Here is a 112,601-nt window from a genome sequence, read left to right on the forward strand (position 1 = left end):
TGAGTGGGAAACAGGGTTAGAACACTGTTTCCCACTCACGACCGCGTCAGCCGGGAGAGCCGACCGCGCAGACCGCGATGGGCGTGGCGTGCGCCGGGTCGAGGGCGTTGCGGACCAGGTGCCACACATTGAGGTCGTAGGCCTCGCCGATGTGGCCGACCGGGTCGAACGGGCACGAGTCCTGGACGTAGCGGTTGTGCACGCCGGGCTCGCGGATGAACGACGTCTCGGTCGGGGTCACCAGCTCGTCGTAGCGTGAGGTGATGATCGTGTAGTCGATGCCGGGCTGGGCGACCGGGCCGGTGTTGAGCGCGACGATCGCCGCGCCGCCGTCCAGCTCGTCGGCGAAGATCGGCAGGCCGATCGTCTTGACGATGGTGTCCCAGGTGCTCTTGCCGAGCAGCGTGTAGGCCAGCGTCAGGAGCCCGGACGCGTTGGCGCCGTGCGTCGGCGGGGCGATCGCGACCACCTTGCCGATCTCGCTCTGGATGCCCTGCATCTTGGCCAGGTAGATCGACTGCAGGCCGCCTTCGGAGTGGCCGACGACGTCCACCTTGGCCGCGCCGGTGGCCCCGCGGACCTTTTCGACGAAGTTCTTGATCTCCAGCGACGACTCCGCGACCGGCTTCAGCCCGCCGACGAACGGGAACTGCGGGTAGGCGCCGTAGGTCAGGGAGAACGTGCAGTAGCCGCGGGCGGCCAGGTCGGCCTGGAGGAAGTTGAGGTCCTCGTAGTAGGTGGCGAAGGTGCCGTGGAGCAGCACGACCGGGTTCGGGTGGGCCGCGCTCGGGCGGCAGCCGAAGTCGTTGTTGCCGCCGCTCGACGCCGCGGCCGGGGCCGGCGCCGCCACGCCCAAGGCGAGCAGGCTCGCGATCCCGAGCCCGGCCAGCCATCGTTTCGTTCCCCGCGTCATTGCGAAGTCCTCTCGTCTGGGTGCTATGCACAGCATGCGCGCCTTGATCAACGCTGTCTGCTGGCAGAACGCGCAGAAACTTGCCGACGGCGTTTGTGCATGATGACAATGTGACATGGATCCGGTGGCCGAGCTGTTCCCTCGATCGGGTGAGATCGCCGCGGCGATGATCGCCCGGTGCGCCGCCGAGATCCCGGCGTACCGGCTGCTGCCGGCGACCGTGCTGGAGGGTGACCTGGTCGCCAACGCGGCCGCGGTGTTCGAGCTCTTCCTGACCACGGTCGCCGAGGACCGGCGCCCGACGTCGGAGGAACTGGCCGTGCCGATCGCCTGGGGTGCCGAGCGGGCCCGCGACGGCCTGCCGCTGGACGCCGTGCTGAAGATCTACCCGCTGGCCGCGAGCGTCGCCTGGGAGATGGTGGACGGCGACCGCCTGGCGCTGGGCGCCCGGATGCTCGACTTCCTCGGCGAGGTGATGCCGCGCGTCGCGGAGGCGTACCTGCGCGAGCGCGACGACCTCGACTGGGAGCACCGGGAGGACCGGCAGAACCTCGCCGCCAGCCTGCTCGCCGGCCGGCCGGTGCGCCGCCGCGAGCTGGCGGACGGCTACGACGTCGTGGTGTTCCACCTGCCGGCGCTGCCCGCGTCCGGGGGATCCCGTGCGGCGACGGACCTCTTCCGCGCGGTCCGGTCCGATTTGGACGGTCAGCCGGGCGTGCTGGTGACGTTCAAGGGCGACGGCGGCGTGCTGCTGGTGCCATCGACGGCGTCGACAGCGTCGGCCGTCGAGGTGGCGGCCCGGGTGGACCGCGTCTGCGGGCGTCGCTGCACCGCGGCGGCGTCCCGCGCCGAGACGCACGCCGGCATCCCCGCCGCGCACTCCGAAGCCGTGGAAATCCTTGCACTGGCGGAGAACCTGCGCCGCCCACCCCGCCTCTATCGGCTCGCCGACCTGGCCATCGAGTACCAGCTCGCGCGGCCGGGCCCGGCGCGGGAAGCGCTCGCACTCGTGCTGGCCCCGCTCGAGGACCACCCGCACCTGATCGACGCCCTGCGCGCGTTCGTGACGTCGGGCTACAACCGCGGCGAAGCGGCGACGGCGTTGAACATCCACCGCAACACGCTGACCTACCGGCTGGGCCGCATCCAGCTGATCACCGGGTACGACGCGACGCGGCCCGCGGACGCCCGCCACCTGGCCGCCGCGATGACGGCTTACGACATCGTCCGGCAGCACGGCTGAATTCAACGGGATAACGCTTGCGTCGCTTTCTCCCGAATCCGTTGCAGATCCGGCCGGGCGGCCGATTCCAGGGAGCGGACAACGGAAGAAGTTGATTCCCATGAAAGCCGCCCGAATTCTCGTCGCCGCCGTGTTCTCGGTGAGCGTCGCCGCTTGTGGAACGCCGGTCGTCGGCGTGCCGGTGCCGGTCGCCGTGCAGTCGGCGCCGTCCACCAGCACGACCGTGGTCGCCGTACCCGCGGCACCGCAGACGGTGTACGTGCAGCAACCGCCCGCGTACGTCGCACCGGGGGAGACCGCGGAAGCACGCACGGTCATCGCGTACTACGACGCGATCAACCGCCGCGACTTCTCGACGGCGTGGTCCCTCGGCGGCAGCCGCATCGCCGGTGGCGGCGGGTACGCCAAGTACGCCGACGGTTTCGCGACGACGTCGTGGGCCACGGTGACCGTCACGGACGTCCGGGGGAACACGGTCTCGGTCGTGTTGTCGGCCGTTCAGACCGACGGCAGCACGCGCACTTTTTCCGGCACCTACACCGTTTCCGGCGGCGTCATCGCCGGTAGCCACATGACCCGGACGAAATGAGCCAGCCATGCGCCTCTTCCGCGCCACCGCCGCGGTTTCCGCCGTGTTCGCCCTCGCCGCGTGCGGGGTGCCGGTCGCCGGCAACGCCGTCCCCGCGGGGATCCAGACGGTGGTCACCACGGCACCGAGCACTCCGACCGTCACGGTGGCACCCCCGCCGACGCAGACGATGATCGTCCCGACGACCGTGGTCCCGCCGCGGGCGTACGTTCCGGCGGGCAGCCAGTGGTACGCCCAGTCGAGCTGGATCTACGCCCAGCCGTGGATCACCATCACCCCCGCGGCCGGGCAGACGTCGTGCCAGTGGCTCTTCGCCCGCGGCTACAGCTACGCGCAGGCCTACGCGGCCTGGGCGCAGAACGGCTACCCGGCGAGCTGGTCGGCCACCGGCGACGGCTACCCGTGCCAGAAGTCCTACGGCATGCAGCACTAGCCGGCCCAGGCGCGGACCACGTCGCCCAGCACCTTCAGCGGCAGCGGGCCGCCGCCGAGCACCACGTCGTGGAAGTCCTTGATGGCGAAGGCTTCCCCGAGCTTCTCCTCGGCGAACCGGCGCAGGCGCAGGATTTCCAGCCGGCCGGTCATGTACGCCAGCGCCTGGCCGGGGGACTCGATGTACCGGTCCGTCTCGGACTGGACCTCGACCTCGCTCAGCACGGTGTGCGCGCGGAGGAACTCGACGCACTGCTCGCGCGTCCAGCGCAGGGCGTGCAGGCCGGTGTCGACGACCAGCCGCGCGGCGCGGACCGAGTCCTCGGCGACCATGCCGAGCCGCATGACATCGCTGGAGAACAGGCCCATCTCGTCGGCGAGCCGCTCGGTGTAGAGGGCCCAGCCCTCGCTGTAGGCGGTGATCAACGCGATCCGCCGCAACCGCGGCAACCCGGTCAGTTCCTGCGCCAGCGCTTCCGCGAAGTGGTGGCCCGGCACGGCTTCGTGGAACGCCACGGTCTCGGCGATGAACCGGTCGCGCGTGTGCACCTCGTGGGTGTTGGTGTAGTAAACGCCCGGGCGCGAACCGTCGAGTGCGGGCGGCATGTAGTACGCCGCGGCGGCGACCGGCGCGTCCGCCTCCGGGACAGCCCGCACGACGCACTCGGCGTCCGGCACCCGGGGGAACCAGTCCGGTGCGGCGGCGGTCGCGCGGGCGATGGCCGCGCGAGCGGTTTCGAGCATCTCCTCGGCGTCGCGCCAGCGGAGGCTTTCGTCGGTCCGCAGCCGGCGGCGGACCTGCGCCGGGTCGGTCAGCCCGAACTCCCGGCCGCCGATCTCGGCGTACTCGGCTTCGAGCCCGGCGAGGACGTCGAGGCCCAGCTGGTGCAGCTCCTCCGGCGTGTGGTCGGTGGTCGTGTGCATGCGCGCCAGCGCCGCGTAGTGCGCTTCGCCGTCTTCGAGCCAGCAGAGCCCCGGCCGGTCGTCGGACCGGCCGTGCCCGGCGACCTCGGTCGCGAGGAACTCGCGGTAGCGGGTCAGCGCGGGCCGCACCACCTCGGCCACCAGCCGGTCGCGGCGCTCGCCGCGGTCGCCGGTCAGCGGCTGGGGAAACGGCGTTTCCTGCGCCAGGAACCGGTCCAGGAAGCCGATCGCGTTGTGCGCCATGCGGTCCACCGGTGTCCGGCCCGCGCGCAGGCCGTCTCGCTGGCGCCGCGCCACCGCGTCGTAGAACGCCGGGAAGGCGGCCAGCCGGGCCAGGAAGTCCTCCTCGGCCCGCTCGCCGGCGGGGGTGAGCTGCGGCAGGAAGGCCAGGTGGCTCATCGCGGTCGCGAACATCGGGTCGGCGAGCGTGAACTCCACGACCCTCGCGTCGAGCTGAGTGAGCACCACTTCCGCCTGCTGGACGACGACGCCGAGCGTGACGTGGTCGTCGTCCGCCGAGGCCCGCGCCCGCGCCCGGATGCCGGCGGCGCGCGCCCGCAGCCGCTGGTGGCCGGCTTCGCTCGGGTCGGGCAGCTCGGCGTCGTGGCCGGGGACGCCCACGAAGGTCGCTTCGAGCGGCATCCAGGTGCCCAGTACGTCCAGGAGTTCGTCGGCGAGCGCGATCGCTTCGGAGGTCATCACCCCATTCTGTCGGCGCCGCTCAACCCCGATCCAGGGGATTTCGCACCGGGGCGAGCGCGAGCTCCCGCGACAGCGCGAGCGCCGCGGTCCGCACCGCCGGGGCCAGCCGGTCGAGGTCCAGCTTCGCCGCGTTGCCCGTGATGGACAGGGCCGCGAGCACCCGGCGCCGGGCGTCGAACACCGGCGCGGCGACCGCCGACACGCCCACCTCGTACTCCTCGTGGTTGACGCCGTAGCCGCTCGCCGCCGCGCGGGCCAGCTCGGCCCGCAGCCGCCCGGGCGCGACGATCGTGCGCGGCGTCCAGCGCGCCAGCCCGGCGACGGCGACCCGGCGGAAGTAGTCGGGGGAGCCGAGCGCGAGGAAGATCTTCCCCGTCGCGGTGCAGTACAGCGGCAGCTTCCCGCCGACCTCGGACTCGATCTGCATCGACCGGCGGCCGCTCACCTTCTCCAGGAACAGCGTGTGCGGCCCGTCCTGCACCGCGAGGTGGATGTTCTCGTGCGTCGCCTCGTACAGGTCCTCCAAGTACGGCAGCGCGGCTTCGCGCAGGTCACGCCGCCGCGGCACGCGCTGGCCGAGCTCGAACAGCTTCATGCCGAGCCGGTACCGGCCGTCGGTGCGTTCCAGCCCGCCCCAGCCGACCAGCTCCGCGGCCAGCCGGTGCACCGTCGGCTTCGGCAGGCCCGTGCGCGCCGTCAGCTCGGCGAGCGAGAGCGTTGTGTCGGCCGAGGCGAACGCGTCCAGCAGCGTCAGGCCGCGGGCGAGCACGGACTTCGGCGGGCCGCTCATCCCGTGATGATGATCCGGTGGCGGCGGCGAGGCAACGTCGCTGAGCCGAGCGGTCACCGGATCGCCTCGGCGACCTTCGCGGCCAGCGCCCGCACGGTCAGGTCCGGGGCCACCGAGAGCACGGCCGGCAGCAGCGACGCGTCGGCGACGTAGAGGCCGTCGACGTCGTGGGACTGCCCGTCCGGGCCCACGACCGAGCGGGCCGGGTCGTCGCCCATCGGCGCGCCGCCCTGCGGGTGCGCCGCGACCAGGCCGCTCCACACGACGTCCCGGGCCCCGGCCGCGCGCAGGTGCTCCACCGCGAACTCCAGCGCCCCGGCCAGCCGTCGCCGCTCGGCCGTCGAGAACCGCTTGCCCACGACGACCTCGTCCCCGACCCCGAGGTCGGCGACGGCGGTGTTGTCGTCGGTGACCAGCACGCGCAGGCCGGTCCAGCCGGGATGGCCGCGCACGACCTCGGCCAGCCGCCCGCCCCACAGCGGCCGGTGCCCGGGGTCGACGAGGCTCGCGGCGAAGTCCACCGGCCCGGGCAGCGCGGCCGGTTCGACGGCGAACCCCGCGCCCGTGTGGGGGCCCGGTGACCCGGCGAGCAGGCCGTACACCAGCCGGGCCGGGCGCAGGCCCAGGGTCCGCCCGGTCAACCGCGCCGAGGGTGCGTCGATCCCGGCGGTTTCGTGGGTGTGCAACAGGATCCGCGGGGTCGCGAGCGGGCCGGCGGCGAGCACGACGACCGGGGCGTGCAGGACGCCGTCGTCCCCGTCGCACGTGTAGCCGACGCCGGTGACCTTCGGGCGCGGCCCCGACGTGTCGACCAGGACGCGCCGGACGTCGTGCCGCCGGCGCACCCGGGCCCCCGACGCCGGCACCGGGCGGTCGTACCACGGTTCGAGGTCGGCCGCGCCGAACGGGCCCGCTGCGCCGAGCAACCCGGTGTGTTCGTGGAACTTCGCGACGTCGGACGCGGGCGCGCGCTCGGCCTTCGCCGGCTCGGGCGCGGCAGGCGGTGCGATCGGCTCGTCGTCCACTGTGGACACGAAACAGGTCCGGCCGGGTCCGCTGCCGAGCAGCAGCACGTCGGCCCCGCGCGCGGCCAGCACCGCGGCGATCGCCCCGCCGCCGGCCCCGACGACCAGGACGTCCGCCCGGTCGGGCCCCCGCCGGCCCGGCGGGGTGTGGTCGCCGTAGAACGCTTCGATCGCCAGCAGGCGGAACCGGTCGAAGGCGGCGCTGCCGGCCAGCCGGGCCAGCGCCGGCGGGTTCGTCACCCCGGCCATGACCCCGATCGCGGCGTGCACGGCGTCCTCCTCGGCCGGCGTGAGGGCGGGCAGGGTCGCCGCGAGGTAGCGGTCCGGCCGGGCGGCGGCCGAGCCGGGGACGAGCAGCTCGCAGACCCGCGTCACCACGGCCGCCTCGCCGGCGCCCAGCAGCTGGTTCACGGCAACCCGTCACTTTCGCTGATTCAGTGGAACGCCGAGCCGCCGTCGACGTTCAGCGTCTGGCCGGTCAGGAAGCCGCTGCCCTCGTCGCAGACGTACCGCAGGGTCGACACCACGTCCGCCGGGCCCTCCGTGCGCGGCACCGCCTGGCTCGCCCGGACGCGCTCGAACCCGCCCCCGGCGCCGGTCGTGCGCGCGGCGGTCGCGGTCGACACCAGCCCGGGCGAGATCGCGTTCACCGTGATGCCTTCCGCGCCGACCGCGTTGGCCAGCGCGCGGGTGAACCCGACCAGGCCCGCCTTCGACGTCGTGTACGCGACGAGGTCCGGCGGCCCGAGGAACACGACCGCCGACACGATGTTCACGATCCGGCCCCAGCCCGCCGCCCGCAGGTGCGGCAGCGCGGCCTGGGTCACCAGGAAAGGCCCCTCCAGGTTCAGCCGCATCACCCGGCGCCAATCGTCCACAGTGGTCTCTTCGAACGCGATCGGCGGGTAGATCCCGGCGTTGTTGACCACGATGTGCAGCGCGCCGAAGGCGTCCACCACCTGGTCCACCGCGGCCTCGACGGCGACCGGGTCCGTCACGTCGACCGTCACCGGCAGGAACTCCCCGCCCGCGGCGGCCACCCGCGCGGACGTCTCGGCCTGGTCCGTCACATCCCAGCCGGCCACGCGGTGACCCAGCCCGGCCAGCGCCACGGCGAACTCCTGGCCGAGCCCGCGCGCGGCCCCGGTGACGACGGCGACCCGGCTGGTGGACGACATGCCGGGCAGCGTGGCGGCCGGCGCCGGGTCGCGACAAGGTCACCGTTTCACCCACCGAAACGCGCGTCTTGCCGAACCCGCACCCGCCTGGTGACCTTCGCGGCTATGTCCGCCGACACCGCCCCGCGTCCGTGGTACCGCCACGTCCTGCGGGACGAACTCGGCGTTGTGCTGGTCCTCGCCGTCCTGGTGGGTGTCGTCGGGCTGGCACACCCCGACTTCCTGCGCCCCATCAACCTCCTCTCGACCGCGCAGAGCTCGGTCTACGTCGGCCTGATGGCCTGCGGGATGGTGTTCCCGCTCGCGATGCGCGAGGTCGACCTGTCACTCGGCGGGCAGTACGCGCTCGGCATCGTGCTGGGTGCCGTGCTGATCCGCGCCGGCTGGTCGCCGTGGCTCGCGCTGCCGGCGATCCTGCTGGTCGCGACCGTGCTCGGTTGCCTCAACGGCGCGATCACGACGTACCTGCGGCTGCCGTCGTTCATCGTCACCCTCGCCGCCGCGCTGCTCTTCCGCGGCGCCGCGCTCGCCCTGGCCGACGGCAAGCAGATCAGCGGCATGCCCCTGGACCACGCGTTCTTCAGCGTGCTCGGCGGCGAGCTGGCCGGCGTGCCGACGTCGGTCTGGGTGCTGCTGGCCTCGACCGTGCTGCTCACGGTCGTGTTCACCCGGACCCGGTTCGGGGCGCGGGTACGGGCCGTCGGGTCGAACCCGGACGCCGCCGAGTTCAGCGGCCTGCCGATCGCCCGGACGCGGATCGCCGCGCTCGGGCTGTCCGGGTTCATGGGCGGCGTCGCGGCAGTGCTCGGGCTGGCGTTCTTCACCGCGGGCGACCCGACCGTCGGCAACGGCTACGAGCTGACCGCGATCGCCGCGTGCATCATCGGCGGCACCCCGCTCGCCGGCGGCCGCGGCTCGGTGCCGGGCGCGATGCTCGGCAACCTCATCCTCACCGCCGTCGCCGCCAGCCTGGTGTTCCTGCAGGTGCCGATCAACTGGACGACGTTCGCCACCGGCGCGGTGATCCTGGTCGCCGTCGCCTTCGACAGCGTGCTGCGCCGCACACGCGGTCACGGCCTGTTCCCTCGCTCGAGGAGGAACCATGAAACGCACCCCGATCCTGGTCCTGATCACGTGCCTGACGCTGAGCGCCTGCGGTAGCTCGGGCAACTCCGGTGGCGGCGGGTCTCTGAAGATGGGCATCGCCGTCGCGAACATCAGCCTCAACTTCGCCCACGAGATGGTCGAAGGCGCGGAAACGGCGGCGCAGCACGAGGGCGGCGTCGACTTCAAGGCCGTCGGGCCGCCCAACACCGACGGGCCCGCCGAGCAGCAGCTGTTCACCAACCTGACGCAGACCAACCCGGACGGCGTGGTGCTGGAGAACCTCGACCCGCCGATCTTCACCCGGCCGGCCGCGACGGCGATCGACCGGGGCGTCCCGGTGGTCGCGCTCGACACCGCGCCCACCGACGGCAGCAAGATCACGTTCTACGTCGGCAACGACAACTACGACCTCGGCGTCCAGCTCGCGCAGGAGCTGCTGAAGCGGTTGCCGGCCAATCCTTCGGGGTCGGTCGTCGTCGGTGTCCCGAACCCGGGGACGCCGGTGCTGGACAGCCGCGCTCGCGGGATCAAGGAGACGTTGAACGCCAAAGCACCGGGGATCAAGGTGCTCGGCCCGTTCCAGACCTACAGCGACCCGAACCAGAACTACGGCGCGTGGTCCGCGCTGGTGCACGCGAACCCGACGGCGCTCGCGTTCCTCGGCGTCGGCGACGCGGACAGCTACGACCTCGCGAAGATCAAGCAGACGGAGAAAGGCAAGTACCTCGTCGCGGGCGCGGACGTCGACGCGAAGACGTTGCAGGGCGTCAAGGACGGCCTCGACTTCGTCACCATCGACCCCGAGCACTTCCTCAAGGGCTACGTCGTGACCGCGCTGCTGATCCGGTCGGTGAAGGAGAAGAAGCCGCTGCCGCAGGGGTGGCTGCGGATGCCGGGCCTGGTGGTCGACTCGTCGAACATCGACGCGGTCATCAAGCGCCAGACGTCCACGCAAGCGGCGTACGACTTCTACAAGCCGGAGATCGACCGGATCCTGGCGAACCCTTCCGCTTCGGTCCGTCCCCTGGCCGAGGCTCGCTGACGTGCTCCGCGCGACCGGCCTGACCCGGCGCTACGGCGGCGTCACCGCACTGTCCGAAGTGGACATCACCTTGGCGCGCGGTGAAGTGCACGCGGTGGTGGGGGAGAACGGCGCGGGCAAGTCGACGCTCGTGAAGATCCTCTCGGGCGTCCTGCGGCCGGACGCGGGTGCGTTGTCCTTGGACGGTGCGCCGGTGGCGTTTTCCGGGGTCGGCGACGCGGTCGGCCGTGGGGTCGCGCTGGTGGCGCAGGAGCTGGCGGTGTTCCCCGACCTGACGGTGGCGGAGAACCTGTTCCCGCTTTCGCCGCCCCGGCGGGGGTTGCTGCTGAGCTCCCGGCGGATGGCGTCGCTGGCGGCGCCGGTGCTGGCCGAGCTGGGCCTCGACGTCCCGCTGGGTGCCCGGGCAGGTGAGCTGCCGCTGGCCGACCAGCAGTTGCTGGAGATCGGGCGGGCGCTGCTGCGGGACCCGGCGGTGCTGATCCTGGACGAGCCGACGTCGGCGCTGCCCCGGGAGGCGGTGGAGCGGTTGATGAGCGTGCTGCGCCAGCTGCTTTCGCGTGGGGTGGCGGTGCTGTACGTGTCGCACTTCATCGAGGAGGTGCTGCGGATCGCGTCGCGGATCACGGTGCTGCGCGACGGCCGGGCGGTGCTGGCCGGGGTGGAGGCGAAGTCGGTCGACCTCGACGGCGTGGTGACGGCGATGCTGGGCGACCGGGAGGTCGCGCGGGCGATCGAGCGGACGCCGCCGCGGCACCGGCCACCCGCGATCGTGGTCGAGGATCCGGCCTTCGCCGTGGCGGAGGGGGAGATCGTCGGCTTGGCCGGCCTGCAGGGCGCGGGGCACCTCGAAGTCCTGGCCGCGCTGTCCGGGCGGGTGCCGTCCCCCAGCCGGATCCACATCGGCGGCCGGCCCGCACCGCGTTCGGTGCGCGCGGCCGTCCGGGCCGGGATCGCGTTCGTCCCCAGCGACCGCAAGCGCTACGGCCTGATGCTCGACAAGCCGCTGTGGCAGAACACGAGCGCGGTCAGCTGGCTCGCCCTCGGCCGCGGCGGCCGGTGGCTGCACCGTGGCAGGCACGTCTCGGCGGCGCGTGCGCTCTCGGCGCGCCTGCGGATCCGCGGCGCCCCGGACGACCCGGTGTCGAGCCTGTCCGGCGGCAACCAGCAGAAGGTGGTCGTCGCGAAGTGGCTGTCGTCGGAGCCCTCGGTGCTGCTGCTCGACGACCCGACCCGCGGCGTCGACGTGGGAGCCCGGGCGGAGATGCACGCGGTGATCGTCGAGCTGGCGGCGTCGGGGAAGCCGGTCCTGCTGGCGTCGACGGACCTGGCGGAGCTGTGCGAACTGTGCGACCGGGTGCTGGTGTTCCAGCGGGGGCGGGTGGTCGCGCGGTTGACCCGGTCGGAGCTTTCGGAGCAGGCGCTGAGCGTGGCGATGAACGCGGGCTTCACGCAATGAAACGACAGTGCTCAAAAAACCGGGCCGGGAGCTGGTCGCTCCCGGCCCGGCCGGTACCTAGGTCAAACTCGAACAAGGTCTCGCATCAGGATCTTTCGCCCCGTTGGGCACCCAGCGCACGTTCGCGAACGACGCCTGGAACGCGGCGTCGGTGTAGACCAGGAACGGTGTGTTGATGTGCTCGAAGTCCAGCCCGTTGTTGAAGCAGGACAACGGGATCTTGACCGTCGTCTTCGGGCCGCCCGCCAGGTCGGTGAACAGCTTCGTCGCGTTCACCTCCGAGAAGCACGGGTAGACGCAGTGCATGCTGATCACCGTCCGGTTGACCGGTGCCTGCTGCACGGTCGTGTCGAACTCCAGCGCCCCGTCCGCGTTCAGGTAGCTGCGCAGGTCGTTCGTGCCCGCCGTGTTCTGCATGTAGAGCTGAGCCGCTCCGGTACCCGTCCAGGTCGCCTTCAGGCCGTCGCCCTGCACGTTGACGTCCGTCGGGACGGTGTTGATCTCGGGGTGCTCGGCCGTGCCGTCCGGGCCGATCACGGTGCCGCCCCAGTTCGAAGCCGAGCCGATCTGGCTGGTGTACGGCGCGACGTCCGTCCGGTCGAAGATCGACAGGTCCTCGGTCGCCGTCCCGCCGCCACCGGTGGACCCGCAGGTCGCCGGGCCGGGGGTCTCGTCCAGCTGGCCGATCGTGACGCGCTGACCCGACTTCAGGCCGTAGCCCAGCTTGAACAGCGGGTCGTAGTCCGGGGACCACGGGTTGAGCGGCGACTGGCACGCGCTCTTCGGCCACGAGTACGACAGCGTGCCCTGGTAGCCGGTGCCGTCCTTGCCCTTGACCAGCATGTCGGCGACGCCGCCGCCCTCGGTGCCGGGCAGCCAGGCCGCCACGAACGCGTCGGAGCGGTTGATCTCCTTGTTCATGTACAGCGGGCGGCCGCCGACGTAGACGGTGACGACCGGGGTGCCCTTGCCGCTGACCTTGTCCAGCACGGCCAGGTCCTCGGGGTAGAGCTTCGACGCCTCGAGGGTCTTGCGGGTCAGGTCGCCGACACCCTCGGCGTACGGCGTCTCACCGATCACGGCGATGACGGCGTCGTAGCCCTTCGGGTCCACGCTGCCGGTGGCGTCGAAGGTGACGTTCGCGTCGCCGAGGTCCTGCTTGATGCCGGACAGGATCGAGGTGGCGTTCGGGAAGTCGGCGTTGGTGTTGCCGGTGCCCTGCCAGCTCAGCGTCCAGCCGCCGGTCTGGTTCGAGATGTTGTCGGCGCTCTTGCCGACCACCAGGACCTTCGCCTTCGGCTTGAGCGGCAGCACGTTGCCGTTGTTCTTCAGCAGCGTCTGCGACTCGCGGGCCGCGTCGCGGGCCAGCCAGTTGTCCTTCAGCGCCTCGTCGGAGTTGGCGTAGGAGCGGTCGGACGGCTTCTGCGACTCGAAGAGGCCGTCACGGATCTTGACGCGCAGGATGCGGGTGACCGCGTCGTCGATCCGCGACATCGGGATCTGGCCGCTCTGGACCTGGGCGATCGTGTTGGTGATGAACGCCTTCCAGTCCGCGGGCACCATCACGACGTCGATACCGGCGTTGATCGCCTGCGGGCACGAGGAGTTCGTGCAGCCGGGGACCTGGCCGATGGCGTTCCAGTCGGACACGACCAGGCCGTCGAAGCCGATCTTGCCCTTGAGGATCTCGTTCATGGCCTTGCTGCTGCCGGTCAGCTTGCCCTCGTTGATGCCGAGGTCCGGATTGGTCCAGCTGTTGAACGACACCATCACGGTCTGGGAGCCGGCGGCGAGCGCGCCGTAGTAGCCCTGGCCGTGGATGTTGATCATGTCGGCTTCGGACGACGGGTTGACGCCCTGGTCCTGGCCCTTGGTCGTGCCGCCGTCCCCGATGAAGTGCTTGGCGGTGGCGATGACGCCGTTGTAGCCGATGCGGCTGGTGGCGCCGTCCTGGAGGCCGTTGATGTCCTCGTAGCCGTAGGAGCGCGTGATCCGCGGGTCCTCGGAGAAGCCCTCGTAGGTGCGGCCCCAGCGGTCGTCCTGGACGACGGCGAGGGTGGGCGAGAACGCCCAGTCCTGGCCGGTCGAGCGGACCTGGCGGGCGGTGGCGCCGGCGACGTCACGGACGAGGCACGGGTCGTGCGCCGCGCCGAGGCCGATGTTGTGCGGGAAGACGGTGGCGCCGTAGACGTTGTTGTTGCCGTGCACGGCGTCGATGCCCCAGATGACGGGGATCTTCGTGCGGCTGGTCTTGGAGGCGTTCCAGTAGGCGTCGGCGAGGTTCAGCCAGTCCTGCTGGGTGGCGTGCTTGTTGCCGCCCGGCCACGCGCCGCCGCCGTTGAGGACGGTGCCGATGGCGTATTGGCGGACCTCGTCGGGGGTGATCGAGGTGATCTCGGGCTGCGTCATCTGCCCGACCTTCTCCTCGAGGGTCATCCCGGCGAGGATCTGGGCGATGCGCGCCTCGTCGCCGGCCTTGCCCTTGACCTGGCTGTCGACCTTGGGCCAGTCGGCCAGGGTGGGCAGGCTCTTCTCGATCTTGGCGCAGCCGTCCTTGTCCTTGGCGGGCTGGCCGATCACGGGCTGTGGCGGCTCGGCGGCTTGGGCGGGTGTGGCTTGCGCGACCCCGCCCAGCAGGCTCAGGCTCATCAAGGTGACGAGCGAACTTCGGCGCGCACGGGACCACGCGCGTGATCTTCTGGCCATGGTCTGGTCCATTCTGCGGTGAACGGCGGCGGACCGGCCGATCCTCACCGGGCGGAGGGGACCCCGTCAATAGGTTTCGAGGTAGTTATTTCTCGACGTAAAATAAGAGTCGCCCGGCGACGGGATCACCTATAGCGAGTGGCCCGGTGAAGGTCAAGGGTGCGGGCGGGCAAGGCTTCTGCCCGGCCGGTCACCACGGGTGCAGCAGCATCTCCGCGATGGCCTGCACCCTGACCAGCGTGATCCCGGCCCGCTGTTCGACGGCGAGCGGGTGGTCCGTCGGCTCCAGCTCGATGGCCGGCCGTTCGCCCACCGGGCCGGTGTGCAGGTGGGTCTTGAGGTTCAAGGTGCCTTCGTAGCCGGGCAGCTCGGTGGCGAACCAGCCGAAGTACGGGGGCTCGGCTTCGCGATCCGGACTGTCCCAGAGTTCCTCCGCGCGAAAGAAGTTGTCCTTGCTGACGGAAACCCAGACGCCCCACTCGAGGTCTTCGTCCGCGTCGAGGACCGGAAGCACCAGACGGCCGCGAAGGAAGTAGTGCTCGCCGCCGATCACGCACCGTTCCGGCTCGAGGACGCTGTCGTCGAGCCCGTCCTGCCAGAAGGCCGGCGCGGGGACGCTGTACGCGAACGGGAGTTCGCCGTGGTGCTCGCCGCAACTGGTGCACGTGTAGCCCATGTGCGCAGCGTAGGAGAGATCCACGGGGTGGGGCCGGCTGCCCGGCTGCGCCCGCCGACCCCGAAGTCGCGTGACTCGGCCCGGAACTCGCGTGCTTGGAGCCGTGACTCGCGTGATCGAAGGCGGAACTCGCGTGATCAGGCGGGCATCTCACGTGACTGGAGGGGCATCTCGCGTGATTGAGGGGGCATCACGTGTGATTGGAGGGGCGACACGGGTCAGAGCACCGAGCCCGGGAGTTCCTCGAAGATCAGCCACGTGCGCGTCGACCGGACTCCCTCCAGGGCCTGCAGCCGTTCCAGGACCACGTCTCGGAGGGTCGTGTTGTCCGGGGTCCGGACCAGCAGCAGGATGTCGAAGTCGCCACCCACCAACGCGACGTGGTCGACGTACGGGATTTCGTGCAGGTCCGTCGCCATCGTGCGCCACGACGTCTGCTCGACCGTCACCATGATGTACGCCGACGTCCCCAGGCCGGCCCGCCGCGGGTCGATGCGCGCGCCGAAGCCCGTGATCACCCCCTCCGCCATCAAGCGCTCCAACCGTGCGTACGCGTTCGTGCGCGAAATGTGCAGCTTCTCCGCCAGTGCCCGGACCGCCAGGCGCCCGTCCGCGGACAGCTCCGCCAGCATCGCCCGGTCGACCTCGTCGAGGGCTGGGACCGTTCGTCCCGGAAGGGCGCCGACAGCCGACGTCGAGAAAGACGTTTGGTCAGCCGAAGCGTCGATGAAAGACCGTTTGTCGCTCATTTCCGCGAACCCTTGAACAGAAGACCGCCGAGAATCACCATTTCAGCATCATATGTCTGCGAGAGGTGGTGTGCGCCATGGCCGTGGAGACCCTGCTGCCGTCCGCGTCGCCGGTGCGGTTCGTCGCCGAGGACGGGACGCGCGCCGACCAGCACGGCGACTACGCCGAGCCCGCGAAAGACCGCCTGAAAGCCGCCTACCGGCTGATGGTCCTGGGCCGCCGGTTCGACGTCCAGGCGACCGCCCTCACCAAGCAGGGCCGCCTCGCCGTCTACCCCTCCAGCGCCGGCCAGGAGGCCTGCCAGGTCGCCGCCGCGCTCGCCCTCCAGGACAACGACTGGCTCTTCCCCACCTACCGCGACTCGGTGGCCCTCGTCGCGCGCGGCCTGAAGCCCGGCGAAGTCCTGACGCTGCTTCGCGGCGACGCGCACTGCGGCTACAACCCCACCGAGACGCGCGTAGCGCCCCAGTGCACTCCGCTCGCGACGCAGACCCTGCACGCCGCCGGTCTCGCGCACGCGATGCAGCGACGCGGCGAAGACGCCGTCGCGCTCGCGCTCATCGGGGACGGCGCCACCAGCGAAGGCGACTTCCACGAAGCGCTCAACTTCGCCGCCGTCTTCAAGGCGCCCGTGGTGTTCTTCGTGCAGAACAACGGCTACGCCATCTCCGTCCCCTTCGAGAAGCAGAGCGCCGCGCCCGCGCTGGCGTACAAGGGCATCGGCTACGGCATGCGCTCGGAGCAGGTCGACGGCAACGACGCCGTCGCGGTCCTCGCCGTCCTCGACGACGCCGTGAAGCACGCCCGCGAAGGCAAGGGCCCGGTCCTCGTCGAGGCCCACACCTACCGCATCGACGCCCACACCAACGCCGACGACGCCACCCGCTACCGCGACGCGGACGAAGTCGCGAAGTGGCGCGAAGCGGACCCGCTCAAGCGCCTCGAGACCTACCTCGGCGACGCGCTGACCCAGCACGAAATCGAGCTCTGCCACGCCGAAGCCGAAGAGTTCGCCCAGTCCGTCCGCGACACCCTGAACGCCGACACCGAGCTCGACCCGATGTCCCTGTTCGACCACGTCTACGCCGAGCCGACCCGCCAGCTGCAGCGCCAGCGGGCGATGGTCGCGGCCGAGCTGGAGGCCTGATGACGACCACGATGGCGCAGGCGCTCAACGCGGCGCTGCGGGACGCGCTCAAGGACGACGACCGCGTGCTGGTCTTCGGCGAGGACGTCGGCACGCTCGGCGGCGTCTTCCGGGTCACCGACGGCATCACCGCCGACTTCGGCGAGGACCGCTGCTTCGACACGCCGCTGGCCGAGTCCGGCATCGTCGGGTTCGCCGTCGGAATGGCGATGGGCGGGTTCCGGCCGGTCGTCGAGATGCAGTTCGACGCCTTCGCCTACCCGGCGTTCGAGCAGATCACCTCGCACGTCGCGAAGCTGCGCAACCGCACGCGCGGCGCGCTCTCGCTGCCGATGGTGATCCGCATCCCCTACGCCGGCGGCATCGGCGGCGTTGAGCACCACTGCGACTCCAGCGAGGTCTACTACACGCACACGCCGGGCCTGCGCGTCGTCACGCCGGGCACCGCACAGGACGCCTACGACCTGCTCCGCGACGCCATCGAGTCGCCGGACCCGGTCGTGTTCCTCGAGCCCAAGGCCCGCTACTGGTCGGGCGAAGAGGTCACCTTCACGCGCACCGGCCCGGCCATGGACAAAGCCGTGGTCCGCAAGACCGGCAAGGACGTCACGCTCATCGCGTACGGCCCGATGGTCGCCACCGCCATGGAGACCGCCGAAGCCGCGACGGCCGAAGGCTGGGACGTCGAGGTCGTCGACCTGCGGTCCCTGAGCCCGTTCGACGACGAGACCGTGACGGCGTCCGTGCGCCGCACCGGGCGGGCCGTCGTGGTCCACGAGGCGGCCGGCTTCGGCGGCTACGGCGCCGAGGTCGTCGCTCGCGTCACGGAGCAGTGCTTCCACCAGCTGCACGCGCCGGTGCTGCGCGTGACCGGGCTCGACATCCCTTACCCCGCGCCGAAGCTCGAGCGGCACATGCTGCCCGACGTCGACCGGATCCTCGACACGATCGCGCGCCTGCAGTGGGCCGACACCCCGGTGGTGGCCGGTGCCTGACTTCCTGCTGCCGGACCTCGGCGAGGGCCTGACCGAGGCGGCGATCCTCACCTGGCACGTCGCGATCGGCGACACGGTCAAGGTCGACCAGATCGTCGTCGAGGTCGAGACGGCGAAGGCCGCGGTCGAGGTCCCCGTGCCGTTCGCCGGCGTGGTGTCCGCGCTGCACGGCGAGCCGGGACAGCTGCTGCCGGTCGGCGCGCCGCTGCTGTCCGTCGGCGGGTTCGCCGAGCCGGGTGTCACAGTGTCCTCCACATCCGCCGGGAGCGGCAACGTCCTCATCGGCTACGGGACCGCGCCGACGACCCGCCGCAAGCGCGTCCGCCGCGTCGAAGCTCCCGCCGCCCCGAAGGCCAAGGCTCCCGGCGTCATCTCGCCGTTCGTCCGGAAGCTGGCTTCGGACAACGGGATCGACCTCGCGACGGTCGCCGCCACCGGCCCGGACGGGATCATCCGCCGCGCCGATGTCGAGGCGGTGCTGAAACCTTCGACGCCGAAGAAGCCCGCCGCGAAGGGCAAGCGCATCCCGTTGACCGGGATCAGAAAGACCGTCGCCGACAAGCTCACGACGTCCCGGCGGGAGATCCCCGAGGCCACGGTCTGGGTGGACGTCGACGCGTCCGGGCTGGTCGCCGCGCGGGCGGCCCTGAACGCCAAGACGGACCGGCCGGTCAGCCTGCTCGGGCTGATCGCGCGGTTCGCCGTCGCGGGGCTGAAGAAGTACCCCGAGCTGAACTCGCGCGTCGAGGGCGACGAAATCGTGCTGCTCGACGAGATCCACCTCGGCTTCGCCGCGCAGACCGACCGCGGGCTCGTCGTGCCGGTCGTGCGGGACGCGGGAGAGCTGTCCACCCGGGACCTCTCGGCGGCGATCGGCGACCGCGCCCGCACCGCGCGCGACGGCAAGCTCGCGCCCGCGGACCTCACCGGCGGCACGTTCACCGTCAACAACTACGGCGTCTTCGGTGTCGACGGTTCGGCCGCGATCATCAACCACCCCGAGGCCGCGATCCTCGGCATCGGCCGGATCATCGACCGGCCGTGGGTGGTCGACGGCGCGCTGGGCGTGCGGAAGGTCTGCGAGCTGACGCTGGCCTTCGACCACCGCGTCTGCGACGGCGGCACGGCGGGCGGGTTCCTGCGGTTCGTCGCGGACTGCGTCGAATCGCCGGTCACGGCCCTGGGCGAGCTGTAGCGACTCACCGGCCGCGTTGGCCGCTGGTGACGGCCGTGGCACTTAAAGTGTTCGCGTGACGACTCCAGCCCAGCACGACCGGGACCAGGCGGAAGCGCGCGTGGGCCGGCTCAAGCAGGACCTGCGGGACGGGCTGGCGACCCCGCCCGCCGACGTCGAGGCGATGGACGAGCTCGTCGCGACGGCCCACCGGCTGCTCGACTCCGAAGTGGCGTTCGACGATGCGAAGCACCGGCTCGCGAACGCCGAGCTGGAGTCGCGGCACGCGGCGACGCAGCGCGCGGTCGTCTACTTCGCGGCCGCGCCGGTACTGCTGCCGCTGGCCGCCGCGGCGCTGGTGCTGTTCGACGTGCTGTCGCCGGTGTGGCTGCTGGCGCTCGTCCCGCTGTTCGCGGCGGGCCTGTGGATCGGCTTCGGGCCGGTCCGCCGCGTCGGTGACGTCATCCGCGAGCGGACGCGGGCGGCGTGGGCGGGCAGTGTCACGGCCGCGTTGCTGGTGGGCGCGCTGGTCCCGTGGTCCGGGGCCGTCGTCTGCACGATCCTGCTGGCGCTGGGCGTCGCGGTCACGTGCGGGCTGCTGTGGCGGGAAAGCCGGATCCCGTGAGCCACGGCTACGCGACCTACGGCGACGATCCCGAGTTCACGCAGGAGTACGCCGAGCCCGCCGACTCGACGCGCCGCGACCTCGACGAGCTGTTCGCGGCGGTCGACGGGCTGCGCACGGCCGTCGAGGAGTCCGACGACCGCGACCGCGGGCTGCGGCAGGACCTCACGGACCTGACCGACCGGCTCGAGCGCGGCAGCGCGCACCGGCAGGAGGACCGGATCGACCTGCTGGGCCGGCAGCTGGAACGGCTGCAGCAGCAGGTCCGGGCTCTCGAGCGCGCGGTGCGCGTGGCCGACGGCGTCCCGCAGATCAACCTCGACGACGTCGGCGCGGAGACCCGGGCGCTCGCGAGGGAGGCGGCGCGCTGGGACGACCTGCACAAGGAGCTCGTCACGAAGGAGCAGCGAGCCCGGCAAGAGCAGGAGATCTCGCGGCTGGCTTCGGTGCACGAGGCGCAGACCCGCTGCGACGCCGACCTGCTCGAAGTTATGCGCGTCCTGGCGTCGACGGACCGTGCTTCTCGCGCCCGAGGCGATGCGGAGTCCCGGTTGCGGGCGTTGTCGACGCGGCGCCGGACGTTGCTGGACGAGGAGATCCCGGCGGCATCGGAGGCGGCCGAGCAGGCTCGCCTGGCGTTGCGCGAGGCGGACGCGGTCGAGGCGCGGATCGTGCCGCAGCTGGAGCGCGCCGAGCGCGCGTGGCACGACTTGCAGGTGCGGTTGCGGACCCGGATCACGGACGCGCTGGGGTCGAACGCGCTGCTGCCGACGTGGTTCGGGCACGCGCTGGGGGTGTCCCCGCCCGCCGGGGCAGCGGGTGACGCGTGGATCCGCACGGCGGCTTCGGTGCTGGCTTACCGGGTGACGTTCGGGATCGTCGACCCGGCGTTGCCGCTGGGCCCGCCGGCCGGCGAGGGCACGGACACGGCCGAGCGGCGGTGGACCTGGCGGGCGAGGCTGGAATCGGACCTCGACGAGCTGGCGCTGTAGCGTCCCGCGTCGCGAATTCCACACCGGCCGGCGGCGGCGATGAACTACGTTTCGATCATGTCCTACCGCGACGCAACCGCCCACTACACGTCGCCCAAGCGGCGCGATCCGGTCAAGACGATGCTGGAAGAAATCGTCACCCACCGAGTGCTGCGTGACGCCATCACCCGGATCCGGCCCGAGCCCGGCCGGCCGCTGCGGGTGCTCGACGTCGGGTGCGGCGCCGGCGACGGCCTGGCCCTGCTGACCGAGCGGCACGGCGCCCTCGGCCCGCTGACCGGCGAGCACACCCTCGACTACCTCGGTGTCGACATCGACCCCGACATGATCGAAACGGCACGCTCGCTCCACGCCGGACGGCCGGCCAGGTTCGCCGTCGCGGACATGCGGTCCGGGCCGCCCGCGGGTGATTTCGACCTCTACCTGTCCTGCGGCGTGCCCTACTCCCACTTGCCCCACGAGGGTGTCGTCGAAGTCCTGACCGGCCTCATGCGGCGGATCGTCGAAACCCGCGACAGCGCGGTGATCATCGTCGACGTCCTCGGCCGCTACTCGGTCGAGTGGACGCCGATGTGGCCGCAGACCCGCTGGTCGTACAACATGAGCTTCTTCGAGGACGCGACCGAAACCCTCCACGACCAGATGAGCTTCTTCGACCGCGGATCGCTCGACGAGGCGCTCGTCGAAGCCGCGGCCCGGGCCGGTGCCCGGCTGAGCGGGACGACGTTCACCGACCGGTCCGTCCTCGCCGGCCGGCACACCGCCACCCGGTCCTTCAACCCGGAGATCCCGCCCTACCGCACCCTCCTCAACGAACTCGCCCGCGGCAACACCGACGTCGCCCCCGCGCAACTGCGGTTCGAGCCTCCCGCCGGACACGCGCCACGACAGGTCGAGAGGTTCTTCGCGACCTTCGCCGAACGCTGGAACCGGATCATCACCACGGCCGCCCGCGACGGAGAGGGCTTGCCTTCGGCTGAGCACGCGAAGCAGCTGGCGGCGGCACTGTTCGCGTGGGAGCAGCAAGCCCAGCAAGGCCTCGGCGTCGGGCACTCGCTGATGGCCACCGTCGTCGTCGAACGTCCCAGCCTCACCTGATCCGCTCAGGCGCGGAGGGCCGACTCGAGCCGGCGGTGCAGTTCGCCCAGGCGGGTCCGGCCGGGTTTGCCCTCCGGGAAGCGGCGCAGGATTTCGCTGACCGCCGGGGGTGCGTGGTCGAGGGCCCAGCGGATCTCGGCTTCCGCGTCGCCGCCGGCCAGCTCGCTCGCCCGAGCTGCCTGCTGCGCGGGCCCGACGATGTGCTTCACCTGGTGCGGCGATGCCAACGGGTGCAAGTACGCCGCACCCGCCGCACCGACGGCCGCCCGTGCGGCGGCCGAGGCGGCGGGGTCGGGAGCCGAGCCCGCCGCGGACAGCGCGGCCCACGCCACCGTGCGAAGCAGCTTCGTGCGCGGAGCACCCGAAGCGAACTCCTGCGCCGCCGAGATCGCTTCCCGGGGACGTGGATCGCCGGGGACCCGCGATTCGTACAAGGGCAGCGCCCGCGAAGCGCAGTCGGCGGCCCAGCCCGTCAACGCCCGCAGCTCGTCGAGAGTCAGCTCCATGTGGGTGAAGCGTATCTTTGAAACCCCGGTTGAGACTTTCAGACGGCCGCCGGGAGGCGAAGCGGACGCCGCAGGCGGTTGAACAGCTTGGCGTTGTTCAACGCGAACACCCCGACCGTCGAGCCGTCGCGCTGCCACACCGCCACGAACGACGTGGACGACGGATCGCCGTCCACGAACGAAAGCGTGTCGTCCGGGCGCGGGTGCCCGGCCAGCTGCAGCGTCCCCGCGTACTGGTCCGACCAGACGTACCCGCTGGGCGTGTACGTCCGCGACGTCTGCCCCGCCAGGAGGTTCGCCACCGCCACGGGGGCCTGCTCGGACGCGTTCGTCCAGTGCTCGTGCCGCCGCCCGACGCCGGCCGAGTGGTAGTGCGCGACGTCGCCCACCGCCACCACCTGCGGCAGCTCCGTCACCAGGCCCGCGTCCGTGTGGACGCCGTTGCCGACCGTCAACCCCGAGCCGGCCAGCCAGTCCGTCACCGGGGTCATGCCGACACCCGTGACGACCACGTCGGCCGGCACGAGCTCACCGTCGGCCAGGCGGACGCCGGCCGCGTCCATGCCGGCCACCGACACCCCGCAGCGCAGGTCCGTGCCGTGGTCGGCGTGCAGCCGGGCGCACACCGCCGCCAGCTCGGCGCCCAGCACCGGCGCCAACGGCGCGGCCAAAGCCTCCAAGACGGTCACGTCGAGGCCGAGAGAACGGCACGTCGAGGCCACCTCGGCCCCGATGAACCCGGCCCCGACGATCGCCACGCGGACCCCGGGCACCAGCGCCGAACGCAGAGCGAGAGCGTCGTCGAGCGTCCGCAGCGTGTGGGCGGCTTCGAAGCCCGGCAAGGTGCGGGCGCGGCCGCCGGTGGCGATGACGACGCCGTCCGCGTGCACGGAACCGCCGTCCGAAAGGAGCACCCGGCGGTTCCCCGGTTCCAGGGCCGTGGCCCGCACGCCGAGCCGGAAGTCCAGCGCCAGCGACGCCAGGTCGCCGGCGTCGAGCAGCTCCAGCGACGCCGGCGAGGCCGTCCCGGCGAGGAACGCCTTGGACAGCGGCGGCCGGTCGTAGGGCAGGTGCTGCTCTTCGCCGATCAGCACGATGCCGCCGTCGTAGCCCTGCGCACGCAGCTCCTGCGCGGCGCGGACCCCGGCGAGCGACGCGCCGACGACCGCGATCCGCTTCACGCGGCGTCCTCGCGAGCCACACCCTGGACGTAGATGACGCCCTCGTCGACGAGCACCGAGTACGTGCGCACCGGCTCCTTCGCCGGGAGGCAGCTCGGCATGCCGGTGCGCAGGTCGAACAGCGCCGCGTGCAGCGGGCACTCGACGAAGCAGCCCTCGAGCCAGCCGTCGGCCAGGGAGGCGTCCTGGTGGGTGCACGTGTCGTCGATGGCGTACAGCTCCCCGTCCTCGGTGTTGAACACCGCGATGGCGGGCGACCCCGGGATCCGGACGGACTCACCCGGGGGCAGCTCGTCGACGGTGCACGCGCGAATCATGAGTCCTCCGAGACTGTTGCGCATAAGGGAACATCGACTGTGATCCGCAACAAAGTCTGAGTCCCACATCGGACGTCGTCAAGGGGGTACGCCCCGGTAGTTTTGTTACCCGCTAACGGATAATCCGGGCATGCCGAAGGCCCGTACCGGGGATGGCGGTACGGGCGCTACGACGTCCGGGCTAGCTCTCCCCGTGCCGGTAGAACGGCGTCTTGATCGGGGCGAGCGGGGTGTTGCCGAGGATGAGGTCGGCCGCCTTCTCGGCGGTCATCATCACCGGCGCGTAGATGTTGCCGTTGGGGATGTAGGGCATGACCGACGCGTCGACGACGCGCAGGCCCTCGGTGCCGTGCACCCGCATGGTCTGCGGGTCGATCACGGATCCCTCGTCCACGCCCATCTTGGCCGTGCACGAAGGGTGCAGCGCCGTCTCGGCGTCCTTGGCGACCCAGTCGAGGATCTCCTCGTCGGTCTCGACGGACGGTCCCGGCGAGATCTCCCCGCCGTTGTACCGGCCCATCGCGGACTGGTTGAGGATCTTCCGCGCCACCCGCACGGCCTCGATCCACTCCTTGCGGTCGTTCTCCGTCGACAGGTAGTTGAACTTGATCGCCGGGTGCTGCCGCGGATCGGTCGAGGTGAGCTTCACCGAGCCGCGGGTGTCGGCGTACATCGGGCCGACGTGCACCTGGTAGCCGTGGCCTTCCGTGGGCGCCGACCCGTCGTAGCGGATCGCCACCGGCAGGAAGTGGAACATCAGGTTCGGGTACTTCACCTCGTCGTTGGACCGGACGAACCCGCCGCCCTCGAAGTGGTTGGTCGCGGCCGGGCCGTTCCGCAGGAACAGCCACTGCGCGCCGATGTAGGGCCGCTTCCACTTCGCCAGCGACGGCTGCATCGACACGGGTTCCTTGCAGGCGTACTGGATGTACACCTCCAGGTGATCTTGGAGGTTCTCGCCGACGCCCGGCAGGTCCTTGACGACGTCGATGCCGAGCTTCTCCAGGTCCGCCGCGTTGCCGACGCCGGAGAGCTGCAGCAGCTGCGGGCTGTTGATCGCTCCGCCGCAGAGGATGATCTCCTTGCCGTACACCTCACCCGGCACGCCCCGGCCTTCGGCGTACTCGACGCCGATCGCGCGGGTGCCGTCGAAGAGGATCTGCGACACGAACGCGTGCGTCTTCACCGTGAGGTTGGGCCGGTTCTCCACCGGGTGCAGGTACGCGCCCGCGGCCGAGAGCCGCCGTCCTTTTCGGACGTTGCGGTCGAAGGCCGCGAAGCCCTCCTGCCGGTAGCCGTTGACGTCGTCGGTGCGCGGGTAACCCGCTTCCTCGGCGGCGTCGAAGAAGGCCTGGAACAAGGGATTCGAAGCCGGGCCGCGTTCCAGTTCGAGCGGTCCGTCGTGGCCGCGCCACTGCCCGTCCGGCGCATCGGCGAGGCAGTTCTCCATGCGCTGGAAGTACGGCAGGCAATGCGCGTAATCCCATGTGGACATCCCGGGGTCGCCGGCCCAGCGCTCGTAGTCCAGCGGGTTGCCGCGCTGGAAGATCATCCCGTTGATGCTGGACGACCCGCCGAGCACCTTGCCGCGCGCGTGGTAGATGCGGCGGCGGTTCATGTGCGGCTCGGGCTCGCTGCGGTAGCCCCAGTCGTAGAACTTCGACCCGATCGGGAAGGTCAGCGCGGCCGGCATGTGGATGAAGACGTCCCACTTGTAGTCGGACCGCCCCGCTTCCAGCACCAGGACCTTGTTGTTCGGGTCCGCGGAAAGCCGGTTCGCCAGCGCGCAGCCCGCCGAGCCACCGCCGACGATGACGAAGTCGTAGGTATCGGAACTCATGCGTCCTCCTCAGCCGGGCAGTGAATCCGGGGCGTTGTCCGGCATGTGCTCGGGGCTCGTGTGCGACGAACCCCAGGTGCCGCGCCGGATGTAGAGCATGATCGCACCGATGATCACGATCAGCCCGGTGACGATCACCGCGCCCCACTGGAAGTACCAGTGGTCGTCGCCGTAGACCTCGGCGCGGGGCCAGATCAGGTTGACCGTCATCGCGGCGCCGTAGAGCACCGCGACCAGGTTCACCAGCGTGCCCCAGCGGCCGAGCTTGAAGTACGGCCCGTGGTCCGGGCGCGGCCAGCCGCCCCGCAGCCGCCGGATCAGCATCGGCGCGGTGACCATCAGGTAGGGGATGTAGAACAGGATGATCGCGGTCGAGGTCAGGATGAAGAACGCCCGCTGGTTGCCGAGGTTGATCAGCAGCACCACGATGGTGAGGCCGCCGGTGAGCAGCGCGGGCACGACCGGCGTCTTCGAGCGCGGCGACACCTTGGCCATCGCCTTGCTGAACGGCAGCCGGCCGTCGCGGGCCATCGCCCACGTCATCCGGATCGCCGCGGTCTGCACGGCCAGGCAGCACACCGTGATCGCGATCGCCGAGCAGATCAGGAAGGCGTCGCCGAGGCCCTCGCCGAGGGTGCTCTTCAGCAGGTACGGCATGCCGGACGTGCTCAGCTCCTTGGCGTTGAGGTCGCCGACGGCCATCATGCCGACGAGCATCATCAGCCCGCCGACGATGAACGCGGCGGTGATCGCCCGCAGGATCGCGCGGGGTGCGTGCCGCCGCGGCTGCGTCGTCTCCTCGGCCAGCGAACCGGCGGTGTCGAAGCCGTAGAAGACGTAGGCGCTCATGAGGGACGCCACCAGGAAGGCCCCGAGGTACCCGAACGTGTGACCTTCACCGGTGCCGTGGGTGTCGAAGACGATGCCCGGGCCGCGCTTGATGTGGATGGCGAGCGCGATCACGAGCAGCACGCTCGCGCCGAGCTCCACCGCGACGCCGAAGTTGTTGATCTTCGCCATCAGCTTGACGCCGATGAGGTTCACGACCGTGGCGAACACGACCAGGATGAGCGCCAGGATGATGGCGTTCTGCGCGCCCCCCGGCGTGGACGTCAGGCCGGCGTCGTCATCGCTGCCGACGATCTGGAACGCGGTCGACACCTGCGGCAGGATGATCTGGTAGGCCACCGCGACGGCCGCGGCCGTGACGATCGCGCCGATGATCATGATCCAGCCGGCCAGCCAGGACGTCGCGGGTTTCGCGATCTGTTTCGCCCACTGGTACACCGAGCCGGCGAGCGGGAACTGCCCGGCGAGCTCGGCGAAGCAGAGGGCGACGGCGGCCTGGCCGATGAAGACCAGCGGCCACGTCCAGATGAACGCCGGCCCGCCCGAACCGAAGCCGAAGAAGAAGAGCTGGAACACGCCGGTCAGGATCGAGATGTAGCTGAACCCGGCGGCGAAGCTGGAGAAGGAGCCCAGGGAGCGTTCGAGTTCCTGGCGGTAGCCGAACTTCTCGAGCTCGGAACTGTCGTCCGGGGCAGGCCCCCCGCCCGCCGGCTTTTCTTGCGTGGTCATGGCAACGTCCTCACGTGGTGGGTGGGGGAGGTGTTTCAGCCTTTGAACCAGTGCTGCGGAACGGGATCGATGTTCTGGTAGACGTGCTTGCTCTCCTGGTACTCCGCCAGCCCGGACGGTCCGAGCTCGCGGCCGATGCCGGATCGGCCGAACCCGCCCCACTCCGCCTGCGGCAGGTAGGGGTGGTAGTCGTTGATCCACACGGTGCCGTGGCGCAGGGCCCCGGCGACTCGCTGGGCGCGGGACGCGTCCGACGTCCACACGGCCCCGGCGAGTCCGTACTCGGTGTCGTTGGCCAGCGCGATCGCGTCGACCTCTTCGGTGAAGCGTTCCACGGTGACGACCGGGCCGAAGACCTCTTCCCGAACGATCGCCATGTCCCTGGTGCAGCCCGAGAACACGGTCGGGCGGAGGAAGAAACCGCTTTCGTACCGCGCGCCTTCGGGGCGCGAGCCACCCGCTCGGAGCGTCGCGCCTTCTTCGATCGCTGTTTTGATGTACCCCTCGACCTTGGCGCGGTGCTGCGCCGAGACGAGCGGGCCCGTCTCGGTGCCGGGATCGAGGCCGTCGCCGACCCGGATCCGGTCGGCGCGCGCGGCGAGGTCCGCCACGAACCGGTCATGGATCCCATCCTGGATGATCAAGCGCGCGCCCGCTGAGCAGACCTGTCCCGAATGGACGAACGCGGCCATCAGCGCGTAGTCGAGGGCGGTGTCGTAATCGGCGTCCGCGAAGACCACGTTCGGGTTCTTGCCGCCGAGTTCCAGGGCGACCCGCCGGACGCCCTTCGCGGCGGCCGTCATGATCTTCTCGCCGGTCGCGTAGCCGCCGGTGAAGGAGACCAGGTCCACGGCCGGGTGCTCGACCATGGCCGCGCCGACGTGCCCCGGTCCCAGCAGGAGGTTGACGACGCCCGGTGGGGTGCCGGCCTCCTCGAGCAGGGCGACCAGCTTGATCGTGGTCAGCGGCGTGACCTCGCTGGGCTTGAGCACGACGGTGTTGCCCGCGGCCAGGGCGGGCGCGACCTTCCAGGACATCTGGAGCAGCGGGTAGTTCCACGGCGCGATGAGCGCGCAGACGCCGACCGGCTCGTGCACGATCCGGCTGACGACGGTCGCGCTGCCCGCGTCGACCAGGCGTCCGGCGTCCTTGCCGGCGAGGTCGGCGTAGTAGCGGAAGACGTTCGTCACGTCGTCGATGTCGATACGGCCTTCACCCAGCGTCTTGCCGGTGTCGAGGCTCTCGGTGCGGGCGAGTTCTTCGCGGTCGCGGACCAGCAGGTCGGCGGTGCGCCGGAGCAGTTCGCCGCGCTCGGTGGCGGTGGTCCGGCGCCACGGACCCTCGTCGAAGGCCTTCCTCGCCGCTCTGACCGCGGCGTCCACTTCCTCGCGCCCGGCTTCGGCGACCTGCTCGATCACCTGGCCGGTGGCGGGGTTCAGCACATCGGAGTGGCTTTCGGCGTCCGACCAGACGCCGTCGACGTAGAGGTCCTTCATGCGGCCCTTCCCGGATCGGTAGTGGCTGCTGGGGGCGTTGAGTGCGTACATTTGTACGCGAAGCGTGTACAGATGTCCACAAGGGGGCTTCGATGACGAAGACCGAACCCGGCGCGAGCAGGCGCCGCGGCCCGAACGACCCCGAGCGGCGCGCGCGGATCGCCAAGGCGGCGGTCGAGGTCGTCGCCCAGCGGGGGATCGACGGGGTCACGCACCGCTCGGTCGCGGCCGCGGCGGGGGTGCCGCTGGGCTCGACGACCTACCACTTCGCGACGCTGGACGACCTGCTGGAGGTGGCCCTGCACGAGGCCGCCGAGAAGAACGTCCACGAGCTGAAGGAGTGGGAGTCGGCGCTCCCGCCGGACGCCGACTTCGCGGCGGCGCTGGCGGAGCTGGTCATGGGGTACATCAACGAGCAGTACCGGGACACGGTGGTCGAGTACGACCTGTACGTCGCGGCCCTGCACCGCCCCCGGCTGCGGGCGGCGAGCGCGGCGTGGGACCAGGCGCTCATCGCGTTCTTCGGCTCCCGCACCGACCCCCTCACCGGCCGCCTGCTGGCCGGCCTGTTCTGCGGCCTCCTGATGCAGGCGGCCCTGGCCGACCCCCGCCCGACCCGCGACGAGATCGAAACCCTCTTCCGCCGAGCCATCCACGGCCCCGCCAACCCGTAACTCGCGTGATCGAGCACGGAACTCGCGTGATTGGGGCCGGAACTCGCGAGTTACGGCCCCAATCACGCGAGTGCGGGTTCTGATCACGCGAGTCACGGGTCCGGTCACACCGTGTGGGTGAAACGTGCCGGAAATCTTTGGCGGGCATTGAAAAACTTGGGTTGACATCGCCTTGGGGTGGCAGTCACTCTGTTCCGGAGTGAGCAACAAGACGCGTTCTGCGCAACTCCCGTACTGATCCGCGGAGAGGACCCCGACGGTGACCACTACCGATCTCCCGCCGAGCCTGCTCGCCACGCTGCCCGGCACCTACTACACCGATCCGGCGATCTTCGCGCTGGAGCAGTCGAAGATCTTCGAAGCCGACTGGTTCTGCGCCGTGCGCAGCGCGGACCTCGCCGGTCCCGGGGCGTTCGAGACCGTCCAGGTCGGCAAGGAGAGCGTCTTGGTCTCGCGGGGGCGGGACGGGAAGCTCACCGCGTTCCTCAACGTCTGCCGCCACCGCGGCGCGCGCCTCTGCACCGAGGACTCCGGCACCGTGAAGCGCGCGTTCCAGTGCCCGTACCACGCCTGGACGTACGGCCTCGACGGCAAGCTGATCGCCGCGCCGAACCTCACCGGCATGCCGGACGTCGACCGCACGGCGTTCGGCCTCACCAAGGTGCACCTGCGCGAATGGCTCGGCTACGCGTGGGTCTGCCTGGCCGACGAGCCGCCGCCGTTCGACGGCACCGTCGTCGCCGCGGTGACCGAACGGCTCGGCGGCGAGAGCGCGATCGAGGCCTACGGCGTCGACGGCCTGGCTCTCGGCAAGCGCATCGAGTACGACGTGAAGGCCAACTGGAAACAGATCATCGAGAACTTCATGGAGTGCTACCACTGCGCGACGATCCACCCGGAGCTCACCGAGGTCCTCCCGGAGTTCGCCGACGGGTACGCCGCGCAGTACTACGTCGGCCACGGCGCGGAGTTCGGCGGCGACGTCCAGGGCTTCACCATCGACGGCAGCGAGGGCGTCGACCGCCTCCCCGGCGTGACCGAGGACCAGGACCGCAAGTACTACGCCGTCACCATCCGCCCGCAGGTGTTCGTCAACCTGGTGCCGGACCACGTGATCCTGCACCGGATGTTCCCGCTCGCCCCGGACCGGACGCTGGTCCGCTGCGACTGGCTCTACCTGCCCGGCGTCGTCGAATCGGGCAAGGACCTGACGCGCTCGATCGAGCTGTTCCACCGCGTCAACCAGCAGGACTTCGAGGCGTGCGAACGCTGCCAGCTCGCCATGGACTCGCGCTCCTACGCCAACGGTGGCGTGCTCGTGCCCAGCGAGCACCACATCGGCGAGTTCCACGACTGGGTCCGCACCCGGCTGGGTCTCTAGATCAACGCCCGGATGGCGGCCTCGAACCCGGCGACGTGCTCGAGCGTCAACGCGGCGGCCTTCTCGGCGTCGCCCTCGATGATCGCGGTGAGGAGCGGGACGTGCTCGTCGACGTGGCCGGCCATCCCGGACAGCCGGGGCACGAACACGCACCAGATCCGGGTCGCGAGGTTGTCGTACCGGATCAGCGTGTCCTCGAGGAACGGGTTGTGCACGCACCGGTAGATCGCCCGGTGCAGGGCGAGGTCGGTGCGCAGCAGTTCGGCGTTGTCCCCGGTGGGGACCCCGGCGTCGAGCTGCGCGCGCAGCTCGGTGAGCGTCGCCCGGTCGGCCTCGGTCGCGCGCTCGGCGGCGGCCGCCGTGGCCATCGGCTCCAGCGTCCGCCGCACCTCGGAGATGTGGGCGAGGTCGGAGATGTGGACGTCGGTGGCGAACGTCCCGCGCCGCGGGTAGGCGACGACCAGCCGTTCGGACTCCAGCCGTTTCAGCGCTTCGCGGATCGGCGTTCGGCCCATGCCGAGGGTGGTGCCGAGCTCGTCCTCGTTGATGGGCGAGCCCGGCGGGATGTCGAGCATGACGAGCCGGTCGCGGACGAAGCGGTACGCCTGTTCCGCGAGCGACGGGGGATTGACCTGGGGATGCACGCCGCCTAGCCTACATCGACGATTGATATATCAGAAGTCGACTAGCCCTTCCGGGGCTTCGCCCCAGACCCCAGCAGGGGCAAGCCCCTGACCCCGATCAGAGAAGGTGCTCGATGACCGCGACGATCGACCAGCACGTGCTCAACCAGTCCCTGGCCGAGTACGACCCGGCGGTGGCCGAGGCGATCGGCGCCGAGCTGCACCGGCAGCAGTCGACGCTGGAGATGATCGCTTCCGAGAACTTCGCCCCGCTGAGCGTGCTGCAGGCGCAGGGCTCGGTGCTCACCAACAAGTACGCCGAGGGCTACCCCGGCCGTCGCTACTACGGCGGCTGCGAGCACGTCGACGTCCTCGAACAGCTCGCCATCGACCGCGTCAAGGCGCTGTTCGGCGCGGGGTTCGCCAACGTCCAGCCGCACTCGGGCGCCCAGGCCAACGCGGCCGCGATGGCCGCGCTCCTCAAGCCCGGCGACAAGATTCTCGGCCTGTCGCTGGCCCACGGCGGCCACCTGACGCACGGCATGCGGATCAACTTCTCCGGCCTGCTCTACGACGTCGCCGCGTACGAGGTGTCCGAAAAGGACTTCCGGGTCGACATGGCCGAGGTCGAACGCCTCGCGAAGGAGCACCGGCCGAAGCTGATCATCGCCGGCTGGTCGGCCTACCCGCGGCAGCTCGACTTCGCCCGCTTCCGCGAGATCGCCGACGAGGTCGGCGCGTACCTCATGGTCGACATGGCCCACTTCGCCGGCCTGGTCGCCGCCGGGCTGCACCCGTCCCCGGTGCCGCACGCGCACGTCACGACGACCACCACGCACAAGACCCTCGGCGGCCCGCGCGGTGGTGTGATCCTGACGAACGACGCGGCCCTGGCCAAGAAGGTCAACTCCGCGGTGTTCCCCGGCCAGCAGGGCGGCCCGCTCGAACACGTCATCGCGGCCAAAGCCGTCGCGTTCAAGATGGCGTCCGAACCCGAGTTCGTCGAACGCCAGCAGCGGACCCTGCGCGGCGCGAAGCTCCTGGCCGAACGGCTCTTGGGCGAGAAGGACATCTCCGTGCTGACCGGCGGCACCGACGTCCACCTCGTGCTCGTCGACCTGCGCGACTCCGAACTGGACGGCAAGCAGGCCGAGGACCGGCTCCACGAGGTCGGCATCACGGTGAACCGCAACGCCGTCCCGTTCGACCCGCGGCCGCCGATGGTCACCTCGGGCCTGCGGATCGGCACCCCGGCCCTGGCCACCCGCGGCTTCGGCGACGCCGAGTTCCGGGAAGCCGCCGACGTCATCGCCGAGGCTTTGAAACCCGGCTTCGACGTCGAGAAGCTGCGCGCCCGCGTCACCGCGCTCGCCGAAGCGTTCCCGCTCTACCCGGGGGAGGCCCGATGACCGACCTGCCGGAGCACCCGGACTTCCTCTGGGACAACCCGGACCCGAAGCCGGCTTACGACGTGATCGTTGTGGGCGGCGGCGGGCACGGGCTCGCCACCGCGTACTACCTGGCCAAGGTGCACGGCATCACCAACGTCGCCGTGCTGGAGAAGGGCTGGCTCGCGGGCGGCAACATGGCCCGCAACACCACGATCATCCGCTCCAACTACCTCTGGGACGAGAGCTCCGGCATCTACGAGCACTCCCTCAAGCTGTGGGAAGGCCTCGAAGAGGACCTCGGCTACCCGATCCTGTTCAGCCAGCGCGGGGTGCTGAACCTCGCGCACACGCTGCAGGACGTCCGCGACAGTGTCCGCCGCGTCGAGGCCAACAAGCTCAACGGCATCGACGCCGAGTGGGTGGACGCGGCCGGCGTCAAGGAGATCTGCCCGATCGTCAACACCTCCCCGGACGTCCGCTACCCGGTGCTCGGCGCGACCTTCCAGCCGCGCGCGGGCATCGCGAAGCACGACTACGTAGCCTGGGGCTTCGCCCGCGCCGCACACGAAATGGGCGTCGACCTCATCCAGAACTGCGAGGTCACCGGCATCTCCACGGTGAACGGCCGGGTCACCGCGGTCGAGACGAGCCGGGGCCGGATCGCCGCGGGCAAGGTCGCGCTGTGCGCCGCCGGGCACTCGTCGGTACTCGCGAAGATGGTGGGCCTCGACCTGCCGCTGGTGTCACATCCCTTGCAGGCCTTGGTGTCCGAGCTGCTGGAGCCGATCCACCCGACGGTCGTCATGTCGAACGCCGTGCACGTCTACGTTTCCCAGGCGCACAAGGGCGAGCTCGTGATGGGCGCCGGCATCGACAGCTACAACGGCTACGGCCAGCGCGGCTCGTTCCACGTCATCGAGGAGCAGATGGCCGCCGCGCTGGAGCTGTTCCCGGTGTTCGCGCGGGCGCACCTGCTGCGGACGTGGGCGGGCATCGTCGACGTCAGCCCGGACGCGTCGCCGATCGTCGGGCTCACCCCGGTGGAGAACCTGTTCCTCAACTGCGGCTGGGGCACCGGCGGCTTCAAGGCGACGCCGGGTGTCGGTGACGTCTTCGCGGCGACCATCGCGCGCGGGAAGCCCCATGAGTACGCCGAACCGTTCACTTTGGACCGGTTCACCACCGGTGCCCTCGTCGACGAGCACGGCGCCGCCGCCGTGGCCCACTAGGAGCTTCCGATGCAGTTGATCCCATGCCCGTGGTGCGGGCCGCGTGAAGAGGCCGAGTTCCACTACGGCGGCCAAGCCCACGTCGCCTACCCGGAAGACCCGGCGGCACTGTCCGATGAGGACTGGGCCAAGTTCGTCTTCTTCCGCGCCAACCCGAGCGGCCCGCTCGCCGAGCGCTGGAGCCACTCCGCGGGCTGCCGCCGGTGGTTCAACGCCGTGCGCGACACCCGCACCCACGACCTCTTGGCGGTCTACCGCCTCGACGAGCCCAGGCCGGTGATCTCATGACCCGGCTGTCCGGCGTCCCGCTCAAGTTCACCTTCGACGGCCGCGAGCTGACCGGTTTCCTCGGTGACACCCTGGCTTCCGCGTTGCTGGCCAACGGTATCCACCAGGTCGCGACCAGCATCAAGTACGGACGACCGCGCGGCATCGTCGCGGCCGGCGTCGAGGATTCGAACGCGCTGGTGCAGATCGAAGCGCCGTTCCCGGAGCCGATGCTGAGCGCTACCACGGTCGAGCTGTTCGACGGCCTGGTCGCGCGCGGTCTGTCCGGGCAAGGCCGGCTGGCCGCCGAGCCCGATCCGGCGCGCTACGACGCCAAGCACGTCCACTGCGACGTCCTGGTCGTCGGCGCCGGACCCGCCGGGCGCGCCGCCGCGGCCGAAGCCGAGGGCCGCGTGCTGCTGGTCGACGACCAGCCCGACGGCGAGGCCCCGGAAGGTGTCCGGTTCCTCTCGCGGACCACGGCGTTCGGCATCTACGACGACGGGTTCGTGCTCGCCCTGGAACGCCGTGGCGAGCCCGCCGCGCCCGAGCGGATCTCGCGGCAGCGGGTGTGGCGGATCCGGGCTCGAAAGATCGTGCTGGCCACCGGCGCCCACGAGCGGCCGATCGTGTTCCCGGACAACGACCGTCCCGGCATCATGCTCGCCGGTGCCGCGCGCACGTACCTGAACCGCTACGGCGTCCTGGCCGGGCGGCGGGTGGTCGTGTTCACCACCAACGACAGCGCGTACGACGCCGCCTCCGAACTGGCCGGCGCCGGCGCCGAGATCGTGCGGATCGTCGACGCTCGCGAGGGCTACGGCGTCATCGGCACCGATGGCGACACGCACATCACCGCCGCCCACGTGGCGAAACTGGGGTCGCTGGAGGGGGAGCGGGTGCCGTGCGACCTGCTGCTCGTGTCCGGCGGCTGGAACCCGGCGGTGCACTTGTACAGCCAGGCTCGGGGCACCCTGCGATACTCGCCGGAACTCGGTGCGTACGTCCCGGCCGGCGACCTCCCGACCGTGAGCGTCGTCGGCGCCGCCGCCGGGGAAGGACTGCCGGAGGCGAAGATCCTCTGGCAGGTGCCCGCGCCGGAGTCCGAAGTGGACACCCGGTTCGTCGACCAGCAGCGGGACGCGACCGTCTCGGACGTCCTGCGTGCCACCGGCGCCGGCCTGCGCTCGCTGGAGCACATCAAGCGCTACACCACCATCGGCACCGCGCACGACCAGGGCAAGACTTCCGGCATGCTCGCCGCCGGCATCACCGCGGAAGCCCTCGGCGTCGATCTGTCGACACAGCGGCCGACGACGTTCCGGCCGCCGTACACGCCGGTCTCGTTCGCCGCGCTGGCCGGGCGCCACCGCGGTGAGCTGCACGATCCCGTGCGCGTCACCGCGATCCACCCGTGGCACGTCGAGCACGGCGCCGAGTTCGAGAACGTCGGCCAGTGGAAACGGCCGTGGTACTACCCGCGACCCGGCGAGTCCATGCACGCCGCCGTCCTGCGCGAATGCCGCGCGGCGCGCAACGACGTCGCCGTCATGGACGGGTCCACCCTCGGCAAGATCGACGTCCAAGGTCCGGACGCCGGCTGGTTCCTCGACATGCTCTACACGAACATGATGAGCAACCTCAAAGTCGGCCGGATCCGCTACGGCGTCATGTGCGGCGTCGACGGCATGGTGATCGACGACGGCACGGTCATCCGTGTCGCCGAGGACCGGTTCCTCGTCACGACCACGACCGGCAACGCGGCGATGGTCCTCGAGTGGATGGAGGAGTGGCTCCAGACGGAATGGCCGCACCTCAACGTCTTCGCGACGTCCGTCACCGAGCACTGGGCGACGATCCCGCTGGTCGGCCCCCGCTCGCGGGAAGTCCTCGGCCGCTTGGCGCCGGACCTTGACGTCAGCAACGACGCCTTCGGGTTCATGACCTGGCACGACGCCGAGGTTGCCGGGATCGCAGCCCGCGTCTGCCGGATCAGCTTCTCCGGCGAGCTGGCCTACGAGATCAACGTCCCGTCGTGGTACGGGCTCGCGCTCTGGGAGTCCATAGTGGACGAGGGCGCCACGCCGTACGGTACCGAGACCATGCACGTCCTGCGTGCGGAGAAGGGCTACCCGATCATCGGCCAGGACACCGACGGCACGGTGACCCCGCAGGACCTCGGCATGTCGTGGGCGGTGTCGAAGAAGAAGGTGGACTTCCTCGGCAAACGGTCCTTCGCCCGCGCCGAAAACAACCGCCCGGACCGCAAGCAGCTGGTCGGCCTGCTGCCGGTCGATCCGTCGGTGCTGCTGCCGGAAGGCTCGCAGATCATCGAATCCGAGACGGTGCCCGAACCTCCCGTGCGGATGCTCGGCCACGTCACCTCCAGCTACGACAGCGCCGCGCTCGGCCGGACGTTCGCGCTGGCTCTGGTGCGCTCTGGACGTGAGCGCGTCGGCGAGACGCTGTACGTCCCGGTCGGCGACCAGGTGGTGCCGGTGACCGTGACCGAATCCGTGCTCTTCGACAAGGAAGGAGCCCGCCGTGACGGTTGACGCGGTCGAAGAACCGTTCCGCACCCAGCTCACCGTGCGCCTCCGGGATGGGCACGCCCTCCTCGGCGTCGACCTGCCCGCGCCGTGCACCTTCACCAGCGGCAACGACATCGACATCCTCTGGATGGGCCCCGACGAATACCTCCTGCTGGGACCGGCACTTTCACGTGAAAGTGCCGACCTGGAAGCGGCACTTTCACGTGAAAGTGCCGCTTTGGCGGTGGTCGACGTTTCGTGCCAGCGGGTGACCGTGCAGCTTCGCGGGGAGCACGCGGCCGACGTTCTGGCCCACGGGTGCTCGATCGACCTCGATCCGTCGGTGTCGCCGCCCGGCACCTGCGTGCAGACTTTGTTGGCCCGCACCGGGATCGTGCTCATGGTCCGGGAAGAGGGCTTCACCATCCTTGTGCGGCAGTCGTTCGCCGATTACTTCAAGGCCTGGCTGGCCGACGCGAGTCTGGAGTACGTCTCGTGACCTTCACCTTGACCCTCAAGTGCCCCGAACGCTCGGGCATCGTGCACGCCGTCACGGCGTTCCTCGTCGGGCAGGGCTGCGACATCGTCGAGCACCAGCAGTTCGACGACGACGTCCGCGGCTCGCTGTTCCTGCGCACGTCGTTCACCTGCGCCGGAGCGGCCACAGTGGACGACCTGACGCGGGTGTTCGCGCCGGTGGCCGGGGACTTCGGGATGGAGTTCGGGTTCTCCGACGGGACGCCACCGCGGATCCTGGTGATGGTGTCGAAGTTCGGGCACTGCCTCAACGACCTGCTCTTCCGCTGGCGCGCGGGCGGGCTCGGCGCCGAGATCGCGGTGGTCGTCTCGAACCATGAGGACCTGCGGCCGATGGCCGAGGCGGCCGGCGTCCCGTTCGTGCACGTCCCGGTCACGTCCGAGACCAAGCCGGAGGCCGAGCAGCGGCTGCTCGACCTGGTCGGGGAGTACGAAGTGGACTTGATCGTGCTCGCGCGGTACATGCAGGTGCTGTCCAACGAGCTGTGCCAGAAGCTCGAAGGCCGCGCGATCAACATCCACCACTCGTTCCTGCCCGGGTTCAAGGGCGCCAAGCCCTACCACCAGGCCTACGACCGGGGCGTCAAGTACGTCGGCGCGACCGCGCACTACGTCACGCCCGACCTCGACGAGGGCCCGATCATCGAGCAGGAGGTCGCGCGCGTCGACCACACCTACTCGCCGCGCGAGCTGGTGACCGTCGGCCGCGACGCCGAGGCCCTCGCCCTCTCCCGTGCGGTGCGCTGGCACTGCGAACGCCGCGTCTTGCTCAACGGCAACAGCACCGTCGTCTTCCGCTAGAAGGAGTTCCGCCATGACCGCACCGAAAGTCGTGATCATCGGCGCCGGCATCGTCGGCGCGAACCTGGCCGACGAGCTGACCGCGCGCGGCTGGGCCGACGTCACCGTGCTCGACCAGGGCCCGCTGCCGCGCACCGGCGGGTCGACGTCGCACGCGCCCGGCCTGGTGTTCCAGACGAACGCGTCCAAGACGATGACGGAGTTCGCGAAGTACACCGTCTCGAAGTTCCTCGACCTGGACTGCTTCAACCAGGTCGGCGGGATGGAGGTCGCGACGACCCCGCCGCGCTGGGAGGACCTCAGGCGCAAGCACGGCTGGGCGCAGTCGTGGGGCGTTCCCGGCTCGCTGATCGAAGCCGAGGAGTGCGTCAGCCGCTGGCCGCTGCTGGACGGCTCGAAGGTCTTCGGCGCGCTGCACACCCCGACCGACGGGCTGGCACTGGCCGCGAAAGCGGTCGGAGTCCTCGCCGAACGGGCTACTGCGCGGGGTGCTCGTTTCGTCGGGTCCACCAAGGTCACCGACGTGCTGCAGGAAGGCGGGCGCGTCACCGGTGTCCGGACCGACCAGGGGGACTTCCCGGCGGACGTCGTCGTGTCGTGCGCCGGGTTCTGGGGCCGTGAGATCGGTGCCATGGTGGGCATGGACGTGCCGCTGCTGCCGCTCGCGCACCAGTACGTCAAGACCGGGCGGGTCGACGAGCTGGTCGGGCGCAACACCGAAGAGGTCGAAGCGAGCTTGCCGATCCTGCGTCACCAGGACCAGGACCTGTACTTCCGCGAGCACGTCGACCGGATCGGCATCGGCTCCTACGCGCACCGGCCGATGCCGGTCGAGGAGTCCACATTGGACCCGTCGGTGACCGAGACGGCCATGCCGTCGATGCTGCCCTTCACCGAAGACGACTTCGCGCCGTCGTGGGAGGAGAGCAAGCTGCTCCTGCCCGCGCTGCGGCAGACCAAGGTCGAGGAGGGCTTCAACGGCATCTTCTCGTTCACCCCGGACGGCCAGTCGCTGGTCGGCGAGTCCGCCGACGTCCGCGGGTTCTGGCTCGCCGAGGCGGTGTGGGTGACGCACTCCGCGGGCATCGCCAAGGCCGTTGCCGAGCTGCTGGTCGACGGGCATTCCGAGACGGACTTGCACGAGGTCGACGTCCACCGCTTCGAGGACGTCCAGCTCGCGCCGACCTACGTGAGCGAGACTTCGCAGCAGAACTTCGTCGAGGTCTACGACATCCTGCACCCGTTGCAGCCCAAGCTTTCCCCGCGCGACCTGCGCGTGACGCCTTTCCACGTCCGGCAACGCGAGCTGGGTGCGGTGTTCCTGGAGGCGGGCGGCTGGGAGCGGCCGCACTGGTTCGAGGCCAACGCGCCGCTGCTGAAGAAGCTGCCGCACGACGCGCTCCCGCCGGCGCGGGACGCGTGGTCGGCGCAGTTCCACTCGCCGATCGCGGCGGCCGAGGCGTGGCAGACGCGCAACGCCGTGGCCATGTACGACATGACACCGTTGAAGCGTGTGGAGATCAGCGGGCCCGGATCGCTGGAGTTCCTGCAGTCGCTGACGACCAACCAGCTCGACAAGTCCGTCGGCTCGGTCACCTACACGCTGATGCTCGACAACGCGGGCGGGGTGCGCAGTGACGTCACGGTGGCCCGGCTCGGGCCGGAGCTGTTCCAGGTCGGCATCAACGGCAACATCGACGTCGACCACTTCGTGAAGCACGCGCCGTCCGGTGTGCAGGTCCGCGACACCACCGGGGGGACGTGCTGCATCGGCGTCTGGGGACCGCTCGCACGCGACCTCGTGCAGCCGCTGAGCCGGGAAGACTTCTCGCACACCGGGTTGAAGTACTTCCGGGCGCGCAAGGCCCGGATCGCCGGTGTACCGGTCGTCGCGATGCGACTGTCCTATGTGGGCGAACTCGGCTGGGAGATCTACACGAGCGCGGACAACGGCCTGCGGCTGTGGGACGCGTTGTGGGCGGCGGGGCAGCCGTTCGGTGTCATCGCGGCGGGCCGAGCGGCCTTCAACAGCTTGCGGCTGGAGAAGGGCTACCGGCTCTGGGGCACCGACATGACGACCGAACACGACCCGTACGAAGCCGGGGTCGGGTTCGCGGTGCGGCCGGCCAAGGGCGACTTCCTCGGGCGGGCGGCGATCGACGGCCGGAGCGAGGACACGGCGTCGCGGCGGCTGCGGTGCCTGACGATCGACGACGGCCGCACGGTCGTGCTGGGCAAGGAACCGGTGTTCGTCGACGGCGTCGCCTCGGGCTACGTCACGAGCGCGGCGTACGGCTACACGATCGGCCGGCCGATCGCGTACGCCTGGCTCCCGGCGTCGGCGGACGTCGGCAGCGGGGTCGAGATCGAGTACTTCGGCCGCCGGGTCGCGGCCACCGTGGCCGCCGAGCCACTGGTCGACCCCGGCATGGAACGGATCCGGCGGTAGTTTCGGGAAGGCACAGCATGCGTGACCAGATCATGAGCGACTTCCTCAAGACCCTCGCCTCCGACGCCTCCCCGGGCGGCGGCGCGACGGCGGCGCTGCACGTCGCCCAGGCCGCGGCGCTGGTCGCCAAGGCGTCGCCCGATGGACGTGCGGCCAGGGCGTTGAGCATGTACGCGCTGCGGCTGGCGGAGAAGGAGGCGCACGCGGCGGCGACCCTCGCCCGGGCGCGCCGGCTGCCGCTTGGTGAGGCGCGGGAACTCGCGGTGGCCGAAGCGCGCCGGCGCGCCTGCGAACCGGCAGCGGAGGTGATCGCCGCCGCGGCGGCCGTGCTGGACCTGGCGGACCGCGTCCCGCTGGACTCCCTGGTGGGCACCGACCTGGCGGCGGTGGCGGAGGCGGCGAGGGCAGCGGCGACGACGGCCGGGGTGAGCATCGAGATCCACTCCGGCGCGGCCGCTTCACCCGAGGTGACCGCGGTGGGTGAGCACGCGGACCGCTTGACGGCCGCGGCCCGGGAGGTGGTGGTCCCGGCGTAAACGTCGATCACCGCGGGTACATCCACAGCAAGTCCATAAAGCCGGGCAAGGAAATTCTCAGGAACGCGGAGTTTCCTGGAGCGGCCGGAGGCTTGTCGAGGGCTGGAGCTGTGCATGAGCGAGTACGACCGAGGACCGCGAGGCGGCGGCGAGTACCCGTACGGCTACGGCCAGGGCGAATACCCGCAGGGTCAGGGCTACTACGACCAGCAGCAGCCCTACGGTCAGCAGTCCTACGACCAGCAGTACTACGGGCAGCAGCCTCACGACCAGCAGGCCTACGGTCAGCAGCCCTACGGCCAGGCCCGTGACCAGTGGGGACGCCCGTACCCGCCGCAGTACACCCAGCCGATCGGCCATGAAGGTGCCCCTCATGGCTACGGCTACCCGCCGCCCGTTCCGGCGCCCCCGCGCAGGCGGCCGCTGCGGACGCTGATCGTCACCGTCGTCGCGGTCGCCCTGGCCGTGGTCGCCGGGCTCGGCATCGGGCACTTCATCTCGGCCTCGAACAGCCCCAGCGCGAGCGGCAACCAGAACTTCGGCTTCTCCGGGCAGCCCAGCGCGTCGGCGACGGCCTTGGACGCCGACGCCGTGGCCGCGAAGGTCAACCCGGCCATCGTCAACATCAACACCGAGCTCGGCCTGCAGGGCGCGGCCGCGGCGGGCACCGGCATCGTGCTCACCGCGGACGGCGAGGTGCTCACGAACAACCACGTCGTCGCCGGCGCGACCAGCATCAAGGTCACCAGCATCGGCACCGGGGACACCTACCAGGCGCACGTCGTGGGCTACGACCGCAGCGAGGACGTCGCGGTGATCCAGCTCGAAGACGCGTCCGGCCTGCCCACCGCGAGCATCGGCGACTCCTCGACGGTCAAGGTCGGCGACCAGATCCTCGGCCTCGGCAACGCGGGTGGCCGCGGCGGCGACCCTGTCCCCGCGCCCGGCACCGTAGCCGCGCTCGACCAGTCGATCACCGCGTCCGACGAGTCCAGCGGGTCGTCCGAGCAGCTCACCGGGCTGATCCAGGTCCGCGCGAACATCGAGTCCGGTGACTCCGGCGGCCCGCTCGTCAACGCGAACGCGCAGGTCATCGGCGTCGACACCGCCGCGTCCACCGGCTACCAGCTCAACGGCCGCCGCAGCGGCGCCGGTGGCCAGGGCTTCGCGATCCCGATCAACCAGGCCATCGACATCGCGCACCGGATCGTCGCGGGCACGGCGTCGGACAAGATCCACATCGGCAAGACGGCGTTCATCGGCGTCTCGGTGTCGGACGGCCAGGGCGCCCGGATCCGCGACGTCGTCGCCCGGGGGCCGGCGCAGCAGGCCGGCCTCGCGGCCGGGGACGTCATCACGGCCATCGACGGCAAGGCGGTCGACTCCGCGACGACGCTGACGAACGTGATGGACACCCACCACCCCGGCGACAAGCTGACGCTGACGGTGACCAGCGCGGCCGGTGGTCAGCAGCAGGTCCAGGTGACGGCGGCCGAGGGGCCCGTGGGCTGACGCGTCAGCGGAGCGTCTCGTTGAGCACCTCGCGGTGCGTCCGCTTCGCCGCGAGGTACTTCTCCCGGCCGGCGTCGGTGATGGTGACGAAGATGCCGCGCCGGTCCAGCTCGCACAGCGCACGCTCGACCAGGCCCTCCTTCTCGAGGCGGGCGACCAGCCGCGACGTGGCGCTCTGGCTCAGGTGGATGGCTCCGGTGAGGTCGGCCGAGCGGCACTTGAAGTCGCAGGTCGCGAGCCGCTCCAGGGCCTCGAACTCGTTCGCGCCGATCCCGTGGCGCTCCTGCAGGCGGCACTCGAGCATGGTGAACACGGCCGAGTAGCGGGCCAGCAACTCGTGCCACTCCTGGACCAGACCCTGCTCAGCGACGTCGCTCACGGCGACCAACCTAACATGCACAGACATCAGATGCAAACACATTAAATGCTTAGACATTAGATGCGTGTGCATGTACTGTCGCCGACATGAGCTCTTCCGTGTCCTTGTCCACCACCTCGACCCGGTGGGACGCACGTCTCTGGGGTGTCCTGCTCACCGTTTCGATCGTCATCGGCCTCGACGCGCTCGACGTGTCGATGGTCGGGGTCGCGCTCCCCGCCATCCAGGCGGACCTCGGCCTGTCCACCAACGCGCTGCAATGGGTCGTCAGCGGCTACGTCCTGGGCTATGGCGGGCTGCTGCTGCTCGGCGGGCGCACCGCCGACCTGCTCGGCCGCCGCCGCGTGTTCCTCGTCGCCGTCGCCGTGTTCGCGCTGGCCTCGCTGCTCGGCGGGCTCGTCGACGACGGCGCGCTGCTCATCGCGAGCCGCTTCATCAAGGGCCTAGCCGCCGCGTTCACCGCCCCGGCCGCGCTGTCCATCATCACCACGACGTTCCAGGAAGGCCCGGCCCGCAACAAGGCGATCAGCATCTTCGCCGTGTTCGGCGCGAGCGGGTACTCCGCCGGGCTCGTGTTCTCCGGCCTGCTGACCGAGGTCGGCTGGCGCTGGACGTTCCTGCTGCCCGCGCCGATCGCCCTGGTCGCCCTGGTCGCGGCGTGGAAGCTGATCCCGAGCTACGCGCGGGAAGAGGGCCGCGGCTACGACTTCCCGGGCGCGATCACCGGCGCCGCCGGTTCGCTGCTGCTCGTGTTCGGCGTCGTCGAGGCGCCGGAGGTCGGCTGGGCCGCGCCGCGCACGCTGATCACGTTCGCCGTCGCGCTCGCGTTGCTGGTGACGTTCGTGGTCATCGAGAAGCGCAGCCCCCACCCGTTGCTGCGCCTGGGGATCCTCCGCGCCGGCCCGCTGGCCCGCGCGAACCTCGGCGGCGCGCTGTTCTTCGGCGCGTACATCGGGTTCCAGTTCGTCGTGATGCTGTACCTGCAGCGGGTGCTCGGCTGGTCGGCGCTGCAGACGGCGCTCGGCTTCCTGCCGGCGGCGCTGATCGTGGCGTTCGGCTCCCCGCGCATCGAGCCGCTGATCGACCGGGTCGGCACCCCTCGCACGATCTTCGCGGGCGTCGTCGCGCACGTCCTCGGCTACGCGCTGTTCCTGCGGGTGGACGAGCACTCGGGGTACGCCGGGTACGTCCTGCCCAGCATGATCCTGCTCGGCATCGGCTTCACGCTGGCGTTCTCCTCGCTCAACATCCAGGCCACGGCCGGGATCGCGGACAGCGAGCAGGGGCTGGCGGGCGGCCTGCTGAACACGTCGCTGCAGGTGGGCGGCGCGATCGGGCTCGCGGTGGTGACGGCGGTCCTGACCGCCAACGGCGGCCGGGAAGCCTCCCCGGCGGCGCTGCTCACCGGGTTGACGCCGGCGCTGAGCGTCGTCACCGGGATCGCGGTCCTGGGGTTGCTGATCGCGATCAGCGGCCTGACCGCCCGGAAGAAGACGGCCGAGGAGCCGGTCTCGGAGCCGGAGGACCTGCTGGCCCTCGCCGACTGACCCCCACTGTCTTGAATGACTCATTCAGGTCTTCCGAAGACCTGAATGAGTCATTCAAGACGTTTGGCGCTGCGCCTCACGCCGGGACCGGCGCCGGGCGTGGGGAGTCGTCGAAGCGCAGGGCGGCCACCGCTGTGAGCGCGATCCCGGCCGCGGCCAGCAGGACCGCGGTGCGGAGACCGGTGAGCCCGTCCGTGGCCGCGTTGGCCACCGCGACGAACACCGCCAAGCCCACCGTGCCGCCGACCTGCTGGGCCGTCGACGCCACCCCGGACGCGATTCCCTGCGCCGACAGCGGAATCCCGGCCGCCGCGGCGCCGAACATCAGCGTGTAGCCCGCTCCCTGGCCCAGCCCCAGCACCACCAGCGCCGGAACCAATGCCACATAGGACGCCTCCACGGTCATCGACAGCCCGAGCAGCGCCGCGCCCGCGCCGCCGATCACCAGGCTCACCACCAGCGTCGGACGCGTGCCGTAGCGGGTGGCCAGCCGGCCCGCCGCCTGCGAACCCGCCGCGATCGCGACCATCGGCACGCCGAACGCCAGCCCGGTCGCCAGCGCGCCGTAGCCGTGCACGCCCTGGAAGTAGCCGGTGAGGAAGTACAGCAGCGTCCCGAACGTGCCCATGTAGAGGAACGTCACGACCACGCCGGTGCCGAGGTTGCGTTCCCGCAGCAGCCGGGGCGGCAGCAGCGGGTCGCGCCCCCGGCGTTCGATCACGGCGAACGCGGCCAGCAACGCCAAGCCCGCCACCGCCGCGCCGATCACCACCGGACTCCAGCCCAGCTCCGGGCCTTCGACCAGCGCGAACACCACCGACGTCGTCCCGAGCGTCGCGGTCAGCGCGCCGGCGAGGTCGAACCGGCGGCCGGGCTCTCGCGCGGGGTCGCCGGGCAAGAGCACGAAGGCCAGTACCGCGGCGGCGGCCGCCAGCGGGACGTTCACGAAGAACACCGCCGCCCAGCCGGAAACCTGCGTCAGCACACCGCCGAGCAGCGAGCCGAGGATCATCCCGCTGCCGCCCGCGGTGCCCCACACCGCGAACGCGCGGTTGCGCTCGCGGCCGGCCGCGAACAGGGTGCTGACCAGCGTCAGCGTCGCCGGGAAGAGCAGCGCCCCGCCCAAGCCCTGGCCGGCCCGGGCCGCGACGAGCGGGCCGGGGTCCCCGGCCAGCCCGCCCGCCAGCGACGAACCCGCGTAGAGCGCGCAGCCCAGCGCGAAGACCCGCCGCGGGCCGAACAGGTCGCACGCCCGCCCGCCCAGCAGGAGGAACCCGCCGAACGTCACGGCGTACGCGCTCACCACCCACTGCAGGCTCTGGGCGGAGAAGCCGAGTTCGCGGCCGATGTCCGGCAGCGCCACGTACACGATGTTGTAGTCGAGGGAAATGATCAGCTGCGCGAACGCCAGCAGCGCCAGCACCGCGCCCGGGCGGCGGGTCACCGGGCGACCCGCTCGTCCGTGCCGGGCACCTTCGCCGTGGTGATGGCGATGCGGTTCCACGTGTTGATGGTGAAGATCAGCGCGAGCAGCTGCGCGAGCTCTTCTTCGCCGAACTGGCCGGCGGCCCGGGCGTAGACGTCGTCGGGGACGCCGCCGGGGATGAGCGTGACGGCTTCGGTCAGGGCCAGCGCGGCCTGCTCCTTCTCGCTGAAGAAGTGCCCGGCTTCGTGCCACACTGCGACCATGTGCAGCCGTTCCTCGCTCTCCCCGGCCTTGCGGGCGTCGGAGGTGTGCATGTGCAGGCAGTAGGCGCAGCGGTTGAGCTGCGACGCGCGGATCTGGACCAGCTCGACCAGTGCGGGGTCGAGCCCGGCGCGGGCGGCGGCGTCGAAGCCGATCAGGGCCTTGAAGGCCTTCGGGGCGGACTTGGCGAAGTTGAGGCGGGAGTTCGTCATGACCAGAAATCTAGGGCGCGGTTGACCCCCGTGTAGGGTGCACTTCCGTGGCAGATTCGTGGGTCAATTCCGGAGTCGACCTCCACCTGGAGCTGACGGGCATCGGCGGCAAGCGGGCCGCGCTCATCACCGCGCTGCGCGACGCGGTCCGCACCGGACGGCTCGCCCCGGGCACCCGCCTCCCGCCCTACCGGGCGCTGGCCGCCGACCTGGGGCTGGCCCGCAACACCGTCGCCGACGCCTATGCCGAACTGGTCGCCGAGGGCTGGCTGACCGCCGTCCAGGGCTCCGGCACCCGCGTTGCCTCGCGGGCCGAGCCGCTCCCGGCGGCCCGGACGCCGAAGAAGGCGCCGGGGGTTCCGGCGCCGCGGTACAACCTGCGGCAGGGCCAGCCGGACGCGACGTCGTTCCCGCGTCCCGAATGGCTCGCCGCCGCGCGCCGCGCGCTGGCCGTCGCCCCGCACGACGCCTTCGGCCCCGGCGACCCGCGCGGCCGGCGCGAACTGCGGGAAGCCCTGGCGGGCTATCTCGCGCGGGCCCGCGGCGTGCGGACGTCGCCGGAGCGGATCGTCGTGTGCTCGGGGTTCGCGCACGCGCTGCGGCTGCTGTTCCCGGCGGTCCTGCGCGGCCCGCTCGCCGTCGAGGCGTACGGTCTCGCGTTCCACCGTTCGATCCTCGCCGCGGCCGGCGTCGAGACGATTCCCCTTGCCCTGGACGAAAAAGGGGCGCGCGTCGCCGAGCTGGAAGTGCCGGCGGTACTGCTGACACCCGCGCACCAGTTCCCGACCGGCGGCCCGCTCCACCACGACCGCCGCACGGCGGTGCTCGACCACGTCCGCGCGACCGGCGGCGTGCTCATCGAGGACGACTACGACGGCGAGTTCCGCTACGACCGCAAGCCGGTCGGCGCGGTCCAGGGCCTCGACCCCGAGCACGTCGTCTACATCGGCTCGGTGAGCAAGAGTCTTTCGCCGGCGTTGCGGCTCGGGTGGCTGGTGCTGCCGGAGACGCTGGTGGACGCCGTGCTGGCGGCGAAGGGCGAGCGCGAGGCTTGGGCGAGTGTGCTGGATCAGCTCACGCTGGCGGAGTTCCTGGAATCGGGCGCGTACGACAAGCACATCCGGCGCATGCGCCAGCGGTACCGCCGCCGCCGCGACGTCCTCGTCGAGGCGCTGGCCGAGCGGGCACCGCACGTGGTGCCGACGGGTATCGCCGCCGGCCTGCACGCGGTGCTGCGGTTGCCGCCCGGTAGTGAACAGTCCGCGGTGAAAGCCGCGACGTGGCAAGGGGTTGCGCTGGACGGCTTGGCGGCGTTCCGGCACCCGGGAAGCACCATGTCCACAATGGACGGTCTGGTGGTCGGGTACGCGACGCCGCCGGAACACGCTTACCCGGCGGCGATCGACGCGCTGTGCCGCGCACTCCCGCCCGTGTCATAGCAACGAGCGGGTGAGCCAGACCACTTCACCGTTGTCCTCGGTGGAAACGTGATCCCGCTCGAAGCCGAGCTTTTCGAGAACGCGGAGCGACGGGGTGTTCCCCGCGCCGACAGTCGACCAGAGCCGTTGCCGCCCGGTCGTTTTCGCGGCGTCGAGCACCGCGCCGGCGGCCTCGGTGGCGTAGCCGCGCCCGTGTGCGCGCCGGAACAACTCGTACGCGATCTCGGGCTCCTCGAGGGTGGAGCGGCCGATGATCAACCCGCAGTAGCCGATGAAGTCGCCTTCGTCCCGGCGCTGGACCGGCAGCAGGGCGATTCCGGTCTTCGCTGTCGCGGCAAGCTGCTTCGCGATGAGGGCCCGCATGTCCTCGACCTCAGGCGTCCCGTTGCCGCGCTCGGCGTGCAGGGCGCTGAGCGCGCCGGCGTCCGATTCGGCCCACGGTCGCAGGATCAGCCGCTCGGTCTCGAGGTGGAACGGCATCCGCTCGTAGCCCGGCATGCTAGGCGGGCTGCCAGAGTTCGACGCGGTTGCCTTCGGGATCGGTGACCCACCCGAACCGGCCGACACCGTCCATGTCCTGCGTCTCCTCCGCCACGTCCGCACCCTTCTCGCGGAGCTGAGCGAGCATCGCGTCGAGGTCGCGGACCCGGAAGTTGAGCATGGTCTGCTGCGAACGGGCTCCGAAGTAGTCGGTCCCGGCTTCGAACGGCGCGAACACCGTCGGCCCGGGTTCCTGCTGCCACAAGCCGTGCTCGTCGGCGCCGAGGCCGAGGGCGTCGCGGTACCAGGCTCCCAGTGCCGCCGGGTCCGCCGCGCGGATGAAGTACCCACCGATGCCGAGGACGCGTTCCATGCCGCGATCCTGCCAGCGCGGCGGGGCGTCCGGGGCCGCCGACACGCGGAAGGGGCCCCGGACCCGCCGCCACTACCCGACGATGTCGAGCTCGAACGGGTCGGCCGCGCTGTAGTTGATGTCGGCCCACACCGCGCCCGGCAGGTCGTAGCGCCGGTGCGAGGTCAGCTTGTTGTTGTAACCCGCGACCTGCGTGGGGTTGTGGCCGACGCCCTGGTGGTCGTTGCCCCAGGCGAAGATGTCGCCGACCCACATCGGCTTCGAGAAGCCGTCACCGCCGAGCCGCGGCCGGATGACGATCGCCGCGCCGGGGCTGCCGGACAAGAACACGCGCACCGTGTTCTGGTTGGCGTTGGGCGGGGTGACGGTGATGCGCTCCATGATCTCCACTCCAGTCGAGGCGGATCCGTTTCCGTCCACACCGGGCCAGTAGTCGGCGACGGACGAGACGTCGTAGCCCGGGGCGACGTCTCCGCGGTACTGCTTGGCGATCGCACCGTCGGGGATCGCGGGATCACCGTTGTAGTGGGCGATCCAGTAGTGCGGTTCGGCGACGCCGGCCGACGAGAACGCCGAGCGCACCGTGGGCCAGGTCGAGAGGTTGCAGTAGATCGTGGGGTCCGCGCCGGCCGCCCGGCGCATCCGGACCCAGCCCGGCGCCTCGCCCGGGCTGGCGTCGCCGGGTTCGACGTCCAGGACGTGGCCGTCGTTCGTGCTCGCTTTCTTGACGATGGTGACCTTGACCGCGCTGGGGAAGCGCGCCCAGTCGGCGGCCGACCAGGGGTCCAGTTTGATCTTGTCGATGTATCCCGCGACCATCTCCGCGCCGGCGGGGATGTTCGCGGCCGTGACCGCGTCGTACATCGTGCGCACGGGTTGCGTCTCCGTTCGGTGCCGTTCGCCGTTTCGGGGACGGCGAAATCGTCTCCGCGATCCGCCATCGTGCTGTTACCCATGTGGGACGGGCGTCAAGCACAAATGTTACGCAGTTCCGGACCGTCACCGAGACGGCCGCACCACGCAATTCCTTCACCACGGGATCACGCGGCGATGGTGACTTTCCGCTATCGGTACTGGCTTCCCGCTCACCCGGCTGGCAAGCTGCCAAGACTTCACGACGGAAGGTACGTGCATGGCGGCACACCCGGCGCGATCCCGGCGCTTCGACGCGCGGGTCGTCGTCCTGAGCGTGCTGCTCGTGGTCGCCCTGCTCGCCTGGGCCGGTGTGGACTACCTGCGCGACCGCCTCGCCGCCGGCGGCTGCGACACCACGACGCCGGTCCACATCACCGCGGCGCCCGACATCGCGCCCGTGCTCACCGCGCTGGCCCGGACGGTACCGGGGCCGGACTGCTACACCGTCGAGGTCACGGCGGCCGCGTCGGCGGCCACCGCGGCGGCACTGGAAGCCAACGGCGCGAACGGTCCCGACGTCTGGGTGCCGGAGTCGAGCACCTGGCTGCTGCAGGCCCGCGACGGCGGCGCGTGGAACCTGCCCGAGTCCGGCCAGTCGGTGGCGAGCTCGCCGGTCGTGCTGGCGCTGACCGACGAGGTCGCGAAACAGGCCGGCTGGCCCGGGAAGTCACCGTCCTGGTCGGACGTCCTCGCGGGAAGCCCGGTCGGGCTGCCCGACCCGAGCCGCGACCCGGCCGGGATCGCCGCGCTGATCGGCCTGCAGCAGCTGACCAAGGACGCGCCCGACCCCGCCGCGGCGTTCACCGAGGAGATCCGCAAGCTGTCGGCGGTGAAACAGCCGTTCACCGCGTCGCCGGCGTCTGAGCAGTCCGTGCTGGCGCGCAAGCTCGTCGCCGCGTACCCGGCGGCCGGCGTGCCGAGCTTCGACTACCCGTACGTCGTGCTGCCGCGCGCGTCGGAGGCTTCGCGGTCGGTGGCCGAGCGGTTCCTGCGGCTGCTGCTCGACCAGACCGCGACGAAGACGTTCGCCGACGCCGGGTTCCGGACCCCGTCCGGGCAGCTGCTCGGCGACCGGCCGCGCGACACCCGCACGGACGCCACGCCACGCCCGGCCGGACCGCCCCCGCCGGACGCGATGTACGGCGTGCTGCAGGCGTGGGCCGGGGCGAACCTCAGCGCCCGCGTCCAGGTCCTGCTCGACGTCTCCGGCTCGATGGCGGCCACCGTTCCCGGCACCGGCCGGAGCCGGATGGCGCTCACCCTGGAAGCCGCGACGCAGGGGCTCGGGCTGTTCAAGCCCACCACGGAAATCGGCCTGTGGTTGTTTTCCACCAAACTCGACGGCGACAAGGACTACAAGGAACTGCTGCCGATGCGGTCCATCGCGGAACAGCTCGCCGGCGGCGGGGTGGCGACGCTGCAGGCGGTCAAGCCGAAGGCCGGCGGCGCGACCGGGCTGTACGACTCGATCCTCGCCGCGTACCAGAACGCGCGGCAGAACTGGCAGCTCGGCCGGATCAACGTCGTCGTCGTGATGACCGACGGCCGCAACGAAGACAGCGACTCCGTCGGGCTGCCCGGCCTGCTCGCGGAGCTGGGCCGGCTGCAGGACCCGCGCAAACCGTTGCCGGTGATCGGGATCGGCATCGGCCCCGACATCGACGCGAGCGAGCTGAAGCAGGTTTCGGCCGCCACCGGCGGCGAGTCGTTCACCACGCCGGACCCGCGCAAGATCTCCGACGTCTTCTACCAGGCGCTGAGCACGCTCATGTGCCAGCCGCCGGCCTGCAAGAAGTGAGGACACCCGTGTTGGTGGAGACCGAAAAGCCCGCCCCACGGGTGGCGCGAAGACCGTCCGTTCTGGTCCTGGCCGCGTTCGTCGCCGGCGTGGTGCCGTTCGCGTTCCACGCCTGGGCGGCACTGCACGGGAGTCTCTCGCAGGACGACTTCGTCATGACCTACCGGGCCGCCGTGGCCGGGCCGTTCGACCTCGGGTTCCTCTTCCAGGACTACCACGGGCACCTGACCCCCGGCGGGTTCTTCGTCGTGGCGGTGCTGACGTGGTGGGCGCCGCTGAACTTCCCGCTCCTGGTGCTGCCGCTGCTGCTGATGCGGGCGGTCGCGACCGTGCTGTTCTGGTGCCTGCTGGTGCGCTGCTTCGGCCGCCGCTGGGCGATCCTGGTGCCGTTCACCGTCTTCACGGCCTCGACGCTGCTGCTGGTCCCGACGCTGTGGTGGGCGTACGGCATCCAGATCGTCCCGGTGGTGCTCGCGGCCGTCGGGGCCTTGTACTGGCACGTCCGCTACCTGCGCGACGGCGGCCGGTGGTGGATCGGCACGTTCGCGTGGACGCTCTTCGGGTTCGCGTTCTACGAAAAGGCCGTCGTGGTCCCGCTGCTGCTCGCCGGCGTGACCGTCCTGCTCGGACAGTCCTTCCGGGAGCGGTGGCGCTACTGGGCGGGGCACGCGGCGCTGCTCGCCGCGTTCGCCGGGAGCTACCTCGCGCTGACCTCGAGCCAGGTGGCGTCCGGCCCGCCGATGACGGCCGGGACCGTCGCCGACCTGACCGGCCGGATGCTCGGCGACACCTTCCTGCCCGGGCTGGCCGGCGGGCCGTGGTCCGGGCCCGGCCCGGGCGCGACCTGGGCGCCGTCGCCGTTCGCGGTCGTGGTCGTGCTGTTCGCCGCGGCACTGGCGCTGCTGGTCGGCGGCGCGCGCGTGGGCGGGCGCCGGGCCTGGCGCGCGTGGGCGTTGCTCGGGTTCCTGTTCGCCGTGGACGTCGGGCTGCTGGCGTTGACGCGGCTGCGCGAAGTCGGCCCGGCCGCCGGTGACGACCCGCGGTACCTCGCCGAACTGGCGCTCGTGGCCGCCCTGTGCGGAGCGTTCGCGTTTCTGCCACCGGGCGAAGTTGCGCCGTCCGGCGGAAAGCGTGAACGGCCGATCGCGCTAGTGGTGTGCGTGCTTTTGCTCGTCAGCTCCGCGGTGGGGTTTTCGCGGCTCGCACCGGCCCTGCGGTTCGAGCATTCCGCGCAGTACCTCGGAAACGTCCGGGCGGCCGTGGCCGAGGACCCGGATCTGGTCTTCTACGACACGTTCGTGCCGTCCGATGTGGTCCACGAGTGGTTCGGCGCGGACTCGCAGGCGTCCCGGGTGGCCGGCCTGGTGCCCGGCACGCACTTCGACCAGCCGACGAACCGGATGCACCTGCTCGACGCCACCGGCACGCCGCACCAGATCACCGGCGTGGCCGCGGAGTCCCGCGGGGTGCCGGGGACGGTGCCGAACTGCGGGTACACGGTCGGCCAAACCCAGGTGCGCATCCCGCTGGACACGCCGATGCTGGGCCGGCACCTGCTGAAGATCGACTACTTCACCTCCGACGGCGGCGAAGGGCTGGTGGACCGGACGCCGGTGTGGTTCCAGGCCGGGCTGCACTCGCTGTACCTGCCAGTGGACGGCCTCTTCGACCACATCGCCGTGCAGCTGTCGAGCGCGGGCGCGCCGGTGTGCGTCGCGAAGGTCGAGGTCGGGAAGCCGGTGACTCAGTAGGGGTCGTACGGGCTGTCGTGGCCGAAGAGCCGGGCGACCGGCCGCAGCCGCAGGCGCAGCAGCACCTTGATCCCGACGTTGCGCAGGAACCACGGCAGCTGCGCCAGCACGCGCACGCGGTCCGCCGTGGACGGTGGCGTCAGCTTGAACCGCGCCAGCGAAGTCGCCCGGTCCACATAGGTGTACCGGCGTCCGAAGAGGACCTTCGCGATCGTGCCGAGCGTGACGCCGATCGAGGAAAAGCAGTCGTGGACCAGGATTTCCGCGTCCGGCGGCAGGTGCGCCGACCAGCGCAGGTCGTCGGTGTAGGTCCAGTAGTCGTGCTTGCCGTCGATGTAAAGCAGCTGTATGGGCCGGTCCCAGTCAGGGCGCAGTTCCGTGCTGTAACCGGCGACGAGCTCGACGACGTCGTCCAGCCCGGCCTGGCGGATGTTGCGCTCGAACAGCTGCCGCGTCGGCGATCCGCCGAACAGCCGCCCGTCGACGAAGGGGTCCACGGCGATCACCGTGGCGCCGACCGTGCGGGCCGCCGCGCCGAGGACGATCGTGGATCTGCCCTGGTGACTGCCGATTTCCAGGATGACGTCGCCCTTTTCGAGCCGGCGCGCGGCCTGCCACAGCGCCTCACCCTGCGCGCGCGTCATCCAGCCCTTGACCGGCTCGGCGAGAGCCCACGCGTCGGCGAAGCCGTCCGCCACCAACTCTTCGGGAATGGCGCACCTGCCTGAACTCGGGAAAATCGTCGGCACATCGTAGCCAGGTTTCGGCCTAGTATCTACCGGATGGTAACCGCCACCCGCGAACGGTCCCGGGACGACGCCCCGCCCTCCGGCGGCGCCCGGAAGTTCTCGGTGGGCGCGTTCTTCCGGCGGCCCGGCACGTGGATCGTGCTGGCGCTGACCACGTTGTCGTTCCTGCAGATGCCGGGGAAGACGACGTTCGACACGAAGCTCGACCTCGCCGTCGACCCGCTCGCGTTCCTCGGCCGCGCGCTGCACCTGTGGAACCCGCAAGCCACCGCGGGGGAGCTGCAGAACCAGGCGTACGGCTACCTCTTCCCGATGGGCCCGTTCTTCGCGCTGTGCCAGGCCGCCGGCATCCCGGCGTGGGTCGCGCAGCGGCTGTGGGGCGCGGTCCTGCTCTCGGCCGCGTTCGGCGGCGCCCTGCTGCTCGCACGGGCGATGAAGCTCGGCACCGAGCGCACCCGGCTGATCGGCGCGCTCGGGTACGCGCTCGCGCCGCGCATGCTGACCGAAATCGGCGGTCTGTCCGCGGAGATGCTGCCCGCGGTGCTGCTCCCGTGGGTCCTGGTCCCGCTGGTCCGGGCCGGCACGATCGGCTCGCCGCGGCGCGCCGCCGGGCTGTCCGCCGTCGCCGTGCTGTGCATGGGCGGGGTCAACGGCGCGATGGTCGTGATGGCGCTCGTCCTGCCGGGACTGTGGCTGCTGACGCGCAAGTGGACGCGCCACCACGTCGAACTGGTCCTGTGGTGGTTCGTCTTCGTCGTCGGCGCGACGCTGTGGTGGATCCTGCCGCTGCTGCTGCTCGGCGAATACAGCCTGCCGTTCCTGGACTACATCGAGTCCGCGACGAACACGACCGCGCCGATGTCGCTGTTCGAGGTGCTGCGCGGAACCAACCAATGGGTCGCCTACGTCGTGCAGGGCACGCCGTGGTGGCCGGGCGGCTGGTCGCTGATCGACAACCCCGTGCTGATGCTGGCGACCGGGCTCGTCGCCGGCGTCGGCCTGCTCGGCCTGACCCGCCGCGGCCTGCCCGAACGCCGGTTCCTGGTGCTGGGCGTCGTCACCGGGCTGACGCTGCTGACCATCGGCTACGTCGGCACGCTCGACAGCCCGCTGGCCGAGCAGGTCCGGCACCTGCTCGACGGGCCGCTCGCCCCGCTGCGCAACGTCCACAAGTTCGAGCCGGTGCTGCGGCTGCCGCTGATGCTGGCGTTCGTGCACGGCATCTCGAGCCCGGCCCGGCTGAAGTCCGCGCGCCGGTTCGTCCGGCCGGCGCTGGGCCTGCTGCTGGTGCTGGTGATGGCCGCGCCCGCGTGGCTGCTGAACCTGCGGTCCGGGCCGGGCTGGGACGAGGTGCCCGGCTACTGGTACGACGCGATGGGCTACGTCGCCAAGGCCGACCCGAACGCGCGGACGCTGCTGCTGCCCGCCACCGGGTTCGGCGAGTACGACTGGGGCCGCACGGTCGACGAGCCCGCGCAGGCGATCGCGAAGAGCCCGTGGGCGGTCCGCAACCAGGTGCCGCTGGGGTCGGAAGGCAACACGCGGCTGATGGACTCGGTCGACGCGGCGCTCGCCGACGGCCGCGGCGACCCGGGGCTCGCCGCGTTGCTCGCGCGGTCCGGGTACCGGTTCCTGCTGCTGCGCAACGACATCGACCGGGACCGGAACACCGCGCCGCCGATCGCGACGCTGCGGGCCGGGCTGGCCGGTTCGCCCGGCATCGGCAAGGCGGCGGAGTTCGGGCCGCTCGAGATCTACGAGGTCCGCCAGCAGGTGCCACTCGCCACCGCGACGTCCACAACGGACGTCCCGACGGTGAGCGGCGGCCCGGAGAACCTGCTCCCGCTGATCGACTCCGGCCAGCTGGATCCGGCGACGCCGACCGTGCTGACCGGCGACGGCGGCTCGCCCGGCGGACCGCGGCTGGTCACCGACGGCCTGCGCCGCGCCGAGCGGAACGTCGGCGGCGTGCGCGACAACCTCAGCCAGACCCTGACCGCCGGGGAGGCGTTCCGCCAGCAGCGTGCGGCCGGTGATGTCCTGCCGTTCCCGGGCGAGGAGCACCAGACCGTCGCCGCCTACCGGGGCATCCGCGCGGTGACGGCGTCGACGGCCGCGTCGTTCGCCGACGCGTTCGGCGGGTCCGACCCGGGGCACCAGCCCTTCGCCGCGATCGACGGCGACCCGCGCACGGCGTGGCACTCGTCGTCGTTCACCGGGCCGGTCGGCCAGTGGCTCGAGGTGGAGCTGGACACCCCGCGGCTGGTGAACGCCGTGGACCTGCAGATGGTGGACGACCTGCGAGTGGGCTGGCCGCCGACCCGGATCCGGATCACCACCGACAACGGCTCGATCGACCAGCAGGTGATCCGCGGCGCGGGGTCGCACACCTACTCCGTCATGGCCGGGGTCACGCGCAAGGTGCGGGTCACGCTGCTGTCGCTGGTGGTCGGGCGGCAGGACGGGAACGTCGGCATCTCGGAGCTCACGATTCCCGGCACCGAGCCGCAGCGTGCGCTGGAAGTCCCGGCCGACCTGCCCGCCGGGCCGGCGCCCGGGTTCGCGTTCACACGCGGCGCCCAGCCGCGGTACGCGTGCCTGCCCGCCGACGGCGCGGTGCGGTGCGACGCGTCCGCCGCGCGGGACGGCGAAGAGCCCGACGGCATCCGGCGGCTGTTCAGCACGCCCGCCGAGCAGACGTTCCTCGTCGGCGGCTCGGTGCTGCCCGCGGGCGGCGGGAAGAACCCGGTGCAGCTGCCGGGGGTCACGGTGACATCGACGTCGCAGCTGGCGGGCGACCCGGCGGCGGGCGGCTTCGCGGCGGTCGACGGCGACGCGGGCACGACGTGGCGTCCCGACGTCACCGACCTGCGGCCGACGTTGACCCTCGGCTGGACCGGGACGAAGCGGATTTCGGGGCTGCACATCGGGGTTGCGCCCTCGAGTGGGGCGCAGGTCCCGCGTCAGGTCGAGCTGGTGGGTCGCGCCGGATCGCGCTCGGTGCAGCTCGACGCGGGCGGGTCGGCGTCGTTCGAGCCCCTGGACACCGACCAGCTGCAGGTCGTGCTGCCCGGGGACGACGACGATCCCGCGGCCCGCTCGACGGTGGGGATCGGCAGCCTGGAGCTGTCCGGCACCGACGGGCTCCTGCCCGGGCCGGACCCGGCGTTCACGGTGCCGTGCGGCTCGGGGCCGAACGTCCACCTCGACGGGCTCGACTACCGGACGTCGGTGCAGGGAACGCTGTCCGACATCACCGCGCACCGGCCGCTGGAGCTGCGGATGTGCCGGGATTCGGAGGGCGGGATCTCCCTGCCGTCCGGCGGGCACGAGCTGCGGACGGACCGGTCGGACTCGTTCGTCGTCCAGGACCTGTGGCTGCGTCCTTCGGTGGCCGCGTCACCGCCGGTGCACCGCGCGGTGCAGGTGGAGAAGTGGGACGCGGCGTCGCGGTCGGTGAAGGTGGCGCCGGGAGCGGAGGCGGTGCTGGCGGTCCCGGAGAACGCGAACGCGGGCTGGGTGGCCACTTTGGACGGACGCGAGCTGGCCCGCACCCGCGTCGACGGCTGGCAGCAGGCATGGATCGTCCCGGCCGGCGCGGGCGGAGTGGTGTCGCTGGCGTTCACCCCGGACTCTTCGTACCGGACGTCGTTGCTGATCGGCGCTTTCGCGGTGGCGCTGATGCTGGCGGGAGTCTTCTGGCCGGCGCGCCGGCGGTCGTTCCCGGTGGTGCCGGGTGGCGCGGTGGTGCCGGTGGCGCTGATCGTGCTGCTGGTGGCGCTGGGCGGGATGCTGCCGGTGGTGCTGCTGATCGCATGCCTGCTGGCGCGCCAGTTCTGGGACGGCGCCCCGAGGTACTTGGCGTTCGGCGGAATGACCGTGGCGGCGGTGGTGTCGGTGACGGGGCGGATCCTCGGCCACGGCCAGGAGTGGGCGTACGGCCCGGTGACGCAGGCAGCGCTGCTGTTGGCGGCGGCCGCGATGGTGGCGACGTGCGTGGACTGGTTCACCCGCAAGGAGAACCCGACGGAACCGGCTTAGGACGTGTGCTCAGACCCGTAACTCGCGTGACGGGGAACGTAACTGGCGTGATTGAGGCCGGAACTCGCGAGTTCCGGCCTCAATCACGCGAGATCCGGGCCCAGTCACGCGAGTCACGGCTTGGATCACGGGTGCTCAGCCGGTGCGGCGGGCTCGGAGCTCCAGGATCGCGCCGGCCACCGCCAACCCGCCCGCGCAGCAGGCCGCCACCGTCACCACCTGAGCCGCGGATGCGTGCAGCCAAGCCGTGATCAGCAGGGCCTCCACGCCCACCGCCGCCCACATCAGCACCGCCACCCGGCGGTCGCCGTCCGCCAGGCGCGCGTACAGCAGGATCTGGACCAGCGCCAGCATCGACCCGGCCAGCGCGAACGGCCACACCGGCATCGAACTCCCCGCGTACCGCGCCCCGCCGATCAACGACAGCAACGACGGTCCCAGCACCAAAGATGCCAGCAGCACGAAAGCGTCAAGAGACGCGCACACCGCCAACGCCACCGGCAGCACCCGGCGCCGTCCCGAAGACGCGGCGAACCGGGGGAGCACCAGCACCCCCACCGCCTGCGGCAGCCAGTACGCGATCTTCGTGACGATCGCCCCCAGTGCGTATTCCCCGGCGGACGCCGACGGCAGCGTGTGCCGCGCCAGCACCAGGTCCAGGTTCACCAGCAGCACCAGCGCCAGCATCGCCTGCGCCGTATGGAGTACTTCGACGCCGTGGCGGTCGGCCCAGCGCGGACGCGGGCGGCCGCACACCTGCCAGCCCGCCACGACCACCGCCAGCGACCCCACCGCCGTCCCCACCAGGGCGCCCGTCGTGGTCCCCGTCACCAGCAGGCCCACCAACGACCCGCCGACCTTGCCGAGCCCCTCCAAGGCGATCAACCCGGCCAGCAGCGCGAACCGGTGCGCGCCCTGCAGCACGCCGTGGAACACGCCCAGCAGCGTCAACGGCCCGAGTGCGGCCGTCACCAGCAGCGCCGGCGTCAGCGACCCCAGGTGTAGCAGGAGCACCAGCAACGGGCTGAGCGTCAACGCCGCCGTCGCGACGATCCCGCTCGTCACCAGCCCCAAGGCGAACAGCGAACCGTGAGCGAGCGACGGCGAGCGCGCCACCCGCAGCGCCACGACCGTCTGCAGCCCCATCGCCGGGACGACGCCGATCACCAGCACCGCCAGCAGCGAGCTCAGCTCCCCGAACGCCCCGGGCGCGAGGATCCGCGCGGCCGCGAGGCTCAGCACGTAGCTGCCCGCGTTGTTGCCCGCGAGCGCGAGCGAGACGAGGATCGCCGCGACCCGGTTGCCGGTCCGGGCCGGCGCTTCGGTGGCTACGCTCAACGGCGGGCTCCCATTACCGGCGGGTAATTTCCAGGGACCCTAACCGCGCGGGCAACGGAAAGGAAGGGCAGTGGACGCACCGGGCAGACGCCTCGCGCTCCCTGTCGTGTCCGCTCTGCTGGCGTTCGCCGTCTGCGCGCCGCTGCTGGGCCGCGGGTTCGTCCTGTCCTACGACATGGTGTTCGCGCCCCGGCAGTACTTCGTGCCGGACGCCTTCGGGATCGGCGCCACGCTGCCGCGGTCCGTCCCGGCCGACGCCGCCGTCGCGCTGGCGACCACCGTGCTGCCCGGCGACGTCGTCCAAAAGATCGTCCTGCTGCTGGCCATCTTCGGCGCCGCCTGGGGTGCCGGCCGCCTGGTCCCGACCGAGCGCCTGGGCACGCGGCTCGTCGCCGCGACCGCGTACGCCTGGACGCCGTACGTCGCGGAGCGGCTGTTCATCGGCCACTGGCCGCTGTTGCTGGCCTACGCCTGCCTGCCCTGGATCGTCAAAGCCGGGCTCGCCGCGCGCGAGCACGAGCCGAACGCCCTGCCGAAGCTGGTGCTCGCGTGCGCCCCGGCCGTCCTGACCCCGCCCGGTGGCGTGCTCGCCGCCGTCGTCATGGCCGTCGTCGCCGGCTCGCGCCGTCTCTGGCAGACACTCGCCATCGCCATCGTGCTCAACCTGCCGTGGCTGGTCCCGACCTTCCTCAACGCCGAGGGCACCTACTCCGACCCGGCCGGGGTCACGGCGTTCAGCGCCCGCCCCGAAAGCTGGGGACCCGCGCTGCTCAGCGTGCTCGGCCTGGGCGGCATCTGGAACGCCGAAACGGTCCCCGGCAGCCGGTCCCTGCCCCTCACCCCGGTGCTGACGGTCATCGTCGCCGCCATCGCGGTGGCCGGCCTCGCGCCGCTCGCGCGGCGGTGGGGGAAGGCGCCGGCCCGCTCGCTGTTCGGCCTCGGCGCCGCGGGCGTGCTGCTGGCGTCCCTGGCGACGCTGCCGGGCGGGGACGCGCTGCTGACCGCCGCCACGCGGCACCTGCCCGGCGCGGGACTCCTGCGGGACGCCCAGAAATGGGTCGCCTGGTGGGCGTTGCCGCTGGCGCTGGGCTTCGCGCTGGCCATCGAGGTCGCCGCGACCAAGCTGAAGACCGAACGCGGACGCGTCGCGCTCGTCTCGGCGGCGGCCGTCTTCCCCCTGCTCACCATGCCGGACCTGGCCTGGGGCGGCTGGGGACGGCTCGCCACCGTGCAGTACCCGGCCGACTGGCGGGCAGTGTCCGAAGTGCTCGGTGACCGCCCCGGCGACGTGCTGACGCTGCCGCTCTCGGCGTTCCGCGGGTTCGCGTGGAACGACGACCGCACGCAGCTCGACCCGGCGCCGCGCGTCCTCCCGAGACCCGTGCTGATGGACGACACGCTCCAAGTGGGACAGGACCGCATCGCCGGGGAGGACCCGCGCATCGGCGACGTCCGCGCCGCGACGTCCGCCCAGGAGCTCACCGCCGCCGGCATCGGCTGGATCCTCGTCGAGCACGGGACGCCCGGCTCCGTCGATTCCCGGTTGCTCGCCGGCGCGACGCCGGTGTGGTCGGGTGACTGGCTGACGCTCTACCGGACCCCGGGTGTGCCCGCGGTGAAAGCGATCTCGTGGGCGCCCGCCTTGGTGGCGAACGGAGTAGTGCTCGCGTCGCTGTGCGTCGCACTGTTGTGCCTCATGTTACCGATGCGTACATTGGGCCGCGGCAGGAGTTCCCCGCCGCAGAAGGAGTGACACGTGGGCACGATCATCGGCGTGGTCGCCGCCGTCATCATCGGAGGCGGTCTGGCGACCGGAGCCGGGTTCGCCCTCACCCAGGGTGCCGACCCGGACAGCTCGGCCCAGGTGCAGGAAAAGCTCAACGCGCAGGTGAAGTACAACCCGGCCGACCACCCGAACAAGCTCTACGGGAACCGCTGACGCGGTGACCCGGCTCGCCTCCGACCACGCGCACCGCGTCGTCGGGCTCTACGGCGACCCCACCGTTTCCTGGAGCATCCTCCTCGAAGCGGACCTCGGCACGGCCGCTCCCGAACCGGAGAAGCTCCGGGCCCGGCTCGCGGCGGCCGTCCAGCAGTACCCGCATCTCGGTGCCGTGCCCGAAATCGAGCGGACCACCGACCTGCCGGCCACTCGCGACCGCTTCGCTTCGGCGCCCTACGAACGGACCGCGCCGCTTCTGCGCGTCGCCGTCCGCGCCGAGGAGCCCACGCTGCTTGTCGCCGCGCACCACGGCGCCCTCGACGGTCTCGGCCTGCTTTCGCTGCTCGGCGTCCTCCTCGACGTCCCGGTTTCCTCGGCGGCGAGGGGGATCGGCGAACGCGACGGCGGCAAACCCTTTGCCCTCTCGGCCGTCCAGCGGCTCGCTGAGGCGCTTTTCGCGCCCCCGGGCCGGATCACGCCCGACCGGCGTGAAGAGGCCGCGGGAGACGTCTTCGCCGCCCGGCACGAGCCACGGCTGCGCTTGGGGGCCGCGGGGTTCGTCGCGGCCGCCGCCCGCGCCACCGCGAGCTGGAACCGCGCGCACGGCGCCCGCACCGCCCGCGTGGTCGCCGCGCTGGGCGCGTCATGGCGCTCCGGGGCCGCGCCGGAACCGGTGCACGACAGCGCGTTCTTCCGGCTGCGGCTGGGCCCCGGCGCGGACGTCGCCGCGGTGCTGGGGAACCAGCCGCCGGAACCGGACTTCCCCGCCCGCAGCAGCCGGCTCGCCCGGCTGGGCACGCGGCTGCTGGCGAGCCGGCTCGGCTCGACGTTCCTGGTGTCCAACCTCGGCGTGGTGTCCACCGGGGACACCGTGCGCTCGCTGGCGTTCTACCCCGCCGCGAGCGGTCGCTCAGGGGTGGCGTTCGGGGCGGCGACCACGGGTGGCGTCACCACGGTGACCGTGCGGGCGCGCCGCAAGGACTTCGACGCGGCCGCGGCGAACCGGCTGCTCGACGAGTTCCGGGACGCCGTTCACGACGCCAGCGCCGAGCCGCGCGGGACCTGACCCAGAACTCGCGGCCGGGGTGCGGGGAGCCCGGAGACGTCCCGGACCAGCGACTCGAACTGCCCGACGCTCGCGTCCCAGCTGAACTGCCCGGCCCGCTCGGCCCCGGCCAGGCCCATTTCCGCCCGGCGCAGGCCGTCGGCGAGCAGGCCGTCGACCTGGGCGGTGAAGTCGTCGAAGTCCTCGGCCAGCAGACCGGTGCGACCCTCCACGATGGACTCGGCCACGCCGCCCGCGGCGCGGTAGGCGACCGACGGCACGCCGTGCGCCGCGGCCTCCATGATGACGATGCCCCAGCCCTCCTTGACCGACGGGCACAGGTGCAGCCACGACCGCGCGAGGATCTCGTGCTTGGCCTGCTCGTCGACCCAGCCGTGCAGGACCACGCGGTCGGCCACCCCGCGCGAAGCCGCGTGCGCGCGCAGCACTTCGTCCCACGGGCCCTGGCCGACGACCTCGAGCCGCAGCTCCGGCCAGCGCCGGGCGAGCCGCGCGACGACGTCGATGGCGTGCTCGATCCGCTTGTGCGGCACCAGCCTGCTCACCGCGACCAGCGTCGGGGAAGCGTCCCGTTCGGACGCGCACGGCGGCGGCGCGTCGAGTCCGTTGGGCACCACGGTGACGCGCTCGCGCCCGATCCCGAGGCCCCCGAGCTCCGACTTGGTGACTTCGGAAACCGTGGCGTACCGGCACTTCCGGAACACCCACGGTGCCAGCCGCGACTCGATCCACCAGCCGACCCGGCCCAGCGTCTCGCCGAGCGCGCTGATCCACTGTTCCTTGTGGACGTGGTGCACGAGCACCAGCACGGGACAGCCGGCGACCAGCCGGGCGAAGAACGGCATCCCGTTCTGCACGTCGACCACGAGGTCGGCACGGGCTTGACGAATGGCGCGCAGCGCGTGCGCGTACACGCCGAACTTGTTGCCCCGCCGCCGGTAGCGGACGCCGTCACGCCATTCGCCGGCGGTCGCGCCCGCGTAGGCGGCGCACTGGATTTCGACCCGGTACCCGGCTCTCGCGAGCCCTTCGGCCATCCGCTCGACGTACCGCTCCGACCCGCCGCCTTCGGGGTGGCCGGTGTCGCGCCAGTTGACGAGGAGCACTCGAGGTCGTTCCATCGGGTTATCCAAACTGTAGCGACGATGCTAGGTTACCGGTGCGTACACAGTAGAGGAACGTATTCGGGAAAGCGACGGTTCAATGGTAGGTAATCCGGTGCTCGACCGACCTCATCAGGCCACGCTGGGGCGTTCCGTCACGCTCTTCCGCACGTTCCTCACCGAACAGACCAACCCGGACGGCTTCTATTCCGCGCTGGCCGGCGACTCGGTCCGGCAATTGGCGGCGCACGCTCCGCTGTCCGGGCGAACGGTGCTCGACGTCGGGGGCGGCCCGGGCTACTTTTCCGACGCTTTCCGCGCGGCCGGCGCGGTCTACCTCGGCCTCGACCCTGACGTAGGCGAGCTGTCCGCGCGCGGCGAGCCCGGCGAGAACATGATCCGCGCCAGTGGCACGGAACTGCCCGTGCGCAGCGGTTCCGTCGACGTCTGCTACTCGTCGAACGTGCTGGAGCACGTCAGCGAGCCGTGGGTGATGCTCGACGAGATGTGCCGGGTGACCAAGCCCGGCGGCACGATCTTCGCGTCCTTCACGCCGTGGTACTCGCCGTGGGGCGGCCACGAGACCGCGCCGTGGCACTTCCTCGGCGGGTACTACGCCCGGCAGCGGTATTCCCGGAAACTGGGGAAGCAGCCGAAGAACAAATTCGGGGAAAGCCTGTTCCCGGTTTCGGTCGGCGCCGCGCTCCGCTGGGCGAAGACGACGCCGCTCGCCGATTTCGTGGCCGGGTATCCGCGCTACCACCCGAGCTGGGCGATGTGGATCGTGCGGATTCCCGGCCTGCGCGAAATCGCGTCGTGGAATCTGGTCCTGGTCCTGCGTAAGCGCTGACTCAGCTACCCGCGTAGGCGACCTGGCGGCGCCGGCGCGACGTCGGGGGCTCCGGCGGGCGGCGGCGGGCCAGCACGACGATCGCGACGATGATCAGCACGCCGCCGCCGATGCCGAGCCAGAGCGGGCCGGTGCTCGAGAGGAACTCCAGCCTGCCCTTGTTCGCGTCCACCTGGTCGACCATCTGCGCGATGGTCCGGCCGTTGTAGGAGAGCGTCCCGTCGAACACGACCGTCGAGCTGCCGCCGGTGCCGACGCGCAGCTCCTGGTGCTGCTGTTGCTGCACCTTGACCTGGATCCCGGTGACCGGCTCCACCCACATCGTGTTGACGCCGCGGTAGTAGAGGTCGGCGTCCACGGTGGACTGGTCGGAGCCGACCAGCGAGCCGGGCACCTTCTTCGAGTCGAGCTTCGTGTCCGGGATGTCCTGGACGAACTTGTAGGTCTCGATCCCGTTCACCGTCTCGGTGCCGGTGTAGCGGGCGGTGACCGCCGCGCCGGTGTTGTCGTCGTAGACCTTGTAGTCCTGCTGCTCGGTGCCGAAGGGGAACTTGAAGTTCAGGCCGGGCTGCGCCTTTTCGACGTTCGTCTCGGGCGGCTTCTGGCCGTCCTTGTCGGCCTTGTCCTTCAGCTCGGTGACGTAGCTGCTCTTGGCGTCGCACTTCGGGTCGGTCGAGCCGTTCGGCTCGTAGCCCTCACCGGTGCGCCGGTCGAAGCAGACCTGCCGCTTGCTCGCGCTGAGCACCGTGTTGTCGGCGTCGTCGGTGACCTGCACCGCCAGCAGCCAGACCGCGTAGTCGGTGTCCTGCTGCATCTCCGGCGCGGCGAAGTTCGCCTGCACGTGCGCCACCGCGGTCAGCTTGGCGTTCTCGCGGATGTTCGACACCGGGCCGGAGCCGTCGTCGGTCACGGCGAGGACCTTGCTCGCGGTGCCTTCGAGCACCGACGTGGAGTCCTGGTCGAGCGGCACCTTGGCGAGCTTGGGGTAGACGTACGTGGGGAGGAGCACCGCCCCGGCGACCGCGAAAACGCCCAGTGCCAGCAAGATCAGGCCGAAAGCACGTCGCAACGGTCCTCCTGGGTCGGTCTTCGTCGACACGCAAATTACCCGGCGGTAATCAGGTGCTGCGGATAGTGGCCCGCGCCACGCCGCACGTCAAAGTGTGACCGGCGGTCACAGGCACCCGGTGCCACCGGAAGGCCGCATGTGCGCCGCCGTTCGGACCAAGTGACCAAACATGTTTGTTCCCGGGCACAACGGGCATGGGCCCACCATCGGACGATCCACCCTCCGCCGCGCCGGACCGCAAAGGAGAGCATCCCTTTTGCCCCAGGACCCTTCGATGGTCGCCATCGCGGCCACCGCGCGCTGGCGGGCCCGGATCGTGGCGGTCGCCGCGAGCGCGGGAATCACCCTGACCGACCCGCTGGCCGGCGTGCCCGGCATCCGCGTGCTCGCCTGCACCCCTGGCGACCTCGGCGTGATCGTGCCGAGACTCGGCGGCGAGCCCTCCCGGGCGGCGATCGGCGCGCATTCGGACTCGATCGCCGACCGCGAGCTGCGCGACGCCGTCGCCGACGTCGCGGCGCTGCTTTCCCTGCACGGCAACGTGGTGCTCGACCTCGACGCGGGCGGCCGCCGCCGGGTGGTGACCCGGCCGGACGTGGTCGTCTCGGCCGGTGTGGACCGTCCCCAGTGGACGGAGCCGGCGGTGACGCTCCCGGTGGGCCACGGCCGGCGCGGGGGTCCGCTCACGGTGGCGCTCACCGCCGGTCCCGGCTTCGAGAGCACGCTGCTGGAACTGGCCCGCCTGGTGGAGGCCGACGCGGCTTAGCCGGTCTGCCGCGGCTGGTCGTGAGTGAGAAACAGGGTTAGAACACTGTTTCTCACTCACGACGCTTGCGCGACGAACCGGTTCAGCAGCTCCTGCAGCCGGCGCTGCTCCTCGTCGTCGAACAGCTTCAGCAAGCCGGTCATCGCCTCGGCGAACAGCTCGTTCGCCTCGGCGAGCCGTCGCTCGCCCTCCTCGGTGATCACGATTTCGTACGCCCGCCGGTCCTTCGGGGATCGCTGGCGCCGCAGCAGGTTCCGGTGCTCCAGGTCGTCGACGATCCGGACCAGGGTGGACTTGTCGACGCCGAGGGCGGCGCCGAGCTCGCGCTGGCTGCTGATCCCGCCGGCCCGGATCGCCGAGAGCACGCCGGCGTGCTGCAGCTCGATGCCCGTCGGCCGCGCCGCGTCGTTGGCGTGCGCGCGGGCCAGCCGGTGGGCGCGGTTGAGCAGCATGCCGATGGCGGTCGGATCGACCGGTTGAGCCTCCATGGCGGGAAATGCTAGCATCCGAGATGGTCTCAGCTGAGACCATCTCGCCACGGGGGTAAGCATGCGAGTTCTCATCAGCGGCGCCGGGCTGGCCGGCCCGTTGCTGGCCCACGGCCTGCGCCGGCACGGCATCGACGTCCTGCTCTTCGAACGGGACGCCACCGTCGACGCCCGCGCCCAGGGCTACCGGATCCACATCGGGGGCGACGGCGACGCGGCCCTGCGCGAATGGCTGCCGGCCGAGGCGTACGAGCAGGCCGCCGCGACGTCGTGCCGGACCGGGCGCGGGGTCACCGTGGCCGGCCCCGACCTGGGGACCTTCACCGAGATCCCGGTGCCACCGGATGCCGCCGGGATCACCGTCGACCGGCTGACGCTGCGCCGGATCATGCTGCGCGACCTCGCCGGCTGCACGCGCTTCGGCGCCGAGTTCGCCGGCTACACGCTGCTGCCCGAGGACCGGGTGCGCGTCCGGTTCGCCGACGGCACCACCGAAGACGGCGACCTGCTGGTCGCCGCCGACGGGGTCGGCTCCGGCATCCGGCGGCAGCTGCTGCCGGACTTCCCGGTGACGGTCGACGACGCGCGGCTGATCTACGGCCGCACACCGCTGACCGCCGAAGCCCGCGACCTGACCCCGGACGCGGCGCTCGAAGGCTTCCTCGGCGTGGCCGGCCCGGACGGCCGCGGAATCGTCCTCGCGGCGCAGCGCTTCCGGCGCGACCCGGCCGAGTTCGGCTTCCCGCCGGGCGAGGACTACGTGATGTGGGCGGCGGCCGCGTCGTCGAGCGTGTTCGGCCCGGACTTCTTCCGGCTCGGCGCCGGCGAACTGATCGACCTGGCGGCGAAGACGCTCGCGGACTGGCACCCGGCACTGGGCGCGCTGATCCGGCTGAGCGACCCGGCGTACGTGGTGCCGTCGAGCGTGTACACGTCCGAGCGGCCCGAGCCGTGGGCACCGGGCCCGGTGACCCTGACGGGCGACGCGGCGCACCCGATGCCGCCGGCGGGCATCAGCGCGGGGGTGGCCCTGCACGACGCGGGCCTGCTCACGGGGCGGCTGGTTTCGGGCGCACCGCTGCTCGACGCGGTCGGGGAGTACGAGAAGGAGATGCTCGACCACGGTTTCGCCGCGGCCGCAGTCGCCGCCCGCCGCCACCGGGGTGAGCACTAGGGGCGCGGCCGGTTTCGGTTCGGCCGCGCCCGAGCCGGCAACTCGCGGTGAGCGCTACTCGTCGACCCACTCCAGCAGGTCTCCGGGCTGGCAGCCGAGCACCCGGCACATCGCCTCCAGCGTGCTGAACCGGACCGCCTTCGCGCGCCCGTTCTTCAGCACCGCGATGTTGGCCGGTGTCAGCCCGACCTTCTCGGCGAACTCGCCGACACTCAGCTTGCGCTTGGCCAGCTCGACGTCGATGCGCACGACGATCGCCATCAGATGACCGCTTCCAGATCGGTCCGCAGGCTGGTGGCCTGGCGCAGCAGCGCGCGCATGACCACCATCAGCAGGCCGAGCACGGTGATCCCGACGGTCACCAGGAACAGCAGCATCGGCATCCCCGGGTCGTCCGCGTTGAAGCCGACGAAGATCAGCATGCCGACGAACACCAGCCACGCGGCGCCGATCGCCCAGACGATCGCGTCGACCCACTTCAGGGACGCCGCGGTGAAGATCCGGTCCTTCTTGACCAGCGTCAGCAGCTGCCAGGTCGCGACGAGCACCACCTGGACGCACAGCACGAGGAACACCGCGATGGCGGTCAGCGGCCAGCGCAGGTTCGCGTCGTGCGGGTTCTGGCTCGTCGTGTACGCGATCCCGCCCGGCAACGAGAGCGTCTGGAACACGAGGAGCACGCCGAACAGCACCACGAGGAACACCCGGAGCGCGGCGACCGCGCGTCTTTCGGTCAACATGCGATGACTATCGCTGGATATCTATCGAAAGTCAATCGGCGTCGGGGTGCGAGGTGTGGGTTACTCACCCGGTCCGGGGTCGAGGCGCACCGATTCGAGGGCGACGTACAGCTCGCCGATGTCGACGGGGTCGGTCAGGTCGCGCTTGGTCAGGTCCTGCACGCGGCGCAGGCGGTAGCGGACCGTGTTGGGGTGCACGAACAGGCGGTCCGCGGCCTCCTTCGCCGAGCCGTGGCCGGCGAACCACGCGAGCAGCGTGTCGAGCATGACCTTGCGTTCCGCGCCCGGCAGGGTGAGCACCCCGGCCAGCGCGGACCGCACGACGTCGCGGGCCATCCCCGGCGCGGCGGCGACCAGCGTCGTCACCGGCGAGTCGCCGAACACCACCACACCGGCCGTCCCCGACGGCAGCGAGCGGCGGGCGATCCGGGCCCGGTGCAGCGCGTCCGGGACGTCGGGGAACCCGCTGAACGGCTTGCTCATCCCGGCCGCCACCGGCAACGAGCCCAGCACTTCGCGCAGCCGCCGGACGTCCTCGATGCGGTCGATCGCGACCAGGCCCGCCTCGCCGCCGGGCCGCCAGGCCGAGCGCCAGCGGCGGGCGCGCAGCAATGCCTCGACGGTGTCCTGCCCGTCGGGCTCGACGCGTTCGGTGACCACGACGACGAACATGCCCGCGGTCGGCAGGCCGAGGTGCCGGGCGGCGGCCTCCATGTCGGCTTGGCTCGGGAGCCGGCCGCGGAGCAGGTCGTCCAGCCGGCGCGCGTCGGCGTGCGACGGCTCGGCGGCGACCTGCTCGTACGCCGTGGTCAAGGCGTCGGAGTAGAGGTCGATCGCCTTCCAGACGTAGGAGTTGATCTCGATCGTCCGGGTCGGGTTGAGGAACTCCGGCCCGGCGAGCTCGAGCAGGGATTCGTAGACGAAGGTGCCGCCGATGCGGAAGGCACGCAGCACCGCGGGCAGCGGGATGCCTTGGCGCGCCTGGACGAGCCCGGTCTTGCGGGCGGCGTCGAGGGCGAGACCGCGGCCGTCGACCAGCGCGGTCAGCGCGCGCTCGAGGTTGGCCCGGCAGACCTGGCGCAGCTCACCGGGCGCGACGTGCTCCACCTGGCGGTAGAACTCGTCCTCTTCGCTGAGCAGACGGGCTAGACGGTCGGCGAATTCGGGCAGTCTGGCCAGCATCTCGCGCACCAGCTCCCGGTGTTCGCGAGGCACTGGCCTGGCGAGAGCTTCGATGCCCATTCCTCACTTTAGCTCGGCTCCGCGGCCCGGGATACGCACGAACTTGAGTAAAATTCATGTCCACCGAGTGGTCGGCCTGGTGAGGGGTTGACGCGACGATCGACTCACGAAGGCTTGCGCGCGGTGAGGTAGACGTGCGGCTCGGGCCCGGCTTCGGCGTGGTCGGGCACGAACAGGGCCTGCTCCTCGCGGACGATCTCCAGGCCGGCCGCGCGGAGTTTCCCGGCGAGGACGTCCGCGGCGAAGCTGCTCGCGCGCACCGGGTGTCCCATGAAGACGATGTCGACGCCGTCCACGTCGGCGGGCACGGTGGCGAAGACGAGCAGGCCGCCGGGCTTCAGCCAGCCCGCGAACCGGCCGAGCATCGTCTCCTGGTCGGCCCGGGGGAGCTGCAGCGTCGAGAAGAACGCCGTGATCGCGTCCCAGGTGGCGGCCTCGAAGGACAGTTCGCGCATGTCGCCGACCTCGAACCGCGCCGCGGGCACCTGGGCGCGCGCGATCTCGACCATCTTGGGCGCGACGTCGTACCCGGTGACGGTGTGGCCGGCCGCGGTGAGCAGGTCGGCGGTCGGGCGTCCGGTTCCCGAGCCGAGGTCGAGCACGGTGGCGCCGGCGGGGAGTTCCCCGGCCAGCGCGGTGATCGCGGCCCGCTGTTCGGCCAGGTTCCGGAAGGCGTGTTCGTAGTCCTTGCCGAGCGCGTCGAACACTTCGGCGGCGGTTTCGGGACGCGTCATGAGCCCACCCTGCCAGACGTCCGGTTGCGCAACTTCCGTACTGATGCGTGCAAGTACAGAGTAAGTTCTGGCAAAAGCTTGTGTGAGAGGCGAGTCGCGACCTACTCTTCCGCGGCACTCCACTCGAGAATCGAGGTTCGTGATGGCGCGCCGCACCCTCGCCACCGTGTTCGTCGCCGTCGCCGCCCTGCTCCCGGTGGCCACGCCCGCGTCGGCCGCCGACCGGCCGGTCGTCACGCGGGCCGCGCTCGACCCGGCGCTGGTCGCCGGCCGCGGCGCGAGCGTCGGCTTCCTCGAGCAGGAGGCGGAGAACGCCCGCACCGACGGTGTCGTGCTCGGCCCGGACCGCTCGGCCTACACGCTCCCGTCCGAAGCGTCCGGCCGCCGGGCGGTGAAGGTGACGCCGGAGCAGTACGTCGAGTTCACGCTGCCGGCGGCGGCGAACGCGATCACCGTCCGCTACAGCATCCCGGACGCGCCCGGCGGCGGCGGGATCACCGCGCCGCTGGACGTCACCGTGAACGGCGCGCACCGCCAGCGGATGACGCTGACCTCGCAGTACTCGTGGCTGTACAACCAGTACCCGTTCACCAACGATCCCGGCGCGGACCTGCTGCACCCGGACTGGTGGATCACCGAGTGCTCCTGCGTGCCCGCGGCGACCACGCCCGCACCGGTGATCGGCAAGCCGTTCCGTCCCAGCCACTTCTACGACGAGCAGCGGCTCCTGCTCGGCCGTTCCTACCGCGCGGGGGACAAGGTCCGGCTCACCGTCCCGGCCGGCAGCGCCGCCGCGTGGACGGTCGTCGACCTGCTCGACTCCGAGCTCGTCGCGCCGCCGCGGGTGGTTCCTTTCGCGGCCAACGCGCTGCTGTTCGGCGCCGATCCGACGGGCCGCCGCGACTCGGCCGACGCCCTCGACCGCGCCATCGCCTTCGCGCGGCGCGCTCACCTCAAGGTGTACCTGCCGCCCGGGACGTACCAGGTCAACCGGCACATCGTCGTCGACGACGTCACGATCGAAGGCGCCGGCAGCTGGTACACGATCGTCAAGGGCCACGAGGTGGCGCTCGGCACCCCGGCCCCCGACGGGTCGGTGCACACCGGCGTCGGCTTCTACGGCAAGGACGCCTCGGCCGGCGGCAGTCACAACGTCCACCTCTCCGGTTTCGCGATCGAGGGCGACGTCCGGGAACGCATCGACACCGACCAGGTCAACGCGATCGGCGGTGCGCTCAGCGACTCCACTGTGGACTCCCTGTACCTGCACCACACGAAGGTCGGCCTGTGGTTCGACGGGCCGATGCGGAACACGCGCGTCACGGGCAACGTCATCGCCGACCAGATCGCCGACGGCCTGAACTTCCACACGGGAGTGACGGATTCGGTGGTGGCGAACAACTTCGTCCGCAACACCGGCGACGACGGACTGGCCATGTGGGCGGAGAAGGCCCAGGACGCGCGCAACACGTTCGACCACAACACGGTCCAGACGCCGGTGCTGGCCAACGGGATCGCGCTGTACGGCGGTGTCGACAACACGGTCTCGGGCAACCTCGTCGCCGACCCGATCCGCGAGGGCAGCGCGATCCAGGTGGGCTCGCGGTTCGGGGCCCTGCCGTTCGGCGGGAAGCTGCGGATCGCGGACAACACGACCGTGCGGGCGGGGACGTTCGAGCTGAACTGGAAGATCGGCCTCGGCGCGATCTGGTTCTACGCGCTCGAGCAGGACATCGCCGCGGACGTCTCGGTGACCGGCGACCACTTCCTCGACAACACCTACAACGCGATCATGCTGGTCAGCGACTTCCCGGTGAAGGACAAGTACTCGATCACCGGGCTGAAGTTCGCGGACCTGCGGATCGACGGCGCCGGGACGTCGGTGCTGAGCGCGCGGTCGGCGGGGTCGGCGTCGTTCCGGAACGTCGGCGCCCGCAACGTCGGCGCGGTCGGCGTCAACAACTGCGGCTCGTTCAACTTCCCGCCGACGGGCTCGGAGTTCACGCTGACGGATCTGGGCGGCAACTCCAGCTGGCTCGCACCCTGGCTGCTGCCGAACACGATCACGTGCGACGACCGGCCGCCGGTCGTGCCGCCCCCGGCGCCGTCGGGGTGGTGACCTAGGGTTCGACCGTGGCCGGTTTGCGCGGGGTGTTCGCGGGGTTCGGGAAGAGCAAGGCGTTCGCGGTGCTGGGGCGGGCGCTGATGCCCGCCGACCGGGTGCTGCTGCGGATCAGCGGCGGCCGGGTCGGCGTCGGCGCCGCGGTCGGGCTGCGGACGCTGCTGCTCACGACGATCGGGCGCCGTAGCGGCGAGCCGCGGCAGGTGCCGCTGCTCTACGTCGAGCGCGGCGGCGCGTACGTCGTGATCGGCTCGAACTGGGGTGGCGAAGCGCACCCGGCGTGGTCGGCGAACCTGCTCGACCGGCCGGCGGCGACGGTCGCGATCGGCGGCCGGACCGTCGAGGTCACCGGGCGGCTCCTGGCCGGCGACGAGCGTCAGGAGATGTGGGACGCGGTCGCGTCCTACTGGCCGGCCTACGACCGCTACGCCGTGCGTGCCGGTGATCGCGAGATCCGCGTCTTCCTGCTGGAGCCGGTCAGTCGATGAGGTCGGTGTGCCGGATCCGGTACACCTGCAGCCGCAGGTTGTAGTACTTGTCGGTCTCGCCGACCCACTGCATGCCGAGGCGCTTGGCGACGGCGATCGCGCGGGTGTTGTTCGGCCGGGCGACCGCGAACAGCTCGTCGGTGTCCTGCGTGAACGCCCATTCGATGAGGGCCCGCGACGCCTCCGACGCGTAACCCTGGCCCCAGACGCCGGGGCTGAGCTGCCAGCTGAGCTCGAGGTCCTCTTCGAACGGCGGGAGCAGCCGGATGCCGAGGCCGCCGATCACGGCGCCGTCCTCCTTGCGTTCCACGGCCCAGCGCCCGCGCGGCGGCCAGAGGTTGGGCTGCGCTTCCTGCCACGCGTTCAGGACGGCACGCATGGCGCCGACGTCGCCGACGCGGTCCATGGCGGGGGTAAGCCAGTGCGTGACGTCTTCCGCGCCGTAGATCGCGAACGCGGCTTCGGCGTCGTCCACCGTCCAGGCCCGGATCACGAGCCGGTCGGTGCTGAGCGCAGTCTCCATACCAGGACGCTACGCCGGGCGGCGCCCGATTGTTCCCGCGTGAAAGTGCTCAGAAGATGAACACTTAACCCGCGACGATGTGGGCATGGAGACTCTGGAAGGCATCGCGGTGCTGAAGGTCACGTCGGTGGAGCAGTGGCGGGAGTGGCTGGCGGCGGCGCCGGTGCCGTCGGTGTGGCTGGTGATCCGGCGGGCGGGGAGTGCGGAGCCGGGCGTGCGGGTCCACGAGGCGATGGAGCAGGCGCTGTGCTTCGGCTGGATCGACAGCAAGGCGCTGCGGCGCGACGCTTCGAGCACGTACTTGTGCTTCACACCGCGGAATCCGAAGAGCACGTGGAGCAAGGTGAACCGCGAGCGCGTGGCCCGGCTGACATCGGCGGGGTTGATGATGCCGCCGGGGCAGGCAATGGTCGACCTCGCGCGGCGGACGGGGACGTGGGACGCGCTGGCCGAGGCGCAGGACGGAGTGGTGCCGGCGGACCTGCGCCGGGCGTTCGACCCGACTGCGGCGGCGCACTTCGCGGCTTTCCCGCCGTCGTCGAAGCGGCTGATTTTGGAGTGGATCGCGAAGGCGAAGCGGCCGGAGACGCGGCAGAGGAGGATCGCGACGACGGTGGAGCTGGCCAGGGAGAACCGCCGCGCGGCCCACCCGAAGGCGGCTTAGGGGAACTTGGTGGCCGAGCACGGGCGCGGTCTCGCGTTCGGCGGGCGCCCCGCACAGCCCGACCGCGACGACCGAAACCGGCCGACCACCCGGCCCCATCCGGCCTACAGTCACTCCGTGGACGAACTGCGTGACCTCCTGGCCCGCGCCGCCGAGCTGGCCGCCGACCACCGGGCTTCCCTCGCCGATCGGCCCGTCGCCCGGGCCGTCGACCACGCCGCCCTCCGCAGTGCTTTCGGCGGCGCCCTCCCGGAAGACCCCACTCCACCCGCCACCGTCCTCGAAGAACTCGCGCGCGCCGCCGAACCCGGGCTTGTCGCCACCGCCGGGCCGCGGTTCTTCGGCTTCGTCGTCGGTGGTGCTCTGCCCGCCGCCACCGCCGCCGATGTCCTCGCCACCGGCTGGGACCAGAACGGCTTCAACGCCGTCCTCTCCCCGGCCGCGGCCGCCGCCGAAGCGGTCGCCGGGGACTGGCTGAAGGACCTTCTCGGCATCCCCGCCACCGCCTCCGCCGGCTTCGTCACCGGTGGGCAGGCCGCGAACACCGTCGGGCTGGCCGCCGCGCGGCACCACGTCCTCGCCGAAGCCGGCTGGGACGTCGAACGCGACGGGCTCGCCGGCGCCCCGCGCGTCCGCGTCATCGCGAGCGAAGAGCGGCACGCCACCGTCGATCGCGCCCTGCGGCTGCTGGGGTTCGGCACCCGGGCCGTCGAGGCGGTCAAGGCCGGGCCGCAAGGCGCCATCGACGTCGACGACCTCGCGCGGAAAGTCCAAGACGGCCCGACGATCGTCTGCCTGCAGGCCGGCAACGTGAACACCGGCGCCTGCGACGACATCCGGGCCGCCCGCGCCGCCGCGAAGAACGCCTGGATCCACGTCGACGGCGCCTTCGGCCTCTGGGCCGCCGCCAACCCGAAGACCGCGAGCCTCCTCGACGGCGTCAAGCTGGCCGACTCCTGGGCCTGCGACGGGCACAAGTGGCTCAACGTCCCCTACGACTCGGGGTTCGTCTTCTGCGCGCGCCCCGAGGTCCACGCCGAGGCGATCGCCTACCGCGCCGCCTACCTGACCGGCGCCGGCCAGGTGTCCGGCATGGGTGACCTCACGCTGGAGTCGTCCCGCCGCGCCCGCGGCTTCGCGGTCTGGGCGGCGCTGCGGGAACTGGGCCGCGACGGCGTCGCCGAGCTCGTCGACCGCTGCTGCCGCTTGGCCCGCCGGTTCGCCGGCACCCTCGCCGAAGGCGGTGCCGAGATCGGCAACGACGTCGTCCTCAACCAGGTCCTGGTTTCCTTCGGCGACGACGCCCGCACCGACGCGGTCATCGAGCGGGTTCAGCTGGACGGCACCTGCTGGCTCGGCGGAACCACTTGGCGCGGCCGCCGATATCTGCGGATTTCGGTGTCCGGCTGGTCGACGACGGAGGCCGATGTGGACCGTTCGGCCGCGGCGATCCTCCGCCTGGCCGCGCACCGTCCTCAGTAGCCTTCGCGCACCGAGAGGGTGTCCGTCCTCCAGGCGATCCGTTTCTCCTTGCCGGTGGGCCAGCTCGACGACAGCCGCCGCCGGACGCTGCCGAGCGCGCCCAGGCGGACGAGGTCCACCCGGGATCCCTGCGCCGCCAACGAGGTCACCTCGGCGGCGGTGAGCGGGACGAAGTCGAAGTACTGCGCGTCCTCGCCGCCGGTCCAGTCGACGAACTCGGTGAAGATCGCGGCGAACGCCTGGCCGCATTCCGGGCACGCGCGCAGCGAAATGCCGAAATGCGACTGTTCGACGAGGCGGTGGATCTCGCGCAGGCGGGTCGTGCAGAACGCCAGCGCGGTCAGGGCGTCTTCGCCCGAGCAGCGCGCACAGCCGAACTCGGTCATCGGCCGATCATTGCACGCCGTGAATCCGCGCCCGGCTCCGGGGGTACCGAGAAACCCTTTGACCACAACGTTTCGGTCTGGTCCGCAGTGGTCTGGACCTGTTAGCCTCAGCGCGTCCGACCGGCCGGCCCGTCGAAGGGGAATGTCTTGCTTCGCATGAGAAAACGCATCGCTGTCGCAGCGCTGGCGCTGGCCGGTGCCTCCGTCGTCGCGCCGCCCGCCGCCGAAGCCGGGCAGTCCCAGGGCAAGGTGATGGCCTACTTCGCCGACTGGGACGTCTACGCCCGCAACTACCACGTCAAGGACATCGAGACGTCCGGTTCGGCCGCGAAGCTGACCCACATCAACTACGCGTTCGGCAACGTCACGGGCGGCGGCTGCGCGGTCGGCGACCCGTGGGCCGACCACGACATGCCCTACGACGCCACCATGAGCGTCAGCGGCCAGGCCGACACCGGCACGCTGCACGGCAGCTTCAACCAGATCCTCGAGCTCAAGAAGCTGCACCCGAAGCTCAAGGTGCTGTGGTCCTTCGGCGGCTGGACCTGGTCGGCCGGCTTCACCGAGGCGGCGAAGAACCCCGCGGCGTTCGCCGAGTCCTGCTACAACCTCGTCAACGACCCGCGCTGGGCGGGCGTCTTCGACGGCATCGACATCGACTGGGAGTACCCGAACGCCTGCGGCAACACCTGCGACGCGAGCGGGCCGAAGGCGTTCACGGCGCTGGTGAAGGCGCTGCGCGCGAAGTTCGGGCACCAGCTCGTCACCGCCGCGATCACCGCGGACGGTTCGAAGAACGGCAAGATCGACGCCACCGACTACGCCGGGGCGAGCCGCTACCTCGACTGGTACAACGTGATGACCTACGACTACTTCGTCGCGGGCGGCAGCCCGACCGGGCCGACCGCGCCGCACTCGCCGCTGCGGTCCTACCCGGGCATCCCGACCGCCGGGTTCTACGCCGACGCCGCCATCCAGAAGCTGCGCCACCAGGGTGTGCCGTCGTCGAAGATGTTGCTGGGCCTCGGGTTCTACGGCCGCGGCTGGGACGGTGTGACGCAGAAGCAGCCGGGCGGCACGGCCACTGGCCCGGCCGCGGGCACGTACGAAGCGGGGGTCGAGGACTACAAGGTCCTCAAGACGACCTGCCCGGCCAACGGCAAGATCGCCGGTACGGCGTACGCGAAGTGCGGCTCGCAGTGGTGGAGCTACGACACGCCCGAGACGGCGTCGGCCAAGGCCGGGTACGCGAAGTCGCAGGGGCTGGGCGGCGTGTTCGCCTGGGAGCTCTCCGGTGACACCACCGATGCGGAACTGCTGCGGGCCATCTCCGGCCGCTGCTGAACCCCCGAACTGGAGGGCCCGGGCGCGAACCCGCCCGGGCCCTTCGTCCACTCAGGATCGCCCCGGGAATCCGCTGCGCCGCGCGCCGAGCACCACGGCGAGCACCGGGACCAGGAGCGCGAGCAGCGTCCAGGGGAACGACGCCGGTCCGGCGGCGTCGAGCAGGACCCCGCCGAGCACACCGCCCGCGGCCATCGCCGCGTTCCACAGCGTGACGAGCATGGCCTGGGCGTTGTCCGCCGCGTCGCCGCCCGCGTTCCCGGCGGCGGTCTGCAGGAGCGTGGGGACGCCGCCCCAGCCGAGGCCCCACAGCGCGACGGCGGCGTAGACCAGCGCCGGGCTGCCCGCGAACACCGCCAGGAGCGTCGCGGCCACCGCGACCAGGATCGTGCTGAGGACCATCAGGGTGCGCAGTGCGCGGTCGATCCGGGCGCCGACGACCCAGATCCCAGCCATCGACGCGACGCCGAACACCAGCAGGACGACGTCCACCGCGTCACCCATCCCGGCGTGGCCGAGGAACGCGGCGACGTAGGTGTAGAGCACGGTGTGGGCCAGCACGAACACCAGCGTCACGGCCAGCACGGGCACGACGCCCGGCACGGCGAGCGTGCGCCGGACCGGCACCCGGCCGCCGGCCTGCCCGGGCTGGTCCGGGACCCGCGCGGCGATCCAGGCGAGCAGCACGACGGCGATCGCCGACATGACGCCGAACGCCGAGCGCCAGCCGAACAGGCCGCCGAGGAACGTCCCGGCCGGGATGCCCAGCGACAGGGCCAGGGGGATGCCCGCCATCACGATCGCGATGGCCCTGCCCTGGTTTTCCGGGGGCGCGAGCCGGCGCGCGTACCCGGCCAGCAGCGCCCAGACGACGCCCGCGGCCACCCCGGCGACGAACCGGGCGACCATGGTGAGCGGGTAGGCGGGAGACAACGCCGTCACGGTGTTGGCGACGGCGAACCCGGCCACCCCGGCCAGCAGCAAGCGTTTGCGGGGCCAGGCCGCGGTGGCCGCGGAGAGGGGGACCGCGGTGAGGGCCGTGCCGAGGGCGTAGATCGTCACCGCCTGGCCCGCCGCGGACTCGCCGACGCCGAGGCTCGCACTCATGCCGGGCAGCACGCCGGCGGGCAGCGCCTCGGTGAGCACGGTGACGAACGCGGCGGTGGTGAGGGCGAGGAGGGCGGTGCGGGCCGGGAGGGCGGTGGTCGTCATGCCGCTATGCTCGAACCTTCACATACGTGTGAAGGTCTACGTGAGGTGGCGCACATGCGGATCGGCGAGCTGTCCGAGCGCACCGGCACGGCCCGCCGGCTGCTCCGGTACTACGAGGAGCAGGGGCTGATCATCGCTTCGCGCGGGCCGAACGGCTACCGCGACTACGACGCGGCGACGATCGACCGGGTGATCCAGGTGCGCGGGCTGCTCGACGCCGGGCTGCCCACCCGGATCATCAAACAGATCCTGCCGTGCCTCGACAAGCCCCGCGCGATCTACTTCCCGGACGCGACCCCGGAGATGATCGCGACGTTGGAGCAGGAGCGCGACCGGATGGCACGGCGCGCGGAGTGCCTGCTGCGCAACCGGGACGCGATCGCCGAGTACCTCGACGCGGTCCGCGAGTACAACCGCGTTTGAGCGGGTGAGCCGGCGGCGAGTGTCTTGAATGAGTCATTCAGGGCGTGGGAGGTCCTGAATGACTCATTTAAGACGTTTGGCGGCCGGGCGTGCTAGCCGGGCGGGTCGTCGTCGGGGCGGACCTGGACCCAGTGCAGCGTGTCGGCCTCGGGCCACCAGCCCACCGGCTCCGGCCGGGGCCGCGCGCCCTCCTCGGCCCACCAGCGCGGGGGCGCCTCCTCACCCATGCCCCGACGGTAGGAGCGAACGGCGCCGAGCACACCGGTCGAGGGCGGCCAACGTCCGCTTCCGGCCGGGGGCGGTGGCCGGAAGCGGACAGTGGCCGAACCCGCCCCTGCCGGTGCGTGGTGCCCCGGCCTTAGGTTGGCGGCGGAAGATCACTTCGCGGGAGGACGAAATGCGCAAGCGAGCCTGGACCGGCCTGGCCGCGGCACTGATCGGAGCGGCCTCGTTCGGCGCACTGACAGCCCCGGCAGCCTCGGCGGCGACCGGCGGTGGTCCGGTCGGGAAGCCCAAGCCGGTCTGCGTGTGGATCTGGACCGAGGGGCCGCCGGAGTGCCGGAAGCTGGAGTAGCGGCGCGGTTCCGGACGGGCGCGAGCGCCGAGCCGCGGGCACGGGCTGACCCGCGCTGGAGTGGGTTCAGCCGGGGCACGAGTTCAGCCGCGCCGGCGTCGGCCCGGCTGGCTCGGCCAGGGCACCAGCTGAGCCGCGCCCGGCGTCAGCCCAGCCAACCCAGCCGGGTCGCCGCGAAGACCGCCGCCACCCGGTTGTCCGCCTGCAACGCCTCCAGCAACCCCTGCACGTGCCTGCGGACCGTCCGCTCACTCACGTCCAGATGCCGCGCGATCGCGCCGTCCGTCATGCCCGTCGCCAGCAGGTCCAGCACCTTCGCCTGGGTCGGCGTCAACCCGTGGCGCGGCTGGGAACCCGGCCCCTGCACCGCCACCGCCTGGCTCCAGACCAGCTCGAACAGCATCCGCAGCGACGCCACGATCGTCGGGCTGCGGACGAACAGCGCGCCGTCCATTCCGCTCGGGTCCAGCGGGACCAGCGCCGAATGGCGGTCCGCGATCACCATCTTCATCGGCAGCTCCGGCGCCACCCGCATGGTCCAGCCGGCGGCCACACTCGCGTCGACGACCTCCTTCGCGCCTTCGAACTCCAGTGCCGCGCGCTCGTACACGTTGCGCAGGACGACTCCGCGCTCGGTCACCGCGTCCGGCAGGCGCATCACCGTGCTCGCGTCCGGCTTGCGCTTGAAGTGGCGCGTCGTGAACGTCAGGAACTCCTCGCGCGCGGACAGGCACAGCTCCAGCGACAGCGAGCCGATGCGCCGCGGGTCGGTCAGCACCTCGACGGCCGCGTCGCCGCCCGAACCGTTCGCCGACCGGTACACCGCCTGCAGCACGTCGAGCTGCTGGCGCGCCGCGACGATCTGCCGCTGCTGCTCCAGCAGCTGCTGCTGCGCGCCCAGGATGGCGTGGTCGACCGCGCGCACCGGCTCCATCGGCGCGATCACCGGGTCGTCGCGGTAGTCGCGGCGCACGAACCCGCGGTCGAGCAGCTCCCGCATCTCCGGGCTCTGCGCCCGCGGGTCGTCCAGCGGTAGCGGCCCCGTGCGCACCATCGCGTCGTACAGCGCACCCGCGCCGGTCGTCAGCAGCCCCTCGAGCATCCCGTGTCCCCTTCCGGCAGCGCGGGCGGGTCCGGCCGGATCCGGACATGACCGCTCTGCCGCCTACCCCACGCGCCGGACGGGGGAAAGGATTAGGCCGCTCGCGAAATCGGGGCCGGACCCGTCGTGGGGGTGGGTCCGGCCCCGTGGGCTCACGGGGACAGCGCGAGCAGGCACGCCTCGAGCTCCTTGCGCCTCGCTCCTTCCGGATTCGTCCGGTAGCGGTCGAGCGCGTCGTGGAGCACACGGTGCGCGTCCGCCTGCCGGCCGACGGCGCGGTAGCAGTCGCCGAGCGAAACGAGGAAGAACGTCGCGTGCCGGACGTTCCCGATGGTCCGCAGCACCTCGACGGCCCGCTCGAAGTGCTCGATGGCCGCCGTCCAGGCCCCGTCCCGGAGCGCGACGTACCCCAGGTTGCCGACGGCGTGCGCTTCACCGTCGAGGTCGCGGTACTTCCGGGCCGCCGTGACGGCGCGGTCCAGCCACTGCCGGGCCTCGAGCCGGTCGCCCGACTGGAGGTGGCAGAACCCGATCAGGTCGAGGACCTTGACGTAGAAGCGCGGGTCGTCGTCCGGTTCGATGAGCGCGAGCGCGCGTTCGACGTGCGCCCGTTCGGCGTGGTAGTCGCCGGAGTGGTACTCCTCGGCACCGGCCAGCACGTAGTGCAGGTACGCCTGGTGCAGCCGGTCGCCGGCCCGTTCGGCCAGCGCCAGCGCCCCGGGCAGGCTTTCGAGCGCGACTTCGGCACGGCCGGCGAAGATGCTGGCGGAGGCGAAGATCCGGTGCGCGGCCAGCTGTGCGGAGACGTCCCCCAGCCGCTCCGCGGCGGTGAGGGCGTGCCGGGCCGCGGCCTCCCGTTCGGCCAGCCTGCCCTGGCGCGACCGGTACTCGTTCATCAGCCAGGCCAGCTGCCAGACCTGCGTGTGCCAGGCGCGCTCGACCGCCAGCTCGGTCGCGGCGGTCAGGCACGCGTGCTCGGCGGTGAACCACCGCAGCGCTTCGTCCCGGTCGGCGAACCGCAGGGCCTCGGTCCCGGACAGCGGCGACCCGACCCGGATGGGCCGCCCGATCGGCTCGAGCGCGACGTGCCCGTGCCAGGACGTCTGGAGGTAGAAGTCCGTCACCCGCCGCAGCGCGTCGTCGCGAGCGCTTTTCGGCAGCGTCCGGACCGCTTCTTCGGTCGCGTAGAGCCGGACCAGGTCGTGCATCCGGTAGCGGCCGTTCGCGCCCCGCGTCAGGAGGTGCGCGTTCTCCAGCGTGCGCAGCACCGTGCGCGTCGCGGCGGCCGGGAGCCCGGCCAGTGCCGCCGCCGCGGGCAGGCCGATGTCCGGCCCGGGGGCCAGCGCCAGCAGGCCGAACGCCGTCGCGGCACCGGGCGCCAGCTGACGCGTGGACCAGGAGAAGACCGTGCGCAGGCTCAGGCCGGCTTCGCCGGTGTCGAGCCCGTCGAGCCGGGCCGAGTGGTCGGCCAGTTCCTCGGCCAGCAGCCGCAGCGGCAGCTCGGGCGCGGTGGCCACGCGCGCCGCGACGATCCCCAGCGCCAGCGGCAACCCGGCGCAGAGCCGGATCAGTTCGTCGACGGTGCCCGCTTCGGCGTCGAGCCGGTCCCGGCCGACGTGCCGGGCCAGCAGCTCCCGGGCCTCCGGCGCGGACAGCACGTCCAGCGAGACCGGCCGCGCGCCGTGCGTCGCGACGAGCGCGCCGAGCCGGTGCCGGCTGGTCACGACCACCCGGCAGGCCGGGCTGCCGGGCAGCAGGGGGACGACCTGGTCGGTGCCGGCCGCGTTGTCGAGCACGACCAGCACGCGCTTCCCGGCGAGCAGGCTGCGGTAGAGCGCGAGCTGCGCGTCCGGGTCCGGCGGCACGGCGGCGCCGTCGACGCCGAGCGCGTGCAGGAACCCGCGCACCGCCACCGAAACCGGCATCGGCTCGGCGACCGGGTCGAAGCCGCGCAGGTTCACGTACAGCTGGCCGTCGGGGAACTCGTCGAGCTTGCCGGCCGCCCAGTGCAGCGCCAGCCAGGTCTTCCCGATCCCGCCCGCGCCACCGATGGCCGAGATCACCACCGGACCCGCCGCCTCGCCGGCGTGGTCGAGCACCGCCAGCAGCTCGTCGCGGCCGACGAACGACGACGGCGCCGCCGGGAGCTGGTGCGGCACCGGCCGGGCCACGACCGGGGCCGGCCGCGGATCGCCGTGCAGGATCTGTTCGTGCACCCGCCGCAGCGCCGCCCCCGGATCGGTGCCGAGCTCCTCGGCGAGCAGGCGGCGCATCCGGTCGTACTCGCGCAGCGCGGCACCCTGACGGCCGCCGCGGTGGAGCGCGAGCATCACCTGCCCGCGCAGCCGCTCGTCGAACGGGTGCGCCTCGGCCAGCGCGGTCAGCTCCGGGATCAGCTCGCCCGCCCGGTCACCGCGCAGCCGGACGTCGGCCAGGTCGAGCCGGGCGGCGAAGCGGCGGTTCTCCAGCGTCTCCCGCAGGTTGGCGAACCACGGCGTGTCGAGGCCGGCGAACGGCTCGCCCGTCCACAGGGCCAGGGCCCGGGTCAGCAGCCCGGCCTTCTCCTCGTCCTCGCCCGCGGCCGCCGCCTCGCCGAGGAGGCGCAGGAACACGTGCAGGTCGACGGCTTCGGGATCGGCGGTCAGGAGGTAGCCGCCCGAGCGCTGCGCGACCGTGGCCTCGCCGAGGGCCGTCCGCAGCCGGGAAACGTAGCTGTACAAGGCGTTGCGCGGGTTGACCGGCAGCCGCTCGCCCCAGATCCGCTCGGCCAGTACGTCCGCGGGGACCACCTTGTTCAGGTCGGTCAGCAGCGCGGTGAGCAACCCCCGCAGCCGGGGGCGCCGGATCTCGGCCGGACGGCCGTCGACGCGGACTTCGAGCTCGCCCAGCAGCCTGAACCGCACCGGCCCGCCGTCCTCCTCCCGCGCTGTGCACGTCCGGCCGCCCACTGTAATCGACGCCCGGAAAGGATCGGGAAAGCTTTGTGCAAGGCCGGTCCGGCACCGTGGTCCTCGTCGCCGGTTGCCGGCACGAACCGTCGAGGGGGCGGCTCGTGACCGGTCACGGCCGCAGGACCGGATCGTCTTCCCCGCAGGCTGTCACTCCAACGGCCTTGGCGATCCGGTGGTGACGGACGCCCCGGACTCCCTCGAACTCCGGGCGTCCGTCACCTCACCAGCGGCGCGACGGGTCGATCACGTGGACGGCCGCTTCCTCCGCCGACGCCGCACCGCCGTCGATGCCCGCGTCGGACGCGTACAGCTCTTCGTCGGTGTCCGCGCCGAAGCCCTCGTCCGTCGCCACCAGGCGGCCCGCGCGGACGTCGCCGACCTCGTCGTCGATCAGCTCGCCGTCGGTGTCGTCGCTGTCGCCGAGGCCGTCGCCTTCTTCATCCGCGACGTCCGGTACTTCGCGGGCCAGCCGGCCTTCCCAGCTCTCGCCTTCGGCGGTCTCGCGCGCGGTCGTGCCCCATTCTTCGGTGCCCCGCGGGCGTTCCGGCGGTGAATACCCCTCCGCCTGCTCGTCGCGGTCGACCAAAGTGTCCTCGGGGTCGAGGATGCCTTCGTCGGCGTGGTCTTCGATGTCGTCGTCCATAACGTCCATCCTCGCGCAACTCCTTGGCCCCGCGCGGCTCGGGTGATATCACCGTGCAGGCTCACCGCACGGGCGGTGTTCCGGTGAAAGGGGATTCCATGCCGATGAGACGCAGGGTGCTGGCCGCCGGGCTGGCCGGGGTGTTCGGCGCCGCGGTGTCCGGGCGGACGGCCCAGGCCGCGCAGCCCGCGACGCCGCCGGTGCGGCTGGACCAGCTGAACCTGGTCAACCTGTCGCACGTCAACGATCCCGCCACGACCAACGTGTTCCCCGGCGACCCGGCCTTCACGCTGGAAACCATCGCCACGATCCCCGACGACGGCTATTACCTGCAGTTCGTCCGCGAGGGCGAGCACACCGGAACGCACTGGGGCGCGCCCGGCCACTTCAACACGGGCCAGCCCCTGGCTGACGACATGGACCCGGCGGATCTATTCCGGCCCGCCGTGAAGATCGACATAAGAGCGAAGGCCGCGGCCGACCCCGACTACGGCGTCACGATCGACGACCTCAAGGCGTGGGAGAAGCGCCACGGCCGGATCCCGGACGAGTCCGTCGTCGTGCTCTGGACCGGCTGGGACGCCAAGTGGGGCACCCCGGCCTACCCGAACACCGGCGCGGACGGCGTGCTGCACCAGCCCGGGTTCTCGATCCCGGCGGTCCAATGGCTGATCGACACCGGACGGCTCGGGCGCCGGGGCGGCACGGGCACCGACACGTTCAGCCCGGACGTCGGCACCGACGAGACGTACACGGTGTCGAAGCTCGTGTACCAGCGGCACCGGATCAGCCTGGAGATCCTGGCGAACCTGAAGGCCCTGCCGACGACGGGGGCGTGGGTGCTGGCGGGCGGCCCGATCAACCGCAAGGGAGCCGGCTCGACGGCGACGATCTTCGGCGTCCTCCCACCAGGAGTGCACGCGGACTGACCCGAATGCCATGAAGGGCACCCTCATGGACATAAGAGCCATGAGGGTGCCCTTCATGGCATTCGCTTTCAGCCTGCCGGGATCGTCGACAGGCGCAGCGCGGAGAGCGGAGCGGGGCGGCCGTACAGGTACCCCTGGGCAGTCGTGCATCCCGCGCGAGTGACCAGGGACGCCTGTTCGGCCGTCTCGATCCCCTCGGCCACGACGTCCAGCTCGAGGTCCGCGCACAGCCCGACGAGCGCCCGGCACAACGCCGCGTCGCGCTCCGGCTGCACGCCCGTCGTCAGCGACCGGTCCAGCTTGATCAGGTCGACCGGCAGCGCGTGCAGCACCGTCAGCGAGCTGTAGCCCGCGCCGAAGTCGTCCAGCGCCACCCGCACGCCCAGCTCCTGCAGCCGCCGGATCGCGGCCGCCCCCGCCGCCAGGTCCGGGACCGGCACCGTCTCGGTGATCTCGACGACGAGCCGGGACGCCGGCAGCCGGTAGCGGTCCAGCGCGGAAGCGACGCTCCGCTCCAGCGCGGCCGCGCCGAGGCGGCTCGCGCACACGTTCACGTGCACCGTCAGGTCCAGCCCGGCCGCCGTGATCTCGCGGCACGCCAGGTCCAGCACCAGCGCGTCCAGCTCGGCGCCGAGGCCCGCGCCCTCGGCCGCGCGGACGAACGTCTCGGGCGAGACCGCCGTGCCGTCGGGCGTGGTCCAGCGGGCCAGCGCCTCCACGGCCGCCGGGGTCTCGTCGGCCAGCCGGACGATCGGCTGGAACACCAGGCCGAAGCCCTCCGGGATGCCGCCCTTCGCCCGCCGCAACGCCGACGGGAAGTCCGGCGGCCCGTCCTGCGACGGCCGGTAGACCACCGTCGTGTCCTTGCCCAGCCGCTTGCCCGCGTACATCGACGTGTCCGCGCGGCCCAGCAGCACGTCCGACGTCACCAGCGGCTCGGCCGGGTCCGGCACCACCAGGCCCATGCTCGCGCGGACCGAGACGAGCGTGCCGTGCACCGCGAACGGCCGCCGCAGCACGCCCTGGATCCGGTCGGCCACGGCCTGCGGTGCGTCCAGCTCGCCTTCCAGCAGGATCGCGAACTCGTCGCCGCCCAAGCGCGCTACCGTGTCGCCGGCGCGCACGCAGCTCAGCAGCCGCTGGGCGACGGCGTGCAGCAGGACGTCGCCGCCCGCGTGCCCGAACCGGTCGTTGACCTCCTTGAAGTCGTCCAGGTCGACGAAGATCAGCACGAGCGGCCGGTCGGGGATCTCGACGGCCCGGTCCAGCCGGTCGGCGAACAACGCGCGGTTCGCGAGCCCGGTCAGCGGGTCGTGGTAGGCCTGGTGGGTCAGCTGCTGCTGCCCGTCGTAGACCCGGCGCAGCAGCAACCTGTTGTCCAGCAAGGAAAGCAGCTGCCGGGCGAGCACGAGGAACACCACCAGCACGCCGACGAACACCTCGACGCCGTCCGGTCCGGCGCCGGCCAGCAGCTGCCCGGTGATCAGCAGCGCGACGGCGGTGACCGGGACGTACGGCAGCGCGAGCTGCCACCAGTCGACCCCGCCCGCCGGGCTCGCTTCGTCGCGGCGCCGCTGCCCCGGTGTCACCAGCAGGGCGAAGGCGATGAACAGCGGCCCGAGCACGAACCCGCCGTCCGACCACGGCTTCATGCTCTCCGCGCCGATGCTGACCAGGTAGGCGAACACGCTGTCGGACGCGGCCAGCGCGACGATCCCGACGGCGGCCAGCAGCAGGTTCGCGCGGTAGGGCCGGTCCACCCGGTCGAACACGACCAGCAGCACGGCGACGACCACGATCACCAGGTCCGAGAGCGGGTAGGAGATGGCGACGGACCAGGTCAGCTTGTCCGGCGCGGTCGCCCGGACCAGCTGCCCGAGCGCCGCGGTCCAGGTGAGGATGAACAGCGAGCCGGTGACGATCAGGCCGTCGAGCACCACCGCCACGCCGAAGTGCGCGGTCCACTGCGCGGGCTGGAAGCGTTCGCGGTCCGGCCGGATCCGCGCCCGGGCCAGGACGAACAGGGCGGCGAGCGCGAACACCGGGAAGCTGAGGTAGCCGACGTCGGCCAGGGACGGCGACGGCAGCCCGCGCCCGTCGACCAGCTGGTACCACGACCAGGCGCACTGGCCGAGCGACCAGCCGGCCATGCCGAGCGCGACGAGCACCCGCCACCAGCGCTGGTGCCCGCGGACCCGGCGCGCGACCAGGACGCCGCAGACGACCGCCGCGACCCCGGCGCTCAGCTGCATGGCGTCGTCGACCCACAGGGCGAAGGTGTCGCCCCAGAACGCGAAACCGTTCACCACGACCAGGGCCACCGTCACGACGACGAGCAGGACCGCCACTGGGTACCGCCGCACTGTCATGGCACCTCACGTGGGTCACCCGCCGGTCGGACCGGCAAACACTACACCGCGTGCGCGGCGGTACCGGCTCACCGCACCGGTGGCCGGTACCCCTCATCAGGCGATGTCACGGCGGTGCAGCAGCCAGCCGCCGAGCACCCCGAAGACGATCACGTACCCGGCCAGCACGACGGCCGCCTGCCCCGACCCGACGATCGGATCGACGCCCGGGGCACTCGCCCCGAACGCGGCCGCGAGCGCACCCGCGTTCGGCCCGGGCAGCGCCTTCTGCAGCTGCGCGACCCAGTCCAGCAGCGGCGCGGCGATCGACGCGAGGAGGTTCTGCACGGCCAGCAGCCACACCAGGCCGAGCCCGATCGGCAGCGCGACCGAACGCAGCCCGATCGCGAGCAGCACGCCGAGCGCGCCCCACATCGTCGTGACGAGCCAGCCGGCGCCGAGGCCGAGCAGGACGTCGGACACCGAAGGCCAGACCAGCGCCTGGTCCTGCAACGACGCGACGAGCACGCTCGCCCCCGCCGTCGCCGCGAACAGCGCGAGCACGACGGCCAGCGCCCCGATCGCGACGGTGACCAGCTTCGCGGTGAAGACGGCGACGCGCGACGGGTGCTGCACGAGCACCGTCTTCCACGTGCCGTAGCCGTATTCGCTGCCCGCCACCAGCACGCCGAAGATCAGCACGAGGGCCCCGACGAAGATCGGCAGCCCGCCCAGCGCACTGCCGACGAACGCGCCGGGCAGCATCGCGTCGAGCCCGCGGCCGGAGCCCGGGGGACCGGCCGCGCCGCTCAGCCCCGCGTACGGGACGGCGTAACCGAAGGTCAGCGACAGCACGACGGCGACGGCCAGCAGCAGCCAGCTCGCGGGGCGGCGGGCCTGCTTGGTCAGCTCGGCCCGGATGTCACGCAGCATGATCGGTCCCTCCGGTCAGGGCGAGGAAGGTCTGTTCCAGGTCGGGTTCGTGCCAGCGCAGCTCGGTGACGGTGACCCCGGCGCCGACGAGCTCGGCGTTGACGCGCCCGGCTTCGCCCGGATCGACGTCGAGTTCGAGGGCGTTGCCGTCGACGCGGACGCCGCCGTAGAGCGCGCGCAGGTGGTCGCGGGCCCGGTCGAGTGGCTCCGCGACGACGCGCAGCGCGCCGCCCGCCCGCAGGTCCTCGACGGTGGTTTCGCTGACGAGCCGGCCGTGGTCGAGCACGCCGACGCGGTCGCAGATCTGCTCGACCTCGGCCAGCAGGTGGCTCGACAGCAGCACGGTGCAGCCCTCGGCGGCGAGCTTGCGGAGGGTGATCCGCATGTCGGCCATGCCGGCCGGGTCGAGGCCGTTGGTCGGCTCGTCGAGCACGACCAGCTCGGGGTCCTTCAGCAGCGCGGCGGCCAGGCCGAGCCGCTGCTTCATGCCGAGCGAGTACGTCGCGTACCGGTCCTTCGCGCGGTCGGCGAGGCTGACGACGTCGAGCACGGCGTCGACGCGGGTGCGCCGCACGCCGGCGTGGTCGGCGAGGACCCGCAGGTTGGCCCGGCCGGACAGGTACGGGTAGAAGGCCGGGCCTTCGATCAGCGCGCCGACGCGGGCGAGGCTGCCGGGGCCGGGTTCGGCGCCGAGCACCCGGACGCGGCCGGACGTCGGCCGGATCAGGCCGAGCAGCATCCGCAGCGTCGTCGTCTTGCCTGCGCCGTTCGGGCCGAGGAAGCCGTAGACCTCACCGGCGTGCACCGACAGGTTCAGGTCCTCGACCGCGGCGGCCGGTCCGTAGCGTTTGGTCAGAGCGGTTGTTCGAACGGGCAGGGTCATGGGATTCCTTCCGGACGCGGCCCCACGGCTTGAAGACCGAGAGGACGCTGGCGAACAGCAGGAGCGCCGGCGCGACGACGACGGGGTAGAGCAGGCCTTCCGGGTGCTCGACGGCTTCATTGATCCCAGGCCGGAGCGCGAAGAGGATCAGCAACGCCATGACGACGTTGACGGCCAGCTTCACGGCGACCCACCAGTACCGGACGAGGCCGTACTTGCTCCCGAGCCCGAGCACGGCCCCGCTGGCGAGCGTGAGCAGCGCGGCGATCAGCATCGGCCAGACGGCGAAGAGGTCGAGCGCCCGCAGGCTGGTCGTGACGACGGCGGCGTCGCCCGAGATCAGCGCGGTGCAGACCAGGATGCCGAGCACGGCGTCCATCCCGATCCACAGACCCGCCGAGACGATGTGCGCCACCAGGTACCACTTCCGGGCCCGGGGCTTGAGAGTCATGGCTCCTCCTTCTGGGATGGCTCCATGGTGGTGACGCGGGCCGCCGCGGTCGTCCGCCGACGTACGGCACTTGCGGCTACGCCGGAGCGCGTACGCCTGTCACAGATGCGCGCCGGGATTCGTCATGGGCGTGTGAGCGAGAACGACGTGATGACCGAGCGGCCGCAGCTGATCGCGATCGCCTACCGGCTGCTGGGTTCCCTGAGCGACGCCGAGGACGTCGTCCAGGAGGCGTACGGCCGGTGGTACGCGCTGTCCGGGCGGCAGCGGGCCGCGATCGACCGGCCGGGCGCGTGGCTGACGACGGTCGCGAGCCGGATCTGCCTGGACCTGCTGGGCTCGGCGCGGGTCCGGCGCGAGCGGTACACCGGCGAGTGGATCCCGGAGCCGGTGCCGTCGGACAGCCTCGCGGATCCGGCGGAGCTGCTGCTGCTCGACGAGTCGATCACGATGGCGTTCCTGGTCGTGTGCGAGTCGATGACCCCGGCCGAGCGGGTGGCGTTCGTCCTGCACGACGTGTTCGGCTACCCGTTCGCCGAGGTGGCTTCGGTGCTGGGACGCACTTCGGCGGCGTGCCGTCAGCTCGCGACGTCGGCCCGGCGCCGCCTCCGTCCCGCACCGGCGCCTGCGCCCGCGAGGAGCGCCGCCGTCGTCCGGGCGTTCAAGGAAGCCTGGGAGGCCAAGGACATCCCGGGCCTGGTCGGGCTCCTGGACCCGTCGGTCGTCGCGGTCGCCGACGGCGGCGGTCTCGCCAGCACGGTGGCGCACCCGGTCGAGGGCAGTGAGCTGGTGGCGCGCTACACCGTGCAGATCACCGAGCGGGTCCCGGCGATGACGCTGCTGGAGCGCGTGGTGAACGGCCGGCCCGGGCTGGTGATGGAGCGCGACGGCGTGGTCGAGACGGTGCTGGCGTTCGACGTGGCGGACGGCGTGATCAGGCGGATCTGGGCGGTGCGGAACCCGGAGAAGCTCCGCCCGTGGCGGGCGGCGGCCCGCTGTCGACCGGCAGGCCGGCACCGGTGACGAACTGGGCGGCGTCGGAAGCGAGGAACACGACGGCGTCGGCCAGGGTGCCCTCGCCGAGCCGGCCGGCATCGGGGTAGACGCAGTTGACGCGCACGTCGTAGCCGAGTTTTCCGGCCTCCGCCGCGGCCACCCGGGTCAGCCGGTCGACCGCGGACTTCGACGCGGAGTAGGCGGCGGTGCCGGGGACGGCGGTGGTCGCGGCGACCGACGCGATGTTGACGACCGCGCCGCCCTTCCCGGCCGCGCCGCCCGGGCGCATCGCGCGGAAGGCGTGCTTGATGCCGAGCGCGGTGCCGAGGACGTTGACGTCGAGCATCCGCCGCAGGGCGGCCGGGTCCAGGTCGGCGAGCGGGCCGGGAAGCTCGACGTCGGCGTTGTTGACCACGATGTCCAGGCCACCCAGCCGGGCGATCGTTTCGGTGACGGCCCGCTCCCAGCTCGCGTCGTCGGTGACGTCGAGCCGGACGAACGCGGCGCCGGTCTCGCGGCCGAGGTCCTCCCGGGTGCCGGCGACCACCACGGCGGCCCCGGCGGCGGCCAGCGCCGCGGCCGGCTCGGGGCTGTCACCGGTGACCAGCGCCGCGCGGCCGGACAGGTCGTGCCGCCGCATGGGCACCTCCTCCTCGAGCCGGTCGGCGCTCAGCATCTCCGGGGTCTGGACGGTCGTCAAGAGTCTCTTGGACGCTTGTCAAAGGAAAGCTGGTCAAGCGGTCGATAGACTGGACCCGGCAACCACGAAGTGACGGACGGTGCACGTGACAGAGGCGAAGGAACGGACCCGGGACCGGATCTCGCGCCGCCAGGTGGACAAGTTCGCCGACCGGCGCGCGCAGCTCGCCGCGTCGGCGCTGCAGACGCTGGCCGAGCTCGGCTACGCGCGCACCAGCCTGCGGGAGATCGCGCAGAACTCGGAGTTCTCGCACGGCGTGCTGCACTACTACTTCGCCGACAAGGTCGACCTGCTGACCCACTGCGTCCGGCAGTTCGAGGAAGTGTGCGTCACCCGGTACGACGAGCTGGTCGCCCGCGTGCGGACGGCGGCGGAGCTGGAACGCGACTTCGCGGCGGCGATGGCCGCGACGCTGCGTGCCGACGCCAAGATGCACCGCCTCTGGTACGACCTGCGCAACCAGAGCCTGTTCGAGGAGTCCTTCCGCGCCGACGTCCTGGAGATCGACCGGCGCCGCGAGGAGATGATCCACCACGTCGTCGCGCGCTACGCCGAGCTGGCTTCCGTGCCGGCCGCTGTGTCGCAGGCTGTGGCGTACGCACTGCTCGACGGCCTGTTCCAGCAGGCCCTGCTCCGGCACCTGGCCGGTGAAGAGGACGCCGCGGCCGAGCTCGAACGGGCGGTCCCGGCCGTGCTCGCGCGCGTCGTTTCCGGCTAGGGGCCCAGGCGCTGGTGCAGCGTCTGTGGCGCCGGCACGACGAAGACGATCGCCGTCGCCAGCACCCCGGCGAACAGCGACAGGTGCGCCGGCCACGCCACGATCACCCGCTGGAGTGGTGACCGGTGTTCGACAATTTCGACACGACGTGCGCGAGGCCGGTGTTTTCCGTTGCGGAATCGGTGCGGCCGCCAAGAATGCGGCGCCGGGAAGGGTTTTCCCGTTTCGGGTGGCGGCAGGTCCGGAAACCGCGGGATAACGATCCGTTTGCCGCCCCATGATCGACTGGACAGCGGCGTCGGTGCGCACGAATATTGATGCCCGTGCGGGAACGGCGAGGGAGGAACGGTGGACCTCAGTGCGGCGGATGTGGTCGGCGAGCTGAAGGTTCTGCGCAAAGGGAGGGGAATTTTCACCACACCACTGGCGGATCGCGTCGGACCCGCTTTGCGTGCCACATGTGGCATTTTGGAAGATGACGACTCGGTGGTGGTGAGGCGTAAACTCACGGACCGATTGCGGCCGCTGGTCGAGTCGTTGCCGGACGATCTGAAGATCGCGTTGCGGGCGGCTTTCGCACTGGACGAGCGGGCGCGCAAGCCGTTCTACCAGGAACGGGTGCACTGGGCGGCGATCACGCTCGACCGCGACGACCGGACGGTCAGGCGGCGGATCGACGAAGGAATCGAGCAGGTCGCGGCAATGGCCGTGGCGGCCGGTCCGCCGGATCTGCGGCCGCGCTATCCGAGCCGGAGTTGGCACACCGAAGAACTGCGCGTCACGCTCGCACTCGACCAGCCGGTGGCCGAGGCGTTCGAATTCCGCCGGGTGGTCGCCGACGCGGACGAAATCGTCGAGCTCGACCTGGCCATGACACTCACCGCGGCCGGTGAATCGGGCGATTCGGTACTCGAGTCCGATCTGGTGGTGGACGTGTTCCACGGCGGTGTGCTGGCCGGCCGCGCGATGGAGTCGAGTGACCGGGTCGGGCTGGCGTTGCGGTTACCGGAGCCGCTGCGGCGGGGTGAGCGCCACGACATCGGACTGCGATTCCGGGCGAACATGCGGGAACCGCATTACATCTGCGTGCCGCGGCACCCGTGCGATCTGTTCGACCTGCACGTCCGGTTCGGCGACCGGGTGCCGGACCGGATCGTGCGGCTGGAGAAGGCGTTCCAGAACGACACGCGCTCACCGCGCGGCGCGGTGCTGGAGACGGACGACTCGGGTGAGGTGCACGTCCGGTTCCGGCACCTCGCGCCGGGTTTCGCGTACGGGATCCGCTGGCTGCCGGCCGTCGCCGGGTGAGCGTCAGGGCCAGATCAGTTTTTCGAGGGCGTGGAGCGCGGACACGAACGGTTCGGGCAGCCGGACGACCTGCTTGGCGGCCCGGGCCTTGGCGGCCAGCGCGGGGCTGACCCCAGCCGCGGTTTCGGCGTCACGGGCGGCGTCGTCGACGAGTCTCGTGGCCCGCTCGAGCGGGCCACGGCCGCCGAGGGCGAGCGCGAGGCCGAGGTCGAGGCGGGTCTCGAGGGTTTCCGGGTGGGTCCGGCCCAGCAAGCGGATCTGCGGTTTCGGGATGCTTTCGAGCAGGTCGGCCTGGCGGTCGAAGTCGCGGAGCCGGGCGTGCGCGAGGCCCAGGGCGTGGCGGGCCCGGAGGTGCAGCGGGTGGTCGTCGCCCAGGACCCGGCGCACGAGCGGCTCGATCCCGGCCAGTTTTTCCAGCGCCTGCTGGGGTTGGCCGAGTGCCAGCAAGGCCCGGCCGGCGTGCACCGACGCGGTCAGCGTCAGGGGGCATTCGATGCCGTATCGGTGAGCGTAGGTCGTCTCGAGGTCGGCCGGGTCTTCGTCGGTGAGGGCGGCTTCGGCTTCGATCACTTGCGCGTCGGGACAGTCTTCGATCCCGGCGGCGACGTCTCGCGCCCGCTTCGCCTGCCCGGCTTGGAGGAGGTTCCGGGCGTACTCGAGGGTCAGTTCGTCCCGGATCGGGCCGGCTGGTTCGAGGAGGGCGATGGCTTCTCGGGGGTGGCCGCGCAGCCGGCGGGCTTTCGCTGCGTGGTGGCGTTCGTCGACGGTGGCGGGGAGGTGGGTGTGCCAGAAGGTCCGGTCGGCTTCGGCGTAGTGGCCTTGGCAGTCGAGGGCTTGGGCGGCGACGCGGGCGGCTTCGTGGTTGCCCGGGGCGAGGGCGAGGGCTTGCCGCGCGTGCCCGAGGGCTTCGGCATCGAGCCCACAGGCAAGTTCGACCCGGGCGGCGGCGGTGAAGTCCGCGGAGGTCGCTTCGCCGGTCGAGAGGACGACGGCATGGATTTCCCCGGCGGCGGCGGGATCACAGTGAGTTTCATGCGCGGCGGCGAGTGGTCGCAGGAGGGCGACCCGGTGGGCGGCGCTGTGGTCGGCGAGTACGCGGGCGTGCTGAAGCAGGAGATGGCGATGGCCGGCGGCAGTGGTGTGGGTGAGCGGGGCGGGCTCGGCTGCGCTTGCTTGGTCGGGCGAAGCTCTGCTCAGCAAACCGCCATCGGCCAACCAGCCGCCGCCGGCCAGCTCGGTGAGCACCGCTTCCGCCGCCCGGTCCGCATCCGGCTGCCCGAACTCGCCGCACGCCACCTCCACCGCGAGCGCCTGCAGCCGCACGTTCCCCTCGACCCACCTCGCGAACCCCTGCGCCGCCAACTCCTCCACCGCCGCCTCGAACTCGGCGCTCTCCAAGCCACCCCGCGCCACCTCCGGCGGGATCGGGGCCGGCGCCAGCACCCCGCCCAGGCGCACCACCTCGCGCGCCGGGGCGCTGAGCCGGACGAGGACCTCGCGGATCGCGTGCGGTGCCGTGTCCGGCAGTGCGTCCGGTGATGATCCGGGCAGGTGCCGCACCGTGAACGCCGTGGCCCGCAGTGTCATCGGATGGCCGTCGCAGCGGGCGACGAATCCCGGGGCCGGTGCGCCCAGCAACCGCAGGCCCTCCTCGAGCGGCAGGCCCGGTACCTCCACCGTCGCGCCCGGCCGGTGGGTGCGGCGGCTCGTGAGCAGCGTGCGGACCCGGCGCGCCGGCAGCACCACCCGGTCCAACACACCCGGGGGCAGCCCGGCCGGGACGTCGTCGACCAGCAGCAGCACCCGCTCGCCCGCCGCCTCGATCGTGCGGGACAGCCGCGTGCGCAACCGGTCGAAGCCGAGCCCGGACGTGCCCGCCGCCGTCGCCAGGGCCAGGTGGAACTGGGGGAGGAAGTCGTCCGGGTCGAGGTGGCCGAACGGGCCCGTCCGCAGCACCCGGCCCCCGAAATGGCCGAAGACGCACGCGTACTGCTCGGCCAGCGTCGTCTTGCCGACCCCCGCCGGCCCAGTGAGCAAAACCGCCCGGCGCGCGTCGAGTTCGCGGTGGACGGTCCCCAACGGCGAAAGCCCGGAATCCCCGGCGACGGCCGAACGAACCCGCCGGACGAGCTCCGGAAGCGATTCTCCCGGAACGGTCGTCAGCACGCGGTCCGTGTGCAGACCGGGCGGAAGATCGGCGAGCAGAACGCGGGACGCCGCCAGTTCCCGCGCGCTCACCTCGAAATCGTCGAAGGGATTACCGCGGAAAACGCGCAGCCCGTCGGCACGCAGGGCTTTCTCCGCCGGGCCTGCCGCCGCGGAACACAGGAACACGTCGAACCGGGCGGCGGCGGTCACCGGGGTCCCGGTGGCGTTCAATGGGTGATCATGGCTTCGGTTTCCTGACGGTCGGGTCGAGTCACGCGGCAAGGATCGGAACCGGGCCCGAATTCGCTACCGGACACCCCGCGACGGCAGGATCTGTCCACTATTTGACCCGCCCGCCGGGGATGACCGCCGGGTAACACCGGTGGGCCGTTTGTGGTTAACGGACAATATCTGGACAAGAACCACACCATTGCAACGTTGCTGGTCAGCGGCTCGATTACTCCGGTTGTCGGACCGGGAATCGTGGGATGCGGATAGGAGAATCGTCCCAGGACCAGTGTGGTCTTTTGTGGGCGACGGGTTACCCGAGAGCGGTCCGGTGGACGATGCGAGGAGGGAACCCGTGGACACCATGATGGCGGAGACGGCGGTCGAAGGCTACGTCGTGCTCGACGAGCTGCCGCGTCCGGACGGCAAGCTGACGAAGGAGCAGCTCGACCCGTTCGTGGCGGCGGCGCGCGGCGGCGACCCGGACGCGATCCAGGCGCTGCTGCGGCTGATCAAGCCGACGGTCGTGCGCTACTGCCGCGCCCGGATCGGCGGGCGCGACCTGTCGTACCTCTCGGCCGACGACGTCGCGCAGGAGGTCTGCCTGGCCGTGCTGAAGGTGCTGCCCGGCTACCAGGACCGCGGCGGTTCGTTCCTGTACCTGGTGCGGGCGATCGCGGCGAACAAGGTCGCCGACGCGTTCCGCTCGGTGGCGCGCGACCGGTCGAAGCCGGTCTCGGAGCTGCCGGACCGGCCCCTGGGCGGCAACGAGCCGGAGAGCCATGTGCTGGAGATGGACCTCGGCGCCCGGCTGGGGCGGCTGATGGCGTCGCTGCCGCCGCTGCACCAGGAGATCCTGTCGCTGCGGATCGTCGTCGGGCTGTCGGCGAACGAGACGGCGGAGGCGCTGGGCATCTCGCCGGGCAACGTCCGCATCACCCAGTACCGCGCCCTGACGAAGCTGCGCGCGATGATCCCCGAAGGCGGGCTCTGAGCGTCACTCCAGCCATTCGGTGATGAAGTGGTCGCTCTCGTGGATGTGCACGGCCTCGTAGACCCCGGGGCCGAGCACGGCGAACTTGTGCGGGGTGCCGGCCGGGACGACCAGCACGTCCCCGGCGCCGCCGTCGCGCTGCTCGTCGCCGATGGTGAACCGGGCCCGTCCCCTGATGATGACGAACGTCTCCGCGTACGGGTGCCGGTGCAGGCGCGGCCCGGAGCCGACGACGTCGCTGCTTTCGCGGATGACGGAGATCCCGGACCCGACGTCGCGTCCTTCGAAGTTCTCGCTGTCGCTCACCTTGCCAGCGTAGCGCCGGGAATCCCGTTTGCGGCCTTTCGCAGCCGGCTGAGCGCCCGGTGCTGGGCGACGCGGACCGCGCCCGGCGTCGAGCCGACCGCCTCGGCCGTCTCCTCCGCGGAAAGGCCGACCGCCACGCGCAGGACCACGATCTCCCGTTGCCGCTCCGGCAGGACCCGCAGCAGCTTCGCCATGCGCTCACGCAGTTCCAGCCGCAGCGCTTCGCGCTCGGGGTCCATCGACGGGTCGGCCTCGTCGGGCAGCTCGGCGACCGGCTCGTCCTGCTGGCGCGCCGCGGCTTTGCGGGCGGCCTCGACCTTGTGCCGGGCGATGCCGCAGACGAAGTTCGGGAACGGCCGGTCCGGGGGTCGGCCGGGCAGCGCTTTGAGCACCGCGATGCAGACGTCCTGCGCGACGTCGTCGGCCATTCCCGAGCCGAGGCGGGCGCGGCAGTACCGCACCACCAGCGGCCGCGCCGCGGCGAGCAGACGATCCGGGGCTTCTTCCACCGTGGTCATGGGTTCCTCTCCCTCAGGCAAGGAGGGCTACCCGTTTTTCCGCCGGAACCGACCGGCCCCGCCGAATTTCCCGCTCTGTCCGGGAAATCCCCGAGCCCGGCATCGATCCCGAGGTCAACGCGCGCGATGACCATCGGCCGGCGTGGCACCCTGGGGCGCATGACCTTCGGCCTGCACCACGTCCAGCTGGCCATCGAGCCCGGCAGCGAGGACCGCTGCCGCGCCTTCTACGTCGGTGTCCTCGGCCTGACCGAGATCCCGAAGCCGCCCGCGCTGGCCGGGCGCGGCGGGCTGTGGCTGCGGGCCGGCGGCCTCGAACTCCACCTCGGCGTCGAGGCGGACTTCCGGCCCGCCCGCAAGGCCCACCCCGGCATCCTCGTCGACGACCTCGACGCCCTGGCGGCGCGCCTGGCGGACCACGGCGTCGAATGGGACGACGGCTTCCCGGGCCACCGCCGCTTCTACACCCACGACTGCCTGGGCAACCGGCTGGAGTTCCTCACTCCGGAGTGATCGTGCGGTGGTGGCCGAACACCCGCCGCTCCCGCCGCGTCACCTTCGCCATCACGGCCGAGCGCGCCGGGGTGCTCGTCGCCTCCCGGTACTCCGGCGTGTCGAACAACGTCACGTCCGCGATCTCGTGGAACGCCAGCAGCGCCGGGCCGTTGCCGTCGAGCAGCCGGTACCGCCGGGTGCGGTACCAGCCCGGCAGCCGGTGCAGCAGCGGGACGTGCTCCTCGCGGTACCACGCGTCGAGGCCGGGCTCGTCGTCCGTCGACAGCGCGACGCACACCACGACCGGCGCCGCGGGCCCGGCCACCCCGGCGTCGTCGACCTGCGCGTAGACCCGCCGGTCCAGCGTCGCGAGCCGCCGGACGACGTCCTGCTCGCGCGGGCTGCGGCGGCGCGCCACCTCGTAAGCGGGGCTGCGCAGGGCGTCGGTGTCCAGTTCGTACCAGGCCAGCCACGCCGGCACCGCGCTGTCGAGCGCGCGGTAGCGGTGGCCGGTGCGGATGCCGGGGACGCGCAGGCGGGCCGGCGCGTGCTCGTGGTCGTACCAGTCATGGAACTCCGGTTCGGGCACGTCGCCCGGCTCGGCGAACACGAACAGTAGTCCTTCGGTCATCGGGTAGTGTCCCTTTCCGGTGAGAAAGGTGAGGAGGGGCAGTGTCGCGCGAGGACCCGGACGTCATCGATTCGGTGGAGAAGGCGTTGCGCCTGCTGCAGAGCTTCTCCGGTGAGGCGCAGGCGATGAGCGTCAGCGAAGCGGCCGCGGCCACCGGCCTGACCCGCGCCACCGCGCGCCGGCTGCTGCTGACCTTCGAGCGGCTCGGGTTCGCCGAGACCGACGGCCGCCGCTTCCAGCTCACCGCCCGCGTCCTGCGGCTCGGCTACGGCTACCTGGCCGCGCTGCCGTTCTGGGAACACGCCCAGTCGCACATGCGCGCCCTCTCCGACGAGGTCCGCGAGTCCAGCTCGCTCGCCACGCTCGACGGCGGCGAGATCGTCTACGTCGCCCGCGTCCCGGCGTCGCGGATGATGACCATCACCTTCAACGTCGGCTCGCGGCTGCCCGCCTACCCGACGTCGATGGGCCGCGTGCTGCTCGCCGCGTTGCCGGCGGCCGAGCTGGAGTCCTATTTGGACCGCACCGAGCTGAAGCGGCTCACGGACCACACGATCACCGACCGCGCGAAGCTCCAGGCCGAGCTGGCCCGGGTCGCCGAGCAGGGGTACGCGCTGGTGGACGGCGAGCGCGAGGAAGGCGTCCGCTCGGCCGCCGCGCCGGTCCGCAACGCCGCCGGCGGGGTGACCGCCGCGCTCAACGTCTCCGCCAACGCCGCGCGCGTCCCGGTCGCGAAGCTGCGTGAGGAGTTCGTGCCGCGGCTGCTCGAAACGGCCGATGCGATCACCAAGGACATCGCGGGCCTGCACTAGGCGAACCCGAAGCAGCGGACCGGGTTCTCGACCAGCAGCCGCTGCCGGTCTTCCTCGGAGAACTCCGAAAGCACGCTCACCAGATCGCCGTCGTCCGGCAGGGAGCCGTGCGTGTTCGGGTGCGGGAAGTCCGTGCCCCACACGACGTGCTCGGGTGCGTGGGCCATGAGCAACCGCATGAGTTCGACGGAGTCGGCCAGCGACGGCGGCGCGGTGGCGATCCGGTCGGCACCACTCAGCTTGACCCAGACGGTCCCGCTGTCGAGCAGCCGCCGCAACGCCGTCACGGACGGGCTGTCGAGGCCCTCGCGCAGGTCGACGCGGGCCATGTGGTCGATCACGACGGTCAGCCCGAGCCCGCGCACCATCTCCTCGTGCTCGGCGATGCCGGACCCGGCGACGTGCAGCGCGATGTGCCAGTCGTAGGGCGCGATCTTGGCGACGATCGCGCGAATCGTCTCCGCCGACGGTGCCGGGCCCAGGTGTGGCATGAAGTGCAGCCGCGCGCCGCGGACCCCGGCTTCGTGCAGCCGGGCGATCTCGGCGTCGGGCGTTTCCGGCGTCACGAGCGCGACACCCCGGTAGTCGCCGGTGCCCAGGGCGTCGAGCAACGCCGAGTGATCCGTGCCGTGGCACGACGACTGGACGATCACCGCGCGCTCGAACCCGAAGAACCGGTGCAGCCGTTGGAGATCCTCCTTCGGCGCTTCCGGCGGAGTGAACGTCCGATCCGGAGCGTAGGGGAAGACGTCCGTGGGTCCGAAGATGTGGCAGTGCGCGTCGCAGCTGCCCGGGGGGAGAGTCATCAGTCGCACCTCGCCGTCATGCCACCGTCGACGACGATCTCGGTCCCGGTCACGAACCGCGCCTCGTCGGAGGCCAGGAATAGCGCGGCGTACGCGGTGTCGCGCCCGTCGCCCGTGAACCCGAGCGGGACCCGGGCCTGCCGCCGCGCCAGCAACGTCTCGACGTCACCGCCCTCGCGCTGGTTCGCCAGCCGGGCCTCGACCATCGGCGTGTGCAGCTGCCCGGGGACGACGGTGTTCGCGCGGATCCCGTCGGGCGCGTGCTGCACCGCGAGCACCCGCGTCAGCTGGATGACGCCCGCCTTCGCCGACGCGTACCCGACCTGGGCCGAGCCGGTCCAGCGGATCCCGGACGTCGACGCGGTGTTCACAATGGACCCGCCGCCTTGCTCCCGCATCACCGGGATGACGTGCCGACAGGTCAGGTAGACGCTGGTGAGGTTGTAGTCCAGCTGCGCCGCCCAGTCCTCTTCGGACAGTTCGGCCGGGCCGCCGGGGCGCGAGCCGCCGACGTTGTTCACCAGGACGTCGACCCGCCCGAAGGTGTCCCGGCACGCCGCGACCGCGCCGGCGACCGACGCGCTGTCGGTGACGTCGCACGTGTACGTGTGGACGGTGCCGCCTTCGTCGTCGATCAGCGCGACGGTCTCGGTGAGCGCGTCCGGTTTCACGTCCACGGCGAACACTTTCGCACCTTCCCGGGCGAACAGCACCGCGGCGGCGCGGCCGTTGCCCCAGCCGGGCCCGACGCTGCCCGCGCCCGTGATCAGCGCGACCTTGCCCGCCAGCCGGCCGGTCATTCCCGCCCCACCTCCAGGGCGACGAGGAACCGCGAAACCATGTTGTACGCGGCGACCGTCACGCTCAGCTCGACGACCTGCTGCTCGTCGAAGTGCGCGGTCAGGGCCTCGAAGACCGGCTCCTCGACGGCGATCTTCTCGGTCATCGCGTCGGTGTAGGCGAGCGCGGCGCGCTGCCGGTCGTCCAAAGCGGACGGATCACCGCCGCGCAGCGCGGCGATCTGCGCGTCGGTCATCCCGGCTGCCCGGGCGACCGGCTCGTGCGCCGTCCACTCGTAGGCGGCGCCGTTGAGCTCGGCGACGCGCAGGACGGCGAGCTCCCGGACGTCCGCGGGCAGGGTCGAGGCGCCGCGGACCGCGCCGAGCAGGCTGTTCCAGCCGTCGGCGAGCGCCGGGCTGTGCAGCAGCATGCCGTCCAGCGGGGTGAGCCGCCCGCCGCGCCGCTGCCGGATGCGGTCGGCGACGTCGCCGCCTTCGTGGCTGTAGCCGAGCCTGGCCAAGATGTCTCCCTTCTCAGACCGCGACGGGGTTCGCGGGTTCGGTGGCGGGTTCCGGGGTCTTGCCGTCGAGCACGGCGCGGGCCCGGGCGAGGTCGAGCACGCCTTCCCAGCGGCTCACGACGATGCTGCCGAGCAGCTGCCCGCACAGGCTGACGATGCCGCGCATGGTGGAGAGGAACCGGTCGACGCCGAGGATGAGCATGATGCCCGCGACCGGCACGACGCCGGTGGTCGAGAGCGTCGCCGCGAGGATGACGAAGCCGGCGCCCGCCACTCCGGCGCTGCCCTTCGACGTGATCATGAAGACCGCGAGCAAGGCGATCTGCTGCCACAGCGAAAGATTCACGTCGAAGGCCTGTGCGATGTAGAGCGACGCGAAGCCGAGGTAGAGGCAGACGCCGTCGCCGTTGAACGCGTATCCCGACGGCACGACCAGCCCGACGATCCGCTTGGGGCAGCCCAGGTTCTCCAGCTTCTTCATCAGCTGCGGCATCACGACCTCATAGTTCGCGGTGCCGAGCGTGATCAGCAGCTCGTCCTTGAAGTACCGGTACAGCTTGAGGACGCGGATCCCGCACAGCCGCGCGACCGCGCCGAACACCAGCAGGCAGAACAGGATCCCGACGGCCCAGAACAGCAGCACGACCCCGCCGAGGCTGGCCAGGGTGGCCACGCCGAACTTGCCGGTGGTGTAGGCCATCGCGCCGAACGCGCCGAGCGGGGCCAGGTACATGACCAGCCGCACGATGCCGAACGTCGCCTCGCCGACGCGCTCGATCCCGCGCAGCAGCGGCGCGCCGCGTTCACCGAGTCCCTTCAGCGCGATCGCGAACAGGATCGAGATCAGCAGCACCTGCAGGACGTTGCCCTCGGTGAACGCGCTGACCACGGTCTTCGGGATGACGTTGACCAGGAAGTCGTACCAGTGCTGGCTTTCCCCGGTCTGGACGTACTGCTGGGCGCTCCCGGAGAGCTTCAGCGTGGCCGGGTCGGCGTGGATCCCGGCCCCGGGACGCAGCACGTCCATCACGACGAGCCCGATGAGCAGCGCGATCGTGGTCAGCACTTCGAAGTAGACGAGGGCTTTGACCCCGACCCGGCCGACACTGGCCAGCTCGCCGGCCGACGCGATGCCGGTGACGATCGTGCAGAACACCACGGGGGCGATCAGCATCTGGATGAGCGCGATGAACCCGGTCCCGACAGGCTGGAGCGCGGCGCCGACCCCGGGCGCGGCGAACCCGAGCGCCGCCCCGAGCACGATCGCGACCAGCACGGTGACGTAGAGCTTGGTGGTGAAGGCACTGCGCAGGATCGATCGCGTCGACATCATCGTCTCCGTCTGTTCGTCTGGCGTACATTTGCGCGACTGACGAACACATCCTGAGTGAAGACGGTCCTGGGGTCAAGCCCCTCGGTGTGTCAGGTCTGCGCGGTCGGCCGCCCAGGTGTCGGCTCGAACGTCTTGAATGAGTCATTCAGGACCTCGGACGAGGTGAATGAGTCATTCAGGACACCCGCGCCGCGCTCGGCTGGCAGTGACGCGGTCCCGGACAGCTGTCCGCTTGGCTAGAGTGGGGACGTGACACCGATGCGGGCCGACGCCGAACAGAACCGGGAGCGGATCCTCGAGGTCGCGCGCACCGCGCTCAAGGCGTCGAGCGCCGCCTCGCTCCAGTCGATCGCGAAGGCCGCAGGAGTCGGTCAAGGCACGCTCTACCGCCACTTCCCCAGCCGGGAAGCGCTCTTGCTGGCCGTCTACCGGCACGACGTCGGCGAACTGATCGACGCGGCACCGGCGCTGCTCGCCGAACACCCGCCGGCCGAGGCGCTGCGGCAGTGGTTCGAACGGCTGGCGGCGTACGGCCGGATCAAGCACGGCGTCGGCGAGGCCGTCGAAGCCGCGACGCGCGCCGACCTTTCGAGTGAGTACTACGAGCCCACGTGCGCGGCCATCACGCTGCTGCTGGACGCCGGCAAGCGGGCGGGAACGCTACGGCCGGACGTCGACGCCGAAGAAGTGCTGCAGCTCGTCGGGTTCCTGTGGCGCGCCGATTTCGGGGCGGATCGCGAAGCGCGCACCGCGCATTTGCTGACGCTCGTAATGGACGGGCTGAAACCGCGTTAGTGGTGCGATCGACTCCATTCGATCGCACCGCCTTCAGAGTTCCTGCTGCCGGAACGCGTCCAGCACGCGACGCTCCCTTTTGGTCGGCCGGCCCGCGCCGCGGTCGCGCCGGGCGACCGGGATCGCGGTCTCCGGCGGCGGCTTCGGCGTCCGGTCCACGAAGCACGTCGCCGCGTCCGGTGCGCCCACGCGTTTCTGGATCACCCGTACCACGTCGAGGATCCTGGTCGTCCCGGCGATGCGCAGGCGGACTTCGTCGCCCGGCACCACGGTCGTCGCGGGCTTCGCCGGCTTGTCGTTGACGCGCACGTGACCGCCCCGGCACGCCGCCGCCGCGTCCGGTCGGGTCTTGGTCAGCCGGACCGCCCAAAGCCAGCGGTCCACTCGGGTCGACTCCACAGTCGTCCATCATGGCCCATTCAGCGGAATCCTCGCGCAACCCCGGGAGGTTACTGGCGGGTATATGTCGACTTGTCTGCACCACTGAGTTATAACCTGTTCTAATATACCTCAACGGTGAGGACTATCACATGCGTGACGAACCCGTGTGGAGAACAGCTTCTGGGTCAGTTTCCCGACGTCTTTTCATCGCTGGAACTGGTTCTATCTTGGCGGCCGCGGCAGTGGGGAGCCGGGCGGCCGCGTCTACTACGTCCGCCACCATCGCCGACGCGGCGCGCGTGCCCGCCCTCGTGATCGGCTCGGGCTACGGCGGCCAGGTCACCGCGCTCCGGCTCGCGCAGGCCGGCATCGACGTCCAGCTGGTCGAACTGGGCATGGCCTGGGACACGCCCGGCTCCGACGGCAAGATCTTCGCCAACACGACCACGCCCGACCAGCGCTCGTTCTGGTTGCGCACCAGGACGAAGCAGCCGCTCTCGAACTTCCTCGGGTTCCCCATCGACAAGGACATCCCGAAGTACACCGGCATCCTCGACGCCGAGGAGTTCAGCGGGATCACCGTGTACCAGGGCCGCGGGGTCGGCGGCGGCTCGCTCGTCAACGGCGGCATGGCCGTGACGCCGAAGCGGGAGAACTTCGGCGCGATCCTCCCGACCGTCAACGCCGACGAGATGTACAACACCTACTACCCGCGCGCCAACTCCGGGCTCGGCGTCGGGCTCGTCCGCTCCGACTGGTTCGAGACCGCCGAGTGCTACCAGTACGCGCGGGTCGGGCGGAAACAAGCGCAGCGGTCCGGGTTCCCGTTCGTCTTCGTCCCGGACGTCTACGACTGGAACTACATGGAGCAGGAGCAGGCCAACACGGTGCCGCGGTCGGCGCTCGCCGGGGAAATCCTGTACGGCAACAACTACGGCAAGAAGTCCCTGCAGAAGACCTACCTCCCGCTGATCAAGGCGACCGGCCGCGTGACCATCTCCCCGCTGCACCGCGTGACGTCGGTGACGCCGGCGTCCGGCGGCGGCTACACGGTCGTCATGGACCAGCTGAACACCACGGGCGGGGTGACGGCGACGAAGTCGGTGACGGCCGACAAGGTGTTCTTCGCCGCGGGCAGCGTCGGCACGAGCAAGCTGCTGGTGAAGCTGAAGGCCACCGGCGCGCTGCCCAACCTGAACGGCGAGGTCGGCAAGAACTGGGGTGACAACGGGAACGTGATGTGCGGGCGCGCCAACCACATCTGGGACCCGACCGGCAGCCTCCAGTCGTCCATCCCCTGCGGCGGCATCGACAACTGGGCCGCGGGTGGCGCGTTCGCCGAGGTCGCGCCGCTGCCGACCGGGATCGAGACGTGGGCGTCGTTCTACCTGTCGATCACGAAGAACCCCAACCGGGCCCAGTTCACCTACAACCCGGCGACGCAGAACGTGGACCTCAACTGGCAGACGGTGTGGAAGCAGCCGTCGATCGACATGGCGAAGTCCATCTTCGACAAGATCAACTCGAAGGAGGGGACGATCTACCGCACCGACCTCTTCGGCGTGTACAAGATCTGGGGCGACCACCTGACGTACCACCCGCTCGGCGGCGCCGTGCTCGGCAAGGCCACCGACAACTACGGCCGGCTGGCCGGGTACCAGGGCCTGTACGCGATCGACGGGTCCCTGATCCCGGGCAACACGAGCGTGAACCCGTTCGTCACCATCACGGCGCTGGCGGAGCGCAACATCGAGAAGATCATCGCCACGGACTTCTAGGGTCTGCCGCGGCCGGGGGGGGGGGGGGGGCCGCCGGGGGCCCACCAGTAGCACCGCCCCAACCCGGGGGGCGCGCCCCCCCCCCCCGGGGGAGACCCCCCCCGCGGGGGTGCGCGCGCCGCCCCCGCCGCCGTCCCCCCCTCCCACCACCCCCCTCCCCCCCCCGCGGTGCTGCGGGGGGCGGGCGGGGGGGTGTGCCTCTCCACCCACCCCCCCCCCCCCCCCCCCCCCCCCCACGACTGGTGGGACGGCAGCACGCAGACGGTGTCGATACCCAGGACGTGGTTGAGCCGGCCGAACGCCAGCCACGCGCCGAGGCTCATGCTCAGCTCGACGATCTCCTGCTGCGTGTAGTGCTCGGCCATCCGCTTCCAGAAGACGTCGTCCAGGTTGTGGTGGTCCAGCGTGTAGCGCTCGGCGTACTCGGCGGCCAGGCGCGTCCGCTCGTCGAAGAGTTCCGTCGTGCGCCACTCCGTCACCGCGTCCGCGAACTCCGGCTCGACCTTGACGCCGTCGCGCTCGGTGCGCCAGTCCAGGCAGAAGATGCACCCGTTGATCTGCGCGATCCGCAGCCGCGCGGCCTCGAACTCCCGCAGCCCCAGCGTCGTGTGCGCGTAGACCGCGAGCGAGAACTTCGACGCGGCGATCCCGATGCCGGGCACCATTTCGCCCCACACGTACCCGATCGGGTCCTTGCCCTCGGGGATGTCGATGTTCACGAGCGCCTCCTTCCGAGCTTGCCGGCTGCCGGGCGCAGCGGGACGTCGAGTGCGTCGTAGAGGCCGGGTTCCGCCTCGGCCAGCCAGTCGATCGCGCCGACGAGCCTGCCGACGGCGGTCGCGTTGCCGCCCGCCGACCGGTTTTCGCCCTCGTCGCTCGCTTCGACGCTGACCTCGATGCGCGGCCGGCCCTCGATGATCACGCGGTGGGCGCCGTCGCCGCTGGGCGGGGTCGGCCAGTCCGGCGCGCACGACGGGTGGATGCGCGTGACGTGCTCGATGACGATCCGCGGCTCGCCGTCGACGATGCCCTGCACCTCGAACCGCACCGCGCCTTGCGTGCCCTTTTCGAAGTCACCCATGGTCCGAGTGGAGACGGTTTCCTCGAGGGGACGCCGCTGCAGCGTCTCGCGGAGTTCGCCGACCTCGACGCCGAGGCCGCGCGCGATCAGCCGGACCTGCCCGCCCCACACCATCGACGGCACGCCGGTCATCAGCATCGGCGGGTCGTAGTCCATCGGCTGGCCCATGCCGACCAGGTAGCGGACGGAGTCGGGCTGCTCGTAGGTCGAGTAGTCGAAGATCTCCTGGCAGCGGATGACGTCGACGTCCGTGCCGAGCCCGCTGATCAGCAGCGGCAGCACGTCGTTGCCCCAGCCGGGGTCGACGCCGGAGACGAACAATGAGCCGCCGCCGTCCTTGATCGCCGCCAGCACCGGGTCCCGCAGTTCCGGGGGCGCGTTGCGCTGGTCGTAGAGCGGGTAGAGCGCCGGCGTCACGACGATCGCGCCGGCGCCGATCGCGCGCACGATGTCGGCGAGCGCGTCGTCGAACCGGACGTCCCCGGAAGCGGCGTAGACCACGGCTCCCGGGCTCGCGGCGAGGACCGCTTCGATGTTGTCGGTGGCCGCGACACCCAGGTCGCCGACGCCGGCGAGCGCGCCCGCGTCCTTGCCGACCTTGGCCGGGTCGTGCACCAGCACCGCGGCGAGCTTCAGTGCCGGATGGGCGTCGACGGCCCGGATTGCCGCACGGCCGACGTTGCCCGTGCCCCACACCACTGTGGCGATCATGGCCCGAGTTTTCGCCGGTTCGTCCGGGTCCGGGAAGGGAATCGTTCCGGCCAGCGGACCGCGCGGACGCGGGTAGCATGCAGTGCGTCCGAACGTCGTATCGGAGGCCCGCTGAGATGACCATCGACCCGAAGCCCCGCAGCCGCACCGTGACCGACGGGATCGAGGCCGCACCCGCCCGGGGCATGCTCCGCGCCGTCGGGATGGGGGACGGCGACTGGCGCAAGCCGATCATCGGCGTCGCCAGCTCGTGGAACGAGATCACGCCGTGCAACCTGTCCCTCGACCGGCTCGCGCAGGCGTCGAAGGCAGGCGTCCACGCGGCCGGTGGCTACCCGCTGCAGTTCGGCACGATCTCGGTGTCCGACGGCATCTCCATGGGCCACGACGGGATGCACTTCTCGCTGGTGTCGCGGGAGGTCATCGCCGACTCCGTCGAGACGGTCATGCAGGCCGAGCGCCTCGACGGCTCGATCCTGCTGGCCGGCTGCGACAAGTCGCTGCCGGGCATGCTGATGGCGGCCGCGCGCCTCGACCTGGCGTCGGTGTTCCTCTACGCCGGGACGATCGCCCCCGGCTGGGTGAAGCTCACCGACGGCACCGAGAAGGACGTCACGCTCATCGACGCCTTCGAGGCCGTCGGCGCGTGCCGGGCGGGGCGGCTGAAGACCGACGACCTGGACCGCATCGAACGCGCCATCTGCCCCGGCGAGGGCGCGTGCGGCGGCATGTACACGGCGAACACGATGGCGTCGGCGGCCGAGGCGATGGGGATGAGCATGCCGGGGTCGGCCGCGCCGCCGTCCGCGGACCGCCGCCGCGACCACTACGCGCACCTTTCGGGTGAAGCCGTGGTCGGGCTGCTCGAAAAGGGCATCACCGCGCGGGACATCCTGACACGGGAGGCGTTCGAGAACGCCATCACCGTCATCATGGCGCTCGGCGGCTCGACCAACGCCGTGCTGCACCTGCTGGCCATCGCGCACGAGGCGAAGGTCGAGCTGACCCTGGACGACTTCAACCGCGTCGGCGACCGCGTCCCGCACCTGGGCGACCTCAAGCCGTTCGGCAAGTACGTCATGAACGACATCGACCGCCACGGCGGCATCCCGGTGCTGATGAAGGCGCTGCTCGACGAGGGCCTGATCCACGGCGACGCGCTGACGGTCACCGGCCGCACGGTGGCGGAGAACCTCGCCGAGCTGAACCCCGAGCCGATCGACGGCGAGGTCCTGCGGCGGCTGGACAACCCGCTGCACCCGACCGGCGGCATCACGATCCTGCGCGGCTCGCTCGCGCCCGAGGGCGCCGTCGTGAAGTCCGCGGGCTTCGACACGGCCAACTTCGAAGGCCCGGCGCGTGTGTTCGAGCGCGAGCAGGAGGCGATGGCGGCGCTGAACGAAGGCCGGATCTCGGCCGGGGACGTCGTCGTCATCCGCTACGAAGGCCCCAAGGGCGGCCCGGGCATGCGCGAGATGCTGGCGATCACCGCGGCGATCAAGGGCGCCGGGCTGGGCCGCGACGTCCTCCTGCTGACCGACGGGCGGTTCTCCGGCGGCACCACCGGCCTGTGCATCGGCCACGTCGCGCCCGAAGCGGTCGACGGCGGGCCGATCGCGTTCATCCGCGATGGCGACCGGATCGCCGTCGACATCAAGGGCCGCAGCATCGACCTGCTGCTCGACGCGGCCGAGCTGGCCCGTCGTCGCGAGGGCTGGGAGCCGCTGCCGAACAAGTTCCCGGAAGGGGTGCTCGGGAAGTACGCGAAGCTGGTGCGGTCGTCGTCCTACGGCGCTGTCACGAGCTGAACGAGGGCGCGTTTGTCGACCTTGCCCACGTCGGTGAGGGGGAGCGCGTCGGCGAAGTCCACGTTCGCCGGGACGTAGTGCTCCTGGCCGAAAGCTTCCCGCGCGTGGGCTTTCAGGTCGTCTTCGGTCACTTCGCTCGTGGTGACGACGACGGCGTGCAGCACCGGGCCGTCTTCGGTGGCGATGCCGAAGACGGCCGCGTTCTTCACGGCGGGGTGCGTCTCGAGGGCGTGTTCGACGACGGTGGTCGGGACCTTCGTGCCGTGCTCGCCGACCACGACGACGTCGTCCGCGCGGTCGAGGAGGTAGAGGTAGCCCTCGTCGTCGAAGCGGCCGAGGTCGCCGGTGCGCAGCCACCCCGCGCCGATCTCCGGGCCGCCGAGGTAACCGTCCATCATGGACAGTCCGCGGACCTCGACCTCGCCGTCCGCGGTGATCCGGGCCTCCATGCCGGGCACGATCCGGCCGACCGAGCCGAGCCGCTCGGGGTGGTCGATCAGCTCGGCGGCCGAGATGCTCGCGATCATCGGGGCCTCGGTGAGGCCGTAACCCTGGCCGACGACGGGGCCGAAGACGTCGAGGGCCTGGGCGAACCGGTGCGGCGGCAGTGGTGCGGCGCCTAGGGAGAGGGACCGGACGCTGCTGAGGTCCGTGTTCTTTCGCGCCGGGTGGTCGAGCACGGCGGCCAGGCGTGGCGGCGTCAGGGAGAGCGTGTCGATGCGGTGTTCTTCGATGGCTTGGAGGACCGCTCCCGCGTCGAAACCGTCCTGGAGCACCACGGTGTCGCGGCGCAGGAACGCGCCGAGCACGGTGGCGTTGCCGGTCATGTGCGTCATCGGCGCGACGAGCAGGGTGCGGCCGGGGCCGTCCGGGTTCGGCGTGAAGATGTAGGCCATGCCGTCGTAGATGCCGCTGTGGCGGATGAGCTTCGGGGTGCCGGTGGTGCCGCCGGTGGGGAAGAGGAGGTTGACGGTCTCGGGCGGGTCCAGCGGTTCGGGCTCGCCGTCGAGGTCGTCGAGGGTGCGGACGTCGCCCGGCCAGTCCTGTGGCCGGTCGGTGACGACGGTGGCTCCCCGCGCCGCGGCGAGCCGGTCCTGGGTCGGCGCCGAGGCCGGGACCATGAGGACGGTCGAGCCCCGCAGGAGGGCGGCGAGCTGCACGAGCAGCGTCTCGGGCCGGTTGCGCAGGTCGACGGCGACGGTCGCGGTCCCGGTCGCGGGGAGGCCGGCGTGCAGCCGGCGCAGGCGGTCGCGGGCCTGGTGGTAGGTCGTGACGCCGCCGGAGTGGAACAGGGGCCGATCACCGCCGTCGTCGAGCGCGGCGAGCACTTTCGTCAGGAAGAAGCTCACTCGCGGGACGGTACTCAGTGAGGCTCGCCCCGCTGCCTCAGTCTTGGTACGAGAGCTTCGCGAGTTCCTCGTCGAAGTCGAACCACCCGGTCTCGGTCCCGGCCGGGATGACGTCGTAGGTCCGGTCGAGGAAGGCGGCGATCTCCTTCGCGGGCGCCTCGAGCACGGCGGCGCCGTCGGGGGAGTTGAGCTCCACGACGACGAGGGCGGGATCACCGGCGGGCCCGACGCGCACGTCACCGTCGCCGCAGCGGGCGAGCAGGCCGTCGGCGAGCAGGTCACGCCCGAAGAGCCACCGGACGGCGGCGGGCCCGGCGTGCAGCACGACGGCGACCGCATAGGGGTCCCGGGTGTCGTACTCCAGTTCGGCCGGCACCGGCCGCGGCGCCGCCCCGAAGGTCCGCAGGGCGAAGTCGAAGCTGGCACTGGTCACGCTGTGCGGGTCGGCCATGGGGACCGCCTTTGCTACTCGTCGGTTAACTTCGTCTGGTTCCAGGGATAACCCATAGTCAGGTCAACGCCCAGCGTTCCGAAAAACATTCACACTCTGGGGTGATCAAGAAGTGTCCGACGTCACCATCGGCGTGGCCAAACGGGCAACGTTCTCACTCAGGGTGAACGTCGCTAGGTGAACCAACGGCCCGTCCCTGGCTCCGCACCGCCCGCCTGTGGGGCCCGGCCCGACGGACCGGAGGTCTGTCAGAGAGACTGGGGGCCAATGCCCGCCCTCTCGACCTGGAGCCTTTGATGCCGCAAGGGACCGTCCGTTGGTTCGACGCCGAACGGGGTTTCGGCTTCCTCGCGCCCGAGGACGGCTCGCCGGACGTGTTCGTGCACGCCTCCGAGATCGTCGGGGACGGCGGCGCGAAAGTGCTCCGCGAGGGTCAGGCCGTCGTGTTCGAGGTCGGCGAGAACGACCGCGGGCCCGAGGCGCTGCGCGTTCGCGTCACCGCCGATGCGGCCACCGGCAGCGCCGTGGGCCTGCTCGGCACCGTCAACTGGTACGAGCCGGGCAAGGGGTACGGCTTCGCGTCGCCGGACGGCGGCGGCGCCGACGTCTTCGTGCACAGCTCCGCCATCGTGACCGGCGGCGTGGTCACCGAGGGGCAGCGGGTGGCCTTCCTGATCGTCGAAGGCGAGCGCGGCCCGCAGGCCGGGCACGTGATCCCGCTGGGAGCAGGGGCCGGCTCACCCGCTGCGGCTGGTATCGCGGACGGTGCCGACGGCACGGTGGCCTGGTACGACGAGGACAAGGGCTTCGGCTTCATCAACCCCGACTCCGGCGCCGGGGACGTCTTCGTTCACGCCCGGGCCCTGGCCGAGGGGCTGACGTGGCTCGCGGAGGGCGACCGCGTCGCCTACGAGGTGGCCAGTGGAGACAAGGGCCCGCAGGCCCGCGACGTGCACCTGGTCCGGGGCGCCGAGCCCCAGACGGCGCCGCAGCGGCCGGCACCTGCCGCGGCCGCAGGGCCGACGGCGCGGGACGTGCCCGTACGAGGCGGCGAGGGCGTCGTCGCGCGCTACGACGACGACCGCGGCTTCGGCTTCATCACCCCGGACGCAGGCGGCGACGATCTCTTCGCCCACGCGTCCGTGATCATGGGGTCGGAACCGCTGCAGAAGGGTGACCGGGTCCGGTACATGGTGCGTC

At 71.5% G+C, this 112,601-nt stretch carries 107 protein-coding genes (1 of these 107 running past the window's edge); 52 read left to right on the forward strand and 55 right to left on the reverse strand.

All coding sequences use genetic code 11. From position 1 onward, the window contains the following. Window positions 1–46 precede the first annotated feature (46 nt). Window positions 47–913: an esterase/lipase family protein gene (locus tag QQ657_RS32080; RefSeq protein WP_284746017.1), complete on the reverse strand. Its 867-nt coding sequence runs from the start codon at window positions 911–913 to the stop codon at window positions 47–49. Between the two features lie 124 nt (window positions 914–1,037). Here QQ657_RS32080 and QQ657_RS32085 point away from each other — a divergent pair, with 124 nt between their 5' ends. The 3 genes from QQ657_RS32085 (at window position 1,038) to QQ657_RS32095 (ending at window position 3,178) form a co-directional block, all read left to right on the forward strand. Further along, entirely contained in the window at window positions 1,038–2,156 is a 1,119-nt protein-coding gene (locus QQ657_RS32085) for a PucR family transcriptional regulator (protein WP_284746018.1), read from the forward strand. A 100-nt stretch (window positions 2,157–2,256) separates the two neighbouring features. Continuing rightward, window positions 2,257–2,745: a hypothetical protein gene (locus QQ657_RS32090; protein ID WP_284746019.1), complete on the forward strand. Its 489-nt coding sequence runs from the start codon at window positions 2,257–2,259 to the stop codon at window positions 2,743–2,745. A 7-nt stretch (window positions 2,746–2,752) separates the two neighbouring features. Continuing rightward, on the forward strand, window positions 2,753–3,178 hold the full coding sequence (locus tag QQ657_RS32095) for a hypothetical protein (RefSeq protein WP_284746020.1): 426 nt from the start codon (window positions 2,753–2,755) through the stop codon (window positions 3,176–3,178). Here QQ657_RS32095 and QQ657_RS32100 read toward each other — a convergent pair. The 4 genes from QQ657_RS32100 to QQ657_RS32115 are packed head-to-tail and all read right to left on the reverse strand — an operon-like array spanning window position 3,175 to window position 7,796. Then, complete coding sequence (locus tag QQ657_RS32100) at window positions 3,175–4,800, reverse strand: DUF885 domain-containing protein (RefSeq protein WP_284746021.1); 1,626 nt, start codon at window positions 4,798–4,800, stop codon at window positions 3,175–3,177. The genes QQ657_RS32095 and QQ657_RS32100 overlap by 4 nt on opposite strands. A 22-nt stretch (window positions 4,801–4,822) precedes the next feature. Then, window positions 4,823–5,593 carry an IclR family transcriptional regulator gene (locus QQ657_RS32105; protein ID WP_284746022.1) on the reverse strand — a complete coding sequence of 257 codons (771 nt, stop codon included), beginning with the start codon at window positions 5,591–5,593 and terminating at the stop codon, window positions 4,823–4,825. Between the two features lie 53 nt (window positions 5,594–5,646). Continuing rightward, complete coding sequence (locus QQ657_RS32110) at window positions 5,647–7,029, reverse strand: GMC oxidoreductase (RefSeq protein ID WP_284746023.1); 1,383 nt, start codon at window positions 7,027–7,029, stop codon at window positions 5,647–5,649. A gap of 23 nt (window positions 7,030–7,052) precedes the next feature. Further along, window positions 7,053–7,796: an SDR family NAD(P)-dependent oxidoreductase gene (locus QQ657_RS32115; RefSeq protein ID WP_284746024.1), complete on the reverse strand. Its 744-nt coding sequence runs from the start codon at window positions 7,794–7,796 to the stop codon at window positions 7,053–7,055. A gap of 105 nt (window positions 7,797–7,901) precedes the next feature. Here QQ657_RS32115 and QQ657_RS32120 point away from each other — a divergent pair, with 105 nt between their 5' ends. From QQ657_RS32120 to QQ657_RS32130, 3 genes are read left to right on the forward strand one after another with little or no spacing between them, the layout of a single operon-like run. Next, complete coding sequence (locus QQ657_RS32120; protein ID WP_284746025.1) at window positions 7,902–8,957, forward strand: ABC transporter permease; 1,056 nt, start codon at window positions 7,902–7,904, stop codon at window positions 8,955–8,957. Next, entirely contained in the window at window positions 8,899–9,945 is a 1,047-nt protein-coding gene (locus QQ657_RS32125) for a sugar ABC transporter substrate-binding protein (protein ID WP_284746026.1), read from the forward strand. Before QQ657_RS32120 ends, QQ657_RS32125 begins: the two co-directional genes overlap by 59 nt. A gap of 1 nt (window position 9,946) precedes the next feature. After that, on the forward strand, window positions 9,947–11,401 hold the full coding sequence (locus tag QQ657_RS32130) for a sugar ABC transporter ATP-binding protein (protein ID WP_284746027.1): 1,455 nt from the start codon (window positions 9,947–9,949) through the stop codon (window positions 11,399–11,401). A 57-nt stretch (window positions 11,402–11,458) separates the two neighbouring features. Here the strand turns inward: QQ657_RS32130 and QQ657_RS32135 are convergent, their stop codons facing one another. From QQ657_RS32135 to QQ657_RS32145, 3 genes are all read right to left on the reverse strand, one after another. Further along, window positions 11,459–14,050, reverse strand: a complete 2,592-nt coding sequence (locus QQ657_RS32135) for a glycoside hydrolase family 3 protein (RefSeq protein ID WP_284746149.1) — start codon at window positions 14,048–14,050, stop codon at window positions 11,459–11,461. 247 nt (window positions 14,051–14,297) lie between these two features. Then, window positions 14,298–14,783: a DUF2199 domain-containing protein gene (locus QQ657_RS32140; protein WP_284746028.1), complete on the reverse strand. Its 486-nt coding sequence runs from the start codon at window positions 14,781–14,783 to the stop codon at window positions 14,298–14,300. 218 nt (window positions 14,784–15,001) lie between these two features. Continuing rightward, window positions 15,002–15,532, reverse strand: a complete 531-nt coding sequence (locus QQ657_RS32145; RefSeq protein ID WP_284746029.1) for an Lrp/AsnC family transcriptional regulator — start codon at window positions 15,530–15,532, stop codon at window positions 15,002–15,004. A gap of 77 nt (window positions 15,533–15,609) precedes the next feature. Between QQ657_RS32145 and pdhA the strand changes: the two genes are divergently transcribed. The 6 genes from pdhA to QQ657_RS32175 are packed head-to-tail and all read left to right on the forward strand — an operon-like array spanning window position 15,610 to window position 21,564. Beyond that, on the forward strand, window positions 15,610–16,680 hold the full coding sequence (gene pdhA / locus QQ657_RS32150) for a pyruvate dehydrogenase (acetyl-transferring) E1 component subunit alpha (protein WP_284746030.1): 1,071 nt from the start codon (window positions 15,610–15,612) through the stop codon (window positions 16,678–16,680). Then, window positions 16,680–17,675: an alpha-ketoacid dehydrogenase subunit beta gene (locus tag QQ657_RS32155; protein ID WP_284746031.1), complete on the forward strand. Its 996-nt coding sequence runs from the start codon at window positions 16,680–16,682 to the stop codon at window positions 17,673–17,675. The genes pdhA and QQ657_RS32155 overlap by 1 nt, the downstream gene beginning before the upstream one ends. Then, on the forward strand, window positions 17,668–18,870 hold the full coding sequence (locus tag QQ657_RS32160) for a dihydrolipoamide acetyltransferase family protein (RefSeq protein WP_284746032.1): 1,203 nt from the start codon (window positions 17,668–17,670) through the stop codon (window positions 18,868–18,870). The genes QQ657_RS32155 and QQ657_RS32160 overlap by 8 nt, the downstream gene beginning before the upstream one ends. A gap of 55 nt (window positions 18,871–18,925) precedes the next feature. Beyond that, window positions 18,926–19,474 carry a hypothetical protein gene (locus tag QQ657_RS32165; protein ID WP_284746033.1) on the forward strand — a complete coding sequence of 183 codons (549 nt, stop codon included), beginning with the start codon at window positions 18,926–18,928 and terminating at the stop codon, window positions 19,472–19,474. Continuing rightward, a complete protein-coding gene (locus QQ657_RS32170) occupies window positions 19,471–20,466 on the forward strand; it encodes a coiled-coil domain-containing protein (RefSeq protein WP_284746034.1) in 996 nt (331 codons plus the stop codon). The genes QQ657_RS32165 and QQ657_RS32170 overlap by 4 nt, the downstream gene beginning before the upstream one ends. 57 nt (window positions 20,467–20,523) lie before the next feature. Further along, a complete protein-coding gene (locus QQ657_RS32175) occupies window positions 20,524–21,564 on the forward strand; it encodes a class I SAM-dependent methyltransferase (protein ID WP_284746035.1) in 1,041 nt (346 codons plus the stop codon). A gap of 5 nt (window positions 21,565–21,569) precedes the next feature. On the opposite strand, the gene QQ657_RS32180 is transcribed toward QQ657_RS32175, so the two are convergent. The 6 genes from QQ657_RS32180 to QQ657_RS32205 all read right to left on the reverse strand — a co-directional run bounded on the left by QQ657_RS32180 (window position 21,570) and on the right by QQ657_RS32205 (window position 28,482). After that, window positions 21,570–22,070 carry a putative immunity protein gene (locus QQ657_RS32180; protein WP_284746036.1) on the reverse strand — a complete coding sequence of 167 codons (501 nt, stop codon included), beginning with the start codon at window positions 22,068–22,070 and terminating at the stop codon, window positions 21,570–21,572. Between the two features lie 38 nt (window positions 22,071–22,108). Beyond that, on the reverse strand, window positions 22,109–23,251 hold the full coding sequence (locus QQ657_RS32185) for an NAD(P)/FAD-dependent oxidoreductase (RefSeq protein ID WP_284746037.1): 1,143 nt from the start codon (window positions 23,249–23,251) through the stop codon (window positions 22,109–22,111). Then, a complete protein-coding gene (locus QQ657_RS32190) occupies window positions 23,248–23,568 on the reverse strand; it encodes a bifunctional 3-phenylpropionate/cinnamic acid dioxygenase ferredoxin subunit (protein WP_284746038.1) in 321 nt (106 codons plus the stop codon). Before QQ657_RS32190 ends, QQ657_RS32185 begins: the two co-directional genes overlap by 4 nt. Before the next feature lie 181 nt (window positions 23,569–23,749). Then, the gene (gene betA, locus QQ657_RS32195; protein ID WP_284746039.1) at window positions 23,750–25,408 is read right to left on the reverse strand and encodes a choline dehydrogenase; all 1,659 of its coding nucleotides are present in this window, start codon (window positions 25,406–25,408) and stop codon (window positions 23,750–23,752) included. A gap of 9 nt (window positions 25,409–25,417) precedes the next feature. After that, entirely contained in the window at window positions 25,418–26,986 is a 1,569-nt protein-coding gene (locus QQ657_RS32200; RefSeq protein WP_284746040.1) for an amino acid permease, read from the reverse strand. Between the two features lie 35 nt (window positions 26,987–27,021). Then, window positions 27,022–28,482 carry an aldehyde dehydrogenase family protein gene (locus tag QQ657_RS32205; protein ID WP_284746041.1) on the reverse strand — a complete coding sequence of 487 codons (1,461 nt, stop codon included), beginning with the start codon at window positions 28,480–28,482 and terminating at the stop codon, window positions 27,022–27,024. Window positions 28,483–28,574: 92 nt separating this feature from the next. Between QQ657_RS32205 and QQ657_RS32210 the strand changes: the two genes are divergently transcribed. Then, window positions 28,575–29,156, forward strand: coding sequence for a TetR/AcrR family transcriptional regulator (locus QQ657_RS32210; RefSeq protein ID WP_284746042.1), 582 nt, complete (start codon window positions 28,575–28,577; stop codon window positions 29,154–29,156). Window positions 29,157–29,415: 259 nt separating this feature from the next. Next, a complete protein-coding gene (locus QQ657_RS32215) occupies window positions 29,416–30,537 on the forward strand; it encodes an aromatic ring-hydroxylating oxygenase subunit alpha (protein WP_284746043.1) in 1,122 nt (373 codons plus the stop codon). Here the strand turns inward: QQ657_RS32215 and QQ657_RS32220 are convergent. Continuing rightward, on the reverse strand, window positions 30,534–31,181 hold the full coding sequence (locus tag QQ657_RS32220; RefSeq protein ID WP_284746044.1) for a GntR family transcriptional regulator: 648 nt from the start codon (window positions 31,179–31,181) through the stop codon (window positions 30,534–30,536). The genes QQ657_RS32215 and QQ657_RS32220 overlap by 4 nt on opposite strands. Before the next feature lie 113 nt (window positions 31,182–31,294). Here QQ657_RS32220 and glyA point away from each other — a divergent pair, with 113 nt between their 5' ends. The 9 genes from glyA (at window position 31,295) to QQ657_RS32265 (ending at window position 42,413) form a co-directional block, all read left to right on the forward strand. Then, a complete protein-coding gene (gene glyA / locus QQ657_RS32225; protein WP_284746045.1) occupies window positions 31,295–32,569 on the forward strand; it encodes a serine hydroxymethyltransferase in 1,275 nt (424 codons plus the stop codon). Beyond that, entirely contained in the window at window positions 32,566–33,780 is a 1,215-nt protein-coding gene (locus QQ657_RS32230; RefSeq protein ID WP_284746046.1) for a sarcosine oxidase subunit beta family protein, read from the forward strand. The genes glyA and QQ657_RS32230 overlap by 4 nt, the downstream gene beginning before the upstream one ends. 9 nt (window positions 33,781–33,789) lie before the next feature. Further along, window positions 33,790–34,068, forward strand: coding sequence for a sarcosine oxidase subunit delta (locus QQ657_RS32235; RefSeq protein ID WP_284746047.1), 279 nt, complete (start codon window positions 33,790–33,792; stop codon window positions 34,066–34,068). Then, entirely contained in the window at window positions 34,065–36,602 is a 2,538-nt protein-coding gene (locus QQ657_RS32240) for a 2Fe-2S iron-sulfur cluster-binding protein (protein ID WP_284746048.1), read from the forward strand. Before QQ657_RS32235 ends, QQ657_RS32240 begins: the two co-directional genes overlap by 4 nt. After that, window positions 36,592–37,077: a sarcosine oxidase subunit gamma gene (locus QQ657_RS32245; protein WP_284746049.1), complete on the forward strand. Its 486-nt coding sequence runs from the start codon at window positions 36,592–36,594 to the stop codon at window positions 37,075–37,077. Before QQ657_RS32240 ends, QQ657_RS32245 begins: the two co-directional genes overlap by 11 nt. Beyond that, a complete protein-coding gene (gene purU, locus QQ657_RS32250) occupies window positions 37,074–37,916 on the forward strand; it encodes a formyltetrahydrofolate deformylase (protein ID WP_284746050.1) in 843 nt (280 codons plus the stop codon). The genes QQ657_RS32245 and purU overlap by 4 nt, the downstream gene beginning before the upstream one ends. Before the next feature lie 13 nt (window positions 37,917–37,929). Further along, window positions 37,930–40,365, forward strand: coding sequence for a GcvT family protein (locus tag QQ657_RS32255; RefSeq protein ID WP_284746051.1), 2,436 nt, complete (start codon window positions 37,930–37,932; stop codon window positions 40,363–40,365). A gap of 17 nt (window positions 40,366–40,382) precedes the next feature. After that, entirely contained in the window at window positions 40,383–40,901 is a 519-nt protein-coding gene (locus tag QQ657_RS32260) for a formimidoyltetrahydrofolate cyclodeaminase (RefSeq protein WP_284746052.1), read from the forward strand. A 114-nt stretch (window positions 40,902–41,015) separates the two neighbouring features. After that, window positions 41,016–42,413 carry a S1C family serine protease gene (locus QQ657_RS32265; RefSeq protein WP_284746053.1) on the forward strand — a complete coding sequence of 466 codons (1,398 nt, stop codon included), beginning with the start codon at window positions 41,016–41,018 and terminating at the stop codon, window positions 42,411–42,413. A gap of 4 nt (window positions 42,414–42,417) precedes the next feature. Here QQ657_RS32265 and QQ657_RS32270 read toward each other — a convergent pair whose 3' ends face one another. Beyond that, entirely contained in the window at window positions 42,418–42,792 is a 375-nt protein-coding gene (locus tag QQ657_RS32270; protein WP_284746054.1) for a MarR family winged helix-turn-helix transcriptional regulator, read from the reverse strand. An 86-nt stretch (window positions 42,793–42,878) separates the two neighbouring features. Between QQ657_RS32270 and QQ657_RS32275 the strand changes: the two genes are divergently transcribed. After that, a complete protein-coding gene (locus QQ657_RS32275) occupies window positions 42,879–44,339 on the forward strand; it encodes an MFS transporter (protein WP_284746055.1) in 1,461 nt (486 codons plus the stop codon). 76 nt (window positions 44,340–44,415) lie between these two features. Here the strand turns inward: QQ657_RS32275 and QQ657_RS32280 are convergent, their stop codons facing one another. Both QQ657_RS32280 and QQ657_RS32285 read right to left on the reverse strand, forming a co-directional pair. After that, on the reverse strand, window positions 44,416–45,783 hold the full coding sequence (locus QQ657_RS32280; RefSeq protein WP_284746056.1) for an MFS transporter: 1,368 nt from the start codon (window positions 45,781–45,783) through the stop codon (window positions 44,416–44,418). Then, a complete protein-coding gene (locus tag QQ657_RS32285; RefSeq protein ID WP_284746057.1) occupies window positions 45,780–46,238 on the reverse strand; it encodes a carboxymuconolactone decarboxylase family protein in 459 nt (152 codons plus the stop codon). Before QQ657_RS32285 ends, QQ657_RS32280 begins: the two co-directional genes overlap by 4 nt. Before the next feature lie 47 nt (window positions 46,239–46,285). Here QQ657_RS32285 and pdxR point away from each other — a divergent pair, with 47 nt between their 5' ends. After that, window positions 46,286–47,677, forward strand: coding sequence for a MocR-like pyridoxine biosynthesis transcription factor PdxR (pdxR, locus tag QQ657_RS32290; RefSeq protein ID WP_284746058.1), 1,392 nt, complete (start codon window positions 46,286–46,288; stop codon window positions 47,675–47,677). Here pdxR and QQ657_RS32295 read toward each other — a convergent pair. From QQ657_RS32295 to QQ657_RS32305, 3 genes are all read right to left on the reverse strand, one after another. Further along, window positions 47,672–48,175 carry a GNAT family N-acetyltransferase gene (locus QQ657_RS32295; RefSeq protein WP_284746059.1) on the reverse strand — a complete coding sequence of 168 codons (504 nt, stop codon included), beginning with the start codon at window positions 48,173–48,175 and terminating at the stop codon, window positions 47,672–47,674. The genes pdxR and QQ657_RS32295 overlap by 6 nt on opposite strands. Window position 48,176: 1 nt before the next feature. Then, complete coding sequence (locus tag QQ657_RS32300; protein ID WP_284746060.1) at window positions 48,177–48,530, reverse strand: VOC family protein; 354 nt, start codon at window positions 48,528–48,530, stop codon at window positions 48,177–48,179. A 72-nt stretch (window positions 48,531–48,602) separates the two neighbouring features. Continuing rightward, window positions 48,603–49,403 (reverse strand): glycoside hydrolase family 25 domain-containing protein, encoded by an 801-nt coding sequence (locus QQ657_RS32305; protein ID WP_350310716.1) that lies wholly within the window; start codon window positions 49,401–49,403, stop codon window positions 48,603–48,605. 259 nt (window positions 49,404–49,662) lie between these two features. Here QQ657_RS32305 and QQ657_RS32310 point away from each other — a divergent pair, with 259 nt between their 5' ends. Beyond that, window positions 49,663–51,243 (forward strand): substrate-binding domain-containing protein, encoded by a 1,581-nt coding sequence (locus tag QQ657_RS32310; protein ID WP_284746061.1) that lies wholly within the window; start codon window positions 49,663–49,665, stop codon window positions 51,241–51,243. A gap of 11 nt (window positions 51,244–51,254) precedes the next feature. After that, a complete protein-coding gene (locus QQ657_RS32315; RefSeq protein ID WP_284746062.1) occupies window positions 51,255–52,994 on the forward strand; it encodes a glycosyltransferase family protein in 1,740 nt (579 codons plus the stop codon). On the opposite strand, the gene QQ657_RS32320 is transcribed toward QQ657_RS32315, so the two are convergent. Next, window positions 52,988–53,692 (reverse strand): class I SAM-dependent methyltransferase, encoded by a 705-nt coding sequence (locus QQ657_RS32320; RefSeq protein WP_284746063.1) that lies wholly within the window; start codon window positions 53,690–53,692, stop codon window positions 52,988–52,990. The two genes, QQ657_RS32315 and QQ657_RS32320, sit on opposite strands and share 7 nt — an antisense overlap. An 84-nt stretch (window positions 53,693–53,776) precedes the next feature. On the opposite strand from QQ657_RS32320, the gene QQ657_RS32325 reads away from it, so the two are divergent. Further along, a complete protein-coding gene (locus QQ657_RS32325; RefSeq protein WP_284746064.1) occupies window positions 53,777–57,784 on the forward strand; it encodes an alpha-(1->3)-arabinofuranosyltransferase in 4,008 nt (1,335 codons plus the stop codon). A 135-nt stretch (window positions 57,785–57,919) separates the two neighbouring features. On the opposite strand, the gene QQ657_RS32330 is transcribed toward QQ657_RS32325, so the two are convergent. Further along, window positions 57,920–59,122 (reverse strand): lipopolysaccharide biosynthesis protein, encoded by a 1,203-nt coding sequence (locus QQ657_RS32330; protein WP_284746065.1) that lies wholly within the window; start codon window positions 59,120–59,122, stop codon window positions 57,920–57,922. 106 nt (window positions 59,123–59,228) lie between these two features. On the opposite strand from QQ657_RS32330, the gene QQ657_RS32335 reads away from it, so the two are divergent. The 3 genes from QQ657_RS32335 to QQ657_RS32345 are packed head-to-tail and all read left to right on the forward strand — an operon-like array spanning window position 59,229 to window position 62,130. After that, complete coding sequence (locus QQ657_RS32335; RefSeq protein WP_284746066.1) at window positions 59,229–60,875, forward strand: MmpA family trehalose lipid delivery protein; 1,647 nt, start codon at window positions 59,229–59,231, stop codon at window positions 60,873–60,875. A gap of 3 nt (window positions 60,876–60,878) precedes the next feature. Then, window positions 60,879–61,061, forward strand: coding sequence for a hypothetical protein (locus tag QQ657_RS32340; RefSeq protein WP_284746067.1), 183 nt, complete (start codon window positions 60,879–60,881; stop codon window positions 61,059–61,061). 4 nt (window positions 61,062–61,065) lie between these two features. Next, a complete protein-coding gene (locus QQ657_RS32345) occupies window positions 61,066–62,130 on the forward strand; it encodes a hypothetical protein (RefSeq protein ID WP_284746068.1) in 1,065 nt (354 codons plus the stop codon). On the opposite strand, the gene QQ657_RS32350 is transcribed toward QQ657_RS32345, so the two are convergent. Further along, window positions 62,097–63,251, reverse strand: coding sequence for a glycosyltransferase family 4 protein (locus QQ657_RS32350; RefSeq protein WP_284746069.1), 1,155 nt, complete (start codon window positions 63,249–63,251; stop codon window positions 62,097–62,099). The genes QQ657_RS32345 and QQ657_RS32350 overlap by 34 nt on opposite strands. Before the next feature lie 82 nt (window positions 63,252–63,333). Here QQ657_RS32350 and QQ657_RS32355 point away from each other — a divergent pair, with 82 nt between their 5' ends. Beyond that, window positions 63,334–64,083 carry a class I SAM-dependent methyltransferase gene (locus tag QQ657_RS32355; protein ID WP_284746070.1) on the forward strand — a complete coding sequence of 250 codons (750 nt, stop codon included), beginning with the start codon at window positions 63,334–63,336 and terminating at the stop codon, window positions 64,081–64,083. 1 nt (window position 64,084) lies between these two features. Here QQ657_RS32355 and pgfA read toward each other — a convergent pair whose 3' ends face one another. After that, complete coding sequence (gene pgfA / locus QQ657_RS32360) at window positions 64,085–65,152, reverse strand: cell envelope lipid trafficking protein PgfA (RefSeq protein ID WP_284746071.1); 1,068 nt, start codon at window positions 65,150–65,152, stop codon at window positions 64,085–64,087. A gap of 274 nt (window positions 65,153–65,426) precedes the next feature. Between pgfA and QQ657_RS32365 the strand changes: the two genes are divergently transcribed. Further along, a complete protein-coding gene (locus QQ657_RS32365; protein WP_284746072.1) occupies window positions 65,427–65,918 on the forward strand; it encodes a hypothetical protein in 492 nt (163 codons plus the stop codon). Between the two features lie 56 nt (window positions 65,919–65,974). On the opposite strand, the gene QQ657_RS32370 is transcribed toward QQ657_RS32365, so the two are convergent. Continuing rightward, a complete protein-coding gene (locus tag QQ657_RS32370; RefSeq protein WP_284746073.1) occupies window positions 65,975–66,406 on the reverse strand; it encodes a MarR family winged helix-turn-helix transcriptional regulator in 432 nt (143 codons plus the stop codon). Between the two features lie 61 nt (window positions 66,407–66,467). On the opposite strand from QQ657_RS32370, the gene QQ657_RS32375 reads away from it, so the two are divergent. Continuing rightward, window positions 66,468–67,580, forward strand: coding sequence for an FAD-dependent oxidoreductase (locus QQ657_RS32375; RefSeq protein WP_284746074.1), 1,113 nt, complete (start codon window positions 66,468–66,470; stop codon window positions 67,578–67,580). Between the two features lie 54 nt (window positions 67,581–67,634). On the opposite strand, the gene QQ657_RS32380 is transcribed toward QQ657_RS32375, so the two are convergent. From QQ657_RS32380 to QQ657_RS32395, 4 genes are all read right to left on the reverse strand, one after another. After that, complete coding sequence (locus tag QQ657_RS32380; protein ID WP_284746075.1) at window positions 67,635–67,841, reverse strand: helix-turn-helix domain-containing protein; 207 nt, start codon at window positions 67,839–67,841, stop codon at window positions 67,635–67,637. Continuing rightward, window positions 67,841–68,320 (reverse strand): DUF2975 domain-containing protein, encoded by a 480-nt coding sequence (locus QQ657_RS32385; protein WP_284746076.1) that lies wholly within the window; start codon window positions 68,318–68,320, stop codon window positions 67,841–67,843. Before QQ657_RS32385 ends, QQ657_RS32380 begins: the two co-directional genes overlap by 1 nt. Before the next feature lie 60 nt (window positions 68,321–68,380). Beyond that, window positions 68,381–69,562: a PucR family transcriptional regulator gene (locus QQ657_RS32390; RefSeq protein ID WP_284746077.1), complete on the reverse strand. Its 1,182-nt coding sequence runs from the start codon at window positions 69,560–69,562 to the stop codon at window positions 68,381–68,383. A gap of 104 nt (window positions 69,563–69,666) precedes the next feature. Continuing rightward, window positions 69,667–70,296 carry a class I SAM-dependent methyltransferase gene (locus QQ657_RS32395; protein ID WP_284746078.1) on the reverse strand — a complete coding sequence of 210 codons (630 nt, stop codon included), beginning with the start codon at window positions 70,294–70,296 and terminating at the stop codon, window positions 69,667–69,669. Window positions 70,297–70,438: 142 nt separating this feature from the next. Between QQ657_RS32395 and QQ657_RS32400 the strand changes: the two genes are divergently transcribed. Both QQ657_RS32400 and QQ657_RS32405 read left to right on the forward strand, forming a co-directional pair. Beyond that, window positions 70,439–72,415 (forward strand): glycosyl hydrolase family 28-related protein, encoded by a 1,977-nt coding sequence (locus tag QQ657_RS32400; RefSeq protein WP_284746079.1) that lies wholly within the window; start codon window positions 70,439–70,441, stop codon window positions 72,413–72,415. Between the two features lie 23 nt (window positions 72,416–72,438). Next, window positions 72,439–72,906 carry a nitroreductase family deazaflavin-dependent oxidoreductase gene (locus QQ657_RS32405; RefSeq protein ID WP_284746151.1) on the forward strand — a complete coding sequence of 156 codons (468 nt, stop codon included), beginning with the start codon at window positions 72,439–72,441 and terminating at the stop codon, window positions 72,904–72,906. Here the strand turns inward: QQ657_RS32405 and QQ657_RS32410 are convergent. Then, entirely contained in the window at window positions 72,896–73,429 is a 534-nt protein-coding gene (locus tag QQ657_RS32410) for a GNAT family N-acetyltransferase (protein WP_284746080.1), read from the reverse strand. The genes QQ657_RS32405 and QQ657_RS32410 overlap by 11 nt on opposite strands. Window positions 73,430–73,514: 85 nt before the next feature. Between QQ657_RS32410 and QQ657_RS32415 the strand changes: the two genes are divergently transcribed. Both QQ657_RS32415 and QQ657_RS32420 read left to right on the forward strand, forming a co-directional pair. Continuing rightward, on the forward strand, window positions 73,515–74,093 hold the full coding sequence (locus tag QQ657_RS32415) for a YdeI/OmpD-associated family protein (RefSeq protein WP_284746081.1): 579 nt from the start codon (window positions 73,515–73,517) through the stop codon (window positions 74,091–74,093). A gap of 126 nt (window positions 74,094–74,219) precedes the next feature. Then, window positions 74,220–75,575 carry a pyridoxal phosphate-dependent decarboxylase family protein gene (locus QQ657_RS32420; RefSeq protein ID WP_284746152.1) on the forward strand — a complete coding sequence of 452 codons (1,356 nt, stop codon included), beginning with the start codon at window positions 74,220–74,222 and terminating at the stop codon, window positions 75,573–75,575. On the opposite strand, the gene QQ657_RS32425 is transcribed toward QQ657_RS32420, so the two are convergent. Next, window positions 75,569–75,961: a hypothetical protein gene (locus tag QQ657_RS32425; RefSeq protein WP_284746082.1), complete on the reverse strand. Its 393-nt coding sequence runs from the start codon at window positions 75,959–75,961 to the stop codon at window positions 75,569–75,571. The genes QQ657_RS32420 and QQ657_RS32425 overlap by 7 nt on opposite strands. Window positions 75,962–76,117: 156 nt before the next feature. Between QQ657_RS32425 and QQ657_RS32430 the strand changes: the two genes are divergently transcribed. Beyond that, the gene (locus tag QQ657_RS32430) at window positions 76,118–77,305 is read left to right on the forward strand and encodes a glycoside hydrolase family 18 protein (RefSeq protein WP_284746083.1); all 1,188 of its coding nucleotides are present in this window, start codon (window positions 76,118–76,120) and stop codon (window positions 77,303–77,305) included. Window positions 77,306–77,356: 51 nt separating this feature from the next. Here QQ657_RS32430 and QQ657_RS32435 read toward each other — a convergent pair whose 3' ends face one another. Further along, window positions 77,357–78,517, reverse strand: coding sequence for an MFS transporter (locus QQ657_RS32435; protein WP_284746084.1), 1,161 nt, complete (start codon window positions 78,515–78,517; stop codon window positions 77,357–77,359). Window positions 78,518–78,571: 54 nt separating this feature from the next. Between QQ657_RS32435 and QQ657_RS32440 the strand changes: the two genes are divergently transcribed. Continuing rightward, window positions 78,572–78,940 carry a MerR family transcriptional regulator gene (locus tag QQ657_RS32440; protein WP_284746085.1) on the forward strand — a complete coding sequence of 123 codons (369 nt, stop codon included), beginning with the start codon at window positions 78,572–78,574 and terminating at the stop codon, window positions 78,938–78,940. A 92-nt stretch (window positions 78,941–79,032) separates the two neighbouring features. On the opposite strand, the gene QQ657_RS32445 is transcribed toward QQ657_RS32440, so the two are convergent. After that, complete coding sequence (locus QQ657_RS32445; protein ID WP_284746086.1) at window positions 79,033–79,167, reverse strand: hypothetical protein; 135 nt, start codon at window positions 79,165–79,167, stop codon at window positions 79,033–79,035. A 170-nt stretch (window positions 79,168–79,337) separates the two neighbouring features. Between QQ657_RS32445 and QQ657_RS32450 the strand changes: the two genes are divergently transcribed. Next, a complete protein-coding gene (locus QQ657_RS32450; protein WP_284746087.1) occupies window positions 79,338–79,514 on the forward strand; it encodes a hypothetical protein in 177 nt (58 codons plus the stop codon). A gap of 145 nt (window positions 79,515–79,659) precedes the next feature. Here QQ657_RS32450 and QQ657_RS32455 read toward each other — a convergent pair whose 3' ends face one another. The 3 genes from QQ657_RS32455 to QQ657_RS32465 all read right to left on the reverse strand — a co-directional run bounded on the left by QQ657_RS32455 (window position 79,660) and on the right by QQ657_RS32465 (window position 84,210). After that, the gene (locus tag QQ657_RS32455; RefSeq protein ID WP_284746088.1) at window positions 79,660–80,616 is read right to left on the reverse strand and encodes a LuxR C-terminal-related transcriptional regulator; all 957 of its coding nucleotides are present in this window, start codon (window positions 80,614–80,616) and stop codon (window positions 79,660–79,662) included. Between the two features lie 152 nt (window positions 80,617–80,768). Then, entirely contained in the window at window positions 80,769–83,519 is a 2,751-nt protein-coding gene (locus tag QQ657_RS32460) for an AfsR/SARP family transcriptional regulator (protein WP_284746089.1), read from the reverse strand. A 268-nt stretch (window positions 83,520–83,787) separates the two neighbouring features. Then, window positions 83,788–84,210, reverse strand: coding sequence for a DUF5709 domain-containing protein (locus tag QQ657_RS32465; RefSeq protein WP_284746153.1), 423 nt, complete (start codon window positions 84,208–84,210; stop codon window positions 83,788–83,790). A 98-nt stretch (window positions 84,211–84,308) separates the two neighbouring features. Between QQ657_RS32465 and QQ657_RS32470 the strand changes: the two genes are divergently transcribed. Then, window positions 84,309–85,139, forward strand: coding sequence for a cyclase family protein (locus QQ657_RS32470; RefSeq protein WP_284746090.1), 831 nt, complete (start codon window positions 84,309–84,311; stop codon window positions 85,137–85,139). A gap of 68 nt (window positions 85,140–85,207) precedes the next feature. Here QQ657_RS32470 and QQ657_RS32475 read toward each other — a convergent pair whose 3' ends face one another. The 4 genes from QQ657_RS32475 to QQ657_RS32490 all read right to left on the reverse strand — a co-directional run bounded on the left by QQ657_RS32475 (window position 85,208) and on the right by QQ657_RS32490 (window position 89,754). Further along, window positions 85,208–87,508, reverse strand: coding sequence for a putative bifunctional diguanylate cyclase/phosphodiesterase (locus QQ657_RS32475; protein WP_284746091.1), 2,301 nt, complete (start codon window positions 87,506–87,508; stop codon window positions 85,208–85,210). A 96-nt stretch (window positions 87,509–87,604) separates the two neighbouring features. After that, window positions 87,605–88,420 carry a DUF2705 family protein gene (locus QQ657_RS32480; protein ID WP_284746092.1) on the reverse strand — a complete coding sequence of 272 codons (816 nt, stop codon included), beginning with the start codon at window positions 88,418–88,420 and terminating at the stop codon, window positions 87,605–87,607. Then, the gene (locus QQ657_RS32485; protein ID WP_284746093.1) at window positions 88,410–89,303 is read right to left on the reverse strand and encodes an ABC transporter ATP-binding protein; all 894 of its coding nucleotides are present in this window, start codon (window positions 89,301–89,303) and stop codon (window positions 88,410–88,412) included. Before QQ657_RS32485 ends, QQ657_RS32480 begins: the two co-directional genes overlap by 11 nt. Next, complete coding sequence (locus QQ657_RS32490) at window positions 89,212–89,754, reverse strand: hypothetical protein (protein WP_284746094.1); 543 nt, start codon at window positions 89,752–89,754, stop codon at window positions 89,212–89,214. The genes QQ657_RS32485 and QQ657_RS32490 overlap by 92 nt, the downstream gene beginning before the upstream one ends. Before the next feature lie 105 nt (window positions 89,755–89,859). Here QQ657_RS32490 and sigJ point away from each other — a divergent pair, with 105 nt between their 5' ends. Then, window positions 89,860–90,777, forward strand: a complete 918-nt coding sequence (sigJ, locus tag QQ657_RS32495) for an RNA polymerase sigma factor SigJ (protein WP_434056804.1) — start codon at window positions 89,860–89,862, stop codon at window positions 90,775–90,777. Here the strand turns inward: sigJ and QQ657_RS32500 are convergent. Further along, the gene (locus QQ657_RS32500) at window positions 90,689–91,450 is read right to left on the reverse strand and encodes an SDR family oxidoreductase (protein ID WP_284746095.1); all 762 of its coding nucleotides are present in this window, start codon (window positions 91,448–91,450) and stop codon (window positions 90,689–90,691) included. The two genes, sigJ and QQ657_RS32500, sit on opposite strands and share 89 nt — an antisense overlap. A gap of 85 nt (window positions 91,451–91,535) precedes the next feature. On the opposite strand from QQ657_RS32500, the gene QQ657_RS32505 reads away from it, so the two are divergent. Together QQ657_RS32505 and QQ657_RS32510 are read left to right on the forward strand one after the other, a co-directional pair. Further along, entirely contained in the window at window positions 91,536–92,168 is a 633-nt protein-coding gene (locus QQ657_RS32505) for a TetR/AcrR family transcriptional regulator (RefSeq protein WP_284746096.1), read from the forward strand. Window positions 92,169–92,684: 516 nt separating this feature from the next. Then, window positions 92,685–93,476 carry a hypothetical protein gene (locus QQ657_RS32510; RefSeq protein WP_284746097.1) on the forward strand — a complete coding sequence of 264 codons (792 nt, stop codon included), beginning with the start codon at window positions 92,685–92,687 and terminating at the stop codon, window positions 93,474–93,476. A gap of 3 nt (window positions 93,477–93,479) precedes the next feature. Here QQ657_RS32510 and QQ657_RS32515 read toward each other — a convergent pair whose 3' ends face one another. Continuing rightward, window positions 93,480–95,855, reverse strand: coding sequence for a hypothetical protein (locus QQ657_RS32515; RefSeq protein ID WP_284746098.1), 2,376 nt, complete (start codon window positions 95,853–95,855; stop codon window positions 93,480–93,482). Window positions 95,856–96,216: 361 nt separating this feature from the next. Here QQ657_RS32515 and shbA point away from each other — a divergent pair, with 361 nt between their 5' ends. Then, window positions 96,217–96,846: an RNA polymerase sigma factor ShbA gene (gene shbA / locus QQ657_RS32520; RefSeq protein WP_284746155.1), complete on the forward strand. Its 630-nt coding sequence runs from the start codon at window positions 96,217–96,219 to the stop codon at window positions 96,844–96,846. A gap of 3 nt (window positions 96,847–96,849) precedes the next feature. On the opposite strand, the gene QQ657_RS32525 is transcribed toward shbA, so the two are convergent. Both QQ657_RS32525 and QQ657_RS32530 read right to left on the reverse strand, forming a co-directional pair. Then, a complete protein-coding gene (locus tag QQ657_RS32525) occupies window positions 96,850–97,152 on the reverse strand; it encodes a cupin domain-containing protein (RefSeq protein ID WP_284746099.1) in 303 nt (100 codons plus the stop codon). Continuing rightward, the gene (locus QQ657_RS32530) at window positions 97,149–97,670 is read right to left on the reverse strand and encodes a sigma-70 family RNA polymerase sigma factor (protein ID WP_284746100.1); all 522 of its coding nucleotides are present in this window, start codon (window positions 97,668–97,670) and stop codon (window positions 97,149–97,151) included. Before QQ657_RS32530 ends, QQ657_RS32525 begins: the two co-directional genes overlap by 4 nt. A 159-nt stretch (window positions 97,671–97,829) precedes the next feature. Here QQ657_RS32530 and QQ657_RS32535 point away from each other — a divergent pair, with 159 nt between their 5' ends. Further along, window positions 97,830–98,183 (forward strand): VOC family protein, encoded by a 354-nt coding sequence (locus QQ657_RS32535; RefSeq protein ID WP_284746101.1) that lies wholly within the window; start codon window positions 97,830–97,832, stop codon window positions 98,181–98,183. On the opposite strand, the gene QQ657_RS32540 is transcribed toward QQ657_RS32535, so the two are convergent. Next, window positions 98,170–98,796 (reverse strand): EthD domain-containing protein, encoded by a 627-nt coding sequence (locus QQ657_RS32540; protein ID WP_284746102.1) that lies wholly within the window; start codon window positions 98,794–98,796, stop codon window positions 98,170–98,172. The two genes, QQ657_RS32535 and QQ657_RS32540, sit on opposite strands and share 14 nt — an antisense overlap. A gap of 41 nt (window positions 98,797–98,837) precedes the next feature. Between QQ657_RS32540 and QQ657_RS32545 the strand changes: the two genes are divergently transcribed. Further along, window positions 98,838–99,608, forward strand: a complete 771-nt coding sequence (locus QQ657_RS32545) for an IclR family transcriptional regulator domain-containing protein (RefSeq protein WP_284746103.1) — start codon at window positions 98,838–98,840, stop codon at window positions 99,606–99,608. Here the strand turns inward: QQ657_RS32545 and QQ657_RS32550 are convergent. From QQ657_RS32550 to dctA, 4 genes are read right to left on the reverse strand one after another with little or no spacing between them, the layout of a single operon-like run. Then, a complete protein-coding gene (locus tag QQ657_RS32550) occupies window positions 99,605–100,414 on the reverse strand; it encodes an amidohydrolase family protein (protein ID WP_284746104.1) in 810 nt (269 codons plus the stop codon). The genes QQ657_RS32545 and QQ657_RS32550 overlap by 4 nt on opposite strands. Next, window positions 100,414–101,214 (reverse strand): SDR family NAD(P)-dependent oxidoreductase, encoded by an 801-nt coding sequence (locus QQ657_RS32555; protein ID WP_284746105.1) that lies wholly within the window; start codon window positions 101,212–101,214, stop codon window positions 100,414–100,416. The genes QQ657_RS32550 and QQ657_RS32555 overlap by 1 nt, the downstream gene beginning before the upstream one ends. Further along, entirely contained in the window at window positions 101,211–101,714 is a 504-nt protein-coding gene (locus QQ657_RS32560) for a carboxymuconolactone decarboxylase family protein (RefSeq protein ID WP_284746106.1), read from the reverse strand. The genes QQ657_RS32555 and QQ657_RS32560 overlap by 4 nt, the downstream gene beginning before the upstream one ends. Window positions 101,715–101,727: 13 nt before the next feature. After that, complete coding sequence (dctA, locus tag QQ657_RS32565; protein WP_284746107.1) at window positions 101,728–103,044, reverse strand: C4-dicarboxylate transporter DctA; 1,317 nt, start codon at window positions 103,042–103,044, stop codon at window positions 101,728–101,730. A 261-nt stretch (window positions 103,045–103,305) separates the two neighbouring features. Between dctA and QQ657_RS32570 the strand changes: the two genes are divergently transcribed. Continuing rightward, entirely contained in the window at window positions 103,306–103,842 is a 537-nt protein-coding gene (locus QQ657_RS32570) for a TetR/AcrR family transcriptional regulator (protein WP_284746156.1), read from the forward strand. A gap of 33 nt (window positions 103,843–103,875) precedes the next feature. Here QQ657_RS32570 and QQ657_RS32575 read toward each other — a convergent pair whose 3' ends face one another. Further along, window positions 103,876–104,241, reverse strand: coding sequence for an RNA-binding S4 domain-containing protein (locus QQ657_RS32575; RefSeq protein WP_284746108.1), 366 nt, complete (start codon window positions 104,239–104,241; stop codon window positions 103,876–103,878). Between the two features lie 224 nt (window positions 104,242–104,465). On the opposite strand from QQ657_RS32575, the gene QQ657_RS32580 reads away from it, so the two are divergent. Continuing rightward, window positions 104,466–106,001 (forward strand): GMC oxidoreductase, encoded by a 1,536-nt coding sequence (locus QQ657_RS32580; RefSeq protein WP_491047359.1) that lies wholly within the window; start codon window positions 104,466–104,468, stop codon window positions 105,999–106,001. Here the strand turns inward: QQ657_RS32580 and QQ657_RS32585 are convergent. Continuing rightward, window positions 105,998–106,720, reverse strand: a complete 723-nt coding sequence (locus tag QQ657_RS32585) for a carboxymuconolactone decarboxylase family protein (protein WP_284746110.1) — start codon at window positions 106,718–106,720, stop codon at window positions 105,998–106,000. The two genes, QQ657_RS32580 and QQ657_RS32585, sit on opposite strands and share 4 nt — an antisense overlap. Beyond that, window positions 106,717–107,793, reverse strand: coding sequence for an NAD(P)H-dependent amine dehydrogenase family protein (locus QQ657_RS32590; RefSeq protein ID WP_284746111.1), 1,077 nt, complete (start codon window positions 107,791–107,793; stop codon window positions 106,717–106,719). The genes QQ657_RS32585 and QQ657_RS32590 overlap by 4 nt, the downstream gene beginning before the upstream one ends. Before the next feature lie 116 nt (window positions 107,794–107,909). On the opposite strand from QQ657_RS32590, the gene ilvD reads away from it, so the two are divergent. Next, complete coding sequence (gene ilvD, locus QQ657_RS32595) at window positions 107,910–109,601, forward strand: dihydroxy-acid dehydratase (protein ID WP_284746112.1); 1,692 nt, start codon at window positions 107,910–107,912, stop codon at window positions 109,599–109,601. Here the strand turns inward: ilvD and QQ657_RS32600 are convergent. Further along, on the reverse strand, window positions 109,580–110,950 hold the full coding sequence (locus QQ657_RS32600) for a class I adenylate-forming enzyme family protein (RefSeq protein ID WP_284746113.1): 1,371 nt from the start codon (window positions 110,948–110,950) through the stop codon (window positions 109,580–109,582). The genes ilvD and QQ657_RS32600 overlap by 22 nt on opposite strands. A gap of 37 nt (window positions 110,951–110,987) precedes the next feature. Then, window positions 110,988–111,401 (reverse strand): SsgA family sporulation/cell division regulator, encoded by a 414-nt coding sequence (locus QQ657_RS32605; RefSeq protein WP_284746114.1) that lies wholly within the window; start codon window positions 111,399–111,401, stop codon window positions 110,988–110,990. A 296-nt stretch (window positions 111,402–111,697) separates the two neighbouring features. Between QQ657_RS32605 and QQ657_RS57000 the strand changes: the two genes are divergently transcribed. Beyond that, a protein-coding gene (locus tag QQ657_RS57000) for a cold-shock protein (RefSeq protein ID WP_434056805.1) crosses the window boundary here: on the forward strand, window positions 111,698–112,601 show its 5' portion. The gene runs 44 nt beyond the window's last position; 904 of the gene's 948 nt are visible here — the first part of the coding sequence; its start codon is at window positions 111,698–111,700; its stop codon lies off the right edge, out of view.

This window comes from Amycolatopsis ponsaeliensis, from assembly GCF_030182635.1.
Classification (GTDB): domain Bacteria; phylum Actinomycetota; class Actinomycetes; order Mycobacteriales; family Pseudonocardiaceae; genus Amycolatopsis; species Amycolatopsis ponsaeliensis.

Coding starts and splice junctions, on each gene's coding strand:
- QQ657_RS32080 (WP_284746017.1), bottom strand. CDS start 913: ATGACGCGGGGAACGAAACGATGGCTGGCCGGGCTCGGGATCGCGAGC.
- QQ657_RS32090 (WP_284746019.1), top strand. CDS start 2,257: ATGAAAGCCGCCCGAATTCTCGTCGCCGCCGTGTTCTCGGTGAGCGTC.
- QQ657_RS32095 (WP_284746020.1), top strand. CDS start 2,753: ATGCGCCTCTTCCGCGCCACCGCCGCGGTTTCCGCCGTGTTCGCCCTC.
- QQ657_RS32100 (WP_284746021.1), bottom strand. CDS start 4,800: ATGACCTCCGAAGCGATCGCGCTCGCCGACGAACTCCTGGACGTACTG.
- QQ657_RS32105 (WP_284746022.1), bottom strand. CDS start 5,593: ATGAGCGGCCCGCCGAAGTCCGTGCTCGCCCGCGGCCTGACGCTGCTG.
- QQ657_RS32115 (WP_284746024.1), bottom strand. CDS start 7,796: ATGTCGTCCACCAGCCGGGTCGCCGTCGTCACCGGGGCCGCGCGCGGG.
- QQ657_RS32120 (WP_284746025.1), top strand. CDS start 7,902: ATGTCCGCCGACACCGCCCCGCGTCCGTGGTACCGCCACGTCCTGCGG.
- QQ657_RS32125 (WP_284746026.1), top strand. CDS start 8,899: ATGAAACGCACCCCGATCCTGGTCCTGATCACGTGCCTGACGCTGAGC.
- QQ657_RS32135 (WP_284746149.1), bottom strand. CDS start 14,050: ATGAGCCTGAGCCTGCTGGGCGGGGTCGCGCAAGCCACACCCGCCCAA.
- QQ657_RS32140 (WP_284746028.1), bottom strand. CDS start 14,783: ATGGGCTACACGTGCACCAGTTGCGGCGAGCACCACGGCGAACTCCCG.
- QQ657_RS32145 (WP_284746029.1), bottom strand. CDS start 15,532: ATGAGCGACAAACGGTCTTTCATCGACGCTTCGGCTGACCAAACGTCT.
- pdhA (WP_284746030.1), top strand. CDS start 15,610: ATGGCCGTGGAGACCCTGCTGCCGTCCGCGTCGCCGGTGCGGTTCGTC.
- QQ657_RS32155 (WP_284746031.1), top strand. CDS start 16,680: ATGACGACCACGATGGCGCAGGCGCTCAACGCGGCGCTGCGGGACGCG.
- QQ657_RS32175 (WP_284746035.1), top strand. CDS start 20,524: ATGTCCTACCGCGACGCAACCGCCCACTACACGTCGCCCAAGCGGCGC.
- QQ657_RS32180 (WP_284746036.1), bottom strand. CDS start 22,070: ATGGAGCTGACTCTCGACGAGCTGCGGGCGTTGACGGGCTGGGCCGCC.
- QQ657_RS32190 (WP_284746038.1), bottom strand. CDS start 23,568: ATGATTCGCGCGTGCACCGTCGACGAGCTGCCCCCGGGTGAGTCCGTC.
- betA (WP_284746039.1), bottom strand. CDS start 25,408: ATGAGTTCCGATACCTACGACTTCGTCATCGTCGGCGGTGGCTCGGCG.
- QQ657_RS32200 (WP_284746040.1), bottom strand. CDS start 26,986: ATGACCACGCAAGAAAAGCCGGCGGGCGGGGGGCCTGCCCCGGACGAC.
- QQ657_RS32205 (WP_284746041.1), bottom strand. CDS start 28,482: ATGAAGGACCTCTACGTCGACGGCGTCTGGTCGGACGCCGAAAGCCAC.
- QQ657_RS32210 (WP_284746042.1), top strand. CDS start 28,575: ATGACGAAGACCGAACCCGGCGCGAGCAGGCGCCGCGGCCCGAACGAC.
- glyA (WP_284746045.1), top strand. CDS start 31,295: ATGACCGCGACGATCGACCAGCACGTGCTCAACCAGTCCCTGGCCGAG.
- QQ657_RS32230 (WP_284746046.1), top strand. CDS start 32,566: ATGACCGACCTGCCGGAGCACCCGGACTTCCTCTGGGACAACCCGGAC.
- QQ657_RS32235 (WP_284746047.1), top strand. CDS start 33,790: ATGCAGTTGATCCCATGCCCGTGGTGCGGGCCGCGTGAAGAGGCCGAG.
- QQ657_RS32240 (WP_284746048.1), top strand. CDS start 34,065: ATGACCCGGCTGTCCGGCGTCCCGCTCAAGTTCACCTTCGACGGCCGC.
- QQ657_RS32255 (WP_284746051.1), top strand. CDS start 37,930: ATGACCGCACCGAAAGTCGTGATCATCGGCGCCGGCATCGTCGGCGCG.
- QQ657_RS32260 (WP_284746052.1), top strand. CDS start 40,383: ATGCGTGACCAGATCATGAGCGACTTCCTCAAGACCCTCGCCTCCGAC.
- QQ657_RS32265 (WP_284746053.1), top strand. CDS start 41,016: ATGAGCGAGTACGACCGAGGACCGCGAGGCGGCGGCGAGTACCCGTAC.
- QQ657_RS32275 (WP_284746055.1), top strand. CDS start 42,879: ATGAGCTCTTCCGTGTCCTTGTCCACCACCTCGACCCGGTGGGACGCA.
- QQ657_RS32285 (WP_284746057.1), bottom strand. CDS start 46,238: ATGACGAACTCCCGCCTCAACTTCGCCAAGTCCGCCCCGAAGGCCTTC.
- QQ657_RS32295 (WP_284746059.1), bottom strand. CDS start 48,175: ATGCCGGGCTACGAGCGGATGCCGTTCCACCTCGAGACCGAGCGGCTG.
- QQ657_RS32300 (WP_284746060.1), bottom strand. CDS start 48,530: ATGGAACGCGTCCTCGGCATCGGTGGGTACTTCATCCGCGCGGCGGAC.
- QQ657_RS32310 (WP_284746061.1), top strand. CDS start 49,663: ATGGCGGCACACCCGGCGCGATCCCGGCGCTTCGACGCGCGGGTCGTC.
- QQ657_RS32325 (WP_284746064.1), top strand. CDS start 53,777: ATGGTAACCGCCACCCGCGAACGGTCCCGGGACGACGCCCCGCCCTCC.
- QQ657_RS32350 (WP_284746069.1), bottom strand. CDS start 63,251: ATGGAACGACCTCGAGTGCTCCTCGTCAACTGGCGCGACACCGGCCAC.
- QQ657_RS32355 (WP_284746070.1), top strand. CDS start 63,334: ATGGTAGGTAATCCGGTGCTCGACCGACCTCATCAGGCCACGCTGGGG.
- QQ657_RS32365 (WP_284746072.1), top strand. CDS start 65,427: ATGGTCGCCATCGCGGCCACCGCGCGCTGGCGGGCCCGGATCGTGGCG.
- QQ657_RS32370 (WP_284746073.1), bottom strand. CDS start 66,406: ATGGAGGCTCAACCGGTCGATCCGACCGCCATCGGCATGCTGCTCAAC.
- QQ657_RS32375 (WP_284746074.1), top strand. CDS start 66,468: ATGCGAGTTCTCATCAGCGGCGCCGGGCTGGCCGGCCCGTTGCTGGCC.
- QQ657_RS32380 (WP_284746075.1), bottom strand. CDS start 67,841: ATGGCGATCGTCGTGCGCATCGACGTCGAGCTGGCCAAGCGCAAGCTG.
- QQ657_RS32385 (WP_284746076.1), bottom strand. CDS start 68,320: ATGTTGACCGAAAGACGCGCGGTCGCCGCGCTCCGGGTGTTCCTCGTG.
- QQ657_RS32390 (WP_284746077.1), bottom strand. CDS start 69,562: ATGGGCATCGAAGCTCTCGCCAGGCCAGTGCCTCGCGAACACCGGGAG.
- QQ657_RS32395 (WP_284746078.1), bottom strand. CDS start 70,296: ATGACGCGTCCCGAAACCGCCGCCGAAGTGTTCGACGCGCTCGGCAAG.
- QQ657_RS32400 (WP_284746079.1), top strand. CDS start 70,439: ATGGCGCGCCGCACCCTCGCCACCGTGTTCGTCGCCGTCGCCGCCCTG.
- QQ657_RS32410 (WP_284746080.1), bottom strand. CDS start 73,429: ATGGAGACTGCGCTCAGCACCGACCGGCTCGTGATCCGGGCCTGGACG.
- QQ657_RS32415 (WP_284746081.1), top strand. CDS start 73,515: ATGGAGACTCTGGAAGGCATCGCGGTGCTGAAGGTCACGTCGGTGGAG.
- QQ657_RS32425 (WP_284746082.1), bottom strand. CDS start 75,961: ATGACCGAGTTCGGCTGTGCGCGCTGCTCGGGCGAAGACGCCCTGACC.
- QQ657_RS32430 (WP_284746083.1), top strand. CDS start 76,118: ATGAGAAAACGCATCGCTGTCGCAGCGCTGGCGCTGGCCGGTGCCTCC.
- QQ657_RS32435 (WP_284746084.1), bottom strand. CDS start 78,517: ATGACGACCACCGCCCTCCCGGCCCGCACCGCCCTCCTCGCCCTCACC.
- QQ657_RS32440 (WP_284746085.1), top strand. CDS start 78,572: ATGCGGATCGGCGAGCTGTCCGAGCGCACCGGCACGGCCCGCCGGCTG.
- QQ657_RS32445 (WP_284746086.1), bottom strand. CDS start 79,167: ATGGGTGAGGAGGCGCCCCCGCGCTGGTGGGCCGAGGAGGGCGCGCGG.
- QQ657_RS32450 (WP_284746087.1), top strand. CDS start 79,338: ATGCGCAAGCGAGCCTGGACCGGCCTGGCCGCGGCACTGATCGGAGCG.
- QQ657_RS32455 (WP_284746088.1), bottom strand. CDS start 80,616: ATGCTCGAGGGGCTGCTGACGACCGGCGCGGGTGCGCTGTACGACGCG.
- QQ657_RS32465 (WP_284746153.1), bottom strand. CDS start 84,210: ATGGACGACGACATCGAAGACCACGCCGACGAAGGCATCCTCGACCCC.
- QQ657_RS32470 (WP_284746090.1), top strand. CDS start 84,309: ATGCCGATGAGACGCAGGGTGCTGGCCGCCGGGCTGGCCGGGGTGTTC.
- QQ657_RS32475 (WP_284746091.1), bottom strand. CDS start 87,508: ATGACAGTGCGGCGGTACCCAGTGGCGGTCCTGCTCGTCGTCGTGACG.
- QQ657_RS32480 (WP_284746092.1), bottom strand. CDS start 88,420: ATGCTGCGTGACATCCGGGCCGAGCTGACCAAGCAGGCCCGCCGCCCC.
- QQ657_RS32485 (WP_284746093.1), bottom strand. CDS start 89,303: ATGACCCTGCCCGTTCGAACAACCGCTCTGACCAAACGCTACGGACCG.
- QQ657_RS32490 (WP_284746094.1), bottom strand. CDS start 89,754: ATGACTCTCAAGCCCCGGGCCCGGAAGTGGTACCTGGTGGCGCACATC.
- sigJ (WP_434056804.1), top strand. CDS start 89,860: ATGCGCGCCGGGATTCGTCATGGGCGTGTGAGCGAGAACGACGTGATG.
- shbA (WP_284746155.1), top strand. CDS start 96,217: ATGATGGCGGAGACGGCGGTCGAAGGCTACGTCGTGCTCGACGAGCTG.
- QQ657_RS32530 (WP_284746100.1), bottom strand. CDS start 97,670: ATGACCACGGTGGAAGAAGCCCCGGATCGTCTGCTCGCCGCGGCGCGG.
- QQ657_RS32535 (WP_284746101.1), top strand. CDS start 97,830: ATGACCTTCGGCCTGCACCACGTCCAGCTGGCCATCGAGCCCGGCAGC.
- QQ657_RS32540 (WP_284746102.1), bottom strand. CDS start 98,796: ATGACCGAAGGACTACTGTTCGTGTTCGCCGAGCCGGGCGACGTGCCC.
- QQ657_RS32550 (WP_284746104.1), bottom strand. CDS start 100,414: ATGACTCTCCCCCCGGGCAGCTGCGACGCGCACTGCCACATCTTCGGA.
- QQ657_RS32555 (WP_284746105.1), bottom strand. CDS start 101,214: ATGACCGGCCGGCTGGCGGGCAAGGTCGCGCTGATCACGGGCGCGGGC.
- dctA (WP_284746107.1), bottom strand. CDS start 103,044: ATGTCGACGCGATCGATCCTGCGCAGTGCCTTCACCACCAAGCTCTAC.
- QQ657_RS32570 (WP_284746156.1), top strand. CDS start 103,306: ATGCGGGCCGACGCCGAACAGAACCGGGAGCGGATCCTCGAGGTCGCG.
- QQ657_RS32590 (WP_284746111.1), bottom strand. CDS start 107,793: ATGATCGCCACAGTGGTGTGGGGCACGGGCAACGTCGGCCGTGCGGCA.
- ilvD (WP_284746112.1), top strand. CDS start 107,910: ATGACCATCGACCCGAAGCCCCGCAGCCGCACCGTGACCGACGGGATC.
- QQ657_RS32605 (WP_284746114.1), bottom strand. CDS start 111,401: ATGGCCGACCCGCACAGCGTGACCAGTGCCAGCTTCGACTTCGCCCTG.